Annotated in this window: 98 protein-coding genes and 1 tRNA gene (1 of these 99 cut by a window edge); 49 read left to right on the top strand and 50 right to left on the bottom strand. The window is 62.9% G+C overall.

The window, feature by feature from the left end; genetic code table 11:
• The first annotated feature begins 35 nt into the window (after nt 1–35).
• The gene (locus M1D51_RS20935; protein ID WP_458107898.1) at nt 36–719 is read left to right on the top strand and encodes a hypothetical protein; all 684 of its coding nucleotides are present in this window, start codon (nt 36–38) and stop codon (nt 717–719) included.
• Between the two features lie 36 nt (nt 720–755).
• Here the strand turns inward: M1D51_RS20935 and disA are convergent, their stop codons facing one another.
• From disA to M1D51_RS20905, 6 genes are all read right to left on the bottom strand, one after another.
• Entirely contained in the window at nt 756–1,832 is a 1,077-nt protein-coding gene (disA, locus tag M1D51_RS20930) for a DNA integrity scanning diadenylate cyclase DisA (RefSeq protein WP_172325921.1), read from the bottom strand.
• A gap of 234 nt (nt 1,833–2,066) precedes the next feature.
• Entirely contained in the window at nt 2,067–3,959 is a 1,893-nt protein-coding gene (gene atzF / locus M1D51_RS20925; protein ID WP_458107897.1) for an allophanate hydrolase, read from the bottom strand.
• Nucleotides 3,956–7,609 carry an urea carboxylase gene (uca, locus tag M1D51_RS20920; protein WP_458107896.1) on the bottom strand — a complete coding sequence of 1,218 codons (3,654 nt, stop codon included), beginning with the start codon at nt 7,607–7,609 and terminating at the stop codon, nt 3,956–3,958. Before uca ends, atzF begins: the two co-directional genes overlap by 4 nt.
• Nucleotides 7,606–8,259: an urea amidolyase associated protein UAAP2 gene (locus M1D51_RS20915; protein ID WP_458107895.1), complete on the bottom strand. Its 654-nt coding sequence runs from the start codon at nt 8,257–8,259 to the stop codon at nt 7,606–7,608. The genes uca and M1D51_RS20915 overlap by 4 nt, the downstream gene beginning before the upstream one ends.
• Complete coding sequence (locus M1D51_RS20910) at nt 8,256–9,134, bottom strand: urea amidolyase associated protein UAAP1 (RefSeq protein ID WP_458107894.1); 879 nt, start codon at nt 9,132–9,134, stop codon at nt 8,256–8,258. The genes M1D51_RS20915 and M1D51_RS20910 overlap by 4 nt, the downstream gene beginning before the upstream one ends.
• A gap of 44 nt (nt 9,135–9,178) precedes the next feature.
• On the bottom strand, nt 9,179–10,720 hold the full coding sequence (locus M1D51_RS20905) for an amino acid permease (protein ID WP_458107893.1): 1,542 nt from the start codon (nt 10,718–10,720) through the stop codon (nt 9,179–9,181).
• Between the two features lie 228 nt (nt 10,721–10,948).
• Here M1D51_RS20905 and M1D51_RS20900 point away from each other — a divergent pair, with 228 nt between their 5' ends.
• Entirely contained in the window at nt 10,949–11,671 is a 723-nt protein-coding gene (locus M1D51_RS20900) for a TetR/AcrR family transcriptional regulator (protein WP_458107892.1), read from the top strand.
• Here the strand turns inward: M1D51_RS20900 and M1D51_RS20895 are convergent.
• From M1D51_RS20895 to M1D51_RS20880, 4 genes are all read right to left on the bottom strand, one after another.
• Nucleotides 11,668–12,291: a Pr6Pr family membrane protein gene (locus tag M1D51_RS20895; RefSeq protein WP_458107891.1), complete on the bottom strand. Its 624-nt coding sequence runs from the start codon at nt 12,289–12,291 to the stop codon at nt 11,668–11,670. The two genes, M1D51_RS20900 and M1D51_RS20895, sit on opposite strands and share 4 nt — an antisense overlap.
• A 54-nt stretch (nt 12,292–12,345) precedes the next feature.
• The gene (gene radA / locus M1D51_RS20890) at nt 12,346–13,719 is read right to left on the bottom strand and encodes a DNA repair protein RadA (protein WP_026541672.1); all 1,374 of its coding nucleotides are present in this window, start codon (nt 13,717–13,719) and stop codon (nt 12,346–12,348) included.
• Nucleotides 13,720–13,751: 32 nt separating this feature from the next.
• Nucleotides 13,752–14,450, bottom strand: coding sequence for a phosphatase PAP2 family protein (locus M1D51_RS20885; RefSeq protein ID WP_458107890.1), 699 nt, complete (start codon nt 14,448–14,450; stop codon nt 13,752–13,754).
• Nucleotides 14,451–14,532: 82 nt separating this feature from the next.
• Nucleotides 14,533–15,660, bottom strand: coding sequence for an FUSC family protein (locus M1D51_RS20880; protein ID WP_172324191.1), 1,128 nt, complete (start codon nt 15,658–15,660; stop codon nt 14,533–14,535).
• 248 nt (nt 15,661–15,908) lie between these two features.
• Here M1D51_RS20880 and pstS point away from each other — a divergent pair, with 248 nt between their 5' ends.
• The 4 genes from pstS (at nt 15,909) to pstB (ending at nt 20,066) form a co-directional block, all read left to right on the top strand.
• Nucleotides 15,909–17,030, top strand: a complete 1,122-nt coding sequence (gene pstS, locus M1D51_RS20875; RefSeq protein WP_458107889.1) for a phosphate ABC transporter substrate-binding protein PstS — start codon at nt 15,909–15,911, stop codon at nt 17,028–17,030.
• Nucleotides 17,031–17,176: 146 nt separating this feature from the next.
• The gene (gene pstC, locus M1D51_RS20870; protein ID WP_017197022.1) at nt 17,177–18,109 is read left to right on the top strand and encodes a phosphate ABC transporter permease subunit PstC; all 933 of its coding nucleotides are present in this window, start codon (nt 17,177–17,179) and stop codon (nt 18,107–18,109) included.
• Nucleotides 18,110–19,213, top strand: a complete 1,104-nt coding sequence (pstA, locus tag M1D51_RS20865; RefSeq protein WP_172324189.1) for a phosphate ABC transporter permease PstA — start codon at nt 18,110–18,112, stop codon at nt 19,211–19,213.
• Nucleotides 19,214–19,286: 73 nt separating this feature from the next.
• Nucleotides 19,287–20,066: a phosphate ABC transporter ATP-binding protein PstB gene (gene pstB, locus M1D51_RS20860; RefSeq protein WP_011772968.1), complete on the top strand. Its 780-nt coding sequence runs from the start codon at nt 19,287–19,289 to the stop codon at nt 20,064–20,066.
• Nucleotides 20,067–20,237: 171 nt separating this feature from the next.
• Here pstB and M1D51_RS20855 read toward each other — a convergent pair whose 3' ends face one another.
• Together M1D51_RS20855 and M1D51_RS20850 are read right to left on the bottom strand one after the other, a co-directional pair.
• Nucleotides 20,238–21,254 (bottom strand): inorganic phosphate transporter, encoded by a 1,017-nt coding sequence (locus M1D51_RS20855; protein WP_172324188.1) that lies wholly within the window; start codon nt 21,252–21,254, stop codon nt 20,238–20,240.
• 1 nt (nt 21,255) lies between these two features.
• Nucleotides 21,256–21,873 carry a DUF47 domain-containing protein gene (locus tag M1D51_RS20850; RefSeq protein WP_026541678.1) on the bottom strand — a complete coding sequence of 206 codons (618 nt, stop codon included), beginning with the start codon at nt 21,871–21,873 and terminating at the stop codon, nt 21,256–21,258.
• 196 nt (nt 21,874–22,069) lie between these two features.
• Here M1D51_RS20850 and M1D51_RS20845 point away from each other — a divergent pair, with 196 nt between their 5' ends.
• Entirely contained in the window at nt 22,070–22,804 is a 735-nt protein-coding gene (locus M1D51_RS20845) for a hypothetical protein (protein WP_458107888.1), read from the top strand.
• 259 nt (nt 22,805–23,063) lie between these two features.
• Here the strand turns inward: M1D51_RS20845 and M1D51_RS20840 are convergent, their stop codons facing one another.
• Nucleotides 23,064–23,723, bottom strand: coding sequence for a hypothetical protein (locus M1D51_RS20840; RefSeq protein WP_458107887.1), 660 nt, complete (start codon nt 23,721–23,723; stop codon nt 23,064–23,066).
• A gap of 238 nt (nt 23,724–23,961) precedes the next feature.
• On the opposite strand from M1D51_RS20840, the gene M1D51_RS20835 reads away from it, so the two are divergent.
• The 4 genes from M1D51_RS20835 (at nt 23,962) to M1D51_RS20820 (ending at nt 27,482) form a co-directional block, all read left to right on the top strand.
• Nucleotides 23,962–24,034, top strand: a tRNA-Lys gene (locus tag M1D51_RS20835).
• A 125-nt stretch (nt 24,035–24,159) separates the two neighbouring features.
• Nucleotides 24,160–26,181: an alpha/beta hydrolase gene (locus M1D51_RS20830; RefSeq protein WP_458107886.1), complete on the top strand. Its 2,022-nt coding sequence runs from the start codon at nt 24,160–24,162 to the stop codon at nt 26,179–26,181.
• 23 nt (nt 26,182–26,204) lie between these two features.
• Nucleotides 26,205–26,807 carry a hypothetical protein gene (locus tag M1D51_RS20825; RefSeq protein ID WP_458107885.1) on the top strand — a complete coding sequence of 201 codons (603 nt, stop codon included), beginning with the start codon at nt 26,205–26,207 and terminating at the stop codon, nt 26,805–26,807.
• Nucleotides 26,808–26,891: 84 nt separating this feature from the next.
• Nucleotides 26,892–27,482, top strand: a complete 591-nt coding sequence (locus tag M1D51_RS20820; protein WP_458107884.1) for a hypothetical protein — start codon at nt 26,892–26,894, stop codon at nt 27,480–27,482.
• Nucleotides 27,483–27,547: 65 nt separating this feature from the next.
• Here the strand turns inward: M1D51_RS20820 and M1D51_RS20815 are convergent, their stop codons facing one another.
• Nucleotides 27,548–28,168, bottom strand: coding sequence for a class I SAM-dependent methyltransferase (locus M1D51_RS20815; protein WP_458107883.1), 621 nt, complete (start codon nt 28,166–28,168; stop codon nt 27,548–27,550).
• 165 nt (nt 28,169–28,333) lie between these two features.
• Here M1D51_RS20815 and arfA point away from each other — a divergent pair, with 165 nt between their 5' ends.
• Nucleotides 28,334–29,899: an arabinosylfuranosidase ArfA gene (arfA, locus tag M1D51_RS20810; protein WP_458107882.1), complete on the top strand. Its 1,566-nt coding sequence runs from the start codon at nt 28,334–28,336 to the stop codon at nt 29,897–29,899.
• Nucleotides 29,900–29,912: 13 nt separating this feature from the next.
• Here arfA and M1D51_RS20805 read toward each other — a convergent pair whose 3' ends face one another.
• From M1D51_RS20805 to M1D51_RS20785, 5 genes are all read right to left on the bottom strand, one after another.
• A complete protein-coding gene (locus M1D51_RS20805; protein ID WP_026547992.1) occupies nt 29,913–30,287 on the bottom strand; it encodes a hypothetical protein in 375 nt (124 codons plus the stop codon).
• A 117-nt stretch (nt 30,288–30,404) separates the two neighbouring features.
• Nucleotides 30,405–30,722: a hypothetical protein gene (locus tag M1D51_RS20800; RefSeq protein WP_458107881.1), complete on the bottom strand. Its 318-nt coding sequence runs from the start codon at nt 30,720–30,722 to the stop codon at nt 30,405–30,407.
• A gap of 11 nt (nt 30,723–30,733) precedes the next feature.
• Nucleotides 30,734–31,456, bottom strand: coding sequence for a GAF and ANTAR domain-containing protein (locus M1D51_RS20795; RefSeq protein WP_458107880.1), 723 nt, complete (start codon nt 31,454–31,456; stop codon nt 30,734–30,736).
• 124 nt (nt 31,457–31,580) lie between these two features.
• Nucleotides 31,581–32,363, bottom strand: a complete 783-nt coding sequence (locus M1D51_RS20790) for an ANTAR domain-containing protein (RefSeq protein ID WP_458107879.1) — start codon at nt 32,361–32,363, stop codon at nt 31,581–31,583.
• Nucleotides 32,364–32,633: 270 nt separating this feature from the next.
• Nucleotides 32,634–33,353: a GAF and ANTAR domain-containing protein gene (locus tag M1D51_RS20785; protein WP_458107878.1), complete on the bottom strand. Its 720-nt coding sequence runs from the start codon at nt 33,351–33,353 to the stop codon at nt 32,634–32,636.
• Nucleotides 33,354–33,555: 202 nt separating this feature from the next.
• On the opposite strand from M1D51_RS20785, the gene M1D51_RS20780 reads away from it, so the two are divergent.
• Genes M1D51_RS20780 through M1D51_RS20770 form a run of 3 tightly spaced genes read left to right on the top strand, consistent with a single transcriptional unit; the run spans nt 33,556 to nt 36,165 of the window.
• Nucleotides 33,556–33,963, top strand: coding sequence for a RidA family protein (locus tag M1D51_RS20780; RefSeq protein WP_458107877.1), 408 nt, complete (start codon nt 33,556–33,558; stop codon nt 33,961–33,963).
• Between the two features lie 57 nt (nt 33,964–34,020).
• Nucleotides 34,021–35,025: a LacI family DNA-binding transcriptional regulator gene (locus M1D51_RS20775; RefSeq protein WP_458107876.1), complete on the top strand. Its 1,005-nt coding sequence runs from the start codon at nt 34,021–34,023 to the stop codon at nt 35,023–35,025.
• Nucleotides 35,026–35,064: 39 nt separating this feature from the next.
• Entirely contained in the window at nt 35,065–36,165 is a 1,101-nt protein-coding gene (locus M1D51_RS20770; protein WP_458107875.1) for a D-TA family PLP-dependent enzyme, read from the top strand.
• Nucleotides 36,166–36,373: 208 nt separating this feature from the next.
• Here M1D51_RS20770 and M1D51_RS20765 read toward each other — a convergent pair whose 3' ends face one another.
• Nucleotides 36,374–36,895, bottom strand: a complete 522-nt coding sequence (locus M1D51_RS20765) for a flavin reductase family protein (RefSeq protein WP_458107874.1) — start codon at nt 36,893–36,895, stop codon at nt 36,374–36,376.
• A 198-nt stretch (nt 36,896–37,093) separates the two neighbouring features.
• Between M1D51_RS20765 and M1D51_RS20760 the strand changes: the two genes are divergently transcribed.
• The 8 genes from M1D51_RS20760 to M1D51_RS20725 all read left to right on the top strand — a co-directional run bounded on the left by M1D51_RS20760 (nt 37,094) and on the right by M1D51_RS20725 (nt 43,710).
• The gene (locus tag M1D51_RS20760; RefSeq protein ID WP_172326010.1) at nt 37,094–37,396 is read left to right on the top strand and encodes an urease subunit gamma; all 303 of its coding nucleotides are present in this window, start codon (nt 37,094–37,096) and stop codon (nt 37,394–37,396) included.
• A gap of 8 nt (nt 37,397–37,404) precedes the next feature.
• A complete protein-coding gene (locus tag M1D51_RS20755; protein WP_458107873.1) occupies nt 37,405–37,758 on the top strand; it encodes an urease subunit beta in 354 nt (117 codons plus the stop codon).
• On the top strand, nt 37,755–39,485 hold the full coding sequence (ureC, locus tag M1D51_RS20750) for an urease subunit alpha (RefSeq protein ID WP_458107872.1): 1,731 nt from the start codon (nt 37,755–37,757) through the stop codon (nt 39,483–39,485). The genes M1D51_RS20755 and ureC overlap by 4 nt, the downstream gene beginning before the upstream one ends.
• Before the next feature lie 16 nt (nt 39,486–39,501).
• Entirely contained in the window at nt 39,502–39,975 is a 474-nt protein-coding gene (gene ureE, locus M1D51_RS20745) for an urease accessory protein UreE (protein ID WP_458107871.1), read from the top strand.
• Between the two features lie 141 nt (nt 39,976–40,116).
• On the top strand, nt 40,117–40,788 hold the full coding sequence (locus M1D51_RS20740; protein WP_458107870.1) for an urease accessory protein UreF: 672 nt from the start codon (nt 40,117–40,119) through the stop codon (nt 40,786–40,788).
• A gap of 21 nt (nt 40,789–40,809) precedes the next feature.
• A complete protein-coding gene (ureG, locus tag M1D51_RS20735; RefSeq protein WP_458107869.1) occupies nt 40,810–41,427 on the top strand; it encodes an urease accessory protein UreG in 618 nt (205 codons plus the stop codon).
• A 541-nt stretch (nt 41,428–41,968) separates the two neighbouring features.
• Nucleotides 41,969–42,670: an urease accessory protein UreD gene (locus M1D51_RS20730; RefSeq protein ID WP_458107868.1), complete on the top strand. Its 702-nt coding sequence runs from the start codon at nt 41,969–41,971 to the stop codon at nt 42,668–42,670.
• On the top strand, nt 42,670–43,710 hold the full coding sequence (locus M1D51_RS20725; RefSeq protein ID WP_458107867.1) for a HoxN/HupN/NixA family nickel/cobalt transporter: 1,041 nt from the start codon (nt 42,670–42,672) through the stop codon (nt 43,708–43,710). The genes M1D51_RS20730 and M1D51_RS20725 overlap by 1 nt, the downstream gene beginning before the upstream one ends.
• Here the strand turns inward: M1D51_RS20725 and M1D51_RS20720 are convergent.
• Nucleotides 43,707–44,684, bottom strand: coding sequence for a serine hydrolase domain-containing protein (locus M1D51_RS20720; RefSeq protein WP_458107866.1), 978 nt, complete (start codon nt 44,682–44,684; stop codon nt 43,707–43,709). The genes M1D51_RS20725 and M1D51_RS20720 overlap by 4 nt on opposite strands.
• Nucleotides 44,685–44,831: 147 nt before the next feature.
• Between M1D51_RS20720 and M1D51_RS20715 the strand changes: the two genes are divergently transcribed.
• Nucleotides 44,832–45,341: an RNA polymerase sigma factor gene (locus M1D51_RS20715; RefSeq protein ID WP_458107865.1), complete on the top strand. Its 510-nt coding sequence runs from the start codon at nt 44,832–44,834 to the stop codon at nt 45,339–45,341.
• Nucleotides 45,342–45,346: 5 nt separating this feature from the next.
• A complete protein-coding gene (locus M1D51_RS20710; RefSeq protein WP_458107864.1) occupies nt 45,347–46,375 on the top strand; it encodes a hypothetical protein in 1,029 nt (342 codons plus the stop codon).
• Nucleotides 46,376–46,490: 115 nt separating this feature from the next.
• Here the strand turns inward: M1D51_RS20710 and M1D51_RS20705 are convergent, their stop codons facing one another.
• Nucleotides 46,491–49,280: an alpha-amylase family glycosyl hydrolase gene (locus M1D51_RS20705; RefSeq protein WP_458107863.1), complete on the bottom strand. Its 2,790-nt coding sequence runs from the start codon at nt 49,278–49,280 to the stop codon at nt 46,491–46,493.
• 308 nt (nt 49,281–49,588) lie between these two features.
• Here M1D51_RS20705 and M1D51_RS20700 point away from each other — a divergent pair, with 308 nt between their 5' ends.
• Both M1D51_RS20700 and M1D51_RS20695 read left to right on the top strand, forming a co-directional pair.
• On the top strand, nt 49,589–49,786 hold the full coding sequence (locus tag M1D51_RS20700) for a hypothetical protein (protein WP_172326605.1): 198 nt from the start codon (nt 49,589–49,591) through the stop codon (nt 49,784–49,786).
• Nucleotides 49,783–50,013: a hypothetical protein gene (locus M1D51_RS20695; RefSeq protein ID WP_458107862.1), complete on the top strand. Its 231-nt coding sequence runs from the start codon at nt 49,783–49,785 to the stop codon at nt 50,011–50,013. Before M1D51_RS20700 ends, M1D51_RS20695 begins: the two co-directional genes overlap by 4 nt.
• Nucleotides 50,014–50,087: 74 nt before the next feature.
• Here M1D51_RS20695 and M1D51_RS20690 read toward each other — a convergent pair whose 3' ends face one another.
• The 5 genes from M1D51_RS20690 to M1D51_RS20670 are packed head-to-tail and all read right to left on the bottom strand — an operon-like array spanning nt 50,088 to nt 54,851.
• Nucleotides 50,088–51,131, bottom strand: a complete 1,044-nt coding sequence (locus M1D51_RS20690) for a lactonase family protein (protein ID WP_458107861.1) — start codon at nt 51,129–51,131, stop codon at nt 50,088–50,090.
• Between the two features lie 2 nt (nt 51,132–51,133).
• Nucleotides 51,134–51,964, bottom strand: coding sequence for an aldo/keto reductase (locus M1D51_RS20685; protein ID WP_458107860.1), 831 nt, complete (start codon nt 51,962–51,964; stop codon nt 51,134–51,136).
• 60 nt (nt 51,965–52,024) lie between these two features.
• Nucleotides 52,025–53,047, bottom strand: coding sequence for an NAD-dependent epimerase/dehydratase family protein (locus tag M1D51_RS20680; protein ID WP_458107859.1), 1,023 nt, complete (start codon nt 53,045–53,047; stop codon nt 52,025–52,027).
• The gene (locus tag M1D51_RS20675) at nt 53,044–54,015 is read right to left on the bottom strand and encodes an aldo/keto reductase (RefSeq protein ID WP_458107858.1); all 972 of its coding nucleotides are present in this window, start codon (nt 54,013–54,015) and stop codon (nt 53,044–53,046) included. The genes M1D51_RS20680 and M1D51_RS20675 overlap by 4 nt, the downstream gene beginning before the upstream one ends.
• Before the next feature lie 14 nt (nt 54,016–54,029).
• A complete protein-coding gene (locus tag M1D51_RS20670; protein WP_172324624.1) occupies nt 54,030–54,851 on the bottom strand; it encodes an aldo/keto reductase in 822 nt (273 codons plus the stop codon).
• Nucleotides 54,852–55,036: 185 nt separating this feature from the next.
• Here M1D51_RS20670 and M1D51_RS20665 point away from each other — a divergent pair, with 185 nt between their 5' ends.
• The gene (locus tag M1D51_RS20665; RefSeq protein ID WP_458107857.1) at nt 55,037–55,924 is read left to right on the top strand and encodes a helix-turn-helix transcriptional regulator; all 888 of its coding nucleotides are present in this window, start codon (nt 55,037–55,039) and stop codon (nt 55,922–55,924) included.
• 53 nt (nt 55,925–55,977) lie between these two features.
• On the opposite strand, the gene M1D51_RS20660 is transcribed toward M1D51_RS20665, so the two are convergent.
• Together M1D51_RS20660 and M1D51_RS20655 are read right to left on the bottom strand one after the other, a co-directional pair.
• Nucleotides 55,978–56,187: a dodecin gene (locus M1D51_RS20660; RefSeq protein ID WP_026541717.1), complete on the bottom strand. Its 210-nt coding sequence runs from the start codon at nt 56,185–56,187 to the stop codon at nt 55,978–55,980.
• A 109-nt stretch (nt 56,188–56,296) separates the two neighbouring features.
• Nucleotides 56,297–57,103: an SDR family oxidoreductase gene (locus tag M1D51_RS20655; RefSeq protein WP_458107856.1), complete on the bottom strand. Its 807-nt coding sequence runs from the start codon at nt 57,101–57,103 to the stop codon at nt 56,297–56,299.
• A 162-nt stretch (nt 57,104–57,265) separates the two neighbouring features.
• Between M1D51_RS20655 and M1D51_RS20650 the strand changes: the two genes are divergently transcribed.
• Complete coding sequence (locus M1D51_RS20650; RefSeq protein WP_054808808.1) at nt 57,266–57,697, top strand: universal stress protein; 432 nt, start codon at nt 57,266–57,268, stop codon at nt 57,695–57,697.
• Between the two features lie 91 nt (nt 57,698–57,788).
• Here M1D51_RS20650 and M1D51_RS20645 read toward each other — a convergent pair whose 3' ends face one another.
• The 7 genes from M1D51_RS20645 to M1D51_RS20615 form a co-directional block, all read right to left on the bottom strand.
• Complete coding sequence (locus M1D51_RS20645; RefSeq protein WP_458107855.1) at nt 57,789–58,367, bottom strand: hypothetical protein; 579 nt, start codon at nt 58,365–58,367, stop codon at nt 57,789–57,791.
• A 33-nt stretch (nt 58,368–58,400) separates the two neighbouring features.
• Complete coding sequence (locus M1D51_RS20640) at nt 58,401–59,543, bottom strand: zinc-dependent alcohol dehydrogenase (protein ID WP_458107854.1); 1,143 nt, start codon at nt 59,541–59,543, stop codon at nt 58,401–58,403.
• 81 nt (nt 59,544–59,624) lie between these two features.
• Nucleotides 59,625–61,103 carry a pectate lyase family protein gene (locus M1D51_RS20635; RefSeq protein WP_458107853.1) on the bottom strand — a complete coding sequence of 493 codons (1,479 nt, stop codon included), beginning with the start codon at nt 61,101–61,103 and terminating at the stop codon, nt 59,625–59,627.
• 1 nt (nt 61,104) lies between these two features.
• Nucleotides 61,105–63,087 carry a pectinesterase family protein gene (locus tag M1D51_RS20630; protein ID WP_458107852.1) on the bottom strand — a complete coding sequence of 661 codons (1,983 nt, stop codon included), beginning with the start codon at nt 63,085–63,087 and terminating at the stop codon, nt 61,105–61,107.
• Between the two features lie 75 nt (nt 63,088–63,162).
• Nucleotides 63,163–64,059: a carbohydrate ABC transporter permease gene (locus M1D51_RS20625; protein ID WP_458107851.1), complete on the bottom strand. Its 897-nt coding sequence runs from the start codon at nt 64,057–64,059 to the stop codon at nt 63,163–63,165.
• Between the two features lie 9 nt (nt 64,060–64,068).
• A complete protein-coding gene (locus M1D51_RS20620; protein WP_458107850.1) occupies nt 64,069–65,019 on the bottom strand; it encodes a carbohydrate ABC transporter permease in 951 nt (316 codons plus the stop codon).
• Between the two features lie 33 nt (nt 65,020–65,052).
• Complete coding sequence (locus M1D51_RS20615; protein WP_458107849.1) at nt 65,053–66,363, bottom strand: ABC transporter substrate-binding protein; 1,311 nt, start codon at nt 66,361–66,363, stop codon at nt 65,053–65,055.
• Nucleotides 66,364–66,674: 311 nt separating this feature from the next.
• Between M1D51_RS20615 and M1D51_RS20610 the strand changes: the two genes are divergently transcribed.
• From M1D51_RS20610 to M1D51_RS20600, 3 genes are read left to right on the top strand one after another with little or no spacing between them, the layout of a single operon-like run.
• Nucleotides 66,675–67,541: a DUF6807 family protein gene (locus M1D51_RS20610; protein ID WP_458107848.1), complete on the top strand. Its 867-nt coding sequence runs from the start codon at nt 66,675–66,677 to the stop codon at nt 67,539–67,541.
• A 5-nt stretch (nt 67,542–67,546) separates the two neighbouring features.
• On the top strand, nt 67,547–69,127 hold the full coding sequence (locus M1D51_RS20605) for a family 43 glycosylhydrolase (RefSeq protein WP_458107847.1): 1,581 nt from the start codon (nt 67,547–67,549) through the stop codon (nt 69,125–69,127).
• Nucleotides 69,124–70,155: a LacI family DNA-binding transcriptional regulator gene (locus tag M1D51_RS20600; RefSeq protein ID WP_458107846.1), complete on the top strand. Its 1,032-nt coding sequence runs from the start codon at nt 69,124–69,126 to the stop codon at nt 70,153–70,155. The genes M1D51_RS20605 and M1D51_RS20600 overlap by 4 nt, the downstream gene beginning before the upstream one ends.
• Here M1D51_RS20600 and M1D51_RS20595 read toward each other — a convergent pair.
• The 7 genes from M1D51_RS20595 to M1D51_RS20565 form a co-directional block, all read right to left on the bottom strand.
• The gene (locus M1D51_RS20595) at nt 70,152–71,828 is read right to left on the bottom strand and encodes a thiamine pyrophosphate-binding protein (RefSeq protein ID WP_458107845.1); all 1,677 of its coding nucleotides are present in this window, start codon (nt 71,826–71,828) and stop codon (nt 70,152–70,154) included. The two genes, M1D51_RS20600 and M1D51_RS20595, sit on opposite strands and share 4 nt — an antisense overlap.
• The gene (locus tag M1D51_RS20590; RefSeq protein ID WP_458107844.1) at nt 71,825–72,616 is read right to left on the bottom strand and encodes a cyclase family protein; all 792 of its coding nucleotides are present in this window, start codon (nt 72,614–72,616) and stop codon (nt 71,825–71,827) included. The genes M1D51_RS20595 and M1D51_RS20590 overlap by 4 nt, the downstream gene beginning before the upstream one ends.
• Before the next feature lie 7 nt (nt 72,617–72,623).
• A complete protein-coding gene (locus M1D51_RS20585; RefSeq protein WP_458107843.1) occupies nt 72,624–74,276 on the bottom strand; it encodes a phytoene desaturase family protein in 1,653 nt (550 codons plus the stop codon).
• 23 nt (nt 74,277–74,299) lie between these two features.
• On the bottom strand, nt 74,300–76,030 hold the full coding sequence (locus tag M1D51_RS20580; RefSeq protein WP_458107842.1) for a flavin reductase: 1,731 nt from the start codon (nt 76,028–76,030) through the stop codon (nt 74,300–74,302).
• Nucleotides 76,031–76,057: 27 nt separating this feature from the next.
• Complete coding sequence (locus M1D51_RS20575; RefSeq protein WP_458107841.1) at nt 76,058–77,299, bottom strand: styrene monooxygenase/indole monooxygenase family protein; 1,242 nt, start codon at nt 77,297–77,299, stop codon at nt 76,058–76,060.
• A gap of 51 nt (nt 77,300–77,350) precedes the next feature.
• Nucleotides 77,351–78,139: an SDR family oxidoreductase gene (locus M1D51_RS20570; RefSeq protein WP_458107840.1), complete on the bottom strand. Its 789-nt coding sequence runs from the start codon at nt 78,137–78,139 to the stop codon at nt 77,351–77,353.
• 124 nt (nt 78,140–78,263) lie between these two features.
• Complete coding sequence (locus tag M1D51_RS20565) at nt 78,264–78,413, bottom strand: hypothetical protein (protein WP_172323400.1); 150 nt, start codon at nt 78,411–78,413, stop codon at nt 78,264–78,266.
• Between the two features lie 215 nt (nt 78,414–78,628).
• Between M1D51_RS20565 and M1D51_RS20560 the strand changes: the two genes are divergently transcribed.
• A complete protein-coding gene (locus tag M1D51_RS20560) occupies nt 78,629–79,552 on the top strand; it encodes an AraC family transcriptional regulator (RefSeq protein WP_458107839.1) in 924 nt (307 codons plus the stop codon).
• 19 nt (nt 79,553–79,571) lie between these two features.
• Here the strand turns inward: M1D51_RS20560 and M1D51_RS20555 are convergent, their stop codons facing one another.
• The 3 genes from M1D51_RS20555 to M1D51_RS20545 form a co-directional block, all read right to left on the bottom strand.
• Complete coding sequence (locus M1D51_RS20555; RefSeq protein WP_458107838.1) at nt 79,572–80,714, bottom strand: Fic family protein; 1,143 nt, start codon at nt 80,712–80,714, stop codon at nt 79,572–79,574.
• A 136-nt stretch (nt 80,715–80,850) separates the two neighbouring features.
• Nucleotides 80,851–81,552: a FadR/GntR family transcriptional regulator gene (locus M1D51_RS20550; RefSeq protein ID WP_458107837.1), complete on the bottom strand. Its 702-nt coding sequence runs from the start codon at nt 81,550–81,552 to the stop codon at nt 80,851–80,853.
• A gap of 75 nt (nt 81,553–81,627) precedes the next feature.
• The gene (locus M1D51_RS20545; protein WP_458107836.1) at nt 81,628–82,431 is read right to left on the bottom strand and encodes an alpha/beta fold hydrolase; all 804 of its coding nucleotides are present in this window, start codon (nt 82,429–82,431) and stop codon (nt 81,628–81,630) included.
• Nucleotides 82,432–82,560: 129 nt separating this feature from the next.
• Between M1D51_RS20545 and M1D51_RS20540 the strand changes: the two genes are divergently transcribed.
• The 5 genes from M1D51_RS20540 (at nt 82,561) to M1D51_RS20520 (ending at nt 87,908) form a co-directional block, all read left to right on the top strand.
• Entirely contained in the window at nt 82,561–84,084 is a 1,524-nt protein-coding gene (locus M1D51_RS20540) for a four-carbon acid sugar kinase family protein (RefSeq protein WP_458107835.1), read from the top strand.
• A gap of 34 nt (nt 84,085–84,118) precedes the next feature.
• Nucleotides 84,119–85,021, top strand: a complete 903-nt coding sequence (locus tag M1D51_RS20535) for an NAD(P)-dependent oxidoreductase (protein WP_172323388.1) — start codon at nt 84,119–84,121, stop codon at nt 85,019–85,021.
• Between the two features lie 101 nt (nt 85,022–85,122).
• Nucleotides 85,123–86,589 carry a GntP family transporter gene (locus M1D51_RS20530; RefSeq protein ID WP_458107834.1) on the top strand — a complete coding sequence of 489 codons (1,467 nt, stop codon included), beginning with the start codon at nt 85,123–85,125 and terminating at the stop codon, nt 86,587–86,589.
• On the top strand, nt 86,589–87,464 hold the full coding sequence (locus M1D51_RS20525) for a class II fructose-bisphosphate aldolase (RefSeq protein ID WP_458107833.1): 876 nt from the start codon (nt 86,589–86,591) through the stop codon (nt 87,462–87,464). The genes M1D51_RS20530 and M1D51_RS20525 overlap by 1 nt, the downstream gene beginning before the upstream one ends.
• A gap of 51 nt (nt 87,465–87,515) precedes the next feature.
• Nucleotides 87,516–87,908, top strand: coding sequence for a DUF1304 domain-containing protein (locus tag M1D51_RS20520; RefSeq protein ID WP_172323382.1), 393 nt, complete (start codon nt 87,516–87,518; stop codon nt 87,906–87,908).
• Nucleotides 87,909–87,921: 13 nt separating this feature from the next.
• On the opposite strand, the gene M1D51_RS20515 is transcribed toward M1D51_RS20520, so the two are convergent.
• The gene (locus tag M1D51_RS20515; protein ID WP_172323380.1) at nt 87,922–88,341 is read right to left on the bottom strand and encodes a VOC family protein; all 420 of its coding nucleotides are present in this window, start codon (nt 88,339–88,341) and stop codon (nt 87,922–87,924) included.
• A 155-nt stretch (nt 88,342–88,496) separates the two neighbouring features.
• Between M1D51_RS20515 and M1D51_RS20510 the strand changes: the two genes are divergently transcribed.
• A complete protein-coding gene (locus M1D51_RS20510) occupies nt 88,497–89,861 on the top strand; it encodes an acyltransferase family protein (RefSeq protein ID WP_458107832.1) in 1,365 nt (454 codons plus the stop codon).
• Nucleotides 89,858–90,214 carry a GNAT family N-acetyltransferase gene (locus tag M1D51_RS20505; protein ID WP_172323376.1) on the top strand — a complete coding sequence of 119 codons (357 nt, stop codon included), beginning with the start codon at nt 89,858–89,860 and terminating at the stop codon, nt 90,212–90,214. The genes M1D51_RS20510 and M1D51_RS20505 overlap by 4 nt, the downstream gene beginning before the upstream one ends.
• Nucleotides 90,215–90,218: 4 nt before the next feature.
• Here M1D51_RS20505 and M1D51_RS20500 read toward each other — a convergent pair whose 3' ends face one another.
• Entirely contained in the window at nt 90,219–90,803 is a 585-nt protein-coding gene (locus tag M1D51_RS20500; RefSeq protein ID WP_458107831.1) for a hypothetical protein, read from the bottom strand.
• Nucleotides 90,804–90,947: 144 nt separating this feature from the next.
• Here M1D51_RS20500 and M1D51_RS20495 point away from each other — a divergent pair, with 144 nt between their 5' ends.
• The 3 genes from M1D51_RS20495 (at nt 90,948) to M1D51_RS20485 (ending at nt 103,987) form a co-directional block, all read left to right on the top strand.
• On the top strand, nt 90,948–92,642 hold the full coding sequence (locus M1D51_RS20495) for a sigma-70 family RNA polymerase sigma factor (protein ID WP_458107830.1): 1,695 nt from the start codon (nt 90,948–90,950) through the stop codon (nt 92,640–92,642).
• 267 nt (nt 92,643–92,909) lie between these two features.
• Nucleotides 92,910–103,466: a DUF7507 domain-containing protein gene (locus M1D51_RS20490; protein WP_458107829.1), complete on the top strand. Its 10,557-nt coding sequence runs from the start codon at nt 92,910–92,912 to the stop codon at nt 103,464–103,466.
• Nucleotides 103,467–103,558: 92 nt separating this feature from the next.
• Complete coding sequence (locus tag M1D51_RS20485) at nt 103,559–103,987, top strand: hypothetical protein (protein WP_172324518.1); 429 nt, start codon at nt 103,559–103,561, stop codon at nt 103,985–103,987.
• An 81-nt stretch (nt 103,988–104,068) separates the two neighbouring features.
• On the opposite strand, the gene M1D51_RS20480 is transcribed toward M1D51_RS20485, so the two are convergent.
• Nucleotides 104,069–104,506 carry a hypothetical protein gene (locus M1D51_RS20480; protein WP_253951570.1) on the bottom strand — a complete coding sequence of 146 codons (438 nt, stop codon included), beginning with the start codon at nt 104,504–104,506 and terminating at the stop codon, nt 104,069–104,071.
• A gap of 170 nt (nt 104,507–104,676) precedes the next feature.
• Between M1D51_RS20480 and M1D51_RS20475 the strand changes: the two genes are divergently transcribed.
• The 4 genes from M1D51_RS20475 to M1D51_RS20460 are packed head-to-tail and all read left to right on the top strand — an operon-like array spanning nt 104,677 to nt 110,019.
• Nucleotides 104,677–106,239 carry a pyridoxal phosphate-dependent decarboxylase family protein gene (locus M1D51_RS20475; RefSeq protein ID WP_458107828.1) on the top strand — a complete coding sequence of 521 codons (1,563 nt, stop codon included), beginning with the start codon at nt 104,677–104,679 and terminating at the stop codon, nt 106,237–106,239.
• Complete coding sequence (locus M1D51_RS20470) at nt 106,236–107,585, top strand: lysine N(6)-hydroxylase/L-ornithine N(5)-oxygenase family protein (RefSeq protein ID WP_458107827.1); 1,350 nt, start codon at nt 106,236–106,238, stop codon at nt 107,583–107,585. Before M1D51_RS20475 ends, M1D51_RS20470 begins: the two co-directional genes overlap by 4 nt.
• Nucleotides 107,582–108,172, top strand: a complete 591-nt coding sequence (locus tag M1D51_RS20465; protein WP_458107826.1) for a GNAT family N-acetyltransferase — start codon at nt 107,582–107,584, stop codon at nt 108,170–108,172. The genes M1D51_RS20470 and M1D51_RS20465 overlap by 4 nt, the downstream gene beginning before the upstream one ends.
• A complete protein-coding gene (locus tag M1D51_RS20460) occupies nt 108,169–110,019 on the top strand; it encodes an IucA/IucC family protein (protein ID WP_458107825.1) in 1,851 nt (616 codons plus the stop codon). Before M1D51_RS20465 ends, M1D51_RS20460 begins: the two co-directional genes overlap by 4 nt.
• Nucleotides 110,020–110,075: 56 nt before the next feature.
• Here the strand turns inward: M1D51_RS20460 and M1D51_RS20455 are convergent, their stop codons facing one another.
• Entirely contained in the window at nt 110,076–111,410 is a 1,335-nt protein-coding gene (locus tag M1D51_RS20455; RefSeq protein WP_458107824.1) for a BNR-4 repeat-containing protein, read from the bottom strand.
• A gap of 281 nt (nt 111,411–111,691) precedes the next feature.
• On the opposite strand from M1D51_RS20455, the gene M1D51_RS20450 reads away from it, so the two are divergent.
• Both M1D51_RS20450 and M1D51_RS20445 read left to right on the top strand, forming a co-directional pair.
• Nucleotides 111,692–114,274: a DUF7507 domain-containing protein gene (locus tag M1D51_RS20450; RefSeq protein ID WP_458107823.1), complete on the top strand. Its 2,583-nt coding sequence runs from the start codon at nt 111,692–111,694 to the stop codon at nt 114,272–114,274.
• 90 nt (nt 114,275–114,364) lie between these two features.
• Nucleotides 114,365–115,343, top strand: partial view of a SpaH/EbpB family LPXTG-anchored major pilin gene (locus M1D51_RS20445; RefSeq protein WP_172325274.1) — the 5' portion only. Its footprint extends 503 nt past the window's final position; only the first 979 of its 1,482 coding nucleotides appear in the window; its start codon is at nt 114,365–114,367; its stop codon lies off the right edge, out of view.

Raw genomic sequence — 115,343 nt, 5'->3', positions numbered from 1 at the left:
AGGTGCGCTGCGGGCCACGAGCCTAGCCTAGGACCATGGCCACCAAGGGTAAGCAGCAGTCCACCGCGCGCTCCTCAGCGCCGGGGAAGAGTACTGCCCCCGCAAAAAAGCGCCGCCCGAGCCCTGCGGTGTATCGTCGCCGTCGCCAAGTGGTTTTCGGTGGGCTGCTGCTGGTGATCGCCTTGATCGTGGTCGCCGTCGTGTCCATTGGCGGTGCCATGGGTGGGCAGTCCGAACCGCAGGCGGTCAACACAGCCGGGCCGTCACAAGCGCCGACGCAGGGTAGTGTTCCGTCCGGGACCGCATCGCCGTCTGCATCGCCCACGCCCGTGTGCGACTTCAACCTCATGACGGTCGCCGCCAAGACCGATAAACCCGCCTACGGCCCTGAGGAAAAACCGCTGCTCACCATGACCATCACCAACGGTGGCACCGCCCCGTGCGAGGTCAATGTGGGTACATCCCAAATGGAGTACCTGGTGATGAGCGGCGCGGACCGTATTTTTTCGTCCAAGGACTGCCAGGCCGGTAGCGAAGACCTCATCAAGACCATCCAGCCCGGCAAGAGCGAAACCGCGAACTTCCCATGGCAGCGCAACCGCACACTGGAAGGCTGCGGGGCGATCAACGCCAAGCCAGGTGGCGGCGGCGCCTATTACACGTTTGAGGCCCGGCTGGGAAACAAGGCCAGCCCCAAGGCAGTCTTCCAGCTGAACTAGGTTCCGGCTGGCCAGCGTCCGACGACGGCAGCCGGCTTAGAGGAAGCGGTCCAGCAAGCTGGCCTCGGCCATGCGGCTCAGGCCTTCGCGCACTGTACGAGCACGCTGGTCGCCAATGCCGTCCACTGTCATGAGGTCATCGATGGTGGCGGCCATCAGGTTCTGGAGCCCGCCGAAGTAGTCAACCAAGCGATCAGCCACAGCCTTGGGCACGGACTTCAAGCCCGAAAGCAGACGGTAACCGCGCGGCTGGACAACTGCGTCCAACTGCTCCACTCCGCCGGCGAAACCGATGATGTGGGCGATGCGGCTAAGGTCGATCAGTTCGGTGGGGCCCAGATTGAGGAGAGCCTGGACGGCTTCCTCAATTTCTTCGGGCGTGGCGTTGGGATCCGAATAATCCCGGATGATGACTTCGCTGCCCGGTCCGCGTCCCACCGTAAGTTCTTCAACCTGGAGTGAGAGCAGGCGGCCGTCCTCCCCGAGTTCCAGGACGTACTGTGCGATTTCCTCGGAGATGCGGCGGACCATTTCCTGCCGCTGCAAGGTGACGGCAACGTCCCTGACAGTGACCAGGGCCTCGATCTCCAGCGCCGAAAGGGAACTGGTGACCTGGTCCAGCCTGGCGCTGTACCGTTCCAGCGTTGCCAAGGCCTGGTTGGCGCGGGCCAGGACCTTCTCTGAGCCCTCCAGCACGTGGCGCAAGCCATTGACGTAGAGCGCGATGATCTGCATGGACTGGCTGACGGAGATTACGGGAACGCCGGTCTGGATGGCCACGCGTTCAGCCGTGCGGTGCCGGGTGCCTGATTCCTGGGTTTCGATGCTTGAATCCGGGACCAGTTGGACAGCAGCGCGGACAATGTTGCTGGCGTCCTTGTCACAGATGATGGCACCATCCATCTTGGCCAGCTCGCGCAGGCGGGTGGGGGAGAAATCGATGCCTATATCGAACCCGCCGGAACAGATGGAATCGATGGTGCGGTCATAGCCCAGGACGATCAGGGCACCGGTCCGTCCCCGGAGGATGCGTTCCAGGCCATCACGCAGCGGAGTTCCGGGTGCGACTCTGGCCAAGGTCGCCTTGAGCGACTCTTCCGGGCTCCGGGCCATAGGGTTTCCCTTCGAAGGTGCAAGCCTCGGCTCACAGACATGCTGAATCCGGCGTCAGCGGAGCTCGCAAAAAATGCCCGAATGACGACAAGCACAATGATAGGGCTTCCGCGGACCGTTAACCGCACCAGCAAGCCCCAAAGTGGGTCATTTCGTGATGTTCGGCGGTGCCCGGAAAACGGTGGGACGGCCAATTGGCGGATACCCTATTTCCGCCAATCGGCCGCCTGCCGTCTAATTCCGGCCGCGTCCGAGTCCAGTCAGAAGAGCCCCGCCGGCCTCGCGCCACAAGCCATGGCTTCCCGATCCGGCTGTGTTCTGTTCCAGATATTTAATCCAATCGCGGTACTCCGTAATATCCCGTCCTTCGGCCGCGGCCACGGCGTCACAGGCAAAACCCACGGCTTTGCTGCCATCATCCAGCGTGATGGATCCCAGCAGCATGGGTTCGGGCAGTTCAGCCAGGAAGGATCCCAGCGCTGCCTCGGAGAGCAGCCACCTCTCGGCCACGAGCCCGGCCCCGCGCACTGATCGCACCACCCCCGGCTTGGGTGGCGTTGTCTCCAAGGCCACCATCCGGTACTGGGCCGCGGTGGTCACATGCCCGTCCCAGAACGCTCCCCGGTCTTCGAGTTGGGACGCCAGTGGCTGCCCTTTGCGATGCGCCCCCACCACTACAAGAGGTACGACGGCGGCTCCCGCAGCAACCGGCCAGGGAACCTCGGGTGCTAGGGACTTAGCCGCCGCGGCTCCCGCGGCTCCCGCAGCTCCCGCGGCGAACAGCTCGGGCAGCTCCGAGGTGAGCTCGATCCGCCGGGCAATGTCCGCGGCCACGCCGTCCTCGAACGTCCGGGCAACCACGGTCAGGCCGAACTGCGACGTACTGCGTGTTTCAATGCCGCCTGCGTCAACGCCTCCGCTCTCGGTGACGGTGCCCGCCGGTACCGCAACAGCGCTGAGGTCGAAGAGGTTGCAGAAATTGGTATAGGTGCCCATCCGGGAGTTGACCCCCACAGGATCGGCCGCCACCTCAGCAAGCGTTGGGTGGAAAGGCGCTGTGGGAACAACCAAGGCGTCGAAGCCGTCCAGGCGCTCCATGGCCTGGTACTTGAGTTGCTCCAACGCCGCAGTGTCCGCAACGTATTGGTGCGCCGGTACCTTGCCCGCGGCGCTGATGATGCCGGCGACTGTGGGGTCCAGCGTCGCGGCGACCCCGCCCATCGTCACCGAGTCAATGAAGCTGCCGACGGCGGCATAGCGTTCGGCCACCAGTCCGCCGTCGTACAGCAGCCGGGCTGCCTGCAGGAAAACGTCCAGCTCGATTGCTTCGGCCACCACCCCTGTTGCACGGAGCCGCTCAATCTGCGCCTGGAACTCCGCCGCCCACGCTTCGGGGAGGGCCGGCAGCGCAGCGGGATACGCCACCCGCGGAGTGGAAGGCGCTGCGACCCTGACGTCCGTGGGCCAGGCACGGCCGTCCCCTGCCATGACGCCCATGGCCAGTTCGGCGGTGGCGAGGTCCCGGGCAAAGATCGTGGCGGTATCCCAGGAACGGCAGGCCGGGACCACGCCCTCGGTGGATACGACCCCCAGTGTCGGCTTGATCCCCACGATTCCCTGCAAAGCGGCTGGAACCCGGCCCGAACCAGCGGTGTCCGTGCCGATGGCAATGTCCACCAGGCCCAAGGCCACCGCCACCGCGGAGCCTGAACTTGAGCCCCCCGAAATCCGGTCGGGTCGCCGTGAATCGCGGACGGCTCCGTACGGGCTCCGGGTTCCCACGAGTCCCGTGGCGAACTGGTCCAGGTTGGTAGCACCAAGCACCAGCGCACCAGCTTGACGAAGCCTGGCCACCGGCACCGCATCCCGGGTTGCTGTCCCGCCAAAGCCGGGGCACGCCGCCGTCGTGGTCACCCCGGCAACATCCACGTTGTTCTTCACGGCAAGCAACAGGCCAGCCAACGGCAGGTCCTCCCCGGCGGCCGTCGCGGCATCCAGCCGTGATGCTTCAGCGAGCAGCTCATCCCGCCCGCGCAGGTGGATCCAGATTTCGGGGCGTTCGACGGCGTCAATCGCCTCGAGCGCGGCCAGGACGCGTTGCACTGTGCTTCCGTGACGCCCGGTCATGAGGAGCTCCCTTCAAGGACGAGGGCTGGTTCCCGGACCTCTGCAGGCTCCAAGACCACCAAGGCTTCGCCGGCCACTACCTGCGCGCCGGCCGAGGGCAGGACGCGATGCACGATGCCATCCACGGGAGCCTGGATGACCGTCTCCATCTTCATCGCCTCAAGGGAAACCAAGGGCTGGCCTGCAACCACCAGGTCGCCGGGTTCCACATCCACTTTCCACACGCTCGCGGCGAACGGAGACGTCACCAGGGTGCCGCCGTCGGGCACAACGACGTCGTCCGCCGGCGGAGCGAGGGAAACAGCCTGTTCGGCACGGTCAAACTCACCGGCTTCCTCCCACGCTTTGCGCTCCACAGCGAAAGCGGCCGACTGGGTCTCACGGAACTCCGCAATGGACACGCTGTTGCGGTCCAGGAATTCCTCATGCTCGGCAAGGGAGAAAGTGCCGTCCTCAATCTCCACGCCACGGCCCCGGCCAGCGGCCATGTCCGCCCGAAGGTCCAGCAGTTCCTCGGGGCTGACGGGGTACCAGGAAATGCGGTCGAAGAACCGGAGCAACCACGGGGAGCCCGGCTCAAACGGTGAGGCATCCGCGTAGCGGGACCAAACCTGCGTTGTCCGGCCCACAAACTGGTAGCCGCCGGGGCCTTCCATGCCGTAGATGCACATGTAGGCCCCGCCGATGCCCACGGCATTCTCAGGAGTCCAGGTGCGGGCGGGGTTGTACTTGGTAGTGACCAGCCTGTGCCGCGGATCCAGGGGTGTTGCCACCGGTGCTCCGAGATATACGTCGCCCAGTCCCAGCACGAGGTATTCGGCGTTGAAGACGGTATCGAAAACCTCGTTCACCGAGTCCAGGCCGTTGATCCTGCGGATGAACTCGATGTTCCATGGGCACCACGGGGCATCATCGCGGACACCGGCCATGTACCGCTCGATTGCTTCGCGGGTGGCGGGGTCATCCCATGACAAGGGGAGGCGGACGCTGCGGCTGGGCACCACCAGCTCCGAGCTTGCGGGGAGGGATGCGTCCACCTCACGGACCAGGCCCAGGAGTTTGGACGTGGGAAGGACGGACGGATCAGCCTTGATCTGCAGGGAACGGATGCCCGGGGTCAGATCCACAATGCCCGGCACGCGGAGGCGCTCGAGTTCCTGGTGCAACGCGTGGACGCGGGCACGCAGGCCAAGGTCCAGCACCATGTCGCCATACTCCACCAAAAGGTTGTCATCACCGGAGCGGCGATAGGTGACCGCAGGCCGGCCGTCGCCTTCGGGCACCCGGCCCAGCACGCCGTCGTCGCCGTCACCGCGAAGCAGCCCGGCGCTGCCTGGCAGAATCAGCTGCCTCGCAGCGCCCAGTTCCTTGACCGACGGCGCCTCCACCGAGCGGATGGGCACCAACCTGACCTTGTCCCCGGGACGCAGCTGCCCCAGCTTCCAGCGCTCGCCGGTCACAACGGTCACCGGGCAGACGAACCCGCCCAGGCTGGGGCCATCCGGTCCCAGCAGGATAGGGGTATCGCCGGTGAAGTCCAGGGCACCTACCGAATAGGCGGTGTCGTGGATGTTGGAGGGGTGCAGTCCGGCTTCGCCGCCATCGTTGCGGGCCCAGCGAGGTTTGGGTCCGATCAGGCGGACACCAGTGCGGGCGGAGTTGAAGTGGACCTCGTATTCGGCGGCATAGAGCTCTTCAATGTCTTCACGTTGGAAGAATTCAGGCGCACCGTGGGGACCTTCCACCACTTTCAGCAGCCATTCGGTGGTGAGCACGGGACGGCTTTCCGCGGGAACAGGACCGGGGACGGTCTCAGGCAGGTGTCCGGCCACTGTGCGGAGGACATCACTGGCGCGAAGCACCCTGCCGCCGTGGCCGCCAAACTGGCCCAGCGTGAAGGTCGATGCGCTGCCGAGGTACTGGGGAACGTCCAGCCCGCCTTCGAAGAGGATGTAACCCCTCAGTCCCGATCCATCAGCGGAGCCGACGTCCAGGAGGCCATTCTCCGGGACCGTGATGGGTTCCCAGGTGCTGGCCGGATTGCCGTTGACGGTCACGGCGACGTCCGCACCGGTGACGCACACCGTGGTGGCGTGCGTGAAGCGGAGCGCCGGACCCGCCATGGTGAATTCCAGGCCGGGGACACCCTCGGGATTGCCCAGCGCGGTGTTGCCCAAGCGGAACGACAAATCATCCATGGGTCCACTGGGCGGCACGCCGATCTGCCACAGCCCGGTCCTGCCGGGCCAGTCCTGCACGCTGGTCTGGAGCCCTGGCCGTTCAACAGTGATCCTCGGCTCGGGATCACCCACGGTGTTCAGGGTCCCGGTTGAATGCGTCGCGTCCCGGACCACGCCCATCCCGGCCACGGCCCGCAGCATGCCCAAGTTGGTTTCAATGCCATCAATACGTGTTCCTGCCAGCGCATCAGCCAGGGCGTCGAAGGCGGCGTCACGGGTTGCCCCGGAAGTAATGATCTTGCCCAGCAGGGGATCGTAACTGGTGGAGACTTCGCTGCCGGTCTCCACCCAGGCGTCAATGCGTACGACGTCGGAGGCCGGGTACTGCGCGTTGGTGACGGTCCCGGCGCTGGGCTGGAAATTCCGGGCCGGGTCTTCCGCATAGATACGGGCTTCCACAGCGTGTCCTGAAACGGGCACACTGTCCGGCACTCCCTGGATCACTGGCTTTTGCTGTGCGAGGTCCAGCATCCACTGCACCAGGTCCACACCCGTGATGGCTTCGGTGACCGGGTGCTCCACCTGCAAGCGTGCGTTGACTTCCAGGAAAGAGGCTTCCTGGCGGACGGGATCGTAAACAAACTCCACTGTGCCTGCAGAACGGTAGCCCACGGAGGCGCACAAGGCGCGGGAGCTTCGGTGCAGTTCCTCGCGCAGGGCTTCCGGCAAGTCTGGTGCGGGTGCTTCTTCGAGCACCTTCTGGTGGCGGCGCTGCAGTGAGCAATCACGGTCACCGAGGCTTACTACCCTGCCCTCGCCGTCGCCGAATACCTGGACTTCGACGTGTCGCGCGTGCTCGATGTAGCGTTCGGCAAAGACGCCTGCCGTTCCAAAGCTGGAGCTGGCCAGGCGGGCCACACGTGAGTAGTTGTCACGAAGTTCGGCGTCATCACGGCACACGGCCATGCCAATGCCGCCTCCGCCGCCCGTGGCCTTGAGCATGAGCGGGTAGCCGATGGTTTCCGCTGCTGCGACGGCTTCGTGCAGGTCTGCCAGCAGGCCGGACCCGGCGATCATGGGAACGCCGGCCCGTTGCGCAGCGTCGCGGGCGGTGTGCTTGGTCCCGAAGATCCGCAGTTGCTCGGGGGTGGGGCCCACAAAGACCAGCCCTGCCGCTTCCACGGCTTCCGCGAACGCAGCGTCTTCGGACAGGAATCCGTAGCCGGGATGGATGGCGCCTGCCCCGGTGGCTGCTGCGGCCTTGAGGATGGCGTCCACCTTGAGATACGAGTCCTTGGCCGGAGCTGGTCCCAGCAGGACTGCCTCGTCGGCGAGCTTCACATGCTTTGCGCCTCGGTCAGCTTCGGAGAAGACGGCCACAGTGCGCAGCCCCGCTTTCCGGGCGGACTCGATGATCCGGCAGGCGATCTCGCCACGGTTGGCAATAAGAAGGGTATCGAAACGGCTCATGCGCGGGCCTCCGGACGTGTGACGATCATGCGCACCGGCGTGGGGTTGAAGCCGTTGCAGGGGTTGTTGATTTGGGGGCAGTTGGACACCAGCACCAGCGTGTCCACCTCGGCGCGCAGGGCTACCCGCTTGCCTGGTGCGGACAGCCCGTCCACGATCCCCAAAGCACCGTCGGGATCCACCGGCACGTTCATGAACCAGTTGATGTTGGACACCAGGTCCTTCTTGCCGAGGTCCCACTTGGCGCCTTCAATGAGGAAGTTCTCAACGCAGGCGTGCTGTTCATGGGTGTGCTGGCCGTAGCGGAGGGTGTTGGATTCCTGCGAGCAGGCACCGCCGATGGTGTCGTGGATGCCGACTTCATCGGCCACCACCGTCATGAGTTCCTGGCCGCTGTCTGCACGGAGTACGGAGCCGGTGGTCAGGAAGATCGAGCCCTGGGTTGCGATGGTCACAGCAGCGGAGTACCGCGTGCTGGTGTCCTTGGCTGCGTAGAGGATGCAGTCCACGGCCTGGTTGCCGTCGAGGTCCACGATCGTGAGGACATCGCCGGCTGAGACTACCGCTGACCACGGGCCGCGGGCTTCCACCAGTTCGTCCAGAATTACTGTCCCAGGGATCAAAGCAGGGGCTGTTGCCACGGCGTTCATGCGGAAGTCCTCGCGTTGTAGTCGGATTCTGTGTTGTGGAGGGCAAGTCGCCCCTCCGGGCCAAGGTCGACCCCCAGGGTTCCGTCCCTGAGTGCCTCAAGGTCCTGTGGAGCCTGCCAGGCAACGATGTCCACGGCGCTGCCGGTGAACTTCGCACGCGGGTCCAGCGGGTGGGCGGTATTGGCCAGGACCAGCACCGCATCCATGTGGAGGAGAAGTTCTACGGCGGTACCGTCACCGGCGCTGCCAACGAACTGGATGCTGCCATCAGGGTCTACGGTGATGCCCTTGAAGAACGAGATCGACGGCGGCAGTTGCCTTTGGCTGACCCCGTGCTTCATACCGCCAAGGGTGAGGAGTTCGCGGCCTGCCGGTGATGCACTGTGCGCTGATCCGGCACCGTACTTGGCGGTGTTGCCCGTCAGGTGCGTGGTGCCGGTCAGGGCATCATGCTTGCCGGAAGAATCAGCCACCACGGTTGCCATCAGACGGCCGGCGTCGGAGAGGAGCGGGTGCCCTGCGGTGATGTAGGCCTGCCAGGGAACCTTGACGGTGTCCGCAACATTGATCCTCTCGTGCCGGGCTCCGCTGCGGATGATGACAGCGTGAACGCAAGCATCGCCGTCGAGGTCTGTGATCCTTATGCGGGTCCCGCGGGCCAGTTCCATATGGGTGTAGCGGCCGAAGGCCAGCGTTTCGGCCCAGGTCAACGCGCCCGCTGCCTTCAGGGGGAGGCCTTCTGTGAGACGCGCCGGTGCCGATGTGGGCGGGACGTGGATCATGGTCTCGGCCGTGCGCCCATGCTGGGCACGGGCGTGCAGCTTTGCCCCGGCTGTGGTGCCGGTGCCGGGAGTGCTTTCGAGAGTCTGTGTCATGGCAATCATTTCTGTACTTGAGCAGCGTGGTGTGGTGGTGCGGGTCAGGCGGCGTTGGTGGATTCCGCAGCCGTTGCGGCCTTGTTTTCGCGGATCCGGATATTCCGCCGCACCCAGATACCCAGGACCAGGACGGCGCCCACCATGATGGGAGCGGAGAAGAGCAGGATCCCGTTTTCGCCGGAGGGGTCGTACACCTCGGGGCGGGGCCAGGAAAGGTTGATGACCATCAGGGCGCCGTAGAGCACAGCCAGGATGTTGACTGGCAGTCCCCAACGGCCCAAGGAGAAGAGTCCTGCCGGCATGGTCTGGCCCACGCGGTCCCAGTCGCCCCGGAAACGGCTGAGCAGCTGCGGGACCGTGACCATCAGGTACGCCAGGTACACCATCACGATGCACACACTGCAGAGGGTGGTGAAGAGCGCGGAGTTGCCGATGTTGATGGCCAGGATTCCCACAGCCAAGGCTCCAATCGCGATGGAGGGCCACATGGGAGTTCCGCGCTTGGCGTGGACCTTTGCGAGGCTGGCCGAGGCCGGGAGTTTGCCGTCGCGGGCCATGGAGAACACCAGCCGTGAGCCTGCCGTCTGGATGGCCAGGGTGCAGACAAAGATGGCAATCGCAACGTCCACCAAGAGCACCTTGCCCCAGAACGTGCCCAACACAGCCGTCAGGACGTAGGGGAGTCCCTCGGTGGCGAGCCTGCCGTCGTCGAGACTTGGCGCTGCCATGAGTGCCGCGATAATCATGAGTCCGCCCCCAATGCCGGAGATGATGAGCGCGGAGAGGATGGTGCGCGGTGCGGTCTTGCGGGGGTTCTTGGTTTCCTCAGACAGTTCGCCGGCGGAGTTGAAGCCCACCATCACGTAGGCGGCCATCAAACCGGAGACGAGGAAGGCGCCCACGGCGCCGAGGTCCGAGGTAGTAACCACACTGACGTCCGCTACTACTTCCGGGCCGCGCTGCGCGGCTGAGAACAGGGCCAGGATCACCGCGGCGACGCCCACGATCTCGCAGGTGACGCCAATGGAGTTCACATGGGACATCAGCTTCACACCGAGGCAATTGATCACAGTGGTGAGTACCAGGAGGATGGCGCCGAGGATGACGGCGTTGGCTGCGCCCGTCGGGGACGTCAACGCGGGGTCACCGCCCACCAGTTGGAAGCCGTCCCACAACTGGGGGAGGACAACCTGGAGGGCGATTGCCGCCGCCGCGGCTGTAATGACCTGGGCGATCGACATGAACCAGCCGGCAAACCAGCCCACCACCTCACCGCCCATGCGGCGCGACCACTGGTAGACGGCGCCGGACAGCGGGTAACGGGCGGCGAGTTCGGCGAAGTTCAGGGCCACCAGAAGCTGGCCGACCAGCACAACCGGCCAGGTCCAGAAGAAGGCCGGTCCGGCGAAGGAATAGCCGAAGGCGAAGAGCTGGAAGATGGTTGTGAGGATGGAGACGAACGAAAAACCTGCGGCAAACGATGCGTAACGGCCCAGCTTGCGGTGCAACGTGGGCTGGTAGCCAAGGGCTGTCAGGTCTGCGTCGTCGGTGCGGTTGGCCGTCGTCGAAAGGGTGGAAGTCATCGGGTTTCTCCGTGTCTGGAACGGGATGTGGGACCAGCCCGGAGAAGGTTTGACTGCCCTTCCGGAATATCGGTCACTTGATAGTTTTCCAGCGCGGTGTCCCCACGGCGTTTCGGCAATGTAAAGCCTTGGTTACCGCTCGTTTCGGGAATGTAAAGGAATTCTCACCGTCTCTGCGAGGCTCCCGGAACGGCCTTTTTGAGGATGCTGCGATGCAAGAATGAAAGCGTGACTACAACCGGACCGGGACGCCCCCGCAAACAGCAAGCGATACGCCCGGGCGCCACTGCCCGCGACGAAATCCTGGACGCGGCGGCGGAGCTCTTCACAAGTCAGGGGTTCGCCAATACGTCCACCCGGGCTATTGCTGACGCGGTGGGAATCCGGCAGTCATCCCTCTATCACCACTTCTCCACCAAGGACGAGATCCTCGGGGAGCTACTCGGCGGGACGGTATCCACCAGCTTGGCTTTCGCCCGCGCCATGCGGGATCATTCCGACGACGCCGGCCCGGATGCTTCTGCGGCACAGTTGCACGCAGTGGTCCTCTTCGACGGTTCGCAGCTCTGCACTTCCCGCTGGAACCTCGGGGTCCTCTACCACCTGCCGGAGGCCAGGGCGGAAATCTTCCAGCCCTTCATGGCAGCACGGACGGAACTCCGGACCATCTACGGGGAGTTGGGGCGGGAATTGGCGGCCGTTTCCCAAGCGGACGCCGGCCTCGGTGATACCGCGTTCAGGCTGGTGGAGTCGCTGATCAACCTCCGCGCGGACGGGCTGATCTCCAAGGACTCGGCGTCCACTACGGCCGACACAGTGATGATCCTTGCCGGCCTGAGGGAGAAACTCCCGGCGGTGAGGGCTGCCAGCGACGAACTCATCAGCCGGTATGGAGAGGTCAATAGTCGTGGACAAGCCTCTGATCCGGCCCTTGCAGCGAAGAGCGCCTAGTAATCCACCTGCCGCTTGAGTTTGTTCCCGAGCCACAGCATGGCCAGGCTTACCACCAGGAAGCCAACGGAGATAGCGAGGGCAAACACCACCACGCCACCCCAACCGCCTGCACGGGCCGGGTCAATGAACCAGTACGGGTACCAGTTAACGAAGGCGCCGCGGACCAGGCTGTAGACCAGGTAGCCGATGGGGTAGAGCAGCCAATACCAAACGTGCTTGAGCTGCAGGGTTGCCCGCGGCGGTTGGAAGAGCCAGTCAGCCACCATCACCACGGGGATCAGGTAGTGGACCACAAAGTTGACCCAGGGGAGCAGGGAACCGAGGTCCTCACCGGCGAGCAAAGCGCCGAACACCAGACCAACCACGGCCATGGCGATGGTGGCGGTTCCCCGAGTGACGTCATCAATTTCGCTGGGCCTCTTCCGGATCAGCACCCGGTAGCCACTGATGAGGAGCACCAACGCTGCGAAGATATTGGACAGGTTGGTGAAGTAGCTGAAGAAGTTCCAGAGGTCATAGCCCATGCCCACGTGAACTGTCAGCTGCGTTCCCACCGCCACCAAGGTCAGAAGGCCAAAGAAAAACCGTCCCCCGATAAGCACATTCCGTTTGGTCATGCGTCCCATCCTTGCCGACCCCGGGCCCCGTACAGTCCCGACACCCCGAGACAGCTACGTGATCAGCAATTCGAGGGCCTCGGCAAGATGTCCGACCTCCCGAACGGAGAAGCCGTCCGGGATAACGCCCGCACCTGCAGGGCTGGCCGGAACTATGGCGTGGGTGAAGCCGAGCCGGTGTGCTTCCTGAATTCGCTGGTTGATCCCGGGAACAGGACGGACCTCACCGGCCAGGCCCACCTCGCCGAAGGCAATCAAACGCTGAGGGAGAGCCTTCCGGGACTTGGCCGAAGCAACGGCCAAGGCAACGGCCAGGTCTGTTGCCGGTTCGGTCAGCTTCACGCCGCCCACCGTTGCCACATAGGAATCGTCCTTGTGCAGCATGCAGCCGGCACGCTGCTGGAGGACTGCCAGCAGCATGGCCACCCTGGAGCTTTCCAACCCGCTAGTGGCACGGCGGGGTTGCGAATTGGCGCTCTCGGCAAGAAGGGACTGAACCTCTGCCAGCAAGGGCCTGCGGCCTTCCATGGTCACCGTGATGCAAGTACCCGAAACGGGCTCCCGGGTCCGTGAAACGAACAACCCACTGGGATCAGCCAACCCCTCAATGCCGGTCTCGTTCAAGTCAAAGCATCCGACGTCGTCCGTGGCACCATAACGGTTCTTCACGGCCCGGAGCAGCCGCAGGCGCGAGTGGCGTTCGCCTTCGAACTGGCACACCACGTCCACAAGGTGCTCCAGCAAACGGGGTCCGGCGATGGTGCCTTCCTTGGTCACATGGCCCACCAGCAGCGTGGTCATGTTGCGCCGCTTGGCAGCGGAGATGATGGACGCTGCAACCTCGCGCACCTGCGACACGCCACCGGCGCTGCCCTCCACGTCCGCGCTGCTCAGGGTCTGCACCGAGTCCACAATCAGCAGCTTCGGCTCAAGCTTCTCCACTTGGCCCAACGCCTGGCCGAGGTCGGTTTCAGCGGACAGGTAAAGAGTATGGGCGACGGCGTCGATCCGCTCCGCACGGAGCTTCACCTGGGCCGCTGATTCCTCGCCCGTGATGTACAGGACGTCCTGGCCGGTGCGCGCGAACTTTGCCGCTACGTCCAACAGCAGCGTGGATTTTCCGACGCCGGGCTCCCCGGCAAGCAGGATGACGGCACCTGGAACGAGCCCTCCTCCGAGGACACGGTCCAGCTCGTCCACGCCAGTGGGCAGAAAGGCGGCAGTGGTCCCATCCACCTCAGCGATGCGGCGGGCCGGCTCCAAGACTGTAGCGGCCGCCGTCGTGCGCGCTACCGTGGCGCCGTACTCCTCAACGGTTCCCCACGCCTGGCATTCGCCGCAGCGGCCCACCCATTTAATGGCTGTCCAGCCACATTCGGCACACTTGTAAGCGGGTGTTTTGGATGCGCGGGACGTCTTGGAAGCCATGGGTTCAAGAGTAGTGGCGGGGACTGACAGTATTAGCCGCGACGTCCACCGTGCCGGGCTGCGTCGACGAACACCGCAATACCCGTCACCCCCAGCGCAAGCCCCAGGGAAGCGACCACATCGGTGAGCCAGTGGTACCCAAGGTAGATCCGGCTGCAGGCAACCACCAGCGTCAACAGGGCGGCACCGGTGAAGGCGAGAACCGCCGTCGCGCGCGAGCCCGAACGCGAGACGATCAGGTACGTGAGGATAAAGGCGAAGACCCCGGCCCCCAGCGTGTGGCCTGAGGGGAAGGACAAGGCGTCATCAGGGCCAAGGAGGACATCGGACGACGGCGGACCGGAGCGCCCCACGTCCTGCCTCACCACCGCCAACAGGATCACGGCAAACGCCATGGCACCCACAAGGACGGCCGGCCGCCAGAGTTCCCTCTTCCGGACCGCCCAGGCCACCGTCACTGCCACACCAATGATCGTCAGCCACAAGGGTGAGGTCACAGTGGACACCGCCGCGAGGATGGCAGTGGGAAGGGGGCTGCGCGAATCAACCATGAAACTGTGGACCGCGCCGTCCAACGTCGCAAGACCGGTTTCGGACAACACGGCGGCAAACATGAGCCAGAAGACGGCGTCCCCGGCCACCAGCAAAATGCCTGCCCACAGGAACAGGGGCCGCTGCCGAAGCTTGAGCATCGGCGCAGCCCGGAAGCGTGCGGGAAAGGCAGGAGTCATCGCTTCATTCTGCCAAACGGGGCCGGGGTTTCCCTTAAGTCCGGGTTTCCCCTGCAAGCGTCGCGTGGCCAGCGCAGGAATCTTACAGCGCCGGAAGCACCGCGCGGGCCTCATCCGGTTCCATGCCGCTGGCTTCCAGCAAGTCCACCATGAGGGGCCGGAACAGCATCACCACGGTTTCGCCCTCAAGCCTCTGAACATCCAGCATCTTGGGATGAAGGCGGGCGGCGATGTCCGAGAGGTCGTTTCGGGCCCGCCGCAGATGAACCCGCCGGGTCCCTTCGCTTTGCTCGGACAAACCGATGGTCATCTCATCGACCGCGGCGGCGGTCTCCTGCAGCACCTCGGAAATGCTCTCGATCGCTTCGTCGGACAGTGCGGCATGGTTGATGGCGCTGGTCAGCCGGCGCGCAAACACCCGGCTATTACGCAGCGCGAGGTCGATGTACTCCAAGGAGTGCTCCAGCCCGGCGAGTTCATCGCGGTGCCTGCGGTGCGCCGGAGCCAACGTTGCCACCTCACCTGAAGCCCGCAGCGTCTGCCGCATCCGATCCACCAAAGGCTGGCAGTTGCGGCCGCGTATCAGGGCATGCCAGGCGATGGTGGAATCGCTCTCGGTCAGGGCCTTGCCGCATTCCCGCAGCACTTCGGCGAGTTCGTGCAGGATCTTCTGGACGTCTTTCCGGGGTTCCCGCCGCGGATCTTTCGGCACCAGGATGGTTACCAGGAGAGCAAAAACGCCACCGATCACTGCGTCAAGGCTCCGCGTGAAAGGCCCGCCGGCCGGCGCCGGCAACAGCACCACCAGCAAGGACTGCAGGCCCAGTTGGGTGGTGAAAATGGTTCCACTGTCCAGGAACCTGGCCAGGAGGATGGAGAAAAGCAGCACGATGGCGGCCTGCCAGATCCCGGCGCCCAGCCAGTGAAGCAGCAGGTCACCAACCACGATGCCCAGGGTGCAGCCAAGGCCCACCTCGATCACCCGGCGCAACCGCGGATCGCGCGAGAAGCCCAAGGCAATCAGGGAAGAGGTAGCCGCAAACAGCGGTCCCTGGTGGCCCAGCACGTATTCCGCGAAAGCGTACGCACCCACGGCGCACACGGTCATCTGGATGGCCGGAGTCAGGGAATTCCGGCTGCGAACCAACCCCGTCCGGACCCTGGCGCGCAGGAACCTCTTGCTTGCGGAAAATCCCTTAGCGGCGGCCATGCCTTTCAGTCTATTTGCCCGCCCCGGGTTCCGACGAAGACACCAAACCACAACCCGCGCGGCCCTCAAGGTGGCGCGCGCCACATAACCCAATGGTCCGCCGTCGTTCACCTTCCGTTCACCTTTCACCGCAGATCCCGTTACCTGCACTCCTTACCTTCAGTAAAGGAACAAAAGGTCCTCAGCTCGCGCACGCCGAAATCTCCGTTCGGCCCGCATCGAAGAATCCCTGGAAGGGGCACATCCAAGTGAAGGCAACTCACTTCGGCCGCAACGCGGCACTCGCGGTCATCGCAGCCGGCGCTCTCGCGCTCACTGCCTGCGGTTCAGACAACGCAACGGGCACCACTGGCGGCACCCAGACTTCAGCATCCGGCACCAGAGTGACCGGCACCCTGACCGGCATTGGCGCATCCTCCACGGGCGCAGCCATGGACGCCTGGAAGGCCGGCTTCTCCGCCGCCAACTCCGGCGCAACTGTTCAGTACTCCCCGGATGGTTCCGGCGCGGGCCGCAAGGCCATCATCGACGGCTCGGCACAGTTCGCCGGATCGGACGCCTACCTGAAGGACGAGGAGCTTGAGAGCTCCAAGGCCAAGTGCGGCCCCGAGGGCGCCATCAACATCCCGGTATACATCTCCCCGATCGCCGTCGCCTTCAACATCCCGGACGTCAACGAACTGAAGCTCGACGCCGCAACGGTCGCCAAGATCTTCCGCGGCGAAATCGCCAACTGGAACGATCCCGCCATCGCCGCCCTCAACGAAGGCGTCACCCTGCCGGACCTCAAGGTCACCCCGGTAAACCGCTCTGACGACTCCGGCACCACCACCAACTTCACCGACTACCTCGCAGCTGCTGCTCCCGAGGTCTGGACGGACAAGGCTGCCGGCGTATGGCCCGCAAGCCTGGCCGGCGAGAACGCCAAGGGCACCTCCGGTGTCGTCAAGACCGTCACTGACACCCCGGGCGCCGTGACCTACGCTGACGACTCCGCTGTCTCCGGCAAGCTGGGCACCGCCTCCATCAAGGTGGGCGACGAGTTCGTGAAGATCTCCGCCGAAGCTGCTGCCAAGGCTGTTGAAGCCGGCAAGCCCGTTGACGGCCGCGCCGCCAACGATGTGGCCATCAAGCTGGACCGCAAGACCACCGCAGCGGGCGCTTACCCCGTAGTCCTCGTCTCGTACCACGTTGTCTGCTCCACGTACGAGACCAAGGAAGTTGCTGACCTGGTCAAGGCCTTCGAAAGCTACGTCGTTTCCGACGAAGGCCAGAAGACCGCAGCTGACGCCGCAAAGTCCGCACCGCTGTCCAAGACGCTGCAGGACAAGGCCACGGCCGCAATCGAAACCATCAAGGCCAAGTCCTAAGGTTTCCCGGCGGGTTTGCTGAACCCGGCTGAACACTGAAGTTCCCTGTCCCGCGCGGAGTGGCCGCAGCCGCTGGCTGGTCCACTCCGCGGGGCAGGGAACTTAGCCATGTAAGACCAGTTCACTCCAGACTGAAGGAACGTGAAGTGACCACCAACTCCCTGACAACCTCCCAAGGCGCAGGACGCGCCGGGGACAAGGTTTTCTCCGGGGCCGCCATGGCCGCAGGGTGCCTGATTCTCGCGGTCCTCTTCGGAGTCGCGTTGTTCCTTGTGGTGCAGGCAATCCCCGCGCTCACCGCCCCTGCTGAAGACATCCAGGGCGGCAACGGTTTCTTCGCCTACATCGCCCCGATCGTGGTGGGCACCCTCATTGCCGCGGTCATCGCACTCGTCATCGCCACCCCCGTGGCCATCGGCGTGGCACTGTTCATCTCGCACTACGCTCCGCGCCGGCTCGCCTCGGGCCTGGGCTACGTGGTGGACCTGCTCGCAGCCATCCCCTCCGTTGTCTACGGCGCCTGGGGTGCTGCCTTCCTGGCCAAGGAAATCTCACCGGCCTACGACTGGCTGGCCACCTACCTCGGCTGGATCCCTATCTTTGAAGGACCGGCATCCGCTACCGGCAAGACCATCCTCACTGCAGGCATCGTCCTGTCCGTCATGGTCCTGCCCATCATCACCTCCCTGTCCCGCGAAATCTTCCTGCAGACCCCCAAGCTGCACGAGGAAGCAGCGCTCGCACTGGGAGCCACCCGCTGGGAAATGATCAAGATGGCCGTGCTGCCCTTCGGCCGCCCGGGCATCATCAGCGCCATCATGCTGGGCCTCGGCCGGGCGCTCGGTGAAACCATGGCCGTTGCCCTGGTGCTCTCCTCCGGTGTCCTGACGGCCAGCCTCATCCAGTCCGGCAACCAGACCATCGCCGCGGAAATCGCCCTGAACTTCCCTGAAGCCAGCGGTATCAAGGTCAACACGTTGATCGCCGCCGGCCTGGTGCTGTTCGTCATCACCCTGGGCGTGAACATGATCGCCCGCTGGATCATCACCCGGCACAAAGAGTTCTCGGGAGCCAACTAAATGTCCACCACAGTAGTCCGCAAGCGCTCAGCGCTCACCAAGGGCCAGCTGCCCAAGTTCGCGCCCTACATTGTCCTGGCCGTCGCGCTCGTTGTGGGCGCGGCCATCCTGGCGCTCATCGGCTTCAACGCGTTCGGCTGGGGCATTGTTTCGGCCATCCTGTTCGCCGTAGGCCTGGTCTCCTGGAGCGGTGCCGTTGAAGGTGCCCGCAAAGCCAAGGACAAACTCGCCACCTGCTTGGTAGTGGGCTCGTTCCTTATTGCGCTCCTGCCTTTGGTATCCGTCATCGTCACGGTGCTGGTCAACGGCATCCCCGGCCTCATCACCCCGGGCTTCCTGGGAACCTCCATGAACGGTGTCACCGGCGCCTTCGACAACAAGGCAGTAGAAGAAGGTGCCCCGGTCCTCGGAGGCATCTACCATGCGCTCCTGGGCACCCTCCAGATCACGCTCCTTGCCACGGTGATCTCCGTACCGGTGGGCCTCCTGACGTCCATCTACCTGGTGGAATACGGCAACGACCGTCCGCTGGCCCGCGCCATCACCTTCTTCGTGGATGTCATGACCGGCATCCCCTCGATTGTGGCCGGCCTCTTCGCGGCAGCGTTCTTCTTCGCCATTGTGGGCCCCGGCACCAAGACCGGTGCGGTAGCCGCCGTCGCGCTTTCCGTCCTGATGATCCCGGTGGTAGTCCGTTCCAGCGAGGAAATGCTCAAGATCGTCCCGAACGAGCTCCGCGAGGCGTCCTACGCGCTGGGCGTGCGCAAGTGGCGCACCATCACCAAGGTGGTTATCCCGACGGCGATCTCCGGCATCGCCTCGGGCGTCACCTTGGCGATCGCACGCGTGATCGGTGAAACCGCCCCGATCCTGGTGACCGCAGGCTTCGCCACCACCATCAACAACAACGTGTTCGGTGGGTGGATGGCCTCGCTGCCCACGTTCATTTACACGCAGATCCTCAACCCGACGTCGCCGTCCAATCCTGAGCCGTCGGACCAGCGTGCCTGGGGCGCCGCGCTGGTGCTGATCATCCTGGTGATGCTCCTGAACCTCGGAGCCCGCCTGATCGCCCGTCTGTTTGCTCCCAAGACGGGACGCTAGCCGGGCCGGCCGCGCGGTGATCCGCAGCGGCCCCTACAAAAACTTCCACACCCCCAAGGAACAAAGGAACACCATGTCCAAGCGCATCGACGTCAAAGACCTGAATGTCTACTACGGCAACTTCCTGGCCGTCGAAGACGTCAACATCAACATCCAAGCCAAGTCCGTCACGGCCTTCATCGGCCCCTCCGGCTGCGGCAAGTCCACCTTCCTCCGCACGCTGAACCGCATGCACGAGGTCCTTCCCGGCGCACGTGTGGAGGGCGAAGTCCTTCTGGATGGCGACAACCTCTACGGCCCCGGCGTGGACCCCGTAACCGTCCGCACCCAGGTGGGCATGGTCTTCCAGCGCCCCAACCCGTTCCCCACCATGTCCATCCGCGACAACGTGCTGGCCGGCGTGAAGCTGAACAACAAGAAGATCTCCAAGGGCGCAGCCGATGCCCTGGTGGAGAAGTCCCTGGTGGGCGCCAACCTCTGGAACGAGGTCAAGGACCGCCTGGACAAGCCCGGATCCGGCCTTTCCGGTGGCCAGCAGCAGCGCCTTTGCATCGCCCGTGCCATCGCCGTGGAGCCCCAGGTGATCCTGATGGACGAGCCGTGCTCCGCGCTCGACCCCATCTCCACCCTGGCTGTTGAGGACCTGATCAACGAGCTCAAGGACCAGTACACCGTGGTGATCGTGACCCACAACATGCAGCAGGCTGCCCGTGTGTCGGACAAGACCGCGTTCTTCAACATCGCAGGCACCGGCAAGCCCGGCAAGCTGATCGAGTTCGCTGACACCACCAGCATCTTCAACAACCCTGGCCAGAAGGCAACGGAAGACTACGTCTCCGGCCGCTTCGGATAAGGGGTCTTGCAGGTTCCGGCTTCTTTGGGGGGAGCCGGCATACAACGACGGCGGCCGTTGCCTTGGGGGTGCGGCCGCCGTCGTTTTTTGTACCCAAGTAGGTAACAGCAAACGTCGCAATGGGCGCTCATTGCGACGTTTGCTGTTACTCAGTTGGGGGAGGCCCGGGGGTTACAGGTCCGCGAGGGGCGAGAACGCCAGCTCAAGGATGAAGGCTGCTGCGGCTGTTACCAGGGGAGTGGCCACCCAGAACAACAGGATCCGCCGGACCAGGCGCCTGTTGACGGCGTGGAACCGTTGATTGACGCCTGCACCCAGCACCGACGCGGTGAGCGTATGGGTGGTGGAGAGGGGCAGGTGAAAACCGATGGCGCCAATGAACAGCATCACGGACGTCAATGTTTGCGCCACGAAACCGCGCAGCGGATCCACCCGGATGAGTTTGTGGCCCAGGGTGTGGGAGATCCGCCAGCCGCCAAACATGGTGCCTGCGGTGAGCATGAGAGCTGTGAGCAGCAGGATCCAGAGCGGCACGTCGCTGCCGCCGGACAACCCGGCAGCAACCATGGCCAACACCATGACAGCGGCTGTGCGCTGACCATCCTGGAGCCCATGGCCGAAAGCCACTGCGGCCGCCGAAATGGCCTGCGCTCGGCGGAAACGCCGGTTAATGACGTTCGGTTGGGAGTAACGCGCGGCCCACGTCACAGGCCACACCAACAGGTAGGCCGCCACGAATGCGATGACCGGGGAAAGGACCAGCGGCAGTGCTACCTGCGTGAGCAGGACGTTGTCCATACCGCCTACCGCGTTGCCGCCCACCAAGACACTCGCTGCACCGGCACCAATCAGGCCGCCCACCAGCGAGTTGGTGGAGGACAGGGGAATGCCCCGCCACCAAGCGTAGACACCCCACAGGATGGCAGCCGTGAGTGCCGAGGCGAGGATGGTCAGGCCGCTGGTACCGCTGGGCAGTGTGATCCAGGACTGCGTGAAGGCCAGGATAAAGGTGCCGCTGAGCATGGCGCCCACAAAGTTGAAGATCGCAGCCAGGAGTACAGCGACTGAAGGGGTCAGGGCGCGGGTCCGTGTGGAAAGCGCGACGGCGTTGGAGACATCGCGGAAACCGTTCAGGAACGCGAACCCGGAAGCCAAGCCAACTACCAGGACCAGGATGGCGATGGTCACTTCATGATTCCTTGACGATGATGCTGCCTACCTGGGTGGCGACCTTCCGCATGTCCTTGGTAACTTCCACCAGCTGGTTGGCGATGTCCCGGTGCCGCGCGTATTGCGTGGATTTCATGTCCTTGAGCATCTCCGCCACCCAGATGCGGTGCGTCCGTTCCGCCCGTTTGGCCAGTCGAAGGATTTCGATCCAGTAGTCCTCGAGCTCGTCCAGGTCCTCAAGCTTTCGCATCGCGTCCACGGTGAGCTCGGCCTGCCGGCTAATGATCTCCAGTTGGTCGGCTGCGCGCTTGGGGAGCCGGTCCAGCTTGTAGATGGCCACCAGGTCTCCGGCGGCATCCAGCTTCTCCATGGCCTCGGTGAGGTGGCGCGACAGCGTGTACATATCCTCGCGGGGGAGCGGGTTCACAAAGCTGGTGCGCATGTGGGTCAGCAGGGCGAAGTGCAGGTCCAAGGACTTGGACTCGTGCTCATGCAGTTCTTCGGCCAGGCGCTCGTGCTCGCTGGCGGGGGCTCCGAGTATTTCGGAAAGCGTCCCGGTGCCGGCCACGATCACGCCGGCCATCTGCGCAAGGAGGACGAGCCCGGCAGGTTCCTGGGGGAAAAGGCGCAGCTTCATATCGCTTTCCGGGCTGGGGACGGACGGGCGTGGGCGGCTTTGACTTGACGCAGCCCATTTCGGTCCCAACTTTACCGGTCCTTGGAGTGCTCCAGTGAAGGGCAGGAGGCATGGAGGGCAGAAGTCCCCATCGCAGGGCAGCCCGCACTATGAAAGACTGGCAAAGCTCCGGATAAATCCACTCAATGGGGGAACTATGCGTCTCAATAGTGTTGTAAAAATCACCAGCATCGCAGCAGCTGGGCTGCTCGCGCTCAGCGCCTGCGGCACCACCACGGCGGGCTCGACGACGGGTGGTTCCGAACCGTCGTCGTCCGCGTCTTCTTCTTCGTCCGCCTCGCCGTCGACGTCATCCTCGCCGTCCGGTGCCTCTTCCGAGGGTGCCGGTACATCCTCCGGTGCGTACACGGCCGCGGCCTGGGCACTCCCCATCTCAGATGCCGGCGAGAAGCTCGGGAACCTCAAGGGCGAGAGCTTCAGTGTGGACATTTATCAGGTGGCCACGGACGTGGCGTCCAAGGACAGCATGTTCGTGGACAAGGAAACCAAGGAGAACCTGCTGAAGAAGGGTGATCCGGTGGTTTACCTGAACTACGTGGTCACCAACACTTCCTCGGCCGATATTCCCCTGAGCCACTCTCTGATCACCCCGTCCGCCAAGTACACGGACTGGAAGTACCTCGGCGGCATGCCCTCGGATTCCAGCAGCGATGGATACAAGAAGCATGGGCTGTCCAGCAGCGGCGTGAAGCTCAAGGAAGAGGCCCCGTTCGTGCTGAAGCCGGGGGAATCGTTCAACATTGCCGAGAACTTTGCCTACACCGCGGGCAAGGAAACAGAGATCGCGGCGACCATGACTCCTGCTGCAGCTGACGGCAAGCTGGACCACGACAAGAAGGAAAAGGCAGAAACCACGGTCACGCTGAAGTAGTACCGTGCTGCTTTGCCCGGGTCTGGCTCTGTTCCGGCCCGGGCGTCCTGCTTTCGGGCATTAAAATGGTGCCGAATTCCGGGCATTAAAATGGTGCCGAACCGGATACGCCTCTCGGCGGTAGGCCGCTCGAAGCGGCTATAAGTTGAAGCCCGGGGGTTTCGCGGTTCGACACCAGTTTTAGTTTTCACCGTCCGGCGGCCTAAGTCAACATTGACAGTCCGGCGCCGGCGTGGGTACGTTTCGCCCTGTTTGCTGGCTAGTCCAGCTCGCCCAGACGCCATGCGTTGGCCGCGTGCTCAAGGTCCTCGGCTGTCTTCACCAGCTGGTGCGAGTTGCGGGTCAGCTTGCTCGCGTGGCTTTCGTTGCTGTGCTCCGCCCCGTCAGCCAAGGTGGCCTGCCCTAGTGCTACTACGCGGCAGAAAGCGGCGGAACGTTCCAGCGCGACGTCGAACTCGCCGTCGAACGCGCCGGACAAAATGGCGTCAGCCATGGTCTTCATCTCGTCTGCTCCGGGTGGCTCCGCGGCACCGGCCACCACATTGGAAACCTGTGCGGTATCGCGTCCGGCCCGGAAATAGACGGAGATTCGTTCGGGGTTCTGGATGGTGGCCGCGCGAAGGGCATAGAGACGCCACAGCGCGCCCGGCAGGCTCCGTGCCGGGCTCTCGGCCCACATCTCGGCAATGGCTTCCAAGCCCTGTTCGTCGGCCAGTTTCACCAGGCGGTGGGTGACCTTGGGGTCGTCGCTGTCGCGCCCCCGCCGCACCAAAGCCTGTGCGGCAAGGTGGGCCGCCTCGGAAACCCGCGCGGGATCCGCCCCGCCGGCGAACGGTTCGAAATCGATCGGGGCAAAAGGCTTGGGCTTGTGGTGCCTGTTTGCTCCGCCGTACGCGCGTGGTCCTGGCTGTTCGCTCATGAGTTCACCGTACTCCTGTGCTCTGGTGGGGTCGAGTAACGGTTGCCGGGCTGCGCCCTTGCCGGCGCTGTGCCTTAACCACCCGCTTTGCCCCCGTCCCGGGCCCTATACGCCTCGGCCGCCCCGCGCCGCCGTCGAACGTTCACCCAAAGAAGGTGACGACGGCGCGTGTCCGGTTGAGTTCCTCGTCTGCCGTGACGTTGGGGTACAGTATTCATGGCTGTTTCTACAGCTGGAGGGGCCTTTAGCTCAGTTGGTAGAGCATCGGACTTTTAATCCGTGGGTCGTGGGTTCGATCCCCACAGGGCCCACCCTCCAAGACAGGCCGGAGACCTTGAGTCTCCGGCCTGTTTTTATTTTCCCGGCCACGTCCCACGCTGCGATTCCATCGATTATGCTATTCGATGGATTAACTATTCAAGCGAGGGGGCCAGGCGTGGGGATCTTTGATACGGCGGTGGAAATTGCGTTCGACGATGGTGCCGCCGACGCTCTGATCAACGCTGCTGATTCCGCGGATCAGACCCTGCGCTCCGAGGGTAGCTTCTTTGGTGTCGCCACGGGTTACGCGATGGAGGACTTCAAGGGCGGCTATGCGACCTTGTTCAACAACGCTTTGGCCGTCCGGGCCGATGACCGGGGCCGGCTTGCCGGTGTCCTCGCGGCGTTGGCGGAGGACGTCAGGCAAGCAAAGGTCAAGGCACGGGAAGAGAAGTCCCGGCTGAAGGAACTTGCTGCGTGGGAGCAACGCGCCGATTTCCGTGAACAACACTTTCAAACTTTCCAGGGCGTGGCGAGCGATCCGATGCCCGCGGAATGGCCGGTGGCTGCTCCGACGATTTCAGGGGTGTTCTCCGCGGGGGCCCGGGCCCGGTTCGCCGGCGGATCGGGGAACGCTATCAGCTCCGCCGATCCTGGAAAGCTGCGCGAATTTGTGTCCCAATCCCGCGCCTACACCAACATCATGGACGCGGAGCTGGGGAGAATCCGGAACGCGTGGAGCGGTTTCACCTCAGCCTGTTCCTGGGTAAATAGCGGCAGTGTCACGTTTGTGTCGGGATTCGAGCAACTGCTGACTGAGAACGCCGCTGACGCGATCTGGCTTGAGCAGATCGCCGCGGCATTCGAAGCAGCAGGCAGCGGGTCCATGGCCGACATCAAGCTCAACAGAGCTCTCATACTTTACGCACCACCCGAGCAAGTCAGTTTGGACGACATCGGGGCCCTGAACGCCGCACAGCTGAAAGCCTGGCTCGCCGCACCTGCCAACAAGGACCGACTTCAGGGGCTGCTTGAACAACCAGGGCAGGACTCCGTCGTGATAGCCAAGTGGTGGGCCGGGTTCGGCCAGACAGTCGCTGGCGGGACACTTGAACCCGACGAGGCCCAGTTGCTCCTGATCGAGGCCATCCCCGGAGTCATCGGGAATCTGAACGGAATCACCGCGACCGCCCGGAACCTCGCCAACCGCAAGCGCCTCTTCACCGAGCAGGACCGCATCAACGCCGAACTGGCAAGAACGCCTCAACTACTGCCCGCCAGCCAGGGCATGTCCATGACCAACCCGGCTTGGACACGGCTGCAAACCCAGCAGAAAGCCCTGGATGGCATCCGGGGGGCACTTGTCAACGCCGGAGTGTCGGGCGATGGTGTCCTGCTCGGATTCGACCTCACCCACGGCTCTCCCAAGGCACAGGTCTCCGCGGGTAATCCCGACACGTCTGACAACGTTACCTACGCTGTGTCAGGTATGAACATTACACCGCAAAGCGGCTTCAATGACTGGGCAACAAACGCCGCGAACCTCAAGTTGCGGCAAAGCCTGAACGACGCGGGTGAGTCCTTCGCGGTGGTGGCGTGGATCAACTACGAGCCGCCCACGGTTCCGACGGTGAACAGGGGTGATGCCGCTCGTGCCGGTGCCGAACGGTTCGTCACAGACCTTCAGGCGTTCAACGCCGTCAGAGAGAGTTTGGGCAACAGGACCCCGGAGACCCTGCACGTCTTGGCCCATTCTTACGGCACCACTGTGACGTCCAACGCCCTTGCCGCCGCGGCATTGAACGTCGCCTCCTTCACGATGCTCGGCTCCGCCGGCATCGAAAAGGAGATCCGAAACACCGGAGACCTCCACGTGGCCGCGGGGCACGTCTACGCCTCCGAAGCCAGCGGTGACGGCCTGGCTGACCTGGGTCGCTTCCAACGCCAAGATCCGCGGCTGGAATCCTTCGGTGCGAAAGTGTTCTCCTCAGAAGAAGCGACGATCGACGGGACCCAGTACCGAGGCACTACCGAACACAACACCTTGGTACACAGGACAACCAGTGACGGCTACGGCTACCTGGATAAAGAAACCACGGCCCTGTATGAAGCTGCCCTCACAACAACCGGCAACGGAGACCGTATCCTGCCAAACGGACGGCCTGTTTCGCCTCCCCTTGGATTTGCTGGCCGTTGAACAACACAGGAAGAGTGAACTACATGCCCCATAAACCCAAGTCCCGGATAAAGGCCAGCCGCATACTCGCCGCCTTAGTCGGCGCGGCCATGGTGATGAGCGCCTGCACACCCACCACGGAGAACCCTATGACCGGCTCAAGCAATCCCAGCGACCCTGCAACTGTCAAAGCACAGGTTGAAGAGCTCAAGCAAGCCCTCGCGGATCTCCACGCGTTCAAAACCGAAACCCAGAAGGCCATCGGACCCCAGAAGTGGGTCGATAAAGGCACCCGAAACAGCGCCTGCAATGCAGGTGATGGCAGGGAGGGAGTGAACTACAGCGTCATGAGCCAAACCCCTGATCCCGTCGACCTGGAAGCATCAGTCAACGTGGTCAAAACGTTCTGGGAATCGAAGGGCTTTACCACCCGCGTGGAAACCAACCCGTTGGACCCTGGTCTCATCCGTCTCTACGCCAATCAGAATGGCGGAAACCTCATATCCTTCACCGCGAATGTCAAAGGCTCCGGCCTGGAAATGGACACTGTCTGCATCGCCGGAGACCAGCACGAAATCTACAAGGAGCTGTATCCCGAAATTTACGGGACCCCTTCTAGCCCCGGCTCCTCTCCGTCTGCTAATTAGGCTGTCTGATGCGCCAAGGGAGCCGCCTATGTCGCCTCGTGCTGGCTTTTGGCCTGTCAAACAGTTTCAGGAAGAGTGAACCGCATGTCCGATGAATCCAAGGCCCGACTAAAGGCCGGCGGTATTCTTGCCGCCTTGTTTTGTGCCGGCATTGCACTCAGCGCCTGCACACCCACCACGGAGAACCCCAGGACCGGCTCAAGCAACCCCAGCGACCCCGTAACCGTCAAAGCCCAGGTCGAACAACTCAAACAAGCCCTCGCGGACCTCCACGCCTTCAAAGTCGGAACCCAACAAGCCATCGGACCCCAAAAATGGGCCGACGAAGGCCTCCGAAACATGGACTGCAGCACCCCTAAGGGAGAAGAGGGCGTGAACTACAGCGTCATGAGTCAGACCCTTGAAACCCTCGACATGGAATCGTCGGTCAACGTTGTCAAGACGTTTTGGGAATCCAAGGGCTTCACCACCCGCGTCGAATCAAACCCAAAAGACCCAGGAAACATCCGTCTCTATGCCAATAAGAACGGCGGACATCTCGTATCCTTCACGGCTACCACCAATGGCTTGAGCCTCGAGATGAACACCGTCTGCATCGCCGGGAATCAGCATGAAATCTACAAGGAATTGGACAGGCAGGAAGCGAGTGCCAGTCCCACGCCGAGTACCAAGTAGAGCTGACGAGCCCCGGCCCCTTGTTGACTCCGGGCCGGTCCCTAGCAATTAAAGTGGGGGTGGGTTCAGCCAACGCGACCGGGAGTGAGCAGCCGCTTCGCGACGACGGCCGCGTGGGGGCGCATTCCAGGGTCGACGCGGGAGTGCGTACCGACAATGCTGAAACCGGCTTCCTGCAACAGTCCCGACATCTCCTCCACAGACCAGAAATAGGCGGACGTCACTGCATGCGGGAACGACTCACCCGCCGGGCCATCGAAGAAGCCGAGCAGGAGGCTCCCGCCGGGAGCGAGGCAGCGGGCAAACTCGTCCAAAACCCGGCTGATCCCAGCCGGGGGAGTGTGAATCAGGGAGTACCAAGCGAGGATTCCCGCCAACGAGTCATCCGGCGCAGGCAGGCGTTGAAGTGACCCGACAGAGAACTGAGCCTCCGGACAGAGTTGCTTGGCAGTCTCAATAAACTCCGGTACCAAGTCCACGCCTTGGACGTCCACCCCGGTGGAGTGCAGGAAGGCTGTCCATTGCCCAGGCCCGCAGCCGGCGTCGAGGACTTTCCCGGACAATCCCTGGGCCCATGACAGCACGAGCTTCCTGTCGGCCGGATGTGTACTGCTGATGGACCCGAACAACGAGGTGTACTCGGCGGAACGCGCAGAATAGGCGGCTCTCACTGCTCTCAAGGACATGCGTCCCAGCCTAGAGGCAGCCGGCACCCCAGCATGTTCGAATCACCGGCCGCAAAACGGCGTGCCCGGCGAACAGCGGCGCGAAGGAAGCGTCCCGCCAAGAAATCCCTTGACTCCCGCACCAACACCACGTCAGCATGGTTTCTATAACGTTGTAAATCAGCAATGCAGACCACGCAGCACAAGCAGACAAGGACCCACCCTTTGGGAAACCAGGACAACCCCACGGCCAAAATCACCATCGACCCCACCTTCGTTGTGGGCCCCGTCAGGAGGAAGACATTCGGCGCCTTCGTTGAGCACCTCGGACGCTGCGTCTATACGGGAATCTTCGAGCCAGAACACCCGAAAGCCGACGACGACGGCTTCCGCACCGACGTCCTCGACCTCACCAAGGAACTCGGCGTCTCCACGGTCAGATACCCCGGCGGAAACTTCGTGTCCGGCTACCGCTGGGAAGACGGAGTGGGACCCAAGGAGGACCGCCCAACAAGGCTCGACCTCGCCTGGCACTCCAGTGATCCCAACCTGGTGGGCGTGGACGAGTTCGCCAAGTGGTCGGAGAAGGCCGGGGTTGAACCCATGATGGCCGTGAACCTGGGCACCAGGGGAACCCAGGAAGCTCTGGATCTGCTGGAGTACTCCACCATCAAGGGTGGAACGGCCCTTTCCGAACAGCGCAAGGCCAATGGCGCCGTCGAGCCTCACAACATCACCATGTGGTGCCTCGGGAACGAGATGGACGGCTTCTGGCAGATCGGCCACAAGAAGGCGGACGAGTACGCGCGGGTTGCCGCCGAAACGGCGCGGGCGATGCGCATGGTCAACCCGGACCTGGAACTGGTGGCTTGTGGAAGTTCCGGACCCACCATGCCCACGTTCGGCGAATGGGAGCGCGTGGTCCTCAACGAGACGTACGAATTGGTGGACCTGATCTCGGCGCATCAGTACTTTGAGGATTTCGGTGACCTGCAGGAGCACCTGTCAGCCGGGCACCGGATGGAGGCGTTCATCAAGGACTTGGTCTCCCACATCGACCACGTGAAGTCGGCCAAAAAGTCCGGGAAGCAGATCAATATTTCTTTCGATGAGTGGAACGTCTGGCACATGTCCCGCGACGAATCCAAGGCGCCCACAGGAGATGATTGGCCCGTGGCACCGGTGCTGCTGGAGGACCGCTACACGGTTGCCGACGCCGTGGTGGTGGGGGATCTCCTCATCACGTTGCTGCGCAATACCGACCGCGTCCACTCCGCGAGCCTCGCACAGTTGGTCAACGTGATTGCCCCCATCATGACGGAGCCGGGCGGCCGCGCCTGGAAGCAGACAACGTTCCACCCGTTCGCGCTCACCTCGCAAAATGCCTCCGGTACGGTGCTGAACCTCGCCGTCGAATCCCCGCTGCTGGAGACCGAAAAGACGGCCGGGTTCACTGCCTTGTCTGCCGTTGCCACCTACGACGCAGAAGCCAAGGAGGCCGTGGTGTTCGCCGTGAACCGCTCGGCGATGGACGCGCTGACGTTGGATGCCGCCGTCGGGAGCCTCAACGCCGGCAAGGTCATTGAGGCCGTCACTTACACCAACAAGGATCCGTACTGGCAGGCCACTGCCGACGATTCGACGTCGGTCCTGCCCACTGAGAACGTCAGTGTAAGGCTCGACGGCGGTCGCCTCACCGCCGGTCTTCCGGCCGTGAGCTGGACCATGATCCGGTTGTCACTGGAGTCGTAGTCCTTCCGAAGCGCTACGCGATCTGCTGCGTGCCGTCGTGGAACATGGGGTAGGCGGAGATCGGTGTGACTGTTGCGGACAGGGTTGGTTCCGGTGCCTGCGGTGCGGGCGCCGGGGCCGGCTGGTCGACGGTCACGATTTCCATGGACTCCATATCCAGGAGGCGGCGGCTTCCGGTATCGTCCGTGAGCCAGAAAAGGTCGGTGCCGGCAACGGTTTTTACCACGCTGCCACGGTGGTAGAGGCGGCCGTTGTGCCAGGCCTCGATGTAATCACCCGGACTTAGTGGATGCGGTTCTTCTTTGCTTCCAGGCATGGTGCCAAATGCCTGCGCCAGGCTGGCTTGGGTCTTCAGTGCCTGGAAAAGATCCCTGTTTGCAATGCTCATGTCTGCTCCCCTCGGCTCGCCTTGCCGGCTGATTGCCGTCAGCTGTGTGCTGGTTGACTACAGCTTTGCCCATGTTTGTTGCAGGCTCGTTGCACGGGGATGAGCGGTGTGTGACGCCTACCGGGGGTCGTCGCCGTCGTCGGGCAATTCGCCTTCCGCGGGACGAGGCGTTTCGTCCAGGGGAAGCTCGTCGGCGTAGGGCGCGTGCGGCCCAGGTCCACTGTTGGAAAGCTCGTTGGCGGCCATGGCCAGGAGGTCGCGTTCCAATTCGGGGAGGGAAAGCATGCCCTGCAGGTACGCCTCAACCTCGTACTCACCCACAGATCCACCGATGCTGAAGTACTGCAGCCACAGAGTGCCTGTGGTGATGCCCGCGCCCGAGAGTGCCGTATGGAGTCTGCGGCGTTGCTCGGGTTCGTTGTTGTCGAAGCCCATGTCCTGCGGCCTTAGTTCCCGTTTGCCGGTATCCCGGCTACGAGTTCCGCACTGACTTCCTGCAGGCTTTGGTTCTTGTCGCGCGATTGCAGGATGAGTTGTTGGAGGGCCCGCTCGTGGGTAGTTTTGTGGCGTTCCATAAGGATTCCGCAGGCACGGTTGACCACGTCCCGGCTGTAAAGTGCGGCCTGTAGTCCCTCGGAGATGCGTCGGGGTGTCTCGGCGCTCTGGATATGGGAGAGGAGAGTGGCCGCCGGGGAAGCAAAAAGCTCCATGAGGTACGTGGAAGAAGCATCAAAAACATCAGTCTCGGATGCGTAGACTTTGATGGCCCCGATGCTGTGACCGTTGGCCATGAGGGGCGCGCTGACAACCGATCGGATGGGCAAAGGGCTGACGGAGTCGGTCCATTCCGGCCAGCGGGGGTCGCTGCGGACATCGGTGATGAGTACGGATTCCTCGGTGGCCCACGCAGTCAGGCAAGGACCTTGGCCCAAGTCATATTGCAGGTGGTCCGCTTGCTCCACGATGCTGTCCGTGAAACCAGTGCTGGTTCGGCGGCCCTGGGAATCCAGGATGGAAACGCCTGCCCCGATTGACCCCGGCACGGATTCCTTGATGGCCCGCGATAGGCTCTGGACGGCCTGGTCCACCTTTTCCTCGGTAAGGAGCAGGCCCAAAATCCGGCCTATGGCAACCGAGAGTTCGTCAAGAGGAAGCTGCTTCTTCGTCATGGTCTTCTCCCCGGCTCTTCATGTCGGCTGGCTGACATGGACATCCTGTGAATCACTGCACTCCTAAGTTGCCTTTCAAGCCTAATGCTTTTTGCGCGTCAGACCCGAACCGGAAGTCCCTTTGCTACTCCTCAAAAGCTGCTGAAATATTCCGGTCTCCAGCAACGTGGGCTATAACGCTTTCCGCCACAACACGCAGCTTGATATTGCGGTGGCTTGAAGCGTTGACCAGAATTTGGAAGGCAGCGTCCCTGCTGCAGCGGTTCTGGGCCATGATAATTCCGACGGCGGTATCGATCGCCGTGCGTGAATCCAGGGCAGCCGCGAGATTTTCCCGCGCATCCCTGAGTTGGGCGATCTTCAGTGCCAAATACAGAGCTTTCGCCCCGGTGGCTGTCACCCGCTCAGCCGCAACCATGTCGTCATGGGAGAAGCCATGGCTGCGGGTCGAGTAGAGGTTGACCACAGCCTCTGCGGTGCTGTTCAACTCCATGGGCAAAGCCAGAATGGAGCCCACATCGGTGCAGGCAGCGGCTTCCATATAGTCCCGCCATCTGTCCTCGTGCCGGACATCGGGGACATGGGTGATGGTTCGCGTCCGAAGCGCCGTAAGGCAAGGCCCGTCCCCGAAGCTGTTCTGGATATCGTCCAGTTTGCGGGCCATGGGATCACTGTCCGCCACGGCAACAGGTTTCTTTTGCCGGATGACTGTCACCCCGCAAGCAATTGTGTTCCCGGGTTTAGTCAGTTCGCGGGCAGTCAACTCGGCAAAATCCTGAAGAAATTCCCGGACGTCTGCGTTCTGCACAAGGAGGTCCTGCAAATGCACCAGGAAGTCCGTCAGATCGACGTGGTCCTCTAAAGGACCAGCGGTGGGGATCTGCTCCGATGGCTGGGTTTCAGTCATGATTGGTTCCTTACTACTGCCCGGCTGGGTCCGTCCAGCCGTTTAAGCTGAGCTCTCTCATGGCAGTGTCTACGAGCTGCATCTGGCCCGGGGGTAAAGCCAGAAGTTCGTTAAGGTATGCATCTAAAACCAATTCGTCGGCATTTCCTCCAATCCCGAAATAGTAGATCCACAATGTGTTGAGGCTGACATCTCCGACGCGGAATCTGCAGGAGGCCCGCAGTCGTTGATCAAATTCCGACATCCAAGCAGGCTGGGCATTCATCGACTCTACCTGCCCCCCTGATCTCCGTGTCCGGCCCGATCCAGGATGTCGCCGGCTATTTCATGCAGCCGTTTATTGCTGTTGCGCGATGCCAACTGGATGAGTCGCAGCGCCGATTCGCGGTTGCAATGGTTTTGCACCATGATCAGCGAAATAGCGGCGTCCACAATCGCCCGTGACTTCAAGGCTGAACGCAAATGCTCGGGGTACGGTTCCTCCGCGTGCAGCCGCAGTGCCAGCCGCAGAATCCGCGAAAGGGAGTCCGCGTGCCGCTCCACCGACTCCACAGTGTCCGGGGTGAACGTCCCCAGTTCCGTGGAATAGCAGTTCAGGGCAGCCCTTGAGCCGTTGTCAGTGGCGATGGGGACGGCCAGCACGCTCCGGATGCCCTCGTCGGCGATAGCGGCGGCGTAGTGCTGCCACTGGTGATCGGTCTGAAGGTCAGAGATGAGGACTGTGCGTCGCTGCCGGAGCGCCGTGAGGCAAGGGCCGTCGTCGAACTCGTATTGCTTTTCATCGAGGCGCCGGGCAGCGTCACTGCTGCTGGCCACTGTGGAGGGGCCGCCGTCGCGCTCCACCGTGATGGCGCAGAGCATCGGCGCTTCTCCGCCCAACAGCGACGCCGAAATCGTGGTGAGGCCGAGGAGGAATTCAGTGAAGCCGGGGCTCTCCAACAGCAGGTCCTGCAGCTGCTCAGCTGTTGGTACTGCATCGTTCAGGGCCATTAAGGCCTCATTCCCGGGTACGCCGGGCGTGTGAGTCCGGCTGGCGGCAGTGCGCTCGTGTTCGCGCACGGCCCGGATATTCAACTCCGGGCCTTGTGCTTCACCCGAAATCTCCTACTACCGACACTACGCCGTTGCCCTGAAACATGACAGGGCGAGGCCCCGTGATGGGATGTACTGACGCTACAAACAAAGGACGCCGATGCCCAGTGCAGTGACCCTCATTCGTTCCAACCTGCTCAGCTCTGCTGCAGAGTATGCCTATGCAGCGACGGCCCCCGCAGGTGCCAGGCTGATCTTCCTGGCGGGGTCCTGCCCGCTTAATGAGGATGGGACCACTGCAGGTATTGGCGACTATCAAGCCCAAGCCAGGAAGGCGGTGGAGAACATGTGCCTGGCTTTGGAAGCCGCAGGGGCAGGAATCGGGGACGTCATCTCCACTCGCGTTCTCGTCGCCTCTTCCGAGCAGTCCGATCTGGTGGCGGCATGGGAGGTGGTGCGCGAGGCGTTCGGTGAGCATGACGTCCCGAGCACGCTGATGGGCGTCACTGTCCTTGGCTACGACCATCAGCTGGTTGAGATCGAAGCAGTCGCCGCTGTCATGGACTAAGACCGCAACGCCCTGGTCTGCAACGATGTAAGCCAACAGGACAAAAGGAGCACCTTGATGGCCGTCACCATGAACGACGTCGCGCGCGTTGCCGGAGTCTCGTTGAAGACGGTCTCCAACGTGATCAACAACTACGAGTTCATCCGGCCCGCCACCAAACAGCGCGTCCTGGATGCCATTGACGAGCTGGGCTACGAGGCCAACCTGACAGCCCGCAGCCTCCGCTCCGGCAAGACCAGCATGATCGGGTTGGTCCTGGCCGACCTCTCCATTCCGTACTATGCGGAGCTGGCGTCGGACATCATGAAAGCGGCATGGGCCCGAGGCTACCGAGTGCTGGTGGAGCAGTCAGGTAATGAGCCGGAGCACGAAAAAGCGGCGCTCCAAGGGCAGTTCCGAACCCTGACCGATGGCCTCCTTTTCATCCCCCTCGCGTTGGACGCTGAGCAGATCATTCACGCGGCCGGAAAAAAGCCGCTGGTCCTGCTCGGTGAATACGTGCAGGATCCGCGGCTGGACATGGTCCTCATCCAAAACCACCAAGCAGCCGCAGCGGTCACCGCGCACCTGCTGGCGGGCGGCCGCCGTCGTATAGCCGTTGTGGGCGCGCACGACGGCGACACTACCGGCAGCAACGGCCTGCGCCTTGAGGGATACAAGGCTGCGCTCGCTGACGCCGGAGTGGCTTACGATCCCGCCTTGGTGACTGATTGCGACTGGCGTCGCGACGGCGGTGCTGAAGCGACCGCGAGGTTGCTGGACAGCGGCGTGGATTTCGATGCCATATTCGGGCTCAACGACGCCCTCGCCCTGGGGGCGCTTCACGAGCTCCTGGTCCGTGGCAGGAAAGTCCCGGAGGAGATCGCCGTTGCCGGTTTTGATGACATTGATGAGGCGAAGTTCGCCTCGCCGTCACTGACCACGGTGGCGCCGGGGCGTACGGAAATTGCGGAGCGCGCCGTCGAACTCCTCATCAATCGGATCGAGAACAAGGACGCCGCGCTTGACGTGCAGCAGCCGGAGGCGGCCTTCGAGCTGCTGATCAGGCAGTCGGCGCCCTGACCTCCGCTGCGGGTGCCCGGGGCCGTTAGTGTTTGAGGAATGAACGTGATCCCCGCTGAAGTCCTCACCCCTGCCGTGCTGATCGACGTCGATGTCCTGGACCGGAACATCGATCGCATGGCGGCCAGCATGGTAGGTAGGGGTCTCAAGCTCCGCCCGCACGTGAAGACGCACAAGACCTTGGAGATCGCCCGGAAACAGTTGGCAGCAGGGGCCGTGGGGATCACCGTTGCCACGATCGGCGAGGCCGAGGTCTTCGCCGCGGACGGCGTCAGGGACATCTTTATCGCCTACCCGCTGTGGGTGGAAGCCCCACACGCTGACCGGCTCCGCGCCTTGGCAGCACATTGCCGCCTCGCAGTGGGCGTGGATTCCGCTGAAAGTGCGACGGCGATGGGCCGCCAACTCGGGGCGGATGCCGGCAGCATCGAGGTGCTGATCGAAGTGGACAGCGGTCATCACCGCAGCGGCGTTCTGCCGTTCGAGGTGGTGGAGGTGGCCAAGGCGGCGGCCGGCGCCGGGCTGATGGTATCCGGGGTATTCACCTTCCCCGGCCACAGCTACAGGCCAGGTATGCCCACCGGCGCGGCCGGCAACGAGAACGATGCCCTGGGGCTGGCTGCGACGGCGTTGACCGAGGCCGGTTTCGTGGTCACCACCATCAGCGGGGGCTCCACGCCGACGGCACTGATCTCCGGGGAGTCGGCAGCAACCGAACTACGCCCGGGCGTCTACGTGTTTGGCGATGCCCAGCAGCTGGAACTCGAACGGTGCTCGTGGGACGAGATCGCGCTGACAGTTGCGGCCACCGTGGTTAGCAGGCACGAAGCTGCAGGCGGGAACGTCCGCCGGGTTGTCCTGGACTCCGGCAGCAAAATCCTGGGCAGCGACCGCCCGGATTGGGCCACAGGGTTTGCGCGGCTGCCTGAATACCCCGAAGCCAAGGTCACCGCTTTGTCAGAGCACCATGCCACTGTTGTTTGGCCGGACTCCTCGGAGTTGCCACCACTGGGTACCAGGCTGCACGTGATCCCCAACCACGTGTGCTTGACCATGAACCTGGTGGACCAGGTGACTGTGGTGCGCGGTGGGACTGTGGTGGAGCAGTGGGCCGTGGCGGCGCGGGGGAGGAACAACTAGGTACCGTTTTGGTACCGTCGCTGCCTGGCAAAGAATCGGCGCGTTCCTGAAGACCTTGATCGTCGGCTGGGGAAAGCAGAGTTGGTTCTGCAGCGCCGTGCGCGGCGACGTGAAATCAGTGAGGGGTTGGATTTCGTGATGAGTCACGATGCTGAGCTGCTGACGCGCCTTGAGGATGCGTGACAGCGTACCTGGGGGCGCGGCGCGGTCAGCCAACCGCCTGCACGCTGCGGAACAGGGTGTGGAACTCCCGATCGTGATAAACCAGCGGGCCCGAACCGGCAAGGTTGGACCGGATGTCGAGGACTGTGGCGGCCAGCAGGACTGAACCACCCAGTGGTGCCCGGTGGACAATTTCGCAGCGCAACGCCCACTGAGCCTCCCTGAGCAACGGCTCGCCCGTGGGAAGCAATTCCCAGTTCATGTCCTGGGTGAACCGCGGGGCAGCGGGATCGGCGAACGCGCGTGCCAGCTCCAGCTGATCGGCGCCGATGAGGTGCACCACGATTCTCTCCGCTGCGGCGATGTGCGAGGCCGAACGGCCACTGGTTACGGAGAAGGCCAGGGTGGGCGGATCCACGGCAACCGATGCTACCGAGGACGCCGTGAGACCTACGGCACCATCCGGCCCCGAAGCGGTAATAATGGCGACTCCCGCCGGATGGGAGCGGAATGCGGCCCTGAAAAGATCGCCGACTGGTTCGGACTGCAAGGGCTGGGGGTAGGTCATTAACGCACTTTCATGGGACTGGCCAGGGCTGGCGGCCTTGATGGACGCACATCTCACTGATGCTAGGACCTCAACTTAACTTGAGGTCAATTCGGCTGAATCCGACCCCCGACTGAGACGAATTGGAAACGTCGCCGAAACTTCCGCTCCTTACGCTGAACACAATCTGTCCAAGTGCCCGGCGTCCAAGGAGTAACCATGCATCTTTTGCCCCGTGAGCAGGAGAAACTCATGATTGTGGTGGCTGCCGATCTGGCGCGCCGCCGCCAGGCGCGGGGGCTGAAACTGAACTATCCCGAGTCCGTGGCAATCATCAGCTTCGAACTCATCGAAGGTGCCCGGGACGGTAGGACAGTGGCCGAGCTCATGAGCTACGGAACCACCATCCTCCGCCGCGAAGACGTGATGGAAGGCGTCCCGGAGATGATCCACGACGTCCAGATTGAAGCCACGTTCCCTGACGGCACCAAGCTCGTCACCGTCCATCACCCCATCCGCTAGGAGCCTCCATGATCCCCGGTGAATACAGGCTCCTGCCCGGTTCCATCGCTTGCAACAGCGGCCGTGAGGCAATCGCCGTCGAGGTGGTGAACCGCGGCGACCGTCCCGTCCAGGTGGGCTCCCATTATCACTTTGCCGAGGCGAACAGCGCCCTCGAGTTCGACCGCGATGCCGCCTACGGCCGCCGCCTGGACATCCCTGCCGGCACAGCCGCACGTTTCGAGCCAGGCGACCGGAAGACCGTCCAGTTGATCGAAATTGCCGGGGTGCGTGAGGTCTTCGGGCTCAGTAACGCCGTCAACGGAAGGCTCGACGGCGGCACCCGCCTGGGCGGTTCTGCTTCGGAAGGAGACACCAAATGAGCTTCGAGATACCCCGCAAGCAGTACGCCGAGCTGTACGGACCAACCACCGGTGACGCCATCCGTCTGGCGGACACCGAACTGTTCCTCGAAATCGAGAAAGACTACACGGTTTACGGCGAGGAAGTGGTGTTCGGCGGTGGCAAAGTCATCCGCGACGGCATGGGCCAGAACGGACAACTGATCCGCTCGGACGACATCCCGGACACGGTGATCACCAACGTGATCGTCCTGGACTACACCGGCATTTACAAGGCGGATGTTGCCCTGAGGGACGGGTACATCTTCAAGATCGGCAAGGCAGGCAACCCGCAGATTACTGACGGTGTGGACATCGTGATTGGCGCCGGCACGGAGATCATCGCCGGTGAACGGAAGATCCTCACAGCCGGCGGCATCGACACCCACATCCACTTCATTTCCCCGGAACAGGTCCCGGCCGCCCTGTGCAACGGCATCACCACCATGGTGGGCGGAGGCACGGGCCCCGCCGAAGGAACGAAAGCCACCACCGTCACGCCCGGCGCCTGGCACATCTCGCGAATGCTGCAGGCCGCCGAGGGACTCCCCGTCAACATCGGCCTGTTCGGGAAGGGCCACGCATCCGCCGTCGAGCCCCTCGCAGAGCAGATCCGCGCAGGTGCCGTGGGCCTCAAAGTACATGAAGACTGGGGCTCCACCACCTCGTCCATCGACATGTCCCTGCGCGTTGCCGACGAATACGACGTCCAGGTTGCCATCCACACCGACACCCTCAACGAGTGCGGCTTCGTGGAAGACACCATCAGGGCCATCGACGGCCGCGTCATCCACACCTTCCATACCGAAGGCGCCGGCGGTGGGCACGCCCCGGACATCATCAAGATCGCCGGACTGCCCAACGTGCTCCCGGCCTCCACCAACCCCACGCTGCCGTACACCCGCAACACCATCGAAGAACACCTGGACATGCTCATGGTCTGCCACCATCTCAACCCGGACATCCCGGAAGACGTGGCTTTCGCAGACTCCCGTATCCGGGCCGAAACCATCGCCGCCGAAGACGTCCTGCACGATCTCGGCATCTTCGCCATCACCTCCTCCGACTCGCAAGCCATGGGCCGCGTAGGCGAAGTGGTCACCCGCACCTGGCAGGTAGCGGACGCCATGAAACGGCAACGAGGCGTGTTGAAGGATCCCTCCGGCACCACCCACGGCTCCACCGAATCCGACAACTTCCGGCTCAAACGCTACGTGGCCAAATACACCATCAACGCCGCCATCGCCCAAGGCATGGCAGACGTCATCGGCTCCGTGGAAGAAGGCAAATTTGCCGACCTCGTCCTCTGGGACCCCGCCTTCTTCGGCGTGAAACCCGAACTCGTCATCAAAGGCGGGCAGATCGCCTACGCACTCATGGGGGACTCCAACGCCTCCATCCCCACCCCACAACCCCGCACCATGCGCCCCATGTTCGCCAGCTACGGGAAGGCACTGCAGCAAACGTCCATCACCTTCCTGTCCAAGGCCGCCATCGACGCCGGAGTGCCGGCCGAGCTGGGCCTCGAACGCATCATCAAACCCGTCACCGGCATCCGCAACCTCACCAAAGCGGACCTCAAATACAACGGCGAAACGCCCGACATCGCCGTCGACCCCGAAACCTACAAAGTGAGCGTCGACGGCGTCGAAGTCACCTCCCAGCCCTCCGACGTGCTGCCCATGGCGCAGCGCTACTTCCTCTTCTAAGCCGTTTAGGAATCACATGATCATCGAAAAAATCCTGGGAAACCTCCACGAACAACCCCACGACTATGCGGGCCGGCACAAAGAAAAAGTGGTCCTGTCCAGCGCCCTGCTGGTCAAACGCATCCAACGCGTCACCACCGACCACGGCAAAGAACTCGGCATCCGCCTCCCCACCGGCACCGGCGACCTCCGCGACGGCGACATCCTCGCCGCAGATGACCACAACGTCATCGTCATCTCCGTGTTGCCCACCGACGTCCTGGTGATAGGGGCGCGGACAATCCACGAAATGGGGGTCGTGGCACATTCGCTCGGCAACCGGCACCTGCAGGCACAATTCTTCGACGCCTCCTCCGAGTACGGGGCCGAAGTCATGGTTTGTCAGTATGACCACACGGTCGAAGACTATCTGAAGAGCGTTGGCGTCCCCTACGACAGGCAAGAGCGGGTCATGCCGGTGCCCTTCCGCCATGCTGAGCATTCGCACTAACGCTGTGCGCCGCGGCCAGTTGGGCGCGCACGCTTGCGCTCCGCTGGGAAGGGGGCCGTGCCCGCTTCGCGGTGCCCACCACGCCGCGGCCCCCTTCCCAGCTCCGCTCCAGCGCGCAGACATCACCTCCGGCGGTGCGCTTTGAGTGCGACATATCAGCTGGCTCTTCAACAGTTGACTGACTCTGCGTTGCCTACGGGGGCTTTTGCTCATTCTTTGGGGTTTGAGAGCTATGTGCATCGTGGGTTGGTTTGGGATGAGGGGTCTTTTGGGGGGTGGTTGGGGGCTTTTGTGGGGCAGCAGTTGACCTATTCGGAGGGGTTGGCTTTGCGGTTCTTGTATGAGGGTGTGGATGTTTGTTTGTTGGATTCTGTTCTTTCTGCGCAGTTGTTGGCTCGGGAGGTGCGGGAGGCTTCTTTGAAGATGGGTGGGCGGTTGTTGGAAATTGGTGGGGAGGTGTTTCCTTCGGGGGAGTTGGAGGCGTATCGGGAGTTGGTACGTGAGGGGAGGGCCGGGGGGCATCAGCCCTTGGCCTTCGGGGTGATTGCGCGGTCACTGGGCGTTCCGTTTGAGGCGGCGCTCTCTGCGTATCTGTTTGCCGCGGTGACTTCCCTGACCCAGAACGCCGTGCGGGCCATTCCGCTCGGTCAGAACGCCGGACAACGGGTACTTCGCCAAGCGCACGACGCCGTAGCTGCCGCCGTCGAGGATGTAGCACAGCTGTGCTGGGACGACTTCGGGGCCGTCAGCCCCGGACTTGAAATTTCACAAATGCGGCACGAACGGCAACGCGCCCGCATGTTCATGAGCTAGTTGGAGCAAAGGACAGAAAACATGACTGAACCCATCAAAATCGGCGTCGGCGGACCCGTCGGAGCAGGCAAAACCCAGCTCGTGGAACGCATCACCCGGCACATGAGCAGGGAAATCTCCATGGCCGCCATCACCAACGACATCTACACGATTGAAGACGCCAAAATCCTCGCAGCCAACGGCATCCTCCCCGAAGACCGCATCATCGGCGTCGAAACCGGCGGCTGCCCGCACACTGCCATCCGCGAAGACACCTCCATGAACACCGCCGCAATCGAAGAACTCAAAGCCAGGCACCCCGACCTGCAGGTCATCTTCGTCGAATCAGGCGGCGACAACCTCTCCGCCACCTTCAGCCCCGAACTCGTCGACTTCTCCATCTACATCATCGACGTAGCCCAAGGCGAAAAAATCCCCCGCAAAGCCGGCCAAGGAATGATCAAATCCGATCTGTTCATCATCAACAAGACGGACCTGGCGCCACATGTTGGGGCGGACCTGGCCGTCATGGAGAGGGATTCCAAGGAGTTCCGCGGTAGTAAGCCGTTCTGCTTCACGAACCTCAAGACGGACGAAGGGTTGGACGCTGTCCTCAACTGGATCCGGCGCGACGTCCTGATGCTCGACTTGGCGCAATGACCCGGCCAGGGTTCGCAGTTAAGTCACCGGGGGCGGCGCCCGCGGATGAAGGGGGCCGTGCCCGTCCCCAGCCGCTCCCAACTCTCGCAAGCTCGAGCCGGGGCCCTCGCGGCAGTGGGCCCCCCACGTGGCCCACCAGGCCGCGGCCCCTATCACCCGGCTCCGCGGATCGCCCCGCCCCAGCTGCCGCCGCCACGCCGCGGCCCCTTATCCCCGGCTACGCCGCCTCCGCGGTTTGGTCCCCGGCCATTCGGCTGGCGTTCACGGCCGGCCCAGGCTGCAACGTCGCGACGTTCGGGGCGTCCTTCGGGGATAGCCGATGACTGCGCGCGTAGTGGGCTCGGGCGTCGATGCTGGTCCTTGGGGGATCGTGGAGCCGGGCGCTGGGTTGGCCTTGGGGGAGCGGGGGGTGCGGGGGCGGTTGGAGTTGGGGGTTGGGGTGCGCGGGGGGCGGTCTGTTGCTTTGCGGCAGTTTCATGAGGGCGCTTTGCGGGTGCTTAGGCCGCATTATCTGGATGGGTCCGGGCAGGTTTGTTATGTCATGGTCAATCCGGGTGGAGCGTATCTGGGGGCCGATCTGTTTGTTATTGACGTGGAGGTTGGGGCTGGGGCTGAGCTGTTGTTGACCACGCAGTCTGCCACGAAGATTTATCGGACACCGGGGTCGTTTGCTGAGCAGCGGATGAGTGTCCGGCTGGGGGAGGGCTCGCGGTTGGAGGTGATGCCCGATCAGTTGATTGCTTACCGAGAGGCGAGCTATCGGCAGAATTCGCACCTCAGTCTCCACCCGACGTCGAGCCTTGTCATGGCTGAGGTGGTGACGCCCGGATGGTCCCCGGACGGCGCATCGTTTAAGTATGAAGAGGTCCGGCTGCGGAACGAGATCTGGATTCAGGGCAAAAACGGAGAACAACTGTTGGCGCTCGATAACCTCCTGATCCGGCCACCGCTCAATGACGTGACCGGGATGGGGTTCATGGAGGGCTTCAGCCATCTGGGGTCGTTGGTGGTGGTGGATCCTAGGGTTGATCAGGGGCTTGCTGATGACCTGGATCGCATTTCCCGTGACTTTGATGCGCATACCGGAGTTTCCTTGACGGCGACTATTGCCGGGACTACTGGGCTTGTGCTGCGATCGTTGTCCAACAGCACTGAGGTACTCAACATTTTGCTGGGCGCTTGCACCGGCCTCCTGCGGGAGCGTTGGCATGGGCAGGAACCCTTGAACCTGAGGAAGTACTAATGACTGCGCTGACCGGGCTCGCCGCCATGTACCGGGAGCGGGAGACGCTGTCCTTACGTACCCGCCTGCTGTTTACGTTCGGTGCCGTGGCCGCTTTGCACGCTGCCGCCGTCGTGCTGTTGCTTGCAGGCGCCACCGGTGGCGCGCAACCGCTGGCGCTGGGGTTGGTGATCACCGCTTACGTGGCCGGCATCAAGCACAGCTACGACTGGGACCATATTGCCGCGATTGATAACTCCACCCGCAAATTCGTAGCGCAACGCAAGGACCCCGTGAGCGTCGGCTTTGCCTTCAGCCTTGGCCACAGCTCCGTGGTGATCCTGGCCGGTCTGCTGGTGGTGGCAGGTGCCAGCTTGATCGGGCAGTTCATGGAGGACGGGACTACCGGCAACAAGGTGCTGGGCTTGATCGGCAGCGGTGTTTCCGGGCTGTTCCTGCTGGCGATGGGCCTGTTCAACGGCTCGGCGTTCGTTCGTGCCACGAGCGTATACCGTCAGGTGCAGCGCGGCGGCGAGGTGCGTCCGGAGGACCTCGAGGCGAAAGGGTTCGTGGCCCGCCTGCTCGCCAAACCGCTGTCCAAAGTGCAGCGGCCACGAAACATTTACGTGATTGGTTTCCTTTTTGGGCTCGGCTTCGACACCGCCACCACCATCGGGCTACTGGTCATCACCACGACGGCGTCACTGGCCGGAGTCTCGCCGCTCGCCTTGATGGCCCTCCCGCTCGCGTTCACCGCTGCCATGACCCTGTGCGACTCCGTCAACGGTGTGGCCATGATGAAGATGTACACAGCAGCCATCCATAATCCCCGGCGGAAACTTGGCTTCAACGCCGTGATTACCGGGATTTCCGCGGTTTCGGCGTTGTTCATTGCCGTGATCACTCTTGGCGGATTCGCCAACTCCGCGCTCGAACTCGAGGAACCCCTGACCACGTGGCTCGGAAGCATTGACCTCGGCGACGCCGGCTTGATCCTGGTGGGCTTGTTTGTGGTGGCGTGGGCCGTATCAGTGGTGCGCAGCAGAAAGACCAGCGTCTAGGAGGCCGCCACCGCGTTGAAGAGCTCGTTCGTGTCCACACCCGTGTCCGGCGCGTCCAGCACGTTGGTCAGGAACACGACGCACCGGTCCTGCTCCGGGAACATCCACCATTCTGTCCCGGACCAACCAGGGTGGCCGTAGATCCCCTTCGCGAGGAGCTCGGACTCGTTGGCGGGCAGTTGGAAGCCCAGACCCGTGTGCCGCAGGGGTGTGGGCCGGGTGGTGATGTGGGAAACCTCCGTAGTGCGCGGGCGGCGCATGGCAGCCAGGGTTGCGGGCTTGACGGCCTTCCCCGAATCCCGCAAAAGCTCCGACCCCAAGTGCAGCAGGTCCGCGGCCGTGCCGAACAGGCCCGCTCCGGGATGGCGGTGTTTGTACATGGCCTGCACGTTCAAACCCGCGGCCTCGGTGCCATGGACCGTGTGCGGGTTGCAGTCCGAGCTAAAGGTAAGCGATGCCGCGCCGGTGTCATGGGCCAGGGAAAGCAACTGCTCCTCGAACGGGCGCCCATCGGCCCACTCGGCCATCGCCGCGGCCCCTTCAAAGGCGATGTTGCAGTACTGGACCAGGCTTCCCGCATAGAACGCTTGGTCCGCTGCGGTGAGGGCCTCGCGGAGTGGAGTGCCGGCGTCGAGCGCTGGATCCGCAATACCGGAACGGTGGCTGAGCAGCTGTTCCAACGTCACGGTATCCGTGCGGCCGGTGCCGAAGCCTGGGACGGCGGTGCTAAGAGGTGCCCCCAAGGACAGCTTCCCCTGCTCCACTTGCCGCATGACGGTCAAAGCGCTGATGGGTTTGGAAACGGAGAAGAGCGCAAAGTGGTCCTCGGCCGTTGCCGGCCTGCCGTCGTCGGTCCCGAAAGCCACCACATCCTCGATGCCCTGGCTGGACGCGATTCCCAGCACCGCAACCGGCACGCGCCCGAGGTCTACCTGTTTGCGGGCCCAGTCTGCGGACGGTCCTGTTTCCACCATGGTTGTTCCACGCTCTCTTTGGGGGTCTGTGACTCGAATCTACCGCGGCTGCCCAAAGAAACTTGCCAGCGCCTGTAACCGTTGCCGCCCGGCCGGAAACTATACAAGTATCCTGCAGTTCAGGGCTCTATATCAGGGGGAAAAATCGTGCTTTCAGAGCGCGAATTGGCGTTCATCGCCATTCACAAAGACAGCTACCCATCCGTCTTCAAGTTCGTCTGCCGGCGCGTCGAATCTGCGGAGGTAGCGGAGGAGATCGCAGCCGACGTGTTCCGCATTGTCTGGCAAAAATGGGCCGACGACTCACGCCCGGAACTCCCGTATCTATTGACGGTGGCCCGGAACCTGGTGGGGAACGCTTACAGGAGCCGCGATCGGCGGCAGGCACTCCAGGAAAAGCTGCGGTCGACGGCGGTGGAGCGGTTTGGCGATGAGTCCGAGAACGTCGTGGTCCAGGACGCCATGATGCGGTTGCGGGACCAGGACCGCGACATCCTGCAGTTGGCTTATTGGGACGGCCTGAACTCCGCGGAAATTGCGGGTGTGCTGCAGTGCAGCGAATCGGCGGCCAAGGTCCGCCTCCACCGGGCCCGAACGGCGTTCCGGAAACAGATGCCTGCAGGGGCCGAAACCACCACACACAAGATGGGGGTCTGAAGACAATGGATCCGATCAAGAACCAGATTTCAGCGATTGACCCGCTCACTGTCGATCCAATTCCCGAGCCCAATGGGGAAGAAGCGCTGCACAGGATCCTCTCCGGCTCCACGGTTTTCAGCGATACCCGTTCAACGCCGGTAGTGACCTCCCTGGGGGATCGCCGGCGCCGGAAGGCCCGGATCGCGGGTGGTTTGCTGCTTGCCGCGGCGGCCGTTACGGCCGGAGTTCTGGTGGCTGCCAACTTCGGTTCGGTGAACACCGCGCCGGCACCTGCGGTCACTGTCACTTCCGCTGAAGCGACACCCACTCCCAGCGTTTCGGTCACGCCCACACCCACAGTGACCTCGTCGGCAACACCCACCGCCACAGCTACCCCGACGCCCACCCAATCGCCCACACCCACGACACCTCCGGTTGCCGCCTCGGCGCCAGTGGTGCCACCCGTGCAGGCGCCGACCAGCCAGACCTACACTTTCCCGGACGGGCATTTGTCCTTCACCTATCCGGTGGGCTGGAGTATCCGGGTGGAACAAGGACCATTCGATCCTCCCGGGACTGCGGAAGCCTCGCGCATTGTGACTGTCTTCGATGCCGCTGGGGCAGAGGTAGCCCGCGTGTTCAATGGCAACTACGCCGATGGTACGGGCGGCTGGGTGAAGAGAACCGTCTATGACCGAGCCGTAGTACCTGGTGTTGTGTCCTCGACGTCGCCCAACGACCCGGTGCAGTTCGGGTTCTTTGCCCACCAGTCGGCCCTCATGACGCACCCGGGAGAGGAAGCTCCGGCCACGCCGCTGGACGAGACTCCCACGTACATCATGGACGTTCGCCTGGCCTCGGAGATGCAAGCCGGTGAGACAGGTTCAGGCATCAATCAGATCCGCGTACCTAATGGCATTATGAGTGCTTACGCGATTTTCGATCCCGCCAAGCAGCCCGCCTTCGCCACCCCGGAAGCGGCCAAGGCCTGGATGAATACTACGCAGTACGCCCAGCTGAAGGCGATGTTCCTGAGCCTGAGCTACAAATAGCCCCATCTGTGTAACAGCAAACGTCGCACTGACACTCCAGTGCGACGTTTGCTGTTACTTACTTGGGTTAGCGGACGGGGTGGTTAGCAGACGGGGTGGTTAGCGGACGGGTCGGTCAGCGGACCGTGAGCAGATGGCTGGCGGGGTCGTACCGGAAGGTGACCGGGCCGCCGTCGTGCTTCAACGCGATGTTGCTGCCGTTCGGGGCGCCGGCCAAGCCGTAGTTCTCGGCCCAGGAACCGTTGATCGCGGCCTTGAACTCGTAGCTGCCCGCAGCAAGGTCAGGGACCGGGAGCTTCCAAGTGCCGTCCGCCGGGTCCAAGGACAGCTGGGCTTGGGCACAATCCGGCATCCAGTCACCCGCGCAGCCGAGCTCGGAATTCAGGCTTCCCGGCACCGAGACGGCGGCCGGTTGCTGACCCGGGACAGCTGCGCTGATCACATTGGTGGCGTGGTCGTACAGGAACGTGACGGCGCCGCCGGAGTGCGTGAACACAACGTTGGGGCCGTCCAGCTCGCCGCCTGCACCGTAGTTTTCGTCCCAAGTGCCGTTGAGCGCGGCCTTGAACTCATAGGTACCGGCGGGCAGGTTGGGGATGTTCAGCTGCCACAGCCGATGCGTCGGCTCATACGTCATCAACGCCTGTTCGCAGGACGGCTGCCAGTCCTCGGCGCAGCCCAGCTCGGTGTTGAGGCTGCCGGCCACGGTGACGGTTTCCGGCTGGGTGGGTTCACCCACCACACCGCTGCGCGGCTCGCTCGCCGACGTCTGCCCGCGGTTGTCCAGCACCACCGCACGGTACTCCACCGAGGCCCCCGGCTCCAGGGCCGAGACGTTGTGGAACACCTGGTAAGGGGCGTTGTCGTCGGTGCCGATCGGCGTCCACTCGCCACCGGCAGTACGTGACTGGAAGGTGACTTCGTAGAACGAGCTACCGTCGACGTCGGCCGTCACCTTCAATCGGCTGGCGTCACCAGCCGCGGTGACCGGCTTCTTCAGTACGACGCCGGGCGCCTCCTTGGACTTGGCAAGCCGCCCCGCTGCTTCATAAACCACTGCCGAAAGCGGTGGGACGGTAACGCTCAACAGTGCCTGTGCATCGGTTTTGGCATCTGCCGGGGCGTCGCCGTAAACCAGGTTGAACGGTTGCTTGGCTTCATACGTGGGGATTGCCGCAGTCTGGGCGGTCTCGCTGTTGTTGACGGCCACGATGTATTCTTGCTGATCCTTGGCGTCTATGCGGGAGAAGGCGTAGATGCCCGCGCCATCGGCGGCGTAGCGGTTCTGTTGGGCACCGCTGCGCAGTGTCGGGTGCTCGGCGGTGAGGGCGGCGAGTTCACTGATCTTTTTGTACAGCGGATGCTCGGTGTTGAAGTTGTCGGTGGCGTGTGTGGCGCTGGTGCCAAGGAGATCGTCATCCAGGTATTCCTGGACTTTGCTGGCGAACATTGTCTGCCGGGAGTCCTGGTCTCCGCCTGCACCGGTGAAGCCCTGCTCGTCCCCGTAGTAGATCACCGGGTTGCCGCGCGAGAAGTACATCAGCTCGTGGGCGAGCTCGTCACGTTGCACCAGTTCGGCGTCACTTGCGCCCACGTTGTCCTGTGCGATGAAGGTGCCGATGCGGCCCATGTCGTGGTTGCCCAGGAAGGTGGGCAATTGGTAGACGTTGGAGTCAGCGTCGGTGTACCAGTCATCCCCATTGAAGAAGTCCGCCAAACCCGTGGCCTTGCTGCCCTGGGATGCGAAGCTGCGGGCTGCACCTTGGAAGCCGAAGTCCAGGACGGCCTGCATTTGGTTCCTGGTGGTGAACTTGGACGTGATGCTCTTGGAGGTGTCGAAAACTTCGCCGAACATGAAGAACTCGTCCTTGCCCTGTTCCTTCGCGTAGGTGAGAACCTCCGGTCCGAACTTCTGCCAGAACTCGTCGTTGACGTGCTTCATGGTGTCGATGCGGAAGCCGTCGATCCCGAAGTCGCGGATCCAGGTTTTGTAGACGTCCATCATCCCGTTCACCACCTTCGGGTTCTCAGTGAACAAGTCATCCAGTCCAAAGAAATCGCCGTAGAGGGAGTCCTCGCCGGCAAAGTTGGTGTTGCCTCGGTTGTGATAGAGCGTGGGATCGTTCAGCCAGGATGGGACCTTGACGTCTTTTTCGGCCGCAGGGACCACGGGGGTGTACGGGAATGACGTTGCGGCATCGAGCGCCGGGAAGTCCTGCGTCCCGGCGTAATCCCGGTCATCGAAGACCTCGCCCGACGCCGTCCGGTACGGCTCGGTGTCCTTGGAAATGTACGTGGCCGAGGCGGTCTCCTGGTACTGGATCACATCCGCGGTGTGGTTGGTGATGATGTCGAAGTACACCTTCATGCCACGGGCGTGCGCGGTATCAATAAGGGTTTTCAGCTCGGCGTTAGTGCCCAGATGGGGGTCGATCTGCGTGAAGTCCGTGACCCAGTACCCGTGGTAGCCGGCTGAACTGTTCGCCAGGGTGCCGTCACCCTGAACCGCCTTGTTCTTGAAGCTGGGTGTGAGCCAGAGGGAATTGGTGCCCAGGCCTTGGATGTAATCCAGTTGGTCCTGCAGGCCTTTCAGGTCTCCGCCGTTGAAGAAGCCTTTGCGGGTGGGGTCGAAACCGGACACCATCGGATCGGTGCCCAGTCCGCCGTCGTCGTTTGCTGTGGTGCCGTTGTTGAAGCGGTCGGCCATGACGAAGTAGAAATTTTGATCGCTCACCCCTCCGCGGATGGAGTGCAGGGCTGCGGGATCAGCGTCTTTGGAGGCCGGGGCGGCACCCGCGGGGAGGACCGCTGTGGCGGTGAGGGCCGCCGTCGTCAGGACGACTGCGGTGAGGCGGCCGAGGCGGCGATGTGGGGCGAGTGCTGGTCTATAGCTGCGAGATAACAAGTGATGGAACCTTCCGCTAAGCGACGGTGCTGTGGGACAAGTCACAACTGTAAGCGCTTGCTGTGCGTTAATCCATAGATTCTCAGCGTTACGGGATGTGAAGTTCTGTACATCGGGTCCCATTTTGGAAGCGCTTGCAGGCGCGTTAGCGGGAGATGTGCCATGGCGGCACTGTCCTCATGCACGAGCTACCTCCAAAACGCTATGCAGTTGTCTATAACGAAGCCCTTGTGACTTGCATAGGGTTGAAGAGATCTGCTTCACACCACGCAGTGCCCCCGATCTACTCCCAAGGATGAGTTTCAACGATGAAGAGCATCGCCCTCCTGCGCGAACGAGCCACCCGCACTATGCCTACCGGTTCCCACTGCCCGGCCTCGGGCTTGTGGAGCCCGGACTCCGAGCCGGATGCCGTGCAGGCGTTCCCCGAGGGACACGTGCTGCCCGCCCACAACGGCGTGGCAACCCTCTGGCGGCGCCGTACGGCTGCTGAAGTGTCGGCATGACCAGCACCATCCTGAACCGGCCGGCCGACTACCGCCACGTACCGGCGGCAGAATGGTCCGAGCTCAATTCCGGCGATCCCGTCTGGATTTACGACGTCGCTTGGGGCGCGGGCACCGGCCGCGTTGACGATGTCTCCAAACACCAGGAATTGCTCTGGGTCATCCTTGAGCCCACAGGCCGCAAACTGATCTGCGGCACGGACGACGTCCAGGTCTGGACCGTCTAGAAAGACTCGCCGAGACGGCAGTTGATACCAATGTTCGAGCGGAGCATGGGTGTTAACTGCCGTCTCGGTGTCAGTTAACGGGCGGGAACCAGCACGCTCGGAGAACCTGTCTCCACACGGCTCACCGGGCCGTCCGGCAAGCCGGTCCCGGGATCGAGTTTGAAGCTCACGACGTCGTCCGAGCCTTCGTTGGCGACGTACAGCCAGCCTTCGCGGACCAGGTGATGGCGTGGCCACTCGCCGCCGCACGGAACCTCCGCGAGCGGCTCCAGTCCAGCCCCGCCGTGGGAAACCTTCAACACACAGATGCGGTTGGATCCCCGCACGCCGACATAAGCGAAGCGGCCGTCCGGGGACAACGCAATCTCCGCGCCGGCGTCGCCGTCTTTGGCCCCTGAGGCACTCGCTGGAACCATGGTTGCCAGCTCGTACGTGCCATCCGGTTCCATCCGGACCGCTGCGACCTCCACAGAGTACTCGGTGTCCACAAAGACAGTCCCGCTGTGATGCCGGGCCATGTGCCGGGGGCCCGAACCCTTGGGCAAAACCACCTGATGGTCCAGTAGCAGGCCTTCGCCAGGCGAGTACTGCCATACCCTGACCAAATCATGCCCCAGGTCCGTGGTCATGACGCGGCCGTCCGGGAGCATGAGGCTGGAGTGACCCCGGCTGGGCCGCTGCTGGTCGGGAGAGGTAGCGGTGTGGGGATCGACGGCGGCTGCCGCGCTGGTGCGCGAGGTGATGGCGCCGTCGTCGTCCAATTCATAAAGGATGACCTGGCCGTCGCCCCAACAGGTGGCCACAATAAAGCGCCCTTGTGGATCGGCTGCTACGTGGCAGGTAGCTTCACCGGCCGGCCACGGCTCGCCGAACTCCTCCAGCCCGGAGTCGCCTGTCCGGCGATACGCGCGAACGGTCTTTGCTTCCTCGGCCACCGCGTACAGCACCGGAAGCCTTGGATGCACTGCCAGGAACGATGGTGAATCGGCGGCAACGGCCAAGCCCAGGGACGTCAGCCGGCCGTCGTCCTCGGCCAAAAGCGCAGCGATGCCCTCGCCCTTGGCATTCCTGTCGGCAGTGTAGGAACCAACCCAGATCAGTGTCTTTTCGTTAGCCATGGTCAGTGCCCCTGTACGTCCGAGTCCACACCGGCGTCCGGACCGGCGTCGAGGGTTTGCAGTCGAGTGAGGTCGTCGTGGTCCAGTTCGAAGTCAAAAATGTCCAGGTTCTCCTTCATTCGTTGCGGATTCGAGGTTTTGGGGATGGCAACCAGGCCCTGCTGGACATGCCAGCGCAGCACTACCTGACCCGGCGTCTTCGCGTACTTCGCACCAATGCCGGCCAGTACCGGTGCGTTGAGCAGATCGCTGCTGGCACCCAACGGGCTATAGGACTCCGTGACGATGCCGTTCCGCTCGTTGTAGGCCCGGGCTGCCGGACGGGGGATGGAGGGACTCACCTGGATCTGGTTCACCGCCGGTACCACGTCCGTTTCGCGGAACAATTGGTCCAGGTGGGCAGGCTTGAAGTTTGAAACGCCAATGGACCGTGCCTTGCCGGAGGCCCGGAGTTCCTCGAAAGTCTTCCACGTGGAGACGAAATCGCCGCGTCGGGGGAGCGGCCAGTGGATCAAGAGGAGGTCAACGTACTCCAACCCCAAACGTTCCAAACACCCCTCCAGCCCAGCAACAGCCTTCCCGGAACCTTGGAACTCCCCGTCAAGTTTTGTGGTGATGAAGAGTTCTTCACGGCCCACTCCGCAAGCACGGATGCCGTCGCCCACGCCCTTCTCATTGCCGTACTTCTTTGCTGTGTCCACGTGCCGGTATCCGTGCGACACCGCCTCCACCACGGCGTCAGCTACCTCGGCATCATTCAACGGCCAGGTCCCCAATCCCAGTTGAGGAATTCTGTAGCCGTCGTTGAGTTCAATGAGTGGGGCAAGTGTCATGGGCTTGGTCTCCTCCGGGTTTCTCTGTTTCTACGCTGGACGGTTGCTGCTTGGCAACAGCTACCGCCGCGACCAGTCATAAAGGCGATCGCTGAGCTCCATGAAATCCTCCTTCACCACCTGTTGTTCAGGATGGGTGTCATACCAGTCCACGATCTCCCGGGCACCGTCCGCAAAGGGAATCGTGGCCGTGTACTCGGGAACCAGTGCCTTGATCTTGGCGTTGTCGAACACCACGGAGTGGGAGCGGTCGCCCAGCAGGTTGGGGCCAAGCTCCGGGCTGTGGGCTGCGATGGTTTCCGACGAAACATGGAACAGTTCCGGTTCTTCCACCCCGGCCGCGCGCCCAAACAAGCGGTAGACCTGGTTCCAGGGCAGGAACTCATCAGAGGTAATCGTGTAGCTCTCACCGATGGCCTGGGGCCTGCCCAGCAGTCCGACGAAGGCCTTGGCAAAATCCCTGCTGTGGGTCAGCGTCCAAAGGGACGTCCCATCGCCGTGCACCAGGATGGGCATCCCCGCACGCATCCGGTGAATGTCAGTCCACCCGCCCACCATCGCGATCTTGGTCCGATCATAAGTGTGGGAAGGCCGCACCACGGTCAGCGGAAAGTCCTGCTCACGGTAAGCCTCGAACAGCAACTCCTCGCAGGCGATCTTGTCCCGCGAATACTGCCAGAACGGGTTCTTCAGCGGCGTCGATTCCCGGATGGGCAGCGTGGTGGGCGGCTTCTGGTATGCCGAAGCGGAACTGATGAAGACGTACTGTCCGGTCCGCCCGCGGAACAATTCCAAGCCGGCCCGCGCTTGATCCGGGGTGAAGGAGATGAAGTCCGCAACGGCGTCGAACTCCCTTCCTTGCAGTACCTCGCGCACGGCGGCTGCATCCCGGACGTCCGCGTGGAGGACTTCCGCGCCCTCCGGAACCGGCCTGCCGGCTGACCTTCCCCTGTTGAGGATGGTCAGCCGGTGGCCCAGTGCGACGGCGCGTTCAGCCGCCGCCGCACTGATGACCCCGGTCCCGCCGATGAACAGGATGTTCCGCGGCGAGACGGTGTCCGCTTGAGGTAAGAGGCTGCTCACCAGGCGTAGTCCTCAGGGGCAGTCCGGTGACCCGGGAAGATGTCATCGAGGCGCTTGAGTGCATCCTCGTTCAAGGTGACGTCCAGGGCGCGGATGGCCGCGTCGAGCTGTTCCTGGGTTCGAGGCCCAACAATCGGCGCCGTCACCGCAGGCTGGTGAAGCAACCAAGCCAGCGCTACATCTCCCGGTGCGTGGCCCAATTCATCCGCGAAATCCTCGTACTGGCGGATCTGCTCCTCATGCTTCTTGAGGGTCTCCAGTGCGCGGCCTTCAGTGCGGCGAACACCCTGCTCTTCCTTCTTCAGCACGCCACCCAACAACCCGCCCTGCAGCGGCGACCACGGGATCAAGCCCAAGCCGTACTGCTGCGCCGCCGGAATGACTTCAAGTTCAAGTTCACGGCGGAACAGATTGTAGATGGACTGCTCGCTCACCAATCCGGTGTAGTTCCTCCGCCGGGCAGCTTCCTGCGCCTGGGCGATGTGCCAACCGGCAAAGTTGCTGCTGCCCGAGTACAGGATCTTTCCCTGCTGGACGGCCACTTCGATGGCCTGCCAGATCTCGTCCCACGGCGTCTCGCGGTCGATGTGGTGGAACTGGTAAATATCGATGTAGTCCGTCTGCAACCGCTTCAGGCTCGCATCGAGTGCACGGCGGATATTCAGTGCCGACAACTTGGACTCGTTGGGGCGGTCCGTCATGGTGCCGTACAACTTGGTGGCAAGGACGGTGCGCTCACGGCGCTCGCCGCCCTTCGCGAACCAGCGGCCGATGATCTCCTCGGTCCAGCCGCGGTGCCCGGCCCCGCCGTACACGTTGGCGGTATCAAAGAAGTTGATGCCGGAATCCAACGCGGAATCCATGATCGAGTGGGCTGTTGCTTCGTCCGTCTGCGGACCGAAATTCATGGTGCCCAGGCAAAGACGCGAAACTTTCAGGCCGGAACGGCCAAGGTGGGTGTACTGCATTTTCGTCCTTAGTTTTAGAGCTGCGTGAAAGCTGCGACGGCGGGATCGGAACCAATGCGGGCGCCCGCCTCGAGCGCCGTGATGGCGGCCAGTTCGGATTCGGTGAGGGTCAGATCGGCTGCTCCGAAGTTCTCGCGCATCCTCTTGGAGTCCGCGGACTTGGGGATCACGATGGTGCCTTGGGCCAGGTGCCACGCCAGGATTACCTGTGCAGGAGTAGTGCCGTGCGCGGCAGCTACCAAGGCCACTTGCTCGGCATTCAGGTCTTTGCCTTGGCCCAGCGGGCTGTACGCCTCCACGGCGATGCTCAGGTCGCGGCACTTGTTGGCCAGCTCGCCCTGCTGGTAGGTGGGGTGGACTTCGATCTGGTTCACAGCGGGAACTACGTCGGCCTCACGGAGAAGCGTGTCCAAGTGGTCGGACAGGAAGTTGGAGACGCCGATCGACCGGATCTGCTTGTCCTGGTAGAGCTTCTCCATCTCCTTCCACGCCTGTGTGTAAAGACCCTGCGACGGAACCGGCCAATGGATCAGGTACAGGTCAATGACTTCCAGGCCCAAGGCATCGCGGCTGCGCTGGAAGGCGTCGTAGGCCTCGCCCTGCTCGCCATTGCGAAGCTTGGTGGTGATGAAGAGGTCCTCGCGGGGAATGCCCGAGGCTGCGATGGCAGCGCCGACCCCTGCCTCATTGCGGTAAGCGGCAGCGGTGTCGATGTGGCGGTAGCCGGCTTCAAAAGCGTCTTCCACTACCTTCTGCGTTTCCTCAGCAGGTACCTGGAAGACACCGAATCCGAGCTGGGGGATGGTGACGCCGTTGTTCAATGTCAGCTCTGGCATGACGGTCTCCTTCGACGGGATGATGATGGGGTGACACTCCAGAAAGCGTTTTCGGAGGCTCTGTACCGAGCCTATTCACTTTTACCTGCAGAGTCAGCAACACAGCCTGATCCTGTTTTTCCTAGGTCTGATAGTCCTACCCACAATGGTGGTCTTTCACACGCTCCGAACGGCAGAATGGACGGATGGGTCAAAGCGCCGAGTTCGGTAAATTCCTCAAAGTCATGCGTGCCCGCCTCTCACCCGAGGACGCAGGAGCGCAGGAGTCCAGCGGTGCCCGCAGGGTACCCGGGCTTCGCCGCGAAGAAGTTGCCCGGCTCTCCGGCGTGAGCACCGACTACTACACGCGCCTGGAGCAGGGCCGCAACATCCACCCCTCCAAAGCGGTCCTCGAGTCCGTGGCCCGGGCGCTTCGCCTTGATGCAGGGGAACAGGCGCACATGATGGACCTGCTGGAGCACTGCGCGGGTTCGGCAGGCAATCCGGGGCCGGTCCAGAAAGTCCGGCCCGCCCTACGGCAGTTGCTGGACGCCGTCGGCGATGTTCCGGCCATGGTGCTGGGCAGGCGGGCGGACGTCCTGGCCGGAAACCGGATGGCCCACCTGCTCTTCACCGACTTCACGTCCCTGCCTGCTGCGGAGCGGAACCTGACCCGCTGGATCATCCTGGATCCCATGGCAGGGCAGCTGTTCAGGGATTGGAAGACCGTGGCCGCAGAGGCTGTCGGGGCACTGCGCATGGACGTGGGCAGGCACCCCAATGATCCGCAAACCAATCAACTGGTGGGCGAACTCGCCGTGCACAGCGAGCATTTCCGGCAATGGTGGGCCGGGCACCGGGTGACGTCCAGGTCCGCAGGAACCGTTCGCCTGCACCACCCCGTGGTGGGAGACCTTGAACTGAACTTTGAAACGCTCAGTCTCCCGGACGACCCCGACCAGATGCTGAGGATCTATTCCGCGAAGGCCGGCTCGCCGTCGTCGGACGCTTTGACGTTGTTGAACTTTGGCGAGGCGGCCGCCGCAGCTATTCCCGAAGCAGAACCCCAACCCGCCCGCCCAGACGGCAATTGACGCCCATGTTTGTGGAAAACATGGGCGTCAACTGCCAACTCGCGGGAGGGTGATCAGCGCTCCAGGCGGAAACCGAGCTTGATGGTGACCTGCCAGTCGGCCACTGCGCCGTCCTCGAGGTGGCCTCGGATCTCCTTGACCTCGAACCAGTCCAGGTTCCGCAGGGTCTCGGATGCGGTGGCAATCCCGTTCTTAATGGCGTCGTCAACGCCTTCGGTGGATGTTCCTACAATTTCGGAAACGCTATATGTGTGGCCAGCCATGGTGCTCCTCATCAACGTCTTACGAATCTCTGGAAAATCAGGCCCGCCTGGGCAGGCCGTCCATGCAGACTAGCCCACGGATCACCGCGCGGCCAGAGCCTGCAGTGGCTTAGCTTTCGCGCCAATCATTGCTGGTGATGTGCGAACCTGCCTGCGGTCCCATCTGCAACATTCCGCCGTCCACCGGCCATGAGGCGCCATTGACATAGCTCGAATCCGGTGACGCCAGGAAAGCGATCACGGCGGCGATTTCCCGGGCATCACCGGGCCGGCCCACAGGCACGCCGGGCCGTTCCTTGCCCTTGGGGTCCTCGTCTTCCTGGCCGGTCATGGGAGTGGCGATCTCGCCCGGCGCCACATTGTTGGCAGTGATGCCGTGCTCAGCCAGTTCCAGGGCCATGGTCTTGATCAGGCCGCCCAAACCGTGCTTGGAAGCGTCATAGGCGGAGGCTCCAACCCTTGGCTGGAACTCATGGACGCTGGTCACGGCGATGATGCGGCCGCCCCGGCCGGCTTTCACCATGCGTTTGGCCGCCGTTTGCATGGCGACGAAAGCCCCGTTGAGGTTGGTGTCCAGGGTGGACATCCAGGTGTCGTAGTCCAGCTCAAGGAATTTGGTGCCATCGCCGGTGCCGGAATTGTTGACGAAGACGTCCACTCCGCCAAGTTCTTCAGCCAGCTTGTCGATGGCCGCGGCCGTTCCCTGGACATCAGTGGTGTCCAGTTGGTGGACGACGGCTTTCCGGCCCAGGCCGCGGACCTCCTCCGCGGTTTCCTCTGCACCCTGCTGGTCCGAGTGCCAGGTGATGCCAACATCCATGCCGGCTTTGGCCAACGCCACCGCCGTGGCCTTTCCGATGCCTGAATCCGATCCCGTGACGATGGCGGTCTGCGGGGAAAAAGGTGCGTCGCTCATTGTCGTGCCTTTCGGTCGTGTGATCGTTCCGATAGTTGTATCCCTACCCAGTGACACCGGCCGTAAACACTCCCGGCGCAAAAGGGTCATCCCGGCGGAAGGTGATCGAGTGTAGATTTCTTTGCAGCAGCACCCAGTGAATCCCCACAACCAGGAGTACTCATGTCAGAAGTTATTGTGGTCGGCGTTGACAGCAGCGAGACCGCCAAGCGCGCAGCAGTGGCAGCAGCGAAGCTCGCCACCGCACTCGGCGCCGAACTGCACGTGATCAGCGGCTTCTCCGATGACCGGATCGAAGAATTCGGCAGCGGCAGCGATCGCATCACCGTATCCTCGGCAGACTCCGCGGAGTACGTGGCCCGCAAGGTCTCCGAAGAGCTGGACGTTCCCGCCGGTAACATCAAGTACTTCGCGGCCCGCGGTACACCGGCCAACGCCCTCATCAACTACGCCGAGACCAACAACGCCTCGCTGATCGTGGTGGGTAACAAGCGCATGAAGGGCTTGGGCCGCGTCCTGGGCAGCATCGCCAACAGCGTGGCCCACGGTGCTCCGTGCGATGTCTACATCGTGAACACCGACGTCGACGCATAGCCAACCCATGTAGGTAGCAGCAGGTGCCGTTTTGAGCGCTCAGAACGGCATCTGCTGTTACTCAGTTGGGTTCCGGGCGGCGTAGCTGGGCTTAGCGGCGGGTCTTACGGGTGGCCTTCGTGATGCCCTTGAGGGCCAGGACCACACCGGTGCCCACCAGCAGCCACGGTCCGGCAACGATGATCGGGTCCATCCACTGGTGCTTGGTATCCGCCCGCTTCCTTCCCCACCGTGAAGCCATGCCCCGGTTCTTGAACTCGCTCAGCACGCCGGTTTCGGTGGTCGGGTTGTCCGGGTGCAGCGTGCCGAAGGACCGCAGGTGGCTTTCCCAGGCATCAACCCGGTCACCCGCGATCAGGAGCAGCCAGTGCGCGGCCCGCCCCTCGCTGTACTTATAGGCGTATTTCCGGATGGCACCTGAAACGCCCTTTGGCGGCGTGGATGTTCCAAAAACAGGCGTCAGGAATTTGTGCTCAACAGAGCGTTCCCGGGGCCACTTTTCTTCTTGGCGCTCCGGGAAGTCCCAGTGCGCACCGGTGGGAATCCCGCGCTGCTCGCGTGGGAAAGACGGCCGGTCCTTGGGGTCCAGATCGACGCCCCACCCCGGGATTTTGGCCCGCAGTTCTTCAGGCGTCGGCCGCGGGATCGGCCTTTCTGCTGTGTACGGCATGATGTTCCTCCTTGCTATGCCTGATCCGAACGCCTAGACGGTAGTCACGATCGGCTTGATGCAGTCATCCAGCTTGGCCGAGAAGATGTGGTATCCCTCGGCGATGTGTTCCAGCGGAATGCGATGCGTAATGATGTCGCTGGGCTTGAGGTAGCCATTCTGAATGTGCTCGAACAGCCGTGGCCACTGCCTTTTCACGGGACATTGGTTCATCCGCAGCGTCAGCCCCTTGTTCATGGCATCACCGAACTTCACGGCACTGAACATCGGGCCGTAAGCGCCCACCACGGACACGGTTCCGCCTTTGCGGACGGAATCGATGGCCCAGTTCAAGGCAACAGGCGAACCGCCCTGCAGCTTGAGTTTGGACGACGTGATGTGTTGGGTCAGGTTGCCGTCCGCTTCAGCTCCGACGGCGTCAATCACCACGTCTGCGCCGAGGTGGTCCGTGGCCTTCTTCATCTCCACCACGATGTCGTCGTATTCGTTGAAGTTGTACGTTTCCGCATGGGCGAACGTCCGGGCCTTCTCCAAGCGATACTCCAGGTGGTCGATCACTATCACCCGTCCCGCACCCATCAGCCACGAGGACTTCGCGGCATAGAGCCCCACGGGCCCTGCTCCAAAAACCACCACAGTGTCGCCTTGTTCGATGTCGCCCAACTGGGCCCCGAAGTAGCCGGTGGGGAGGGCGTCGGTGAGCATCACCGCGTCTTCCTGATCCATCCACTCGGGTATTTTGGTGGGCCCGACGTCGGCGAACGGCACTCGCACGAACTCCGCCTGGCCGCCGTCGTAACCGCCGGTGGTGTGGGAGTACCCGTAAATGCCGCCCACCGCCGTCGCGTTCGGGTTGACGTTGTGGCAGTTGGAATAGAGTCCGCGGGCGCAGAAGTAGCAGGACCCGCAGTAGATATTGAAGGGCACCATAACACGGTCCCCGACGCTCAGGTTTTCAACCGATGAGCCGACCTCGTGGACCTCTCCCACGAATTCATGCCCAAAGGTCATTCCCACCCGGGTATCGGGCATCATGCCGTGATACAGGTGCAGGTCCGAGCCGCAGATCGCGGCTCCCGTCACCCGGACTATGGCGTCATTTGGATGCTCAATCCGGGGGATATCTTTCTCTTCGACCCGAACTTTATAAGGGCCGCGGTACACCATTGCTCGCATTTTTTACCGCCTCCAACAGCTGCCTGTCGATATACGGTAAAAACACTAAGGGTACTTATTAACGAAGTCCACCCTTGACATTTACCCTGCCGTACCGTTCAGCACCGTTACGTTGGAGCGCGTCACGTCCCTTCCGGTGGACAGCAGCACAGGGCCGGACTGCGGAGTATCGGAAGTGACGGTGAAGTCCCGCAGCGTAGAACCGGCCGCCGCCACCTGGAGGGTGACACCTTCGCTGTTGGTCAGGATCACGTCCGAGGCATTCCCTGTTGCTCCGGCCAGGGTGATGTTGCGTCGATCGCCCCAGATGAACGAGGGCTCGTGATAGATGCCGGGCTGCATGAGCACAGTGACAGGGCCGGAGTTGTTCGCAGGAATGGCACCGATCGCCGCGCGAATGCTGGCAAAATCGCCGGTGCCGTCCAGCGCCACGGTCAACACTTCCCGGAGCGCAGGCGTGGTCTCGCCCAACGGCCCGCCGAAAGCACGCACCAGCGCGGGGAGAGCCTTCGGAGGCGTCAGGTCGTAGGGATAAGGGGGCTTGAAGGCCTCGCCCCGTCCCTCTCCCGTGTTCCCCGTGCACTCCTCAAAGACGTTGTTGCGTGCCACCAGTTCGCCGCCGGGTCCCTGGTGGTGCAGGGGATTCCGGACGTCCCGGAAGTAATTTCCCTCCACCACCAGCAGGGCTGCGTTCCGCCCCAACATCCCATAGCTGGAGATGTTCTCCAGGTAATTGTTGAAGACGTGGGATGCCGCAGTGTTGTCCAGGCTGGCGTTGCGCTGGTGGGTGTTCCGGATCCAGTTGTGATGCAGCGTCAGCCGGGTGACCACGTTCTGGGTCCAGCCCTCGCCAAGGGCCTTGTTGTGGTCCGAGAACACGTTCCAGGACAGCGTGACGTTATCGCAGTCCTTGCGGATATCCACCAGGCCGTCGCCCAACCGAGTGAAGTGCATATGGTCCACCCAAACGTGGGTGCTGGTGTCCATCTGGATCCCGTCCCTGTCATTGTCAGGGCGCTTCCCCACAAAATCGCCGGGAATGTAGGAATCCCGGACAGTGAAGTTGCGGAACACGACGTTGGCGACGTTCACCAGCTTGAACCCGGCATTGACCACCGCCGCTCCTTCGCCTGCGCCGAGGAAGGATTTGTTGGACGTCACCGTTAGTTTTTCGTACTGCGGGAAGAGAAGCTCTCCGTGCAGGATCACCACCAACGATTCGGTGCTCTTGGCGAAGGCGCGGAGCTGCTCAGGCGTGTGGGCGTGGACCAACCTGCCGCCTGCCCCGCCCGTGGTGCCGGCACGGCCGTGGAATGCGACGCCGGCGAACCCGGTGGGCGTCACGGTCCACGCGCCGCCTTGCCCGCCGTTGATGGGCCCGCGGTCGATGGGCAGTCCGGCTTCCCTGAACCCGTTGGAGCCCGAGCCCGGCTGAACATCTTCAGCCGCGGCAGCCCGCGTAGCCGCTCCTAACAGGCCTGTGGAGGCCAAGGTGCCGGCGGCGAGTCCGGCGGAAAGAAGGGTCCGACGCCGGATGGCCGGGTTGTGTGGGTACGCCATCTCAAGCACCTGCCGCCGGAGTCCAGTCACCGAGGAAGGTTTCCTTGGTGAATTTCAGTGCTTCCTGGGTGGTGAGCTGGGGGTGGAACTCGTTGATGTACGCCCCGGGACCTGTGTTGTTGTACTCGGCGAAGCGACCTTCCGTCCAAGCATGGCCGCTCATGTCCGACCAACCCTGCACCGCGATGTGGCTGCCCAGCTGTGAGTCACGGATGACGGCCATGGGGTGGGCGTTGGGATCGCTGCTGGCAAACCAGGGCCTGCCCAGGCTGACGGTCCCCGGGGCGGCATCGGAGGTGAGGGTGCTGTTGACGATCAGGAAGCCGTAGGGGTTGGAATTCTTGGTGCTGGGGGCCACGATGTAGCCGTTGTTGGTGTCGCTGCCACGGTCCAGGGAATGGATGGTGCAACCGTCAAAAACAGCGGTGCCGCGGCCGTAGAGGAAGTCCACGTCGCCTTCGATGTAGCAGTTTTTCAGATACGTCCGGGCGGTCGCGTCACGGCCGGTGGTGTCGGCAAGGTATGTGTCCTGGTTTCCCAGGAACCTGGTGTTGTCGAAAACCACGCGGTCGGCCACGGTCCTGACGGCGAGGGCCTGGCTGCCGCCGTTGACGGCTTCGTCATAGGCGTTCTCCACAGTGAGGTTGCGGACGGTGGTGCCTTCCGCCAGGACGTTGAGCGTGGCACTTCCCGCCGCGCCCCACGTGCCGCCGAAGAACTTGGCGCCGTTGGCCGGGGTGTCGTAGGAAATCACGACGTCGGACGGGTTGCCGGTTGCTCCCTGGAGGGTCACGTCGGGCCGGTCAGCCCAGATGTTTACCGACTCCCTGTAGAAGCCCGGCTTGATGGTGATGGTCCGGGGCTGGGTGTTACCTGCCGGGATTGAGCCGATGGCCGCCTGGACGCTGGCGAAGTCGCCGGTGCCATCCAGCGCGACGGTGACTTCCGTCGTCGTGCCTGGTGCCTTGTTTTCGCGCGGTCCGGCGCTGGAGGTGACCACTCCCGGAACGTTGGCGGCGCTGTCCTTGGTATAGGCGTAGGACTGCGTGGGGTCGAAGGCGGTGCCGACGTTGTCCTTGCGGCCACGCGTGGCATCAAAAATGTTGTCCCTGTTGACGATCTCCGTGGCGGGGTCCTTTGCCACTACGGGATCCGCGACGGCGGTGAAGTAGTTGCCCTCCAAGACCACCTTGGCGGCGTTGCGGCCCATCATTCCGTACTGCCCGATGTCCTGCAGGTAGTTGTTGTAAACGTGGGCTGCCGCAGTGTTGTCCAAGCTGAAGTTCCGTTGGACCGTGTTGCGGATCCAGTTGTGGTGGATGGTCATTTTAGTGACCGCGTTGCTGGTCCAGCCCACACCGAGCGCCTTGTTGTTGTCCGCGAACACGTTCCAGGAGTAGGTGAGGTAATCGGAGTCCTTGCGGGTATCGATCATGCCATCACCCATGCGCTCGAACTTCATATGATCCACCCAAACGTGGTGCGAGGTATCGAGCTGGATGCCGTCGCGGTCGTTGTCCGGGCGCTTACCGTCCCAGTCACCCGGAATGTAGGAATCACGGACCGTGAAGTTCCGGAAGATCACGTTGGAGACGTTGATGAGTTTGAAGCCGGCGTTCACCAGTTCCACGCCCGCACCGATGCCAATAAGGCTCTTATTGGAGGCGACGGGGATCTTGACGTAGTCCTGTGCGGTGATGCTGCCCTTGAGGAAGATCACCAAGGGCTCCTCCGAAGCGGCGAATGCTTTCAGCTCTTCCAATGAAGAAGCGCTGACGTGCCGCCCGGCCTGGCCGCCGGTGGTTCCGTCCAGGCCGTTGCCGGGCAAGGACGCAAAGCCGTCGGGCCGCTGCTTCCAGAGGGCGGCCGATTCGGCCGGGGCGTCGGCGGTGCCCGGTTGGGATTCTGCCCGGGCGGGCGCAGCGGTAAGGCTTCCAAGAATGACGACGGCGGTGACCGCGCCGAGCAGGCGTCGCAGGCGCATGCAAAACTCCTTTGTCTTGTCAGTGTTGGTCTTGTCAGTGCTCTTGTGAGTGGTGGTGGCTCTGTAATGGAGGGACTACTTCAGCCCCGTGGTGGCAATGCCGTTGATCAGGTACTTCTGCCCCGCAATGAAGAACCCGATGATCGGCGCAATGGACACCACCGACATCGCGAACATAGGGCCCCACATGCTCTGGCCTTCGGAATCCATAAAGGCGCGCAGGGCCAGGGGGGCGGTGTACAGGTCCTGGTTCTGGATGTAGAGCAGCGGCCCGAAGAACTCGTTCCAGGTGGAAATGAAGGTGAAGATCGCCGTGGTGGCCATTGCCGGGATGCACAGCGGCAGGATCACCCGGATGAACGTCCGGAAAGGGCCGCAGCCGTCAATCTGGGCGGCGTCGTCCAGTTCCTTGGGCAACGACTTCATGAACTGCACCATCAGGAAGATGAAGAAGGCGTTGGTAGCCATGAAGTTGGGGACAATCAGCGGCAGGTAAGTGTCCAGCCACCCCAACTGCGAGAAGATGATGTACTGCGGAACCAACAGGACGTGGCCCGGCAGCATCAGGGTTCCCAGCATGAGGGCAAAGAACAGCTTCCGGCCCGTGAACTCCATCCGCGCGAAAGCGTACGCTGCCAGCGCGCAGGAGAAGATGTTTCCGATGATGGAGAAGACCACTATTACCATCGAGTTGATCAGGTACACATGGAACGGCTGGTCCAGGGCGGTCCAACCTTGTGCGTAGTTGGAGAAATCCCAGTTCTCCGGCCACAGTCCCAGCTGCCGGAAAATATCGTTGCTGGGCTTCAGTGAACTGGAAATCAGCCACAGCAAGGGATAGAGCATTACCAGCCCTACCAGGCAGAGGATCAGGTGCCGCGAAAAGCGGGAAGCCGGCGTGCCTGTCAGGGCATCTTCGGGCTGTTCCTGCTTGGCCAGCTTGCGCTTGAGGGGTAGATCAAGGAGTGCCATGAGGTTGCCTTAATTGTCGTAGAAGACCCAGAACTTGGATGCGATGAAATTGATGGCGGTGAAAATCGCGATGATCATCAACAGCAGCCAGGCCATGGCCGAGGCATACCCCATCTCGAACTCGGTGAAGCCCTTCTGGTACAGGTACAGGTTGTAGAACAGCGTTGAATCAGCCGGACCACCCGTACCGCCGCTCATCACGTAGCCCTGGGTGAACGTCTGGAACGAGCCGATCAGCTGCATGATGAGGTTGAAGAAGATGATGGGGCTGATCAGCGGCAGGGTAATGCTCCGGAACTGCCGCCATTTGGAGGCCCCGTCAATGGATGCCGCCTCGTAGTACATGCCCGGCACTTGCCGCAGGCCGGCGAGGAAAATCACCATGGGCGAGCCGAAGGTCCACACATTCAGCACAATCAGGGTGCTCAGCGAGAACTGCGGGTCAGTCACCCATGCGGGTCCTTGGATTCCGAACAGGCCGAGGAACCCGTTGACGATCCCGTCATTGCCGAAGATGTAGCGCCACAGCATCACGATTGCCACGCTCCCGCCCAGCAAGGAAGGCAGGTAGTACACGGAGCGGTAGATCGAAAGACCCTGAAGCCCCCGGTTCAACACCAGTGCCACCAGCAAGGCAACAGCCAGGGAAATCGGGACGGACACGAACGTGTAAATGAAGGTGACCTTCAGCGATTGAAGGAGCCGGGGGTCCTCGAACATCGCCTGGAAGTTGGCGAGCCCCACAAAATTCGGCTCGGTGAAGAGGTTGTAGTCCGTGAAGGCCAGGTACAACGAGGCGAAGAACGGGATGACGGTGAACAACATCCCGAGGAACCAAGGGAGCAGGAACAGGTACCCTGAGCGCTGCTTCTTCCGCCGCGACGGGCGGATCCGGGGCTTGCCGTCCAGCGCCGAAGCCGGGGCAGGGGCGCCGGGAGGTTGTTTGGTCAGAACCGACATGGTGCCACCGTCCTCTCAGGAGCGGGACCTGAGTTACTTGTTGATGGCTGCATTGCTCTTCTCCATGAAGGTCTTCGCGGCATCGGCGGGACTCATGCGGCCGAACTCCACTTCAGTGGTCAACTGCTTCAGGGTGTCTGCCACAACACTGGCGCCCTTGGGATATACGTAGGCGGCAGGAAGTTCGTCTTCCTGAATGGCGGCCATCATGTCCACGAAAGTCTTGTCATCCGCACTCAGCTTCGGGGTGATGGCGTCAGCCACCTCCGGGTTGATGGGCACACCGCGCTGGGTAAGGACCTCGGCGGCGCCCTCGGCATCATTGGTCAGGAAGTCCACCAATTTTGCAGCTTCCTTGGGGTGCTTGGACTTGGCAGCGATGGACCACAACATGGTGGGGTCCGCGGAGTAGCCCCGGCGCTCGCCGGTGGTCTCGCCCGGAATGCGCAGCAGGACCACTTCGCCTTCAACGGCCTCGTTGTATCCACGGAAGTTGTTGATGGGGATGATTTGCGAAGCTACGGTGCCCTTGGCCAGGTAGGACTGGGCGGGGGAACCACCGATTTGTTCGAAGAACCCGGCCGGTGGGTAGCCGCCGGCTTTACGGAGGTCCACGCTGTACTGGAACCAGTCCTCGATGGTCTTCTCGCTGACCCCAAGCTTGTTGTCCTTGGTGTAGAAGTCTTCACCGCGTTGACGGGCGAGGATGATGGGCCCGGTTTCGGTGGCGACGTCGTAGCCGGCTCCGTAAACTTTTCCACCGGTTTTTTGGGTAACCTCAGTGGCGAATTTGGCGTAGTCTTCCCAGCTCCAGGTCTTGTCATCCGGGATGGTCACCCCTGCCTGGTCCGTGATGGTTTTGTTGACCACCATGCCGATGGTGGTGACTCCGGTGGCCAGCCCGTAGAGCTTGCCGTCCACCTCGCCGCGGCTCAGCGTGGTTTCCGGGACCTTATCCAGGTTCAGCTCGGGGAATGATTTGAGATCGGCCAGCGTGCCGCGTTGGGCGTACTCCAGGAGGCTGCGGTTGGCCATGGCCAGGACATCCGGCGGATTGCCGCCCGCGAACCGTGTGGCGAGTTTGTCTGCGTAGGGACCGCTGTCCTGGTATTCGGTCTTGACGGTGATGCCCGGGTTCTTCTTTTCAAAGATCCGCAGGGCCGCCTCCGTCATCTTGGCGCGGTTCGCATCGCCCCAGAAGACGAAGTTCAACTCCACGTTTCCACCGCCGCCGGACTGCGCGGAGCCGCCTCCTCCGCAGCCGGTGAGGGCCAATCCTGCCGCAACCACCGCGGCCCCCAGAACCATCCTGCGGGGGATGGGAGTGCTTGCTGTCTTCTTCATTGAATGACGCCTTTCATTGGTCCGTGAGCGGACGGGCTGGTGGAATGTGAATGTACGAAACAGAAAGTTTCTGTGGCAATGGATCGTGAGCCGGGCCAAAAAGTGACTCATTGGGCTCGAGGAGGAGGTTGAAAGTAGTGAGTAAACGATTTCTAGCAAGGAATCGCTGTGACTGTCAACACAATTCTCAGACCTTGGGGAAATAATCCACAGAAACTTTCGTCAAATATTGCCGAACTCTTTCTGTCGTGTTTATGCTGATTCCCTCACCAGCCAACGCCGCACCAGTAACCACGTCCGAAGGGGGGCACATGGAAAGCTTCAACCTCCGTGGAGCACACGTGATGCAGGAGAACACCGGCCAGGGGTTGGCAAACCTCGTATCTCCGAGGCCCTACCTGCACCCGATCCGCACGGTGGCCGGGGCCGTGCTCACCGAGGCGGCACCAGAGGATCACCCTCATCACTTGGGTTTGTCGCTGGCGTTCTCCGACCTGAACGGAACCAATTTCTGGGGAGGGTCAACCTACACGCAGAATGGCCCGGCGGTCCTGCCCAACCACGGGCGCCAAGTCTCCTCGGGCTGGCAACACCGCGCCGGGTACGCCGAAGGGGACGTTGCCTGGATCAGCCACAACGGTCAGCAACTGGCCAGCGAACGCCGGAGCTACCTCTACCAAGAGCACCCGGCCGGGAACGCCTGGAGCTTTTCCTTTTCCTCAGTGATCCAGCCCGCCGGTGCCGTGGAGCAGCTGTCCGTCTCGTCGTCGGCCGTTAAGGGACGGGCAGGAGCAGGCTACGGCGGTATCTTTTGGCGTTTTCCCTCCAGTGAGGGGTCCGCGCAGGTGCGTTGTTCCGCCGGGGCGGGCGTCGAGGCAGCGCACGGCTCCCTGTCACCATGGCTCCTGGTGGGAATTCGGCACCTGGGCAAAGACGCCACCGTCATCCTTGCCCAGGATCCCGGGCATCTCCGTCCATGGTTTGTCAGGACCGAGGGCTATGTCGGGGCAGGGCCGGCAGTCGCATGGGACAAAGCAGTGTCTGCGGACCTGGACAATCCCCTCACGCTGAGCCTCCACGCGGTCATCCACGATGGCACAGTGGCCGACGGCCGGCACGCCCAGGAACTCCTTCAGCAGCACTTTCACTTCAGCAACTCACCCGACAGGACACCATGACAGCTATGGGAAATCGACACCGCGTGCCCGAGTACAGCAACCCCATCCTCAACGGTGACTGGCCGGACCCCGATGCCGTCCAGGTTGGGGGAACCTACTATCTGATCGCCTCCAGCTTCAACCGCGTGCCGGGCCTGCCGGTGCTGCGCTCCACGAATCTGGTGGATTGGGAGCACGCCGGGCATGCCCTCGCGGAGTTGCCGCAAACGAACCACTACTCCCTGGTGCGCCACGGAAGCGGCGTGTGGGCTCCCGCGCTCCGCCATCACGACGGCAAATTCTGGATCTTCTACCCCGATCCTGATCACGGCATCTTTGTCCTGAGCGCGGAAAACCCGGAAGGGCCGTGGAGCGCACCGCACCTCCTGTATGCCGGCCGGGGCCTGATAGATCCCTGCCCGCTGTGGGACGACGACGGACAGGCGTACCTCGTTCATGGATGGGCGAAAAGCCGCATAGGGGTGAAGAACCGCCTGACGGTCCACCGGATGAGTCCTGACGCCACCAGATTGCTGGATCACGGAACGCACGTCATCAACGGCGAGGACCTGCCCGGGTTCACCACCCTCGAGGGCCCGAAATTCTACAAGCGCGGCGACTGGTACTGGATCTTCGCACCCGCCGGCGGGGTGTCCACCGGATGGCAGTCGGTCTTCCGTTCGCACTCGCCTTTTGGGCCTTACGAGGAACGCCGGGTACTGGAGCAGGGTGACTCTCCGGTAAATGGCCCCCATCAGGGCGCTTGGGTCACCACTCCTGAAGGGCAGGATTGGTTCCTGCACTTCCAGGACCGCGGCGCCTACGGCCGCGTGGTCCACCTCCAACCCATGGGTTGGGACGCGGATGGATGGCCATGGATGGGAGCGCCAGCGGCCGACGGCGGTCCGGGGACGCCGGTTCTGGTCCATCCCTACCCGGCGGGTACTTCGCCGGATAACGTGGCACCTCCCACCAGCGACAACTTCACCTCGCCCGGCCTGGGGCCGCAATGGCACTGGCAGGCCAATCCCCGCAAAGAATGGCTGTCCACCTGTGGAGGAGGACACCTGGTCCTGCGCCCACAGGCCAACGATCCCATCAACCTCAGGGAACTTCCCAACGTTCTGGGCCAGATCCTTCCCGGGGTACCGTCCACCTTCACCACCACGCTGGAATTGGACGATGTCCCGGCCGGAACCCGGGCCGGCGTCGTGATTCTTGGCCAGCGGTACGCGTGGCTGGGGATCGTGCGGACCGGTGACGGGTATGTCCTGGGCAGCGGCACCGGTAGCGAAGGTCCGCAAGAACTTCCTGTGGGGCGTGCGGTGGACCTTCCCGGACCACGGATTGAGCTCCAGATCCGCACGGATGAGACCCCACGGGCCACCTTTGCTTGGCGGGTGGGTCCCGCTGATCCGTGGCAGATTCCCCTGTGGGATTTTGACGTAGTGGAGGGGCGGTGGATCGGGGCTGAGCTGGGTATTTTCACGGCTTCGCCCCTGGGTTCCCGCGAAAGCGGCAGTGTTATCGTTGGACCCGTGCGGGTTGAAACTGCGCCGGTCCGCCGGTCAACGGCTCCGCGCATGGCCGCTTCAGTTTCCCCATGAGTTCAAGGACCGCCCCGTTGACCGCCACTCCACGCCCCAGGATTGCAGACGTGGCTGCGGCTGCGGGTGTCTCCGTTCCCACCGTGTCGAAGGTGCTGAACGGCCGTTCGCACGTTTCCGAAGCTACCCGCGCTCGTGTCCAGCAGGCCTTGGAGGAGCTGGATTACACCAAGCGAAGCACCGTCACGGAGCCCGGACTGCTGCAACTGGTGGTCAACAATTTCGATTCACCGTGGGTCCTGGAGACCATGGAAGGCGTGGAAGCTGCCGCTGCGCGCATGGGCTATACCGTGGCCTACACGCGGGCAGTAAACGCTACCGCTGAGGCTTGGCAGAAGCTTCGGGAGCCCTCCGGCAACCGCCTTGACGGGGTGATGCTGCTGGCTCCGCGCCAAGGTTCAGCCTTGGTGGACCAAACCCGGGCAATGAACATTCCGGCTGTCGCCATCGATCCCGAAGGGTCCGAGGGACTGCGAATTCCCAGCGTCAGCCCGGCGTCGTTCTCCGGAGCGTTGGGTGCTGTGTCCCACCTGTTGAGCCTGGGCCATCAACGCATTGGAATCATCACGGGCCGCGTGCACAGCCCCGGCCATGGCCGGGCGCGTTACGCCGCCTACGCCGCCGCGTTGCACGAAGCCGGGCTCCCGGTGCTTCCCGAGTTCGTGCGCGACGGCGACTTCAGCATCGAGTCCGGCCTTCGCCTGGGCGGGGAACTCCTTGACCTTCCCGAGCGGCCTACCGCGATCTTCACGGGCAGCGATTTGCAGGCGCTCGGCGTCATGAACGCCGCCACGCAGCGGTCCTTGAAAATCCCTGCCGACCTCAGCGTGGTGGGTTTCGATGACATTGCCCAGGCCGCGCTGACCTCACCGCCCCTGACCACGGTTCGGCAACCCCTGGCGCAACTGGCATCGATGGCCGTGGGCATGCTCACGGAACAGATCGAGCAGCCGGGTCTCGATTCCCCGGCAGCCCTTGAGGTGGCGACGGAGCTGGTAATTCGCGCCAGCACCGCCCCACCTAACTAGTGGCCTTGGAACGCTTCAGCCAGCCACCACGAGCCGCCGTCCGAGGCGATCTTCGCGTCGATCACCAGAGGCCGGTCCTGGGTTCCGGCTTGGTAGGCCGCGATCCACGGACGCACAGCTTCCAGGTCCGCCACGGTCCGTACCGTCACACCTTCAGCCCCGAATCCGCGCGCAATTGCGGCGATGTCCGTCTCCGGGAACACCACGCTGGCGAGCTCTGCCTCGGTGTGTTCCGAAGCGAAGTGATGCACCTCGGCGCCGTAAGCTGCGTCGTTGTAGACGATGCACACCAGGGGCAGTTTGAGCCGCGCGGCGGTTTCGAGTTCGCTGATGCCCATGAGGAAGCCACCGTCGCCGGCGCCCAGCACGGGTAGCCGGTGCGGTTGGGCCAAGGCGGCCCCGATGGCCGTGTACAAGCCCAAGCCAATAGCTTGGAACGCCTGCGTGAAGCAGAACCCGAACTCATCCGGCACCGCGAGGTATTGGCTGGGGTAGCCCATGAAGTTGCCCGAATCCACGGCCACAATCCTCTCGGCGGGCAGCAGCGAATCAAGCTCTCGGGTGAGAACGCGGGGGTCGATGGACGTCGCCGTGGACAGGTCTTCGGTGTCCACGTCCCGCCACCTGGAGCCTTGCTTGATGGCGAGGGCGTTGGCTTCGGTGCGGTACTTTTCAACCGGCTCGGTCTGCCCGGAGCGCAGGGCCTCCAAGGCATCGGCGGCGGTCAGTGCCGAGTCGCCCAGCACTCCGAGGGTGATGGGCCGGTTGGCGCCGAGTGCGGAATCTTCGACGTCGATCTGCACTACTTTGGTGCCGGCGGAGATGAGTCGCCCATTCCGCATGGTCCACATGTTCAGCGCGCAGCCCCAGCCCACAATCAGGTCCGCACCGCTGATGAGCTCCGCCGTCAGCGGTGAGGAGAAACCGCCCGAAATCCCGAGGTTGTGGGTGTCGCCGTTGAACAGTCCGCTCGCCACGGCGGAGGTCGCCACCAGCGCACCGGCGTGCCGGGCCAACTCCAGGATCTCTTCCCTTGCGCCCCTGCCACCACGTCCGGCGACGAACACGGGCCGTTCCGCCGCGGCGATCAGCGCCACCAGGTGCTGCACCCCGGCAGCGTCCGGGCGGACCTTCAACGGCTCAGGCACGACGACGGCATCCACCTCGTCCGCCGAACTGGCACCTTGGATATCCAACGGCAGGCTCAACACCACGGTGCGGCGCTCGTTCACCGCCGTCCGGTAGGCCCTGACAGTGTCCGCAACAGCGCTTGCGGGGGAGTGGATGCGCTCGGCCACGGCTCCTACGCTGCGGGCCAAGGCGTCCTGGTCGATCTTGAAGTTGGACCTGATAGCGGCGGCCTGGGTATCGGCGGTCAGCACGATCATGGGCGTGCGGCTTTTGGCTGCCTCCCCGATTCCCGTGATGGCATTGCTCAGCCCGCAGCCCTGATGGGTGGAGACCACACCCACTTTGCCGGACATCCGGGAGTAAGCATCGGCCATGGTCGCCGCGCCGCCCTCGTGCCGGGCCGCGGTGAACGGAATGCCTTCGGCCATGAGGGTGCCGGTGACATCGAAGTTGCCGGAGCCCACCACCCCGAAAACGTGCCCGACGTCGAGCTTCGCCAGCGTCCTGCCCACCAGCGTGGAGACGCGTACTTGCTCGCTCATGCCTTTTCCACCGCATCTTTTTCAACCAGTGCGTACACGCGGCTGGGGCTTCCCGTGCCGCCCACGATCGGCAGCGGCGCTACCACCAGGGTGGCGCCGGTGATAGGGAGCCGGTCCACGTTTCGCAGCGAGGTCACGCCGTACTTGTCCGCGCCCAGGAGGAACGAGTGCACGGGGAACATCGGATCCAAGGAGCCCGCCTGGCCGGCGTCGATGCCCACGGTCTCCACACCGAAACCGCTGATCGAGGCGTTGCCCGCAAGCCATTTGGCACCCGCGGCGGAGACCCCGGGAGTGTGGGGTCCGGCGTCGTCCGCGTTGACGAAAGCCGCAGCGTCAGCGCCGCGGGCCGCCCAACCGGTCCGGAAAATGATCCAGCAGTTCTCCGGGAAAGCGCCGTGTTCTTCCTGCCACTGCTCAAAATGTTCCGGTTCCAGCAGGAAATCCGGGTCCGCGGCAACCTCGTCGGTCTTGTCGATCACGGCTACCGGCCCCATCAGGCGGTGCGGTTCGATCTGGTCTACTGACTTGCCGTCCTTGCCGGTGATCCAGTGCACCGGCGCGTCCAGGTGCGTCCCGGCGTGTTCGCCCACGGTGACGTCGTTCCACGCCCAGGCCGGTCCGGCGTCGTCGAAATTACTGACCGGCGAAACCGACAGACCCACCGTGTTCGCGAACGGCTGCGGCAGGTTCAGGATGGGGGTTTCAGAACTCAGGGGCGTGGTGAGATCGATGATTTCCACCGAACCACTCGAAAGGGCTGCAGTGAGCCCGGCCAGAACAGACATTGTTCTCCTATCGCTTGCTTGGTTTAAGTGCTGTTTGAAGACGGGAAAGTGGTGAAGGCGGTGCGGTCAGTTTTTGCGCCACCAGGTGTCCGGAACCGCCGGAAAGGCCGGGCCCGGGATGCGTCGATGCGCCGATGTGCCAAAGACCGTCGACGGCGGTGCGGTGGCCTGCCGCCGCGGGGAACGGCCGCCACAGCAGGTTTTGGAAAAGCTCTGCGGAACCTCCGTAGGGGTCGCCGTTCACAGCGTTGGGATTCGTGGCGGCCAGGTCAGTGGGAGCAATGACATCTGAAGCAAGAACCGTAGCCCGGGTACCCGGCGCGAACTGCTCCAAGCGGTCAAGGACCCGGGCCAGGTAGCTCTGTTTCAACCCCTCAGTCCAGCCCTCCGCAACGGAGAGTTGCCCGGCCGCATCGCCTACCGGCGCGAACGGGACTTCCTGCAGTTGCAGCCACAGTGTGGCTTTGCCTTCAGGAGCCCGGGACGGATCCAGGACACACTGCTGTCCCACCACCACAGTTGGTTCGCTGGGAAGCAGGCCGGCTTCGGCCTGGGCGCACGCAATTCCCGTGCTGTCAGAGCCGTTGCTGATGTGCACCAGTGGAACCTCGTTGAGCCGTGGATCGAGCCACTCCACAGGCTTGTCCAGGGCCAGATGAATCTGCATGGCGCCGCGGCCGTTCTGGTAGCGGGCTGCTGCGTCGGCAGTGCCGGCCGGCGGCTGGCGAAGGAGCCGGGTGTAGAGGGCTTGGGGTGAAACGTTTGCGAGCACCGTGCCGGCGGAAACCAGTCCTTGCGACGTCCGGACGCCGGTGACGGAGCCACCCTTCGTGGAGCCGCCGCCGGAGTCCACCAGGATCTCCTCGGCCTCAGCTCCCAGCATGATCCGGACGCCGTTGTCGCGCAGCAGTGACTCAAACGCGGCCACGAACCTGGACGCCCCACCCTTCACGATCGGGAGCCCAAAGCTGTGCATGCTCATGGCCATCACCGGCAACATGACACCGCCGGTTGCCTGGTCCGGGCCCAGCCCTGCGTGCAGGAGCCAAGGCGACCAGAGTTGGTCCGCTTCCCACCCGTCAAAGCGGCTGCGGGTGTAGTTCCTGCCGCTCATCACCGAGTCCCTGATGAAAGCCTCCGTGCCGGTGAAACGCCCCCGGCGTACAGCACCAAAGGCAATCTTCGCGACTTCCCCGAAGGATCTCAGTTCCGCGCCGAACGCCCCGAACACCGTGCCGGCATTCCGTCCAAGATCGTCCAGCATTGCCCCATAGGCAGCCTGGTCGCCAGGGGAGGTTAACGCAGCAGCCGTCTCACCCGGATCCCGCTGGGCAATCACCACGCGGTGAGCACCCGTGACCGGATCCGCGGCAACGCTCGCGGTCACAGCTCCGGTGGTGTTGCAGTACTCCAAGCCCCGCGCGTGCAGTTCCTTTCCCAATGCCACGTAGGCGCCGCCGGAAACGAACAGTGGGTGCCAGGAAGAGAAGGAATCGTGGATGAAGCCCGGAAGAGTCCGCTCATCGGAATGGATGAAGCCACCCAGCCGTTCCGAGCGTTCGATGATGCACACTCGTTTCCCGGCCATAGCCAGCTCGGCAGCCGCAACCAGGGAATTGATGCCCGAGCCTATGATCGCTACGTCAACTGAATCGTCCATGTCCGCACCTTTCAAGAGGGTGGCTAGAAGTCCGGGTGGCTGGCTGTGGCGTGGTACTTGCCGGCATGGAACACCAGGGGAGCGCCGCCGTCGTAGTCGTATTTCTCCACTTCACCCACATAGATGACGTGGTCGCCGGCGTCGTACCGTGAGACCGTACGGCACTGGAAGGTGGCCACCGCACCGTCCAGCAGCGGAACGCCGGCGATGCCCTCGGCGGTCCCGGCTCCGGCAAATTTGTCGGTAGCCGGAGTTGCGAACTGGCGGGACAGGACGTGCTGGTCGCTGGCCAGGATGTTGATGGCAAAGTGGGTGGCGTTTTCAAAGTCACCCAGGCTGGGTGAGCGTTTGCCGGGGCACCACAGCACCAACGGCGGTTCCATGGAGACTGACGTGAACGAGTTCGCGGTCATGCCCACCTTCCGGCCGTCGGTAGCAACAGTGGTCACCACGGTAACGCCTGTGGCGAACTGGCCCAAGGCACCCCTGAAATCACGGACGTCGAAAACTGAGGTGTCCTCTTCTTTGCGAGCCTGCATGAAGTCGGCGGCGGCTGTGGGATCGAACCACCAGGGGTACGACGTCCGGGGATCATCGAATCCTGCCGCGATGCCAGCTGCCAAAGCCGGGTGTTCCGCAGCTTCGCTGAGCAGCGTTTTCTGGTGGTCACGGCGCGGCTTGAGGAGGTCATTGGTCCACTCCACGGCCCACTGGCCCCATCCACGCCAGAACTCATCGAACGTCCGCTCCATCCAGTGTCGGTCGAAAGGCTCGCCGCCCCGGCGAACAATCGCGTCCAGGTAGTATTTCGCGGCCAGGGTGGCGTTATTGGAGCCCTGCCCGGTGAGGGGATCGTTCAGGACAACGGCGTCGCCGAGCCCGAACACCAGTTTCCCGTTCCCAAGTTCCCCGACGGCGGACCTCACCGTGGGCGTGATGCGCCCCAAGAGGGTGGCGCCGTCGTCGGTCAGTTCGGCAGTGGCGAAGTTTTCTGCCTCGTGCGGGAAGTGCTCACGCAGGATTTCCAGAGACCGTTCCAGTTGCTCTTGCGGTGTCCCGACGGCGGTCCAGCGGTCCATGGGGCCGCCCACCACGCCTTCGAACACCATCATGCGGCACGGTCCGGTGACGGTCAGGCCGGGAAAGGTAAAGAACTCGCCGGCGCCGGGGGCCATGGACATGCGGATAGCGTCACCGTCGCCGGCGGCAGCACCGTCGTCGGGCGTGACGTAGTTGAGCGCAAGGACCCGTTGCGGCCGGTCGAAGGGTGATTTCGCCTTGTCCCGCGGGAAAATCCGGCCGATCTCACCCTTGCCGGTGCTGACAATCACCAGCTCGTAGTCATGGGTGAGTTCTTCGAGCATGCGGGGGGTGACCTGCTCAATGCGGAAGTCACCGCCAGCGGCTACGAACGTCTCGATCCAGAGGGCGCTCTTGATCCGTTGATCGATGGAGCGGGCGGGGCCGTCCAAAGGGGCTTCCCATTCGATGGGCTCGTCCCCATCCACCCGCAGCCGGATGGCGGTGATGCCCGGGACGGAGCCGGACTCATAGAACCCGGTAAGTGCTGTTCCCATCTGGGCTTCGGCATCCAGGGCTGTGGAGAACATGCACTGGCTGGACATGACTTTGCCGGTGCGGATCTGGGCCGCCGAACGGTCGGACAGGAGAGTCACGGAGTAGCCGTCCCGCTGCAGGCCCAGGGCCAGTTGCGCGCCGGATTCCCCGGCCCCCACGATTGCTATTTTTCGCATGGTTGAGTCCTTTTTAGCAGGGGCGTGCTAGGAAACCTTGGCAGCCGAGAGGCCGGCCAGGTAGTCAGCAGCTTTGTCCGGGTACATGAACCACTCCTGGAATTCCGGCGGGTGGTTGAAGCCGTTGGCAAAGCGGTGGGCGATGTCCGGCTCACTGTTCGCGGCGCCCAGGAGTTCAAGGACGTGGGGTGGCGGCGGGGCCAGGAGGGCATTTGTCCAGTGTGCAACGTGCTGGGCGTAATCCCAATAGCGCTCGAACGTGGCCTGCATGAAACCTGCATCGAATGGCCCGCTTCCGTGCTGGAGGATGCTGTCCAGGTAAGACGCCGCGCACTTGCTCGCGTTGTTGGAGCCCTGACCGGTGATGGGATCGTTCAACACCACGACGTCGGCCAGGCCCAGTACCTGCCGTCCGCTGGGCAGCGTAGCAATGGGGTGGCGGACGGTAGGGGCAAAGCGGCCCTGCAAAACGCCGTTGGGGTCGGTCAGTTCCACGTCCGTGGCCCGCTCGGCCTCCCAAGGCAGGAAGGTGTTGAGGATGTCCTTGGAATTCTGCAGGTGTTCCTCGGGGGAGAGGCCCTTCCAGGTGTCCATGGGTCCGCCTGGGACCCCTTCGAAGACCATGATTTCGCAAGGGCCGGTGGTGGTCAGTGCCGGGAAGACGAAGTACTCGCCCACGCCGGGGATGAGGTTGAACGAGACCGCCGAGTACTCATCGCGGGGTTTCAGGCCCTTGACGTAGGTCAATGCCAGGGCCCGTTGTGGGGCGTCGTAAGTGCTGCGTTCGGCGTCGCGGGTGAAGAGCTGCGCAATTTCGCCCTTGCCGGCCGCCACAATCACCAGATCCGAGTTCTGCGTGTACTTCTCCAGCTCAGCCACGCCGGCATCCTCGAAGACCAGTTCCCCGCCACGCGCCGTGAACTCCTCCATGAATTTGGGGAACTTCACGCGCTGGTCGATGGATTTGGCGTGGTGGTCCAGGCGGGAAGCCCAGCTGATGGCCTTTTCGCCCGGCAACTCCGGGTGGGGGATGGTGAACGAAATGCCGTCAACGGTGGGTGCGTCGGGCCAGAAATCCAATCCCAAGGCCCGCTCGTGCTCCAGGGCGTTGTGGAAAATACATTGGCTGGAGGCTACTTTGCCGTCATGGATTTGCTCAGGTGTGCGGTTGGAGATGGTGGTGACCTGGAAGCCGGCGTCGAGGAGGCCGATTCCGAGCTGAAGCCCTGACTGGCCGGCTCCGACGATGGTGATGTGGCGTTGCGTCATGGTGTTGCCCTTTTCTCTTGGTCTGTTTGCGGGTGGAGGTGGGGCCGCTCGCTAGTTGGCGGCAAGCAGGGGGATGGTTTCTTCGGCGCGTTCCGGTCCCAAAGCGGAGTAACCGCCGTCGACGGCCCAATCCGCGCCGGTCACGAAACTGGCTTGGTCGCCGGCGAGGAACGCGACGACGTCGCCCACCTCGTGCGGGCGGCCAACGCGCTTGAGTACATGGAACGGGGCTGCCACGGCGTCCGTCTTTTCGAGGTTCCCGTTGCTGAGGGAATCCATGATGTTGCTCCACACCCAACCGGGGCTGACCGAGTTGACCCGGATGCCGTCCGGTGCGAAGTCCACGGCCATGCTGCGGGTGACCTGGACCAAGGCTGCTTTGCTGGCCGGGTAGAGCCAGCGCCCGGTCTGGGCCACCGAGCTGGAAATGGAGGTGAAGTTGATGATGGCACCGTGTCCGGATGCCTTGAGGTAGGGGCGGGCTGCGTTGCTTGCCACTACCGCGCTGACAAGGTTGACGTTGAGTGCTTCGAGCCAGTCTGCCCGGCCTGATGCTCCGCCGTCGTCCTTGTAGGTGCAGGCCAGGTTCACCAGGATGTCCAGGCTGCCGTGCCGGGCCGCGGTCCCGCTGACCAGCCGGTCCACGGCCGCATCATCCGTGATATCTGTGTGGGAGTAGTGGACTCCTTCGCCCAACCCGGCGGCGAGGGAGGCGCCGTCGGGGTCTATATCCGCAACCACCACCACAGCTCCAGCGTCCCGCAAGGCGGTGACCACGCCCTGGCCCACCTTGGTGGCCCCACCGGTAACTATCGCTGTCCTGCCCTTGAGTGCTGACATGTGCCAAACCCTTTCCTGCGACGATGATGTTACGGAAATATGACGTGCGTCATAGTTGTCCTGCAAGTGACTCTAGGCAGCCGCGGTCTTTCGGAATATCCATTTGGTGCGGGGATTATCCGAATTACGCAGGGTCCTCCTCTTCTTCGTGCCAGCCGACCCAGGCCGCGGAAGTGAGGCGGGTTTCCCTGGCCCGAAGCTCCGCCGCCCAGAGTTCGAAGTGACCCTGATCCCATTCGTCCCGCCGGTCATGCACCAGCTTGATGTTCTTCACTTGTCCTCACCTCGCTCCCGCAACTGTCGCAGTTCTGTGAGCTGCGTCATACTGGTCCTGAAGGCGACTCTAGAGAGTGGCTGGACTCCGGAATATCCGCTCGACGCGGGGATCATCCGAAAAACGAAAAAGACCCGTGCAGCAGAAAAAACCGGTGAAGCAGGTGGCGGATGGTGAGGATTCTTCCTCGTGACGTATTGCGGGGGCGCCCAACCATGGCCACCACCGACGTAGACCAAGCGCACGCCAAAATTGCTGAGCTGTTCTGCAGCCATGAGCTGGCCCCGAGGACCCGCCAAGCATCCGTGGACATGAAGCTGCGCTCCCTTCACCGCGGCGACGTGGGAATCGAGTTCCTTGACTACGGCGCGGACGTTCGGATTGAGCCGGAGGGGCTCCAGGACTTCCACCTGGTGCAGATCCCGCTGGCCGGGCATGCGTCCATGCAAGTGGGTGCCAGCACCGTGGACTCAAATCCGGCCATGGCCACCGTTCCTCCGCTGGACAGGCCCTTCTCCATGAGCTGGGACAGCGGCAGCCCGCACATGATTGTGTATGTCAGGCGCTCAGCGCTGGAGCGGGTTGCCTGGCAGCTCACCGGCACGGCGCCGGGTGGACTGGGCTACGGCATGGACCTTTCAGGTACCGCTGGACGCGCATTCTTGAGGGCCGTCGTCGAACTTCATGACGACATGATCAGCCAGCCGGAGTCCGCGGCTCCCGCCTTTGTGCAGGGATTGTTGGCGGACAGTATGATCTCGCGTTTGCTGATGGCTATGGAACCGCCTGGCGGAGAGAGTCGGGACGTGGATTCCGAGAGCCGCCTGGTCCGGGAATGCCGTGAACTGTTGGAAAAGCACGCATTTGAAGAACTGACGGTACCGGACATCGCTGAGTGCCTGGGCGTTTCGGTCCGCACGCTCCAAACCGCGCTGCGGGCGGAAACGGGCGCGACGCCGTCGGACATGCTCCGCAGTATCCGCCTGGACCGGGCCCGGGAGATGCTGCTGGAGGCGAACCCCCGTGAGCAAAGCGTGACGGCGGTTGCGGAGTTGTGCGGGTTTACACACCAAGGGCGCTTCTCTGCGCTCTATGTGAAGGCCTTCGGTGAGCTGCCCAGCGAGAGCCTGCGCCGCTGAGGGGGGGGCGAGACTATTCTTAATCGCGCAGAATGCGGGGCAGGAATCCCCATTGATCCAATTCCCGAACCAGAAGTGACGTTAGTTCACTCGGGGCCAGCCGAAGCCGGTAGGATCTCTTCCCCTCGGCGATCGGTTCAATGACGCCGCGGTCCAGGAGCTTTCGAATGGCTTGACTTCGTGTCGCAGCTGAGCCTGTGAATGCTGAACTAAGGTCTGCGGCCTTTACGTCAACCTTGCGCGCGATGATGGTCAAGGCCAGGGCTTCGTCCGCCGTGAAGCGCGAAGAGGCGAGGCCTCTTGCAATTGCGGGAACCAGCAGGCCTTCCGTAACGAAGTCCTTGTCACCGAGTTTCGCCAGCCTCCTGAGGTCTGTCAGCAGTCCTTCGAGGACATACGTCGACCAGCGAATCAGGGACTCGGGTTCGAGGGAGTCGGCGTCTTCGAGTCGTTCGTAGTAGAGGGCACGGTTCTCCCCAAATACGGCCGTTGGGTTCAGCGCCCGGTATCCGGCGGTGTCGGAGAACCCTTGCCGCCGCATGGCGGCGTAAGTCATGAGTCTCCCGACACGACCATTGCCATTGCCGAAAGGATGAATCCAGACGAACCGATGGTGGGCGAGCGCAATCTTGAGGAGCTCGTAGTTTTGATCTACGTCCGCATTGATGAAGTCGAGGAGTGCCGTCATGTCTCCGTGCACACTCCCTGGCGAGGGCGGCCGGTGCGATGAGCCGCTGATGGTGACATCGGCGAGCCTGTAGGCACCAGGTGCGCGGTCCCCTTCCCGTTCCAAACCGGCGACGGAGATGCGGTGCAGCTCCCGGACAAACCCGTGCGTCAGTATCGTCCCCCGGCCGACCGCGGAGTCGACGAAAGCCGTTGCTTCTTGGAGCTGGATGATCTCTTGAACACCGTCGTCCCGCTTGATGTCGGCTCGGTCCGCGAGCTGAACGCCTGCAACAGCATCCACAATTGACTTGCGATTGCCTTCGATGCGTGCGCTCATAATGCTCGACAGCAGTTGAAAGAGTGTTCGCAACTGCGTGAAGACCTCGGGAGCGGTGGTTCCTTCACCTAAATCTGCGCGAACCCGTTCAAGGTCGATAATGGCTTTCGCCAGTGGAGAGCTAAAGGGGAACTCGGGAAAATCGAGTGGGTTCACGGGGAGAATTTTCCAGAGAGGTTTCCAGCAATTAAGAGCATGGTTCCATTATTCCCTGGAAATCAATGATTTTCCTAGACCCTGCCTGTGCAGGATTTAAATCGCCCGAGTCCAACAATTAAGACGCCGGTGCCAGCTACGCCTCCAGCACGTACGTCTTCAGGTCATCCAGCGTCTGCTGCATGTGAGCGTCCATGGCAAGCCGGGCTTCGTTGGGATTGCGGGATTCCAGGGCCGTGGCGATCTTCCGGTGGTGTCCGATCGCGTGTTCCTGGATCTCCGGGAAAGCCGATGTTTCGGTGCGGCGTGCCTCGAGGACCCGGTGCAGCGGTTCAAAGAGTACGGCAACAAAGACGTTGCCGGAGGCGTGGAGAATGACGTCGTGGAAGGCCAGGTCTGCTTCCACGAAAGCTGCGAGGTCGTTGACCTCATGGGCGGCCTGCATCTTGTTGACGTGTTCTGTCAGGATCACGAGTTCGTCATCGGAAATACGCTCTGCGGCGAGCTCGCACGCGCCGGTTTCGAGCATGCGGCGGAGCTCAATGAGCTGGATCGCGGCGGCCGCGTCCTTGGTTCCCTCAGATGCCGCCCGCAGTACGGCTTCCAGCGAGGCCCACTGATTGAGGGGATTGACGAAGGTTCCGCGGCCGCGTTCAACGCTAAGGATCCGCTGCGCTTCGAGTGTTTTCATGGCCTCGCGCACTGTCATGCGGCTGACCTCGTGCTTGGCGCTGAGCTCCAGCTCGCCGGGGACCACTGTGCCGGGCGGAAACTCGCCTGCGATAATCCGGTCCAGCAGTTCATCGGCCACGACGCCTACCAGCGACTTGCGTGCCATGTATCCCCATTTCCTGTACCTCAGATCGTCCGGCTCCCCGCGGATTTCCCTTGGGACGGGCGGTTGTCAGACATCTTACGCTGGCAGTGGTCGGCTTGTTTCCCAAAACCCGGTCAGTGCCTTTGCGCATTCCCGGGGTCGTTCCCAGTGGACGTTGTGCCCCGCGCCGGTGATGGCTCTCAGCTGCCGTGCCGGGCTTTGGGCCACGAAGGCGCGCATCTGTTCGATGGGCCGGACCCGATCCTTAGTTCCGGCGATCACCAGCAGTGGCGCGTGGACGCGCCCGGGGACTGAAGGCTCGACGCCGGTCATGGCCGCCAAGGCGCTGGCGGACAGAACAGGGAAGGGCACATCGAAGCCTGCGCTGAGCCGGTCCATGTCTGCCTCGGAGAGCTCTCCGTACCAAGCGTTCATGAGCTTCACTTTGGTCTCGGCATCGAAAAACTTCTGGTCCAGCTGGGACTTGAGCACCTCTTTGAATCCCTGATTCTGCGGCACCGGTGCCATGCCCACCAGGGTCAGCGAGGCCACAAGGTCGGGGCGGGCTGCCGCGAGGGTCAACGAGACACTGCCGCCCATCGAGTGGCCCACCAAGTGCACGGGACCGCTGCCGCGGAGCTCAATTGCCGAAGCCAGCGAGGCCGCCGCTGAACCGAGGGACCATTCAAATTCCGGAGGCAGGATCTCACCCGGGTGGTAGCCGGGGAGGTCCGGAATCCAAACTTCGCGGCCGGCGTCGAGCAGTTTCTTCGCGAGCGGTTCCCAATACACGGAACCGGAGGCCCATCCGTGGACCAGCACTGCGGGAATCCGCTGACCTGCGGGAATGGCCGGCGTGAGGACTTTCACGAACGGGAGCGGAACAGCACTGTCAGCCATGGCTCCAGCCTAGTGACGCGCAGCACCTTGCGTGGTGAAGAGTCGTGTGTCACACTAATTCAAATGTTAGATGTCTGACATCTTACATTCACCAAGCCGCTACAGAGATTTCCCACGATGGAGTGCACAGTGACCCTTGAAGCAGACGTTTTGGCCGCCTTCCCGGCGGAAGTCCAGATTCCCGCTCAGTTGGTTGCCGACGCCGTTGCGGCGTCGTCTGCGGAAGCACCCAAGATCCTGGTAGTCCTCGACGACGACCCCACGGGAACGCAGTCCGTTGCGGACCTCGCTGTCCTCACCCGCTGGGAGGTCAAGGACTTCACTTGGGCCTTCACACACATCCGCGAGAACCAAACCAAGCCTGCGGTCTACGTCCTTACCAACACCCGCAGCCTTGACCCCGCTGAAGCTGCAGCCCGGAACGAGGAAATCGTCCGCAACGCCCTCGCCGCAGCTGCCGGCAACGGTGATGGTCCTCGGTTGAGCCTGGGATTCGTCAGCCGCAGCGACTCCACGCTTCGTGGCCACTACCCCCTGGAACCGGACGTCATCGCCGCCACCGTGGCGGCGGAAACCGGTGAAGCCACTGACGGCGTAGTGATCGTTCCAGCATTTCCCGACGCCGGCCGCGTCACCATCGGTGGCGTCCACTACATGCGTGGGACGGGCGGAAATGCAGGCACCCTCACCCCGGTTGCCGAGACGGAATTCGCCAAGGACGCGAGCTTCGGCTTCGCCAACTCAGAGATGGCCAAGTATGTGGAGGAGAAGTCGCACGGCCGATTCCCCGCCGGCGACGTCATCGTCCTGGACCTGAACACCATTCGCGCCGGGGCCTCCGCACAGGACCCCACCATCTCCGCAAAGGCCATTGCCGATGCCCTGGAACCCGCCACCAACTCCACTCCGATCGTGGCCGACATCGTCACCGAGAACGACTTCCGCGCACTCGCCCTGGGCCTCGAAGAAGCCGAACGCCGCGGCAAGAAACTCCTCTACCGCGTAGGCCCGCCCTTCGTGAGGGGCCGCATCGGCCAGGAAATCCGCGCAGCCCTGACCTCGGAGGAAGCCTACGCGGGCAACAATCCCTCCACAGCCGGGGGCCTGATCGTGGTGGGCTCCCATGTGGGTGTCACCACCCGCCAGCTCAACTCACTGACCGCAGAGCACAGCTCCGCGCGCACCATCGAGATCGACGTCGAGAAGCTCATTGCCGGAACCGAAACCGCGGGTGAAGCAGAAGCCGACGCCTACGTCCAAACCGTCGTGTCCGACGTCGTCGACGCCCTCCGCAAGGGCGATGTGATCGTCCACACCAGCCGTCTGCTCATCAAAACCGACGATCCCGCAGCGAGCCTGAAGATCGCCCGCACCGTCTCCGCCGCCGTCGTCGCCGTGGTGAACCGGACGCTGAAGACCTTCCCGCCGCGGTTCGTCATCGCCAAGGGCGGCATCACGTCCTCGGATGTCGCTGCTCACGGCCTGGAAATCCGCCACGCGATTGTCCGCGGCCCCATGCTCCCGGGCATCGTCTCGCTCTGGGAGCCGGTGGATGGTCCTGCCAAGGGCATCCCGTACATCGTGTTCGCGGGCAACGTGGGCGATGACCAATCACTGACTGACGTCACCCGCAAGCTCAGCGCCACTTTCTAGAACCCCAGCCGCAGAAAATTCAATGGAGAACACCATGACCAGCAGCAACTACACCATCACCGTCCTCGGCCTCGGCGCCATGGGCCTGCCCATGGCAACCCGCCTCGCCTCCGAGCTGACCGTCCACGGCTTCGACATCGCAGAGCCGCGCCTGGAACTCGCCGCCGCCGCCGGGATCAAGACGTTCGCCTCCGCCCGCGAAGCCTCCCAGGACGCCGACGCCCTGCTCCTGGCCGTCCGCAATGGCGAACAGCTCAACGATGTCCTCTTCGGCGAGAACGGCGTGGCCTCGGTACTGAAGCCGGGCGCCGTCGTGATCCTCGGCAGCACCGTGGGCACCGAAGCCATCCCGGCCACGGTGGAAAAGCTTGCAGCATACGGTGTGGCCCTCGTGGACGCGCCGCTTTCCGGTGGTCCCAAGCGTGCCGGCGAAGGCGACCTGCTGATCGTCGTGGGTGCAGAGCCCGAGGCACTCGAAAAGGCCCGCCCTGCCTTGGAACTGCTGGCCTCCACCCTGAGCATCGTCGGCGACAAGCCCGGCGACGGCCAGGCACTCAAAACCGTCAACCAGCTCCTGTGCGGCGTTCACATTGCCGCCGCAGCAGAGGCCATGGCCCTCGCTGATGCCCTTGGCCTGGACCAGGCGAAGACCCTTGCGGCCCTCGAAGCCGGGGCCGCCGGTTCGTTCATGCTCTCCAACCGCGGCCCCCGCATCCTCGAGGCTTACTCCGAAGACGGCGCCGAAGTCCTCAGCCGCCTCGATATATTCGTCAAGGACATGGGCATCGTGGGCAAGGCGACCCGCGCCGCCGGGCTGGCCGCACCCGTTGCCGCCGCTGCTGAACAGCTCTATCTTCTCGGCCAGGCCCAGGGCCTCGCTGCTGCCGACGACTCTGCCGTCATCAAGGTTGTTGCGCCCGCAAAGCGCACTGCCTAAACACCCCACCAGAACGTGCGACGACGGCGATCCCCCCTTCGCCGTCGCCGCCACCTCCCGCCGGTCTTCTTTAGACTGGTATGTCAAAGGAGACACCCCCAATGAATCCCCTCATCAACTCCTTGATGGTCCGGGCGGCCGATGCCCCGCCCATCAAACCCGCAGTGGAGCTGGGAACGCCGCTTCTGCTGACCATCGCAGCCGCCGGCATTGCCCTGCTGCTGGTGCTGATCATCCGCTTCAAAATCCAGGCTTTCGTAGCCCTGCTGGCCGTCAGCATCCTGGTGGGCATTGCCGCGCAGATTCCGCTCAAGGACATCTTTACCGTAGTGACCACAGGTGTGGGCAGCACCATGGGCAAGGTTGCCTTGCTGATCGCCCTTGGCGCCATCCTCGGCCGCATGATCGAGGTCTCCGGTGGCGTGCAGTCACTGGCCACCCACTTCACTGAAAAGCTCGGCGCCAAGCGCGTTGCCGTCGCGCTGACCGCCGTCGGCTTCCTCGTGGCGATCCCCGTGTTCTTCGAAGTGGGCGTGATCGTCCTCGTTCCGATCGTCTACGCTTTCGCCAAGATCGCCAACGTCCACCCCATCAAGTTCGGCCTGCCCATGGCCGGCATCATGCTCTCCATTCACGTAGCTGTCCCGCCGCACCCGGGCATCGTGGCAGGCGCAGGGGTGTTCGGCGCGGACATCGGGCTCATCACCATGATCTCGCTCATCATCTGCATCCCCCTCGGCTTCCTGTCCTACTGGGTCGCCAGCATCATGAACCGCAAGGAGTACGAGCTCCTCCCCGGCGTCAAGCAACAGGTTGAAGAGTTCGGCTCCGAGTCCTTGGTCCACGTTGGCCACGACGGTCCGGGCGCCCGTGCAATCGCCCCTCCGCGTCCTGGCCTGATCATGTTCCTGATTGCAGCACCGATCGCCCAGATCCTCCTGGGCACCGTTGGCACGCTGACCATTCCCAAGGACAACTACTGGTACGGCGTGGCCGCGTTCATCGGTAACCCGTTCTTCGCGCTCCTCGTAGCAGTGGCGCTCTCCTTCTTCCTGCTGGCCGTCCGCCGCAACTGGTCGCTCAAGGAAACCGGCGAGATCTTCGAAGGTGCGCTGCCTCCCATCGCTTCCATCCTCATGGTGGTTGCTGCCGGTGGCGTGTTCGGTGAAGTCCTCCGCACTTCGGGGATCGGTGCGGCCCTGTCCCACACGCTGGACAGCCTGGGCCTGCCGGTGATCGTGCTCGGCTTCATCATCTCGCTGGCACTGCGCGCCGCGCAGGGTTCGGCCACCGTGGCGATTGTGACCACCACCGGTCTGCTCACTTCCGCTGTCATGGAGGGTGGCTACACGCCGGCCCAGATCGCCGTCATTGTGATCGCCATCGGCTTTGGTTCGCTGGGCCTGTCCCACGTCACCGACGCCGGCTTCTGGACCGTGATCCGTTACTACGGACTCACCGTGTCAGACGGCCTCAAGACCTGGACCGTCCTCACCACCATCCTGGGCCTGGCCGGCTTTGTGCTGACGTACGTCGCCTGGATCCTGGTGGGAGGCCTGGCCCACTAATGCGCACCAGACTCGATCACCTGGTTGGCTCTGCCCTGGCTAACGGCTCCGCTGTTCCCGCCTTCACTTGCTACGACTTCACTACCGCGTTGGCTGTTGTTTCGGCCGCCGAGGAAGCCCGCCTGGGAGTGATCCTGCTGGTGGCCCCGAAGACCGCCGGCACAGCCAACGGGCTGCGCCTCATCACGGCGCTGCGCGGCTTGGCCGACGACGCCAGCGTCCCGGTCTCGGTCCAGTTGGACCACGCCTCGGAGCTCACGGTCATTCTCGAATCCGCGGCTGCCGGTGCGGACGCCGTGCTGGCCGATGGCTCGTCCCTGCCTTACGAGGACAACATCGCCCTGGTCCGCGAGGTCCGAGCCGCCCTGGACGCGGCAGGTGCTGCCGACGTCGTGATTGAGGCAGAACTCGGCGGCCTTGCGGGCGATGAGGACAAGGCCTTCAGCGCCGCTGATTCAGCGCTCGACGCCGGTGCTTCCGTTGCGGGACTCACTGACCCGGCGCAGGTGGCGGACTTCGTGGAGCGGACAGGCGCCCAGCTCCTGGCCGTCGCAGTGGGCAACGTCCACGGAAAGTACAACGGCCAGCCAAACATCCGCTGGGATGTGCTGCAGGACGTCGCTGCGCAAACCGCAGTCCCGTTGGTGCTGCATGGCGCCTCGGGAATCCCGGCCGATGAGCTCTCCAAGGCAGCTTCCATGAACGTTGGCAAAGTGAACTTCAACACTGAACTGCGCACCGGGATCCTGGCCACCTTGGAATCGCACACCACGGCCCACCGGGCCGATGGCGAGAACCTGCAAGGCCTGCTGGGCCGGTGGAACGTCTCTGCGGCGACTTTTGCGGGCGCCACGTTGGAGCTGCTCAGCTCCTGACGGGCAGCGCGGCGCCCGGGCACGGCATCACAGGGAGGCTAGGATCAAAACATGATCCTGGCCTCCCTGATTTTTGCGACGATTGCCGCCCTGCTCCACGTCTACATCTTCACCATGGAGTCCATCACCTGGACCAAGCCGAAAACGTGGAAGACGTTCAGCATTACGTCCCAAGCGGATGCGGAAACCACCAAACCCCTCGCCTACAACCAGGGCTTCTACAACCTGTTCCTGGCCATCGGCGCCCTGATCGGCATCATTGCCGTGGCAATGGGTGCCCCGCAGGTGGGTTGGACCCTGATCTTCAGCAGCTGTGGATCCATGCTCCTGGCGGCTTTGGTCCTCGCAGCCAGCGGCAAAAAGTACCTCCGCGCCGCTACCCTTCAGGGAACCACGCCGCTGCTCGCCGTCGTGCTTGGTGTGTTGGCACTGGCTCTCAGCTAGGACTCAGCCTCAGCTAGGACTCCGGCGGTCCGTCCTGGGCCGCGGCGGGGTCCATCCAAACAACTTCCCAGTGGTGCCCGTCCAAGTCACGGAAGGCACGGCCGTACATGAACCCCATATCCATGGGGTCGTAGGTTTCAGAACCTCCGGCAGCAAGGGCCTTGGTGGCCAGGGCATCCACGTCTTCACGGCTATCGGCAGAAATGGCGACTATTGCCGCCGTCGAGTTTTGGGTGTCCGCGATGGGCTGCTTGGTGTATTCAGCAAACTTGGCGTGGGTCAGGAGCATGGTGAAAATGGTGTCGCTGAACACCACGCAAGCGGCGGTTTCATCGCTGAAGTTCGGATTGATGGAGTAGCCAAGGGCCGTGTAGAACGCCTTGGAGGCCTCGAGGTCGCTGACAGGGAGGTTCACGAAAATAGAGGTAGTCATGGCTTAGATCCTGCCGGTGTTTGCCAGCCTCGTCCAGACCCCCATTGCCGGTTGTGGATGACGCGCCGGCCGGGAAGGGCCGCCTGCTGGTCCTGCCACTCCGCCGGGCGGACAATGGAGTCAACACGCAGGTGCGTGGGTTCCAAGGGAGAGCCATGGAGCGGGAACCGCAAGCGCACCCTCGCGCACCTCGGGACTTGGTTGCGCAGAGGGATCCGGCGATCGATCTTGTCCGCTTCACCTGCCTGCTCCTGGTGGTGGCTGCGCATTGCATGATGGTCAACCCGGTTCTGCAAAAGGACGGGACGGTGGCCAGCCAAAACGTGCTCATGGACCAAAGCTGGTTTACCCCTGTGGCCTGGGCCTTCATGATCGTGCCGCTCTTCTTTGTGCTGGGTGGTGTGACCGGCCTGCAATCATGGCGGCGCCTGAAGGCCCGCGGCGGTACCGGGTTCGACTTCGCCCAACTCCGCCTCCTGCGCCTGGTCCGCCCTGCCATGGCATTACTCGCCATCATGTGGGGAGGCCTGTGGGTGGCACTTCTGCTGGGAGTACATCCCCAGGTCATCCAACTGATGACCGCTGGCGCTGCCATGCCGCTGTGGTTCCTGGCCGCCTATCTCACGGCTCAAATCAGTATTCCGGTCCTGGCCCGGATGCATGATCGTGCACCGCTGCCGGCTTTCGCTGCTTTGATGGTCCTGGTCATTACCGTCGACTCCCTGCGCGGGGCCCTTCCCGTGCTGGCTTTCGCAAACATGCTCTTCGTATGGTGCGCAGTCCAGCAGTTGGGTTTTTTGATGGCTGACGGCTTCTTCGAACAGCGCAGCCGCGCCTGGCTGCTGGGCGCTGTGGTCTCCAGCAATCTGTTGCTCGGACTGGTGACGGGCGTGGCTGTCTATCCGGGGAACATGGTGGTGAACATCAACCCACCCAATCTGTGCATGCTGCTGTTGGGCATATCCCAGGCAGCGACGCTTCACCTGCTCTGCAATGGCATCACCTGGCTCGCGGAAGTCCGGTGGGTCCGTTCAGTCATCGAAGTAGCCGGCCGCAGGTCCATGACGGTTTATCTGTGGCATCTTCCTCTGCTGGTGGGCATGTCAGGGTTGTTGCTGCTCACCAACGTGCCCAAGCCCCTGGCCGGAACAGGGGAGTGGTGGTGGGCCAGGATCCCTGTCTTCCTTGCAGTGGTCGCGGTGCTCGTGCCGGTGGTGTGGCTTTTTGGCCGTCTGGAGAACCGTCCGACGGCGGCCAGCCACGCGCGGGGTCCCTCGCGTACCGCTGTGGTGACGGCCGTCGTCGTCGTCTTGACCCCGGTTGCGGACGCGGCGTTCAACGGCCTGACACTTACCTTGCTGGGTGGGGGAGCGGCGTGCTTTGCCCTTTCAGTCCTGTTGCTGGGCAGGGTTCCTACTCCCGTGTTACCGCCACCGCCCGTAGCGAAGGTCCCGGCGTCACCGGGCGCAAAGGTGTCTACGTTGCCAGAGCCCGGTTTAAGTGCCAATCTCGAACCATGACCGAGTACACGGATTCACTGGCAGAATCGTTCCGTCCTGGCGTCACTACGGTGCGCAACGACAAATTCCACCGCTATGAGCTGCATGTAGACGGCGAGTTGGCCGTGATTTCGCAATTCCTTGACCGGCCCGGTCACATCGACTTCATCCACACTGAAACGAAGCCCGGGTTCAACGGCCAGGGATTGGCGAAAGTCCTGGCGCATTTTGCCCTTGATGATGTGGTGGCATCCGGCAAGCGCATCATCCCGCATTGCCCGTACATCGCCGCATACCTCAAGAAGCACGAAGGGTACGAGCAGGATGTTGATTGGCCTGCCGGTCAGCCGGTAGGCGACCCGGACAACGAATAGAGCCCTAGGCCGGGACCGGCTGCTCTGCGTTCCTCCACCTCCGCTTTCGCGACTGTCCCGCCCTGTCCACCGGGAAGGGCCAGTCCTTCCGCGCCCCGCTGAGCGAGACGATTGCGTCATTCTCATCGAACACAACCTGGCCGCGGCAGGTGGCGTGGACTTGCATGGCGCTGACCAGGCTGCCGCCGTGGATGTGGTCTGCATCAGTGACCAGATACGAAAAACTCCGCATCACGGATTGGCCGGGTGCCAGCAAGGGTATCCGGAGGTCGCATTCACAGGGCTCCGAGGTGTAGCACAGCACTTCCATGCCCTCATTGGTGAAGGATCGCGGCACCAGCGTCACGTTCCTCAAGTGGCTTGCAGAGCCGTTGGTGATCCATGCCGTAAAGATGACGGTATCGCCCGGGATGGCAACCGGCCGGTCCGCAGCGTAGGTCAAGGTGGCACGCCCGGCGTTCTTCTTACGGGCGAGTGAAGCAGATCTGTGAGGCGGCAATCCACGGACGATGCCGCCTGGTTGTTGGGATCCGTCCCTGTGGACAGCACGCATCAGTTTCAGGAAGGGACGGGGGCGGCGGATGTCCATAATTCCTCGATTCGCACCAGAGTTTAGGAGGGTCATGTTTATTAGTGCGGCCAAGGTCCAAAACGTGACGCGAAAGTAAGAGTTCTCTACAGGTCCCCGACGATCGATTCAAGTCACGCCGTTTCTGATGTCACACTATTGTTTATGGATCAAGTAGTTGCGGTCAGCGCCGACGGGGCGTCACCACTTTCGGCGACGGCCGGTGGCAGCGATCCGCAGATCATCGCCTTGGTGCGGGAAGGTGTCACGGACGCCTTTGACGTGCTATACCAGCGGCACGTCAGAGTGGCCCAGTTCGTGGCCCGCTCCCAGACAGATAACCCGAGCGACGCAGACGACGTCGTTGCTGAATCCTTCGCCACGATCTTTCAACTGCTGACCGAAGGCAAGGGACCCAAGGAGTTCTTCCGCTCCTACCTCCTGACCGTGGTGCGGCGAACCGCCCACGATCGAAACCGCAAAGCGCGCCGGATTCCCATGGCGGACGATGACGCCATCCTCGATGCTCCGGTCATGGACAACGATCAAGTAGTCAGTGATCTTGAGTCGAGCATGATGGCGAAGGCATTCAAGTCCCTGCCCGAGCGCTGGCAGGCCGTGCTGTGGCATCTGGATATCGAAGGCTTGAAGCCGGCAGCGGCCGCTCCCTTTGTTGGCCTGACGCCCAACGGTGTTTCGGCATTGGCGCTCAGGGCAAGGGAAGGCCTGCGCCAGGCCTACCTCCAACAGCACATCAGCGGGACGGTGGAACAAGCCTGCGGCGAATATGCCAGCCAGTTGGGAAAGTACGCCCGCAATGCGTTGAAGCGTACGTCCAAGGAGAAGGTCACTGCCCATCTGGATGGTTGCGCCACCTGCATGGCCTTGTTGATTGAGCTCAATGACATTCAGGGCGGCATGCGCGCCATCCTGTTCCCCTTGTTGACAGGAATCTCCTTCACTCCTGCGGGTGCAGCGGCGATCGGCTTCGGGGGCGCTGCGGCAGGCGGGACTGCGGCCGGCGGGGCCGGGACAGGCGGGGCCGGGACAGGCGCAAGCAGCGGGGCTTCCGGGAGCAGCCCAGCGCCCGGAGATATTGCCGGCCAAGGAATCCGGGGCGTCAGCAACGCATGGAAGTTGTCGGCCGCCCTGATAGTGGGCGTCATGGCTTTGGCTGGAACCCTTATGTGGTTCCTTCAGCCAAGCCCTGCTTCGCAGTCCTCTGCAACGTCGGAGGCCATCTCCGATCTCCCACCGGCCCAGGAAACGTCGGTGCCCACACCAACACCGGTCGAGACATTGCCCGCGGTGCAGGAACTCCCCGCGGTGGCGCCCTCGCAGGCACCCCCCGGAACCGATAGCCCGGTAGCAGCGCTCCCGCAACCTCCCGCCGTCGTGATTCCTCCAGCCGCCGCCCTGCCGCGGAGAGCCGTTGTTGTGGACTCAGGTACGGTGACGTCGACCCCGGCACCCACTGTTGTGCCTCAGGTGGCACCTGCCACCCAAACAGTTGATGCCGCATTCACGGCCGCTCCAGGAGCGAACCCCGTCGAGCGGGAACTGAAAGTGCAGTTCTCGCTTCAGGGGCAGGGCACACCGACCACCGGCCAAGTGGACTTCACCCTGCCGGACCAGGCAACATTCTTGGCTGGAAAAATGGTCGCACCTGCGGGGTGGACGTGCGCCGCGGCCTCTTCGGGGGACCGCAATATCCGTTGCAGCACCGAGTCCCTGGCCGGCAATGACCTCACCTTCATTCTAGGAGTAGCCATGCCTGCTTCCACCGCAACCGGAACGCTGGACTACCGGTTCGCCGGGCAGGGCGTCATCACCAAGAACTTCACCAACACCTTCAGCTAGGCAAAGCCTCAGCCGTAAGTTACCCAAATGCAGGGCCGCTCCAGGGCGGCCCTGCGTTGTGTGCTGCCGTCGACCCTTCTGACCCCTCGGGTGCCCTTCCCCCGGCGTCCCCCCGCAGGGTCTTTTCAACTTTTTTGGATTCTCTCCCTTTTTCGCGTCACGAAGACCCGTCTCCGTCCACTGGAGTACTGGCGAGTAGCCTAGCTCGACGCCGATTCGCTTTTTCGGGTCGGTTTCGGGCGTGTCCAACGAGAAGTGAGAGAGTCAGTGAAACACACACGTCCACAGAAGCTGTTGGCGGCAGTAGTCGCCACAGCGATCATGTCGCTGGGGGTGGGTGGCGCCTTAGCGCCACCGGCCCTGGCGACAGTCCCGGGGTCGCCGGGAATTGCCCAACCAGGAACACCTGTCTACACCGAGGACTTCTCCAACGAAGATGCCACCAGCGGTGCCATCAGCATCCTCAACTACACCGGTGGCGCTGAAGCTGCCAACGAAACATACTTCGCTGACACCCCCTACACTCCGGCCGGGGGCCAATGTAACGGCTGGATCTTGAACTCCCTGAGCCCGTTGCCCTCCTCCGACGCTGGTTGCGTCAACAACCAGCCTGCTGGATGGGGCCAGATCCAGCAAATGTCGGTAGCGCTTGGCATAGCGCAAGGACAAACTGCGGCCGAAGCCGTGAACAACCAGTCGCTGTCCGAATATACCAATAGCCCCACCGGCCGCATCACGCCGGGCGTCCAGTTCCGGACTGAAGACAACACCATTCCAGCGGTTGAGGGCCACTACTACGCAGTATCGGCCTACTTCGCGCAGGTGAACTGCCAGGCCACCCACGCCAGCGAGACGTTCAGCCTGCTCATCAACGGGGTCCGCCAGGTCCTCAGCACCGGGCTCGATCCCTGTGGCACCAGCACTTTGGCGAGGGTCCACACCACCGAACTCCAGTCTGCTGCCTACCAGATTCCCATGGGAACATCTCCTTCCCTTGGTCTTGAACTGAGGAATGAAGCCACCAGCGGTGCCGGTAACGACGTCGCTTTTGACCTTCCGCAGATCGTGGACGTCACCCCCCAGGTGGATAAGTCCTTCACTCCGTCCCTCATTGGACCGAATGGAATCTCCAAGGTCACACTGACCGTGACCAACACGGATGACCTGATGGCCAAGAACGACTGGTTCATTACGGACACCCTCCCCGCCGGCGTAGTGATTGCCGGTACCCCCAATATCGGTGGTACCTGTGTGCAGGCTGCGGGAACCAATCCCTTGGTAACCACCGCTGTTGCCGGCAGCAATGCCTTCTCGGTAACCGGCGGCGACCTCGCCCTGGGAATGACCTCCTGCACCATTACGGTGGACGTCACTGCAGCGGCCGAAGGCACTTATGTCAACGGCCCCGCCAACATCTACACCAACCTGAACCCGCCGGCAGATGCCACCTTGGTAGTCAAGGCTCCGCGCCTTGAACTGAGCAAGGCGCTCGATGCAACCCGCCTGATGGATTCGGATCAGTTCACCACTGAGATCCGGACCGGCTCGGCTACGGGACCTGTTGTGAGCAACACTGCCAATGCCACCACCACCGGTGCGGGCTCCACTGTCACTGCGGGTACGGGCACCACTGGCGAATACGTCGCCGACGCGGGTGCAACCTATTACCTGACGGAGTCGGGAACCAACCTCTCCGGCTACAGCAAGGTGATCACCTGTGTTGATGCCAACGGCCTCCAGACAGGTCTCCCCAACGGAGCAGTAGTAGATTCTGCGTACTCCTTGGTGCCGGTTGCCGGCGCCGATATCAGCTGTGTTCTCACCAACACGGCCGTCCCGGCCCCGGAGTTGGAATTCACCAAGTCCGCTGACGCTTCAGACATCCAGGATCCCTCTGTTGTGGGTGACCAGATCACCTACACGTTCACGTCCACCAACACGGGCAACGTGCCGCTGACGGGTGTCACCATCAACGACCCCCTGGCCGGTTTGTCTGCGCTGACCTACACCTGGCCGGGAACTCCGGGCACTTTGCTGCCCGGTGAAACCGTCACGGCAATGGCTACCTACGCCATCACCCAGGCTGACATCGATGCAGGACACGTGGCCAACCTTGCCACCACCACGGGTAATCCTCCGACAGGTCCTCCTGTCACCCCGCCGCCTGCAGGTACCGATACTCCGCTGACTCCGGCTCCGGCCATGGAGTTCAGCAAGTCTGCTGATGCCTCGGATATCCAGAACCCGTCTGTTGTGGGTGACCAGATCACCTACACGTTCACTTCCACGAACACGGGCAATGTATCCCTGACCAACGTGTCCATCAATGACCCGTTGGCTGGTCTGTCTGCTTTGACCTACACCTGGCCCGGCGCTGCAGGAACCCTCCTGCCCGGCCAGACGGTCACAGCTACGGCAACGTACGCCATCACCCAGGCTGACATCAATGCCGGTCACGTAGCCAACACGGCCACCACCACTGGTACCCCGCCCGCCGGTCCCGCGGTGACGCCGCCGCCGGCTGGTACGGACACCCCGTTGACTCCGGCTCCTGCCATGGAGTTCAGCAAGTCCGCGGATGCTTCGGCCATCCAGGACCCGTCGGTTGTGGGTGACCAGATCACCTACACGTTCACTTCCACGAACACCGGCAACGTTCCGCTGACCAACGTGTCCATCACGGATCCGTTGGCTGGCCTTTCGGCCCTGACCTACACCTGGCCCGGTACTCCGGGCGAGCTGCTTCCGGGCCAGACAGTGACGGCTACGGCAACGTACGCCATCACCCAGGCTGATATCACGGCCGGTCACGTCGCCAACTCGGCAACCACCACGGGCACCCCGCCTGTTGGTCCGCCGGTTACACCTCCTCCGGGAACCACTGATACTCCGCTGACGTCCACTCCGGCCATGCAGTTCAGCAAGTCCGCTGACGCATCCGCCATCCAGGACCCGTCTGTTGTGGGTGACCAGATCACCTACACGTTCACGTCCAAGAACACGGGCAACGTCCCGCTGACCAACGTGTCCATCAACGACCCCCTGGTTGGCCTCTCGGCTTTGGTTTACACCTGGCCGGGCACTCCCGGGGAACTGCTTCCGGGCCAGACCGTGACGGCTACGGCAACGTACGCCATCACCCAGGCTGACATTGATGCCGGACATGTTGCCAACGCGGCAACCACCACGGGCACCCCGCCGGTCGGTCCTCCTGTCACGCCTCCTCCGGGAACCACGGATACTCCGTTGACCACGGCTCCGGCCATGGAGTTCAGCAAGTCTGCTGACGCTTCGGACATCCAGAACCCGTCTGTTGTGGGTGACCAGATCACCTACACGTTCACGTCCACCAACACTGGCAACGTGAAGCTCACCGGTGTGGTTATTGATGACCCGCTGGCCGGTCTTTCACCGCTGGTTTACACGTGGCCGGGTACTCCGGGCGAGTTGCTTCCCGGTCAGTCGGTGACGGCTACGGCAACGTACGCCATCACGCAGGCTGACATCGACGCCGGTCATGTTGCCAACGTTGCGACCACCACGGGCACTCCGCCCACCGGTCCTGCAGTGACGCCTCCTCCGGCTGGTACGGACACTCCATTGACGGCTGGTCCGGCTCTGGAGCTGACCAAGTCTGCTGATGCTTCGGCAATCCAGGACCCGTCTGTTGTTGGTGACCAGATCACCTACACGTTCACGTCCACCAACACGGGCAACGTCAAGCTGACCAACGTGTCCATCACGGATCCGCTGGCTGGGTTGTCGGCTTTGACGTACACGTGGCCGGGTACTCCGGGCGAGTTGCTTCCGGGCCAGAGCGTGACGGCTACGGCAACGTATGCCATTACCCAGGCTGATATTGATGCAGGTCATGTCGCGAACGTTGCGACCACCACGGGCACTCCGCCCACCGGTCCCGCGGTGACGCCGCCGCCGGCTGGTACGGATACCCCGTTGACCCCTGGCCCGGCTTTGGAGTTCAGCAAGTCTGCTGATGCTTCGGCAATCCAGGATCCGTCTGTTGTGGGTGACCAGATCACCTACACGTTCACGTCCACCAACACGGGCAACGTCAAGCTCACCGGTGTGGTCATCACTGACCCGCTGGCTGGTCTGTCGGCTCTGACGTACACGTGGCCGGGTACTCCGGGCGAGTTGCTTCCGGGTCAGACGGTGACGGCTACGGCTACATACAGCATCACGCAGGCTGATATCGACGCCGGTCATGTCGCGAACAGCGCCACGACCACTGGCACCCCGCCGGTTGGTCCTCCTGTGACACCTCCTCCGGGAACCACGGATACTCCGTTGACCCCGGCTCCGGCCTTGGAATTCAGCAAGTCTGCTGATGCTTCGGCAATCCAGGATCCGTCTGTTGTGGGTGACCAGATCACCTACACCTTCACCTCGAAGAACACGGGCAACGTCAAGCTCACCGGTGTGGTCATCACTGACCCGCTGGCTGGTCTGTCGGCTTTGACCTACACCTGGCCGGGTACTCCGGGCGAGTTGCTTCCGGGTCAGAGCGTGACGGCTACGGCTACGTACAGCATCACGCAGGCTGATATCGACGCCGGTCACGTTGCCAATGCGGCGACCACCACGGGCACTCCGCCGGTTGGTCCTCCTGTCACGCCTCCTCCGGGAACCACGGATACTCCGTTGACCCCGGCTCCGGCGATGGAGTTCACCAAGACGGCTGATGCTTCGGCAATCCAGGATCCGTCGGTTGTAGGCGACCAGATCACCTACACGTTCACGTCCAAGAACACGGGCAATGTGAAGCTCACAGGTGTGGTCATCAATGACCCGCTGCCGGGCCTCTCGGCACTGGAATACACCTGGCCGGGTACTCCGGGCGAGTTGCTGCCGGGCCAGACGGTGACTGCTACGGCAACGTATGCGATTACCCAGGCTGACATCAATGCGGGCCACGTCGCGAACACTGCAACCACCGTGGGCACTCCGCCCACCGGTCCCGCAGTGACGCCTCCTCCGGCTGGTACTGATACCCCGCTGACTCCGGCTCCGGCCATGGAGTTCAGCAAATCGGCTGATGCCTCCGGTGTTCAGGACCCTTCAGTTGTGGGCGATCGCATCGTCTACACCTTCACGGCCAAGAACAGCGGCAACGTGACTCTGACCAACGTATCCATCACGGATCCGCTGGCTGGCCTCTCGGCGCTGACGTACACCTGGCCGGGCGTAGCAGGAACACTGCTGCCCGGTGAGACAGTGACGGCTACGGCAACGTACGCCATCACCCAGGCTGATATCGACGCCGGTCACGTGGCGAACTCGGCAACCACTACGGGCACCCCGCCTGTTGGTCCGCCGGTGACGCCTCCTCCGGGAACAACGGATACTCCGTTGACCCCGGGCCCGGCCATGGAGTTCACTAAGTCCTCGGACGCATCCGCTATCCAGGATCCGGCAGTGGTTGGTGACCTGATCACCTACTCCTTCACGGCCAAGAACAGCGGCAACGTGACTCTGACCAACGTTTCCATCACGGATCCGCTGGCTGGCCTCTCGGCGCTGACCTACACCTGGCCCGGCGCAGCAGGAACCCTCCTGCCCGGTCAGACGGTGACGGCTACGGCAACGTACGCCATCACCCAGGCTGATATCGACGCCGGACATGTTGCGAACTCGGCAACCACCACCGGCACCCCGCCGGTTGGTCCTCCTGTGACGCCTCCTCCGGGAACCACGGATACTCCGTTGACCCCGGCTCCGGCGATGCAGTTCAGCAAGTCGGCCGATGCCTCCGCCATCCAGGACCCGTCCGTTGCAGGTGACCTGATCACCTACACGTTCACGGCGAAGAACAGCGGAAACGTCAAGCTGACCGGTGTGGTCATCAATGACCCGTTGGCTGGCCTGTCTGCCCTTGAGTACGTCTGGCCGGGTACCCCCGGCGAGCTGCTCCCGGGCCAGTCGGTGACGGCTACGGCTACGTACGCCATCACGCAGGCTGATATCGACGCCGGTCATGTCGCCAACAGCGCCACGACCACTGGCACTCCTCCCACCGGCCCGCCGGTAACGCCTCCTCCGGGAACCACGGATACTCCGTTGACCCCGGCTCCGGCAATGGAGTTCAGCAAGTCCGCTGACGCCTCAGCTGTCCAGGATCCTTCGGTTGTGGGTGACGTTATTACGTACACCTTCACCTCGAAGAACACGGGCAATGTGAAGCTCACCAACGTGTCCATCACGGATCCGCTGGCTGGCTTGTCTGCCCTGACGTACACCTGGCCGGGTACCCCCGGCGAGCTGCTTCCGGGCCAGACCGTAACGGCTACGGCAACGTATGCCATTACGCAGGCGGACATTGATGCCGGTCACGTCGCGAACGTTGCGACCACCACGGGCACTCCTCCCACCGGTCCTGCTGTGACGCCTCCTCCGGGAACCACGGATACTCCGTTGACTCCTGGTCCGGCGATGCAGTTCAGCAAGTCTGCTGATGCTTCGGCAATCCAGGATCCGTCTGTTGTAGGCGATCAGATCACCTACACGTTCACGGCCAAGAACACCGGCAACGTGAAGCTGACCAACGTGTCCATCACGGATCCGCTGGCTGGTCTGTCGGCTCTGACGTACACCTGGCCGGGTACTCCGGGCGAGTTGCTTCCGGGTCAGACGGTGACGGCTACGGCAACGTATGCCATTACCCAGGCTGATATCGACGCCGGTCATGTCGCCAACAGCGCCACGACCACTGGCACTCCGCCTGTTGGTCCTCCTGTGACACCTCCTCCGGGAACCACGGATACTCCGTTGACCCCGGCTCCGGCGATGGAGTTCAGCAAGTCTGCCGACGCTTCGGCTGTCCAGGATCCTTCGAAGGTTGGCGACGTTATTACGTACACCTTCACCTCGAAGAACACGGGCAACGTGAAGCTCACCGGTGTGGTCATCAATGACCCGCTGGCCGGCTTGTCTGCCCTTGAATACACCTGGCCGGGTACCCCCGGCGAGTTGCTTCCGGGCCAGACCGTAACGGCTACGGCAACGTACGCCGTCACCCAGGCTGATATCGACGCCGGACATGTTGCCAATGCGGCGACGACTACGGGTACTCCTCCCACCGGTCCGCCGGTAACGCCTCCTCCGGGAACCACGGATACTCCGTTGACCCCGGCTCCGGCAATGGAGTTCACCAAGTCTGCCGACGCTTCGGCTGTCCAGGATCCTTCACAGGTTGGTGACGTGATCACGTACACCTTCTCCGCGAAGAACACTGGCAACGTGAAGCTGACCAACGTATCCATCACGGATCCGCTGGCTGGCCTCTCGGCTCTGACCTACACCTGGCCGGGTACCCCCGGCGAGCTCCAAGCCGGTCAGACGGTGACGGCTACGGCAACGTACGCCATCACCCAGGCCGACATCAACGCCGGTCATGTCGCCAACTCGGCAACCACCACCGGCACCCCGCCGGTTGGTCCTCCTGTCACGCCTCCTCCGGGAACGACGGATACTCCGTTGACCCCGGCTCCGGCAATGGAGTTCACCAAGGCGGCAGACGCTTCCGGTATTCAGGACCCGTCGGTTGTGGGCGATCGCATCGTTTACACCTTCACGGCCAAGAACACGGGTAACGTCACGCTGACCAACGTGTCCATCACGGATCCGCTGGCTGGTCTCTCGGCTTTGGCTTATAGCTGGCCGGGTACTCCGGGCGAGTTGCTGCCGGGCCAGACGGTGACGGCAACTGCTACGTATGGCATCACGCAGGCTGATATCGACGCCGGTCATGTTGCCAACAGCGCCACCACCACGGGCACTCCGCCGGTTGGTCCTCCTGTGACGCCTCCTCCGGGAACAACGGACACCCCGTTGACCCCGGCTCCGGCCATGGAGTTCACCAAGAGCTCGGACGCCTCTGCCATTCAGAAACCTGCAGTTGTTGGTGACCAGATCACTTACACCTTCACGGCGAAGAACTCCGGCAATGTCACGCTGAAGAACGTCACCATTGACGATCCTTTGGCTGGTCTTTCGGCACTGGCCTACACTTGGCCGGGCACTCCGGGCGAGCTGCAGCCGGGCCAGACGGTAACCGCTACGGCAACGTATGCGATTACCCAGGCTGACATCAACGCAGGCCACGTGGTGAACGCGGCAACAACTACGGGCACTCCGCCTGTTGGTCCGCCGGTAACGCCTCCTCCGGGAACTACGGATACTCCGTTGACCCCGGCTCCGGCGATGCAGTTCACCAAGACGGCTGACGATTCGGCTGTTCAAGACCCGTCCGTTGCAGGTGACCTGATCACCTACACGTTCACGGCGAAGAACACCGGCAACGTCAACCTCACCAACGTGTCCATCACGGATCCGCTGGCAGGCCTGTCCGCCCTTGAGTACGTCTGGCCGGGCACCCCCGGCGAGCTGCTCCCGGGGCAGACGGTGACGGCTACGGCAACGTACGCCATCACGCAGGCTGATATCGACGCCGGTCATGTCGCCAACAGCGCCACGACCACTGGCACTCCTCCCACCGGCCCGCCGGTAACGCCTCCTCCGGGAACCACGGATACTCCGCTGGTCCCGAAGCCGGCAATGGAGTTCAGCAAGTCCGCGGATGACTCATCCGTCCAGGATCCTTCCAAGGTTGGCGACGTTATTACGTATGCCTTCTCTGCGAAGAACACCGGCAACGTCACGTTGAAGAACGTCACGATCACCGATCCCCTGGCTGGTCTGTCGGCTCTGACGTATACGTGGCCGGGTACTCCGGGCGAGTTGCTTCCGGGGCAGACGGTGACGGCTACGGCAACGTACGCCATCACGCAGGCTGATATCGACGCCGGTCATGTCGCCAACAGCGCCACGACCACTGGCACTCCTCCCACCGGTCCGCCGGTAACGCCTCCTCCGGGAACGACGGATACTCCGTTGACCCCGGCTCCGGCAATGGAGTTCAGCAAGTCCGCTGACGCCTCAACTGTCCAGGATCCTTCGAAGGCCGGTGACGTGATCACGTACACCTTCTCTGCGAAGAACACGGGCAACGTGACCCTGACCAACGTTTCCATCACGGATCCGCTGGCTGGTCTCTCGGCGCTGAGCTACACCTGGCCCGGCGCTGCAGGAACACTGCTGCCCGGTGAGACAGTGACGGCTACGGCAACGTACGCCATCACCCAGGCTGATATCGACGCCGGTCATGTCGCGAACAGCGCCACGACCACGGGCACTCCTCCCACCGGCCCGCCGGTAACGCCTCCTCCGGGAACCACGGATACTCCGTTGACCCCGAAGCCGGCAATGGAGTTCACCAAGTCCGCTGACGATTCGGCTGTTCAGGATCCGTCCGTTGCAGGTGACCTGATCACCTACACGTTCACGGCCAAGAACACCGGCAACGTGACGCTGAAGAACGTCTCCATCAGCGATCCTCTGGCTGGCTTGTCCGCCCTGGCATACACCTGGCCGGGTACCCCCGGCGAGCTGCTGCCGGGTCAGACCGTGACGGCTACGGCAACGTACGCCATCACTGTGGCCGATATCGACGCCGGTAATGTCGCCAACTCGGCGACCACCACCGGTACTCCGCCTGTTGGTCCTCCTGTCACGCCTCCTCCGGGAACAACGGACACCCCGTTGACCCCGGCGCCGGCCATGGAGTTCACCAAGTCCGCGGACGTCTCCGCTGTTCAGAACCCCACCGTTGCGGGTGACAAGATCACCTACAACTTCACGGCCAAGAACACGGGCAACGTGACCCTGACCAACGTTTCCATCACGGATCCGCTGGCTGGTCTCTCGGCATTGACCTACACCTGGCCCGGCGTCGCAGGAACACTGCTGCCCGGTGAGACAGTGACGGCTACGGCAACGTACGCCATCACCCAGGCTGACATTGATGCCGGTCACGTGGCGAACTCGGCAACCACTACGGGCACACCGCCTGTTGGTCCTCCGGTGACGCCTCCTCCGGGAGAGACGGATACTCCGTTGACCCCGGCTCCGGCCATGGAGTTCAGCAAGACAGCTGTGGCTCCGGCAACGGATGGTCCGTCGAAGGTGGGTGACGTGATCACCTACAACTTCACGGCCAAGAACACGGGCAATGTGAAGCTGACCAACGTGTCCATCACGGATCCGCTGGCTGGTCTCTCGGCCCTGACGTACACCTGGCCGGGTACCCCCGGCGAGCTCCTGCCCGGTCAGACGGTGACGGCTACGGCAACGTACGCCATCACCCAGGCCGACATCAACGCCGGTCACGTGGCCAACTCGGCCACCACCACCGGCACTCCGCCCACCGGTACGCCGGTGACGCCTCCTCCGGGTGAAACGGATACTCCGTTGACCCCGAGCGCTGGCTTGGAGTTCACCAAGACGGCCGATGCTTCGGCTGTTGGAGACCCCACCCAGGTGGGTGACGTGATCACGTATACGTTCACCGCCAGGAACACCGGAAACGTCCCGCTGACGGACGTCTCCATCAACGATCCGATGCCGGGCCTTTCGGCCCTGGCTTACACCTGGCCCGGCGTTGCAGGAACCCTGCTTCCCGGTGAGACCGTGACCGCTACGGCAACGTATGCGATTACCCAGGCGGATATCAATGCCGGTGAGGTTGCCAACACGGCAACCGCAACGGGTACGCCTCCGACGGGACCCCCGGTCACTACACCACCTGCAAGTGCTGTTGTGACTCTTCCGCCGGTGGTTCCGAGCCAGCCTTCGGGTCCGTTGGCCAACACGGGAGCTGTCCTCACCGTGTTGCCCATCAGCCTGCTGGTAGTTGGCGCGGGGCTGTTCCTGTTCCTCGTTGGACGCCGCAAGCGTTCCGAGGCATAGGACAAAAAAGTGCGCGGCAATCGGGGCCCCAACCCCGGTTGCCGCGCATTTTCAACCAACGTACAACCCAGAAAGAACCAGGTAGCCAGACCATGAAGAAGACTGTTGCGTGCATTGCGGGGGTGCTTGTTTCGGCAGCCGCACTCGCCGGTTGTTCGTCGTCCCCGAGCAACGAGGCGGGGACATCGCCGTCGTCAACTACAACCCAAGCCGCCACCACCGGTGAGGCAAAACCTGCCAACCCCGGTACCGGCATCATCGAAGCCACCAAGATGACCTCCTGCGATACTGCGCAGGGGAAGGTCACAGCGAAGGGGACCGTGACTCCTCCTGAGGGAACCAAGGGGACGGTCAAAATTACCGTCAGCTGGGTGGACCCGAAGACCTCGGCCGTCCTCGCCCGCGGGGAGCAGACCTTCAAGGACGCCGCAGCGGGCAAGGCGCTCGACTGGGTCGCCAACGCAGAGGTGACCAAGCCTGCCGCGGAGATCAAGTGCGTCCTGGGGGCCACGGTCCTCTAAGCAAGAAGTTCGAATAAGCAAGCAGTTCAACTAAGCGCAGCTCAGTTAAGCACCGTGCCAAGGCGGCCGGTCAGGTATCCGTTACCTGGCCGGCCGCTTTCTTTGCCACTGAACCGCGTGCCAGAAAAGCAGGCCGGCAGTAATCAGCAAGGCGGCCAACAGTACGTAGGGCGCGTTGGAGAGCATGATGAACTTCATTTGGGCTGACTCGGCCGATTCGGCGGGCTGGACGAATTCCGGAGAGCTCACTATGGCCCCGACTGACGTCGTCAGTGCCCATAGGCCAAGCCACGCCAGGCCGGCATCCAGTACCCAGAGGGCAATGATGAACGGGTTGACCATGGCCCGCTTGCGTGTCGGTTCCACGGGCTCCGGCAGATGGGGGCTGACCGCTTGGACGGCGTTGCCGTGCTCGTCGATCTCGCGGAAGCCGAGGCGTTCGTGCGCGTGGTCCTTCATGTGGTCTCCAACCGTAAACAGTGGATTGTCCCAGCACTCTACTCCGAGGCTAAGTGCCATATCTTGCACCTTCTGTTGCCTGAATAAAAGTCAATGACGCGTTGACCGGTGTTGCATCGGTGAGAAAACGCCTTCTAGGCGAAATAGGTCACAAAAGTTTGACGGAAAGGCTTACCTAAGTAAGGCTTACCTTGCTAACAAGCGCCCCAACGCAATGGAAGGAAGCTGACGTGACGTCACCCAGTGTCGAAGAGCGGATCGCTCAGGAGCAGGATTTTGGCTCCAAAGTGGAACTGGCCCTCGCTGCCACCAACCAGCTGTTCAACGCACGAAATTCACCCAGTTACGTCGCTCAGGTCCTTCAGGGGGTCAACGCGGTCTCCACCAAGGTCCAGCGCACCTCCCAGCCGTTTACCGGCGTCGGGCATGCTGAACTGAAGGCCAAGGTTGGTGCCGTCGATCTTGACAGCCCGCTGCCGGACACGGCCGCGGCCTTGGACGAGCTCGACGAGCTCTACCTGAAGGACGCCATCTACTTCCACGATTCGCGTTACGCGGCACACCTGAACTGCCCGGTGGTCATTCCGGCGTTGGTGGGGGAGGCCGTCCTCTCGGCTGTGAATTCCTCCATGGATACCTGGGACCAGAGTGCTGGCGCAACCATGATCGAGCGCCGCCTCATTGACTGGACGGCGGAGCGCATCGGCTTTACCGAAGAAGCTGACGGAGTGTTTACGTCCGGTGGCAGCCAGTCCAACTTCCAGGCGCTGCTGATTGCCCGCAATCATGCCGTCGCCAAGCTGCGGGCAGCCAATGGGGACGCCCGCCTGCCGCTCCTGCTGGACAGGCTCCGGATCTTCACCTCCGTGGACAGCCACTTCAGCATCCAAAAGTCTGCTTCGATGCTGGGCTTGGGTTTCGATGCCGTAATCGCAGTGCCCACCACCGATGACCACCGCATGGATCCCACCGCACTCGCGGCTGCTTTGGCGGAAGCGCACGACGCCGGCCTGGTCCCGATGGCGGTAGTAGCTACTGCCGGAACCACGGACTTCGGTTCGGTTGACCCGCTGTCCGAAGTGGCCGCGTTGGTCCGCGCCTACGATTCCTGGCTGCACGTGGACGGCGCCTACGGTGGAGGGCTCATCGTTTCCGGCCGCCACCGCCACCTCCTGGACGGAATCCACCTTGCCGATTCCGTCACTGTGGACTTCCACAAAACCTTCTTCCAGCCGGTCAGCTCCAGCGCTGTCCTGGTCCGCAGCGGCTCCATGATGGGCCATGTCACCTACTACGCCGACTACCTGAATCCGGAGAGCGCGGCCAGGGCCGACATCCCCAACCAGGTGGACAAGAGCATCCAGACCACCCGACGTTTCGATGCCCTTAAGCTGTGGCTGACCCTCCGCATCATGGGCGCCGACGCGATCGGTGCGCTCTTCGACGAAGCGATCGACCTCACCGCCCGGGTGGGAACGTTGTTGGCTGATGACGCGGAGTTCGAGCTTGCCGCCGCACCGCAGCTCAGCACTTTGGTGTTCCGCTACCGCCCCATGGTTGACGGCGTGCTACTCGACGAGGATGCCGCAGACGTCCTCAACCCCGCCATCCGCGCCGCAGTCTTCGCTTCCGGCGAGGCTGTTGTGGCCGGCACCAAGGTGGCCGGGCGCCACTACCTCAAATTCACCCTCCTCAACGCCGAGGCGAGCCTGAGGGACATTCAGGAAATCATCGAACTTATCCGCCGGACGGGCAGCGGCCTGCTGGCGAACACCACGGAGGCTGCAGCGTGAGCACCCAAGAGACCATCTACGATGTCGCCGGAATCGGCGTCGGGCCGTTCAACCTGGGCCTGGCCGCCTTGAGTGAGTCGGTTGAGGACCTGGACTGCGTGTTCCTGGATCGTCGCGAGTCCTTCGATTGGCACCCCGGCATGATGCTTGAACCGGCGCACCTGCAGGTCCCGTTCATGGCGGACCTTGTGACGCTGGCCGATCCGACGTCGCCGTTCTCCTTCCTGAACTTCCTCAAGCAGACCGGCCGCCTGTACCGCTTCTATATCCGTGAGAACTTCTACCCGCTGCGCGCCGAGTACAACCAGTACTGCCAGTGGGTGGCCGGACAGCTTGAATCCGTTCGTTTTAGCACGGATGTGCTGGATGTAACGTACGACGACGGCGTGTACCGGCTTTCGGTGCAGGGCCCGGAGGGTGCTGAGGTGCTTCGCGCCCGCCGGCTGGTCCTGGGCACGGGCACCTCCCCGTATGTCCCGGACTCCTGTGCAGGAATAGTGGACGCCGGTGGACTTGTCCTCCACAATGCGGACTACCTGTCGAGGAAGAGTGAGCTGCAGTCCAAGCGCAGCATCACGATCGTGGGCAGCGGCCAGAGCGCCGCCGAGCTGTACTACGAATTGCTTCAGGAAATTGACGTCTACGGATACCAGCTCAACTGGGTCACCCGCTCGGGCCGCTTCTTCCCGCTGGAGTACACCAAGCTCACCCTGGAGATGACCTCGCCGGAGTACGTGGATTACTTCCACTCACTCCCGGGCGAGCAACGTGATTCACTGATCAAGAGCCAGAAGAACCTGTACAAGGGCATCAACGCGGACCTGATTGACGACATCTACGACCTCCTCTACACCAAGAGCCTCTCCGGCATGGTGGACACCCAGTTGCACACGCACTCCTCGCTGACCGCAGCGGAGTGGAACCCCGCCACGGGAACCCACACTCTCCAGTTGCACCACGAAGAACACGGCCGCGACTACACCCTTGAGACCGAGGCCGTGGTCCTCGCTACCGGGTACACCTACAAGGAGCCCGCCTTCACGGCCGGCATCCAAGACCGGATCCGCCGTGACGCCAAGGGCCGGTTCGACGTCGGGCGCAACTATGGGACCGGCGTTGAACCCGGCGAAATCTTCGTTCAAAACGCCGAGCTGCACACGCACGGCTTCGTCACCCCGGACCTTGGCATGGCGGCCTACCGCAACTCCTGCATCCTGCGGGAGATCACGGGCCGGGAGGTCTACCCGATCGAGCGCAGCATTGCCTTCCAGCAGTTCGGCGCGCCGGCTCCGGCCACTCCCGCAGAACCTGCCGGCCTGCCCGTAACCGCTGGAGCCACCGTATGAGCTTCACGTTCCGGCCGGTCCATCCCGTAGCGGACGCACCTGTCCTCCACAGCTGGGTCAGCCAGGAGTATGCACGGTTCTGGGGCATGGTTTCGGCCACCGAGCAGGACGTTGTGGAGGAGTACTCAAGGATTGCCGAGTCCGGTCATCACCAGGCGTTCCTGGGGCTCGACGACGGCGTTCCCGCCTTCCTGATGGAGCGGTACCGCCCGGAGTCATCGCCGTTGGCGGACGTTTATGAAGTCCGGCATGGTGACGTCGGAATGCACCTCCTGGTCTCCCCGCCCAACGGCGAGCCACAGCCCGGTTTCACCACTGCCGTGATGCAGTCCGTCATGGCCGAACTGTTCGCTGATCCGGCAACCCTGCGGGTGGTGGTCGAACCTGACGCCCGTAACCATAAAATTCATGTCCTGAATGAAAAGGTGGGCTTCCGGCCCCACGGCGTGGTGACCCTTCCCGCCGTCGATCCCGCCGAAGACCACAAGCAGGGGCTGCTGAGCTTCTGCACCCGCGAGGATTTCCTTGCTACCCTGACCCCGATTCTGGCCGCGCCCGCCGCGGCGACCAGAGGAGAATCCCTGTGACCACCACTGCCGGCACCACCGAAGAGACCCTGAACCAAGCGGCCGATCCCGTGTCCCACCTGACCCCCGAGCGCTGGTCCGTGGCCAACCGGCACTTGGTCCGGAAGGCGATCGCCGAGTTCTCGCACGAGCGAATCCTGGTCCCGGAGCTGATCCGAGAAGAGGGCTACGGCGTCGGGCTGTACAAGGTAATAAGCGACGACGATACGACGGAATACCGCTTCCGGGCCCGCCTCCTGGAATTGGATCACTGGTCCGTTTCTCCGGAATCCCTTGTCCGGTTGCGGGCTGGCGAGGAACTTCCGGTGGACGCGCTGGACTTCATTGCCGAATTCCACGAGGCCCTGGCCATCCGCCAGGACATGCTGCCCGTGTATCTCGAGGAAATCAGCAGCACGCTGGCCAGCCACGCCTACAAGCAGGGCAAGCCGTTCAGCTCGGCAGAATTGGCTGCCGGTGTCACCGGTGGTGCTGACCGGGCCGCGGACTTCCAGGCAATCGAGCACAGCATGACCGAGGGCCATCCGTGCTTCGTGGCCAACAACGGCCGGCTGGGATTCGGGATTGCGGACTACCACGCGTTCGCACCGGAAACCGGGGCAACCGTGAAGTTGCAGTGGATCGCCGTGCACCGCAGCAAGGCAGTGTTCACCTCGAGCGCGGGTTTGGATTACCGGACGCACTTCGAGGCCGAACTTGGTCCGGCAACCCTTGCATGGTTCACCGCAGAATTGTCAGCCTCCGGATTGGACCCCGAGGATTACCTCCTCATGCCGGTCCACCCTTGGCAGTGGGACAACAAGCTCACGGTGACGTTCGCGGCAGAAATCGCCCAGCGCCACATCGTGAACCTCGGAACCGGTGAAGACTCGTACCAGGCACAGCAGTCCATCCGGACGTTCTTCAACACCGACTACCCGGAAAAGTCCTACGTCAAGACGGCCATGTCCGTGCTGAACATGGGCTTCATGCGGGGACTGTCCCCGCAGTACATGAAGGCCACTCCGGCCATCAATGACTGGCTGCAGGAACTGCTCGGCAATGACCAGGAGCTCCAGGACCGGGGCCTGGCCATGATCCGTGAAACCGCTGCCATCGGCTACCACAACCACTACTACGAGGCCGCTTCGGCAAAGGGGTCGCCCTACCGGAAGATGCTCTCGGCCCTGTGGAGGGAAAGTCCGCTGCCGTTGCTCAAGGACGGGCAGCAGCTGGCTACCATGGCGTCATTGCTGCACGTGGACGCTGACGGAGACTCCGTGGTGTCTGCGCTTATTCAGCGCTCCGGCCTGGCACCCACCGAGTGGCTTCGCCGCTACTTTGAGGCCTACCTCGTGCCGTTGGTCCATTGCCTCTACGAGTACGAGCTCGCGTTCATGCCGCACGGCGAAAACGTCATTCTGATCCTCGAAGACGGCGTGCCGGTCCGCGCGATCATGAAGGACATCGCGGAGGAAATCGTGGTGATGGGGGACCGGCTGGAACTTCCCGAGGAAGTCTCCCGCATCAAGGCCGAGATCCCTGCCGAGGAAATGGTCCTGGCCATTTTCACCGACGTCTTCGACTGCATCTTCCGGTTCCTGGGCGCGATCCTTGTGGAGGACGGGACGTTGCGCGAGGACGAGTTCTGGGGAACCGCGGCTGCTGTGCTGCGGGACTACCAGCAGCGCCATCCGGAGCTGGCGGACCAGTTCGCCATGCACGACCTTTTTGCGCCGGACTTCGAGCTCTCCTGCCTCAACCGCCTGCAGCTGAGGAACAACCAGCAGATGCTGGACATTTCGGACCCCTCTGGCGGGCTCCAGATGGCAGGCCGACTGGCCAACCCCTTGGCCAAGTTCGCCTGAGAATCCTCGCGAGGGGTCAGCTCTCGGCACTTTCAGGAGGTTGAAAGGGTCGAGAGCTAACCCCTCGGCGATGAGATGGCCGCCACGATCTCCGTTGAGTAGCTCTGCGAGGAACTCATGCTCCCTCGGAACCAGCACACGGCGTGTACGGACTCGTCACCCGGGACCACCATGGGGCGGAGATTGTCCACTGTAGATCCCTCGGTGATGGCTTCCCACGTCCAGTTCATGCCTGAATCGGCCGTAACGCCCCGGTAGATCTCATAGTGTGCGGTGGTTTCACCCGTCCGCGGATCCACAGGTGTGGAGATGTAGACGCAGTTCAGGTCATTCGGATCCACCGCACCCAGCCCGGTGTAGTCCTGCTCGTGCGGCAGCAGGCCAGGGCCGGCGACGGCGAGCGGGTGCAGTTTCCAGCGCGCGCCGTCAAAGCGCGCGTACAGCAGGCGGTGATCATCGACGTCGAGCATTTGCTCACGCTGCAGCGGTCCGTTGACGTCGTTGGCGCGGCAGGTGACGATTGCGGCCAGTTCCGTGCCCTGCCGGCGCAAGTCAGTAGTCCAACCGTGGGTGAGGACGTCGCCGTCGAGCGTTGTTCCGGCTTCGAAAACGGTGGTCAGGGCTGTTTGGTTGATGCCGGGAGAGCCGATGACCGGTGCACTGACCACGTTTCCCGAGGCATCGTGGAGGGCGTTGTCCTGGAGGTATCCGTGATAGATGTTGTTGTTGAAATCGCGCGGGTGGTGGTCCGTGGTGATGAGGTCTATCCGGTCCGTACCGTTGCCGGAATAGCGCGTGTACCCATTGACGTAGCCCACCTTGGGCCGGGTGAAGAGCTTGCCGCCGTAGCTCCAGGTACTGGCGTCGTCTTCGGAGGTCATCAGTGTGGGGTCGTCGTTGATGGCGCGGACAAAGTTGTAGACCCTGCCCTCCGTGCTCACAGCGTGAAGGTTTGAATAGGTGGCACCGCGGCCCTGAGCTAGTTCTGTCCAGTCGAACTGCTGCTCCGGCTCCCATTCTGACGCGTCGTGCGGCCGGACCGAGACCCGCCACCGGGAGTAATTGTCCGTCTTGTGCTTGGCGTACATCACCACATAGCGCCCATCCGGCCGGATCAGGAGAGCCGGGGCGTTGTGGTCATCGGCTTCCAAGTGTTCATGGAGTACATGGATCCGGCTAATCCCGGTAGCAAGATCCAGGACCGTGATTTCAATGTTTCCGCCCCTCTCTGCGCCCTGTAGGCCATCCGGCGAAGCCACTGAACCGAGCAGCAGGGTGTTGTTGGCGGGATCGATCAGTGCGCGCTCATCCTGGAACCAGCACCAGGCGCCGTTGTCGTTGAGGGTCTGCAGGGTCTGCGGGGTCTGCGGGGAAAGGGCCTCGTTGACCATGTCCATCCTTTGCATCGTTTCAATCAGCCCATTCTAGCGGTCTGACCCGGCTCCTCGCTCCCAGTGAGCGCACTCTTCTCCGGCTTTTGGCGACTCTCAAAAGATTCTGAAAACTGTGACACGTTTTTCTCCCTTGCGGTACTTGACGATCGAAGCCGCCTGCCCGCAAGCAGCGGCACACGATTTGCACACACATTCAGCTGTGTCATTCGTCGGCGTTCGATCAATAAACGGGGGCTGCCAGTGACGTGGATGACTCCGAGTTCTGGAAGGAATCTCCCTTGAAGTCTCCCCTTGGGAAAGCAACGGCATTTTTGGCCGTGCTCATGGTGTTACTTGGGACGCTGTCATTCGGGGTCTTTGGCCCCGGGACGGCGGCCCAGGCATATCAGGTGCCCACCGCGGCTCCCGTCATTTCCAATGGCATTGCCACCATGACCATGCCCGGTTCCGGGCTTACTACCACCTATTCCGCATCCGGACTGACTGATGTCTTTGTTGGATCGACCCTGGGCAGTCGAGGCTTCGTGCCCAGCGACTACAGCCAAGGTCTCGTCGGGACCCTGCCTGCCGTGGAATTCTCCACCGATGCGGTCAACAACTGCGCCACAACTGGTCCGTGCTCCGGACTGGGCAGCATCACCATCAACTTCAGCCAGCCAGTCCGGAACCCCGTGCTGAACCTCGCAGGGTTGGGCGGCAACTCCGCTTGGGATGAGGGACTCAACGGCAGCATTGACCGTATCTCCCAACTCCATGCCGTGCTTGGGCTGGCAACCACCGGCCTGACCATGACCAAGCTGTCAGGCGGAAACCTTTCAGTGTCCGGCAACACCATCACTGCCGTGAACGACAGCACGTCCGCGCGGTGCAACACCGTGGTCCAATCCTCAACGCCGCAACCGCCGGATGCGGGAGCGACTGCTGCCTGTGGAGCAGTGCGGATCAACGGCCTCGTTTCCACCCTGACCTTCAATGTCTCCGCCATGTTCACCAGGACCACAGCGGCCCTCCCGGGGTATTCGGACAACGACCCCCTATCACCGCTGCACAGCGAAGACAACTACGTGATGACGCTTACCGTGCCGCAGGACTTTGGCGACGCCCCCACGAGCTACGACCAAAACAACGCCGCATCTGCTGTCCTGTCCGACGTCACCCTGGGATCCTCTGTGACCGAAGACAACGCACAGGTTGCGAACGGCACAGTTTCCCCCAATGCCAGTGCCACCGCTGCCTTGGATCAGGACAACGGGGTGGTGCTGACCCCCATGACCTTGGGCGCAACGAGTTACTCCACCACTGTGGCCATCAGCGGAGCCAGCAAGGCAGGCACAACCTGTGGATGGATCGACTTCGACAAGGACGCGATTTTCGACAACCCTGCGGAACGGGCCTGCGCTACCTTCGCGGCCGGAGCCACCTCTGCAACGCTGACATGGGCCACCATTCCCGGCGGCATGACCGCAGGCACTACCTACGCCAGGTTCCGCATCGGCTACACGGCCACACAGATCCAGTCGCCGATCGGGGCATCGAACTCCGGTGAAGTGGAGGACTATGTCTTTACCGTAGCCCCCGCTCCTGCGCCGGCGATTTCCCTGGTCAAGTCCGTGGACAGGACCACGTTGGTGGCAGGCCAGACGGCCACCTACACGTTCGTCGCCACCAACACGGGCAATGTCACACTGACCGGAGTGGTCATCACGGAGACACAGTTCTCCGGCTCCGGCGCCATGTCAGCCCTCACCTACACGTGGCCAGGCCTTCCTGGAACATTGCTGGCGGGCCAGTCAGTCACGGCAACTGCAACTTATGTGGTGACGCAGACCGACGTCACCTCGGGTCTGTTGACCAATACGGCGCGGGTCACTGGAACCCCGCCCGTCGGCGCTCCGGTCACTGCAACCAGCACCGCGCAAATTACTGCGCCACCGGCATGGACCATCAGCAAGGGTGCCACCGTTGGCGGCGTCACCAATCCGTTGGTGAGCCCGGGGCAGACCATCGTCTACACCGTTACCGCCACCAGTACCAGCGGCCAGATCAGCGGGGTAGTCCTCACGGACAACCTGGCGAACGTCTTGGACCAGGCAACCTTCGTCGCCGGATCAGCCACGCTGAAGATCGGCACGGCAGCGGCCACTCCCGTAGCGAATCCGGCAAGCGGTTCAACCACCCTGACGACGACGGCCTTCACCCTCCCGGCGGGCGCCACCGCAACGCTGAGCTACTCAGTAGTGGTCAAGGCAGATGCCTGGAGCGAGGAACTGGTCAATACCGTGACCGGCCGCGGCAGTGTTCCTCCATCCCGATGTGTAACAGGAGTGACGCCGGTTGCACCGGAGTGCACTACTACGCACCGTGTAACCGCCAAATTCCTGATTGAGAAGCTGGGCGAGTCCTCGGACTCCTCCTGGGTGGCCATGGATGGTTCGTCCTGGGTGCTCAGGACCGATGCTGCCGGCACGCCCGGACCCAACACCGCTTACACCGTGACGCCCATCCCGGGACAGACCGGCCAGTTCCAAGTGGAAAACATCCAGCCGGGCACCTATTGGTTGGAAGAGACCCAGGCTCCGGCCGGATTCAACCTGTTGGCCGAAGCCGTCAGCTTCACGGTGGCAGCCGATGGTGAAGTCACCCTCGGCCAAGGCACCGGCGCCGGCGTGGTCACCACGGCGGACCCGGAATCTGACGGGATCTTCCTGGTCAGCGTGCGGGACGTACCGGCCCTCCAGATGCCCGAAACCGGCGGCATCGGCTATTGGCCGTTTGCCCTGGCCGGCTCCGCCACGCTGTTGGCGGCCGCCGTCCTGGCTTCCGGAAACCTCCGCCGCAGAAAAGACCAACCGGCCACCTAAAGCACCATGCGTGCCACCGATTCCGGGGGGACGCATGTCAGAAAGTGTTCATCTCCGAACACCGCACCACCACTAAGAAAGAGGACAGAAGTGAGTAATCACAGCTCACGGCGGCTTTTGAAGACCGCCGCCGCCACCATCACGGGGGCGGTGCTGGCAATGTCGTTCTCCATGGCTCCGGCCTCGGCCGCTCCCCTTGTTGACGGTGACCAGACGGGTTCCATCACCGTTCACAAGTTCGAACGTCCGGACACCCCCACCGGTTTGCCCAACAATGGCACCGTGGTTGATACCACCGGCCTTAGCCCGCTGGCAGGCATTGAGTTCACCATCCAGCAGGTCAACACCATTGACCTGTCCAGCAACGCCGGATGGGAAGCTGCACACAACCTGAGCAGCGTCTTCTCCGCGAGTGACCCGGCAGGTTCCATTTCCGGTGCAGGCTTTACGCTTGGATCCGCCCAGACGGACACCACCGACGCTGCCGGCACCGCTGCTTTTGGCAGCCTCCCCGTTGGCTTGTACTTGGTGTCGGAAACGGCATACCCGTCCGGCGTCACGCCGTCGGCGCCGTTCCTGGTTTCGGTTCCCTTGACGGACCCGGACAACACGGACAACTGGATCTACGACGTCCACGTGTACCCCAAGAACTCCGTCACGGGTGCAGAGAAGACCGTCACCGATGCACCTGACGTCAAGTTGGGCGACCAGATCGACTACACCATCACCGGCGACATCCCCAATGACGCTGTCATTGACGGCTACAAGATCGTGGACCAGCTGGACGCCAAGCTGACATACGTGGATGCCACCGCAACACTGGTTGATGGCACCGTCATCACCGAGGGCACCGACTACACGGTGAACTTCGATGCTGCCACGAACACCGTTTCGGTAGAGTTCACGGCCGCCGGCCGGGCACTGCTTGCAGCAAACAACGACACCCGTGTTCAGTTGGTTGTGAACACCACCGTCAACACCATCGGCGAGATCGAGAACGAAGCTGTTGTTTACCCGAACCTGGGTAGCTTCACCATCGCTCCGGGCCAGCCCGGCGGACCGATCGTCA

The sequence above is a fragment of the Arthrobacter sp. R3-55 genome (assembly GCF_054161505.1).
This window is presented reverse-complemented; position numbering and strand designations above follow the sequence as displayed.

Coding starts and splice junctions, on each gene's coding strand:
- M1D51_RS20935 (WP_458107898.1), top strand. CDS start 36: ATGGCCACCAAGGGTAAGCAGCAGTCCACCGCGCGCTCCTCAGCGCCG.
- disA (WP_172325921.1), bottom strand. CDS start 1,832: ATGGCCCGGAGCCCGGAAGAGTCGCTCAAGGCGACCTTGGCCAGAGTC.
- atzF (WP_458107897.1), bottom strand. CDS start 3,959: ATGACCGGGCGTCACGGAAGCACAGTGCAACGCGTCCTGGCCGCGCTC.
- uca (WP_458107896.1), bottom strand. CDS start 7,609: ATGAGCCGTTTCGATACCCTTCTTATTGCCAACCGTGGCGAGATCGCC.
- M1D51_RS20915 (WP_458107895.1), bottom strand. CDS start 8,259: ATGAACGCCGTGGCAACAGCCCCTGCTTTGATCCCTGGGACAGTAATT.
- M1D51_RS20910 (WP_458107894.1), bottom strand. CDS start 9,134: ATGACACAGACTCTCGAAAGCACTCCCGGCACCGGCACCACAGCCGGG.
- M1D51_RS20905 (WP_458107893.1), bottom strand. CDS start 10,720: ATGACTTCCACCCTTTCGACGACGGCCAACCGCACCGACGACGCAGAC.
- M1D51_RS20895 (WP_458107891.1), bottom strand. CDS start 12,291: ATGACCAAACGGAATGTGCTTATCGGGGGACGGTTTTTCTTTGGCCTT.
- radA (WP_026541672.1), bottom strand. CDS start 13,719: ATGGCTTCCAAGACGTCCCGCGCATCCAAAACACCCGCTTACAAGTGT.
- M1D51_RS20885 (WP_458107890.1), bottom strand. CDS start 14,450: ATGACTCCTGCCTTTCCCGCACGCTTCCGGGCTGCGCCGATGCTCAAG.
- M1D51_RS20880 (WP_172324191.1), bottom strand. CDS start 15,660: ATGGCCGCCGCTAAGGGATTTTCCGCAAGCAAGAGGTTCCTGCGCGCC.
- pstA (WP_172324189.1), top strand. CDS start 18,110: ATGTCCACCACAGTAGTCCGCAAGCGCTCAGCGCTCACCAAGGGCCAG.
- pstB (WP_011772968.1), top strand. CDS start 19,287: ATGTCCAAGCGCATCGACGTCAAAGACCTGAATGTCTACTACGGCAAC.
- M1D51_RS20850 (WP_026541678.1), bottom strand. CDS start 21,873: ATGAAGCTGCGCCTTTTCCCCCAGGAACCTGCCGGGCTCGTCCTCCTT.
- M1D51_RS20845 (WP_458107888.1), top strand. CDS start 22,070: ATGCGTCTCAATAGTGTTGTAAAAATCACCAGCATCGCAGCAGCTGGG.
- M1D51_RS20840 (WP_458107887.1), bottom strand. CDS start 23,723: ATGAGCGAACAGCCAGGACCACGCGCGTACGGCGGAGCAAACAGGCAC.
- M1D51_RS20825 (WP_458107885.1), top strand. CDS start 26,205: ATGCCCCATAAACCCAAGTCCCGGATAAAGGCCAGCCGCATACTCGCC.
- M1D51_RS20820 (WP_458107884.1), top strand. CDS start 26,892: ATGTCCGATGAATCCAAGGCCCGACTAAAGGCCGGCGGTATTCTTGCC.
- M1D51_RS20815 (WP_458107883.1), bottom strand. CDS start 28,168: ATGTCCTTGAGAGCAGTGAGAGCCGCCTATTCTGCGCGTTCCGCCGAG.
- arfA (WP_458107882.1), top strand. CDS start 28,334: ATGCAGACCACGCAGCACAAGCAGACAAGGACCCACCCTTTGGGAAAC.
- M1D51_RS20805 (WP_026547992.1), bottom strand. CDS start 30,287: ATGAGCATTGCAAACAGGGATCTTTTCCAGGCACTGAAGACCCAAGCC.
- M1D51_RS20800 (WP_458107881.1), bottom strand. CDS start 30,722: ATGGGCTTCGACAACAACGAACCCGAGCAACGCCGCAGACTCCATACG.
- M1D51_RS20795 (WP_458107880.1), bottom strand. CDS start 31,456: ATGACGAAGAAGCAGCTTCCTCTTGACGAACTCTCGGTTGCCATAGGC.
- M1D51_RS20790 (WP_458107879.1), bottom strand. CDS start 32,363: ATGACTGAAACCCAGCCATCGGAGCAGATCCCCACCGCTGGTCCTTTA.
- M1D51_RS20785 (WP_458107878.1), bottom strand. CDS start 33,353: ATGGCCCTGAACGATGCAGTACCAACAGCTGAGCAGCTGCAGGACCTG.
- M1D51_RS20780 (WP_458107877.1), top strand. CDS start 33,556: ATGCCCAGTGCAGTGACCCTCATTCGTTCCAACCTGCTCAGCTCTGCT.
- M1D51_RS20775 (WP_458107876.1), top strand. CDS start 34,021: ATGGCCGTCACCATGAACGACGTCGCGCGCGTTGCCGGAGTCTCGTTG.
- M1D51_RS20770 (WP_458107875.1), top strand. CDS start 35,065: ATGAACGTGATCCCCGCTGAAGTCCTCACCCCTGCCGTGCTGATCGAC.
- M1D51_RS20765 (WP_458107874.1), bottom strand. CDS start 36,895: ATGACCTACCCCCAGCCCTTGCAGTCCGAACCAGTCGGCGATCTTTTC.
- M1D51_RS20760 (WP_172326010.1), top strand. CDS start 37,094: ATGCATCTTTTGCCCCGTGAGCAGGAGAAACTCATGATTGTGGTGGCT.
- M1D51_RS20755 (WP_458107873.1), top strand. CDS start 37,405: ATGATCCCCGGTGAATACAGGCTCCTGCCCGGTTCCATCGCTTGCAAC.
- ureC (WP_458107872.1), top strand. CDS start 37,755: ATGAGCTTCGAGATACCCCGCAAGCAGTACGCCGAGCTGTACGGACCA.
- ureE (WP_458107871.1), top strand. CDS start 39,502: ATGATCATCGAAAAAATCCTGGGAAACCTCCACGAACAACCCCACGAC.
- ureG (WP_458107869.1), top strand. CDS start 40,810: ATGACTGAACCCATCAAAATCGGCGTCGGCGGACCCGTCGGAGCAGGC.
- M1D51_RS20730 (WP_458107868.1), top strand. CDS start 41,969: ATGGTCAATCCGGGTGGAGCGTATCTGGGGGCCGATCTGTTTGTTATT.
- M1D51_RS20725 (WP_458107867.1), top strand. CDS start 42,670: ATGACTGCGCTGACCGGGCTCGCCGCCATGTACCGGGAGCGGGAGACG.
- M1D51_RS20720 (WP_458107866.1), bottom strand. CDS start 44,684: ATGGTGGAAACAGGACCGTCCGCAGACTGGGCCCGCAAACAGGTAGAC.
- M1D51_RS20710 (WP_458107864.1), top strand. CDS start 45,347: ATGGATCCGATCAAGAACCAGATTTCAGCGATTGACCCGCTCACTGTC.
- M1D51_RS20700 (WP_172326605.1), top strand. CDS start 49,589: ATGAAGAGCATCGCCCTCCTGCGCGAACGAGCCACCCGCACTATGCCT.
- M1D51_RS20695 (WP_458107862.1), top strand. CDS start 49,783: ATGACCAGCACCATCCTGAACCGGCCGGCCGACTACCGCCACGTACCG.
- M1D51_RS20690 (WP_458107861.1), bottom strand. CDS start 51,131: ATGGCTAACGAAAAGACACTGATCTGGGTTGGTTCCTACACTGCCGAC.
- M1D51_RS20685 (WP_458107860.1), bottom strand. CDS start 51,964: ATGACACTTGCCCCACTCATTGAACTCAACGACGGCTACAGAATTCCT.
- M1D51_RS20675 (WP_458107858.1), bottom strand. CDS start 54,015: ATGCAGTACACCCACCTTGGCCGTTCCGGCCTGAAAGTTTCGCGTCTT.
- M1D51_RS20670 (WP_172324624.1), bottom strand. CDS start 54,851: ATGCCAGAGCTGACATTGAACAACGGCGTCACCATCCCCCAGCTCGGA.
- M1D51_RS20665 (WP_458107857.1), top strand. CDS start 55,037: ATGGGTCAAAGCGCCGAGTTCGGTAAATTCCTCAAAGTCATGCGTGCC.
- M1D51_RS20660 (WP_026541717.1), bottom strand. CDS start 56,187: ATGGCTGGCCACACATATAGCGTTTCCGAAATTGTAGGAACATCCACC.
- M1D51_RS20655 (WP_458107856.1), bottom strand. CDS start 57,103: ATGAGCGACGCACCTTTTTCCCCGCAGACCGCCATCGTCACGGGATCG.
- M1D51_RS20650 (WP_054808808.1), top strand. CDS start 57,266: ATGTCAGAAGTTATTGTGGTCGGCGTTGACAGCAGCGAGACCGCCAAG.
- M1D51_RS20645 (WP_458107855.1), bottom strand. CDS start 58,367: ATGCCGTACACAGCAGAAAGGCCGATCCCGCGGCCGACGCCTGAAGAA.
- M1D51_RS20640 (WP_458107854.1), bottom strand. CDS start 59,543: ATGCGAGCAATGGTGTACCGCGGCCCTTATAAAGTTCGGGTCGAAGAG.
- M1D51_RS20635 (WP_458107853.1), bottom strand. CDS start 61,103: ATGGCGTACCCACACAACCCGGCCATCCGGCGTCGGACCCTTCTTTCC.
- M1D51_RS20630 (WP_458107852.1), bottom strand. CDS start 63,087: ATGCGCCTGCGACGCCTGCTCGGCGCGGTCACCGCCGTCGTCATTCTT.
- M1D51_RS20625 (WP_458107851.1), bottom strand. CDS start 64,059: ATGGCACTCCTTGATCTACCCCTCAAGCGCAAGCTGGCCAAGCAGGAA.
- M1D51_RS20620 (WP_458107850.1), bottom strand. CDS start 65,019: ATGTCGGTTCTGACCAAACAACCTCCCGGCGCCCCTGCCCCGGCTTCG.
- M1D51_RS20615 (WP_458107849.1), bottom strand. CDS start 66,363: ATGAAGAAGACAGCAAGCACTCCCATCCCCCGCAGGATGGTTCTGGGG.
- M1D51_RS20610 (WP_458107848.1), top strand. CDS start 66,675: ATGGAAAGCTTCAACCTCCGTGGAGCACACGTGATGCAGGAGAACACC.
- M1D51_RS20605 (WP_458107847.1), top strand. CDS start 67,547: ATGGGAAATCGACACCGCGTGCCCGAGTACAGCAACCCCATCCTCAAC.
- M1D51_RS20600 (WP_458107846.1), top strand. CDS start 69,124: ATGAGTTCAAGGACCGCCCCGTTGACCGCCACTCCACGCCCCAGGATT.
- M1D51_RS20595 (WP_458107845.1), bottom strand. CDS start 71,828: ATGAGCGAGCAAGTACGCGTCTCCACGCTGGTGGGCAGGACGCTGGCG.
- M1D51_RS20590 (WP_458107844.1), bottom strand. CDS start 72,616: ATGTCTGTTCTGGCCGGGCTCACTGCAGCCCTTTCGAGTGGTTCGGTG.
- M1D51_RS20585 (WP_458107843.1), bottom strand. CDS start 74,276: ATGGACGATTCAGTTGACGTAGCGATCATAGGCTCGGGCATCAATTCC.
- M1D51_RS20580 (WP_458107842.1), bottom strand. CDS start 76,030: ATGCGAAAAATAGCAATCGTGGGGGCCGGGGAATCCGGCGCGCAACTG.
- M1D51_RS20575 (WP_458107841.1), bottom strand. CDS start 77,299: ATGACGCAACGCCACATCACCATCGTCGGAGCCGGCCAGTCAGGGCTT.
- M1D51_RS20570 (WP_458107840.1), bottom strand. CDS start 78,139: ATGTCAGCACTCAAGGGCAGGACAGCGATAGTTACCGGTGGGGCCACC.
- M1D51_RS20560 (WP_458107839.1), top strand. CDS start 78,629: ATGGCCACCACCGACGTAGACCAAGCGCACGCCAAAATTGCTGAGCTG.
- M1D51_RS20550 (WP_458107837.1), bottom strand. CDS start 81,552: ATGGCACGCAAGTCGCTGGTAGGCGTCGTGGCCGATGAACTGCTGGAC.
- M1D51_RS20545 (WP_458107836.1), bottom strand. CDS start 82,431: ATGGCTGACAGTGCTGTTCCGCTCCCGTTCGTGAAAGTCCTCACGCCG.
- M1D51_RS20535 (WP_172323388.1), top strand. CDS start 84,119: ATGACCAGCAGCAACTACACCATCACCGTCCTCGGCCTCGGCGCCATG.
- M1D51_RS20530 (WP_458107834.1), top strand. CDS start 85,123: ATGAATCCCCTCATCAACTCCTTGATGGTCCGGGCGGCCGATGCCCCG.
- M1D51_RS20525 (WP_458107833.1), top strand. CDS start 86,589: ATGCGCACCAGACTCGATCACCTGGTTGGCTCTGCCCTGGCTAACGGC.
- M1D51_RS20520 (WP_172323382.1), top strand. CDS start 87,516: ATGATCCTGGCCTCCCTGATTTTTGCGACGATTGCCGCCCTGCTCCAC.
- M1D51_RS20515 (WP_172323380.1), bottom strand. CDS start 88,341: ATGACTACCTCTATTTTCGTGAACCTCCCTGTCAGCGACCTCGAGGCC.
- M1D51_RS20510 (WP_458107832.1), top strand. CDS start 88,497: ATGGAGCGGGAACCGCAAGCGCACCCTCGCGCACCTCGGGACTTGGTT.
- M1D51_RS20505 (WP_172323376.1), top strand. CDS start 89,858: ATGACCGAGTACACGGATTCACTGGCAGAATCGTTCCGTCCTGGCGTC.
- M1D51_RS20500 (WP_458107831.1), bottom strand. CDS start 90,803: ATGGACATCCGCCGCCCCCGTCCCTTCCTGAAACTGATGCGTGCTGTC.
- M1D51_RS20495 (WP_458107830.1), top strand. CDS start 90,948: ATGGATCAAGTAGTTGCGGTCAGCGCCGACGGGGCGTCACCACTTTCG.
- M1D51_RS20485 (WP_172324518.1), top strand. CDS start 103,559: ATGAAGAAGACTGTTGCGTGCATTGCGGGGGTGCTTGTTTCGGCAGCC.
- M1D51_RS20480 (WP_253951570.1), bottom strand. CDS start 104,506: ATGGCACTTAGCCTCGGAGTAGAGTGCTGGGACAATCCACTGTTTACG.
- M1D51_RS20465 (WP_458107826.1), top strand. CDS start 107,582: ATGAGCTTCACGTTCCGGCCGGTCCATCCCGTAGCGGACGCACCTGTC.
- M1D51_RS20455 (WP_458107824.1), bottom strand. CDS start 111,410: ATGGTCAACGAGGCCCTTTCCCCGCAGACCCCGCAGACCCTGCAGACC.